Origin of the sequence: Klebsiella pneumoniae complex sp. WS1778 (assembly GCF_049472055.1) — a bacterium.
Taxonomy (GTDB): Bacteria; Pseudomonadota; Gammaproteobacteria; order Enterobacterales; family Enterobacteriaceae; genus Klebsiella; species Klebsiella quasipneumoniae.
Window position 1 is genome coordinate 1 of the sequence record NZ_JBKGTJ010000008.1, and the last position, 101,826, is coordinate 101,826.

Genomic DNA, 101,826 nt, shown 5'->3' on the forward strand with positions numbered 1-101,826 from the left:
AAACGCCGTAGCGCCGATGGTAGTGTGGGGTCTCCCCATGTGAGAGTAGGGAACTGCCAGGCATCAAATAAAGCAGAAAGCTCAGTCGGAAGGCTGAGCTTTTTTGCGTTTTAACAAGAACCCCGTCCCGAAAGGTGCGGGGTTTTTTGCTGTGTGGGGTATGCCCCCCGGTGGCGCTGCGCTTACCGGGGCTACTGATCCGACATGGGGCTACGCCCCGGTCGCCCGGCCAGGGGGGCGCAGCACCGCCTTTGGGAAAAAAATCGCCTGAATACCTGCTACTGCTTCGCTAACCAGCCGACAATAAATGTCGCGATCTGTGGTACATCATTTAAATCCAGCAACGGAAGTGAGGTCGCGATCGATACATCGCTGGCCACGGCGATGGTATGCTCATCAATTACCAGCTCTTCTACACGATGGCCGCTGTTTTGCCGAAAAAGCAGGATCTTAGGCACTGCTTCATGCTTGAAACCCTCGACCAAAACCAGATCCAGTCTGCTGGCATCCATTCGACTAACCAGCCATGTGAGATCTAATTCCGGCTTCTCGGGCGTCTCGGTCATCAATGCCCACCGCTGTTCGCTGGCGACAATAGTTTGCGCAGCGCCCGCCTTACGCAGTTCATAGCTATCTTTGCCCGGCTTATCCACGTCCATATCATGATGGGTGTGCTTTATCAGTCCCGGGCGTAATCCTAGAGCGCAAAGCTCAGGGATAAGACGCTTTAATAATGTTGTTTTTCCGGTACCGCTCCATGCGGCGATCGCCAGTAATGGGATCATGATGGCTCCTGCATCTGCTGCAAATCTTCGAGCGTATTTACATTAATGAAAGCAGTTTTCACATCGCTGAAATTCACCGGGCGCCCACCCATTTGTCGCATAAAAACCATCACCCTGCGCTCTCCATGTGCCAGATAAGCCTCCAGTTCCGGAATGATTTGACGATGAACTAATGCAACGGCAGGATGATCCCGTTCGCCGTCATGGGCCCAAACGACCGGTGCGTCCCCTCTCTGCTGGATAAAGCGCTCCACCAAAAAGGACGGAATGAACGGCGTGTCGCAGGGGCAAAAAACAAACCATGGGCTCGCGACCTGCTGCATCACAGCAAGCATTCCGGCCAGCGGCCCCTGATAACCCTCCTGTATGTCTCGAAAGACCGGATATCCGCTGGCACGCCACTGTTCAAGATGACGATTGGCGCTAATGACTAACTCATCTACCTGCGGAGCTAATGCTTCCGCGACGTGTCGCCAGAGAGGACGTCCATTGAGCAACTGTAATCCTTTATCAATGCCGCCCATTCGCGTGGCCCTGCCGCCCGCCAGCACGACGCCGGTTATCGCCTCGCTTTGCATATGAATATCGCCTCTTTCATTGTGGGATTGACCCTGTTAACTTGTCCCTATCAAGAGTAAGGAGCATGACCATGAAATGTAAACGTCTGAATGAAGTAATTGAACTCCTCCAGCCCGCCTGGCAGAAAGAGCCAGAACTGAACCTGATGCAATTTTTGCAGAAACTGGCGAAAGAGGCTGGCTATGATGGCGAACTGAGCGATCTTTCCGACGATATTCTGATCTATCACCTGAAGATGCGTGATTCTTCAAAAGATGCTGTCATCCCGGGTATTCAGAAGGATTATGAAGAAGACTTTAAAACCGCGCTGCTGCGCGCCCGCGGTGTAATAAAAGAGTAAAAGGTTGTAAGCGCTGCCGCGTAAAGCGCAATGAGATGATATCCTGAACTATTCGTACGATTATCGGATGTCAGGATGCACGATAAGGCTTTTACTTTTCAGACGCTTCGCCCGGATACCATTATCGATGGGTTATTCCATCTGGGTATGCGGGTGGACTCCGGTCTTACCCCGCTGAACAGCTATGAGAACCGCGTTTATCAGTTCCAGGACGAAGAGCGTCATCGTTATGTGGTGAAGTTCTATCGTCCTGAGCGCTGGTCGGCAGCACAAATCCTTGAAGAACACCAGTTTGCGCTTCAGCTTGTAGAAGATGAAGTGCCCGTTGCTGCGCCGCTGTTATTTAACGACAGTACGCTTCATCAGCACCAGGGGTTTTATTTTGCCGTTTTCCCAAGCCTTGGCGGCCGACAGTTCGAGGCGGATAACCTTGATCAGATGGAGTGGGTTGGCCGTTATCTGGGGCGCCTGCACCAGACCGGGCGCAAACAGCGCTTTTCTGCGCGTCCGGAGATTGGCGTGCAGGAATATCTGCTGGAACCACGCAAGGTATTTGAACAGTCGACGCTTATCCCCTCAGGCCTGAAGGCCGATTTCCTGAAGGCGACCGATAAACTCATCGCTGCCGTCATGACGCAATGGTACGGTGGCGGGACTACTTTGCGCCTGCATGGTGACTGTCATGCAGGCAATATCCTCTGGCGCGATGGGCCGCTGTTTGTCGATTTAGACGATGCGCGAACCGGCCCGGCGATTCAGGATCTGTGGATGCTGCTCAACGGCGATAAGGCTGAACAGCGTATGCAGCTGGAGACCATCGTCGAGGCCTATGAGGAATTCAGCCCCTTTAACAGCGATGAAATCGCGCTTATTGAACCTTTACGCGCCATGCGACTGGTTTATTATCTGGCGTGGTTGCTCAGACGCTGGGACGATCCGGCTTTCCCGGTTAATTTTCCCTGGTTAACCGGGGAGGATTACTGGCGAGGGCAGACGTCTACTTTTCTCGAGCAGGTGAAGGTTCTACAGGAACCCCCGCTTCAGTTAACGCCAATGTATTAATGTGATATATCCAGGAGAGAGTAAATCATGAAAAAAGTTTGGCTGGCGCTGGCTGGTATGATTCTGGCTTTTAGTGCATCCGCTGCCCAGATCACCGACGGCAAGCAGTACATCACCCTTGATAAGCCGGTTGCTGGCGAGCCGCAGGTGCTCGAATTCTTCTCATTCTACTGCCCGCACTGCTATCAGTTTGAAGAAGTGCTGCATGTCTCTGACAGCGTGCGCCAGAAACTGCCAGAAGGCACCAAAATGACCAAATACCATGTCGAGTTCCTGGGGCCGCTGGGCAAGGAGCTGACGCAGGCATGGGCTGTGGCCATCGCGCTGGGCGTTGAAGATAAAATTACGGCGCCGATGTTCGAAGCGGTGCAGAAAAACCAGACCGTACAGAGCCTGGCTGACATTCGTAAAGTGTTCGTCGACGCTGGCGTGAAAGGGGAAGACTACGATGCCGCATGGAACAGCTTCGTGGTGAAATCTCTGGTCGCTCAGCAGGAGAAAGCGGCAGCCGATCTGCAGCTGCAGGGGGTACCGGCTATGTACGTCAATGGTAAGTACCAGCTGAACCCGCAGGGGATGGACACCAGCAATATGGATGTCTTCGTCGCTCAGTATGCGGATACCGTGAAGCAGCTGGTTGAGAAGAAATAAAAAAAACGCCGGTCACTGACCGGCTTTTTTTTATCTACTTTGCCGTGACTTCATTGCTTTGTCCCGCATGATGTCAGTTAACTGACGGTCTTTCTCTTCCCATAGCCCATTTAGCCAGCGCTGGAAACCACGCTTAAAGTTCTTATCGTTGACGTAATCGCCGTGTAGCTCTTCACCAATCGGTACCAGATTGATACGAACCACAATGCGCGTCAGTCGGCCACTTAGCATGTCGTAAAACGGCCTTGCATGATTTTCCGGGTAGCACAGCGTAACGTTCAGCAGTTTATCGAACTGCGAACCGAGAACATTGAGCGCCATGGCGATACCCGCCGCTTTCGGCGGTAACAGGTTGTGGTAAGGAGAGCGCGTCTCGCGCTTTTTTGCGTCGGTAAAACGCGAGCCTTCCACAAAATTGACGATTGTCGTTGGGTGCGAGCGGAATTTCTCACATGAACGGCGGGTGGTTTCGACATCTTTACCGCGGCGTTCGGGGTGACGAATAAGATAGCTGCGCGAATAGCGGCGCATAAAAGGCATATCCAGCGCCCAGCAGGCGAGGCCGATGAACGGTACCCACGCCAGCTGTTGTTTAAGGAAGTACTTATTCATCGGAATATGCTTGCGGAACAGCACGCATAGCACCACGATATCTGCCCAGCTGTGGTGGTTGCTGATCAGCAGATACCAGTTCTTTTTGTTCAGGCCTTCCAGACCCTGGACGTCCCATTTTAGCCAGGGATTGAGATGCAACAGCAGCGCCAGCCCCTCGCACCAGCAGTACATCATAAAATTGCAAAAAACGGATATAGAGCGCCATACCGCTGGAATGGGGACCAGTAGTTTAATCAGCCCGGCGACGATGATCGGTACAGAGCAGATAACGGTGACTAAGATGGTTAAGGCGATACTCAGCGGAAGTGTTATCGCAGCGAGTAATCTCGACATAGTTAGTTTATTCAGAAAGTTAGGCTGACAAAGAGCGCCTTTAAGCTGCGCAAGAGGCTGATTTTACCAGAAAACGCGGCAAATGACGGGTCTTACCAGAACAGAAAAAAACAAGGATCTTCTATCCACATGGAAGATTAGGTCATCAAATTCATGCCAGGATCGTTGATCTTCTTTTAAGTTATTGATAAATAATAACTAATACTATTTATTCATTTATTTTCAGGGGCGGATAAGCTGACGTTGTAAAACTATGCACAAAGTTATCCACAAGATAAGTTGTCGCGCGATCGGGACGATCGTTGAATCTTTTCCGCGAAATGCGGGAAAAATTCAGGATTTCATGCCCGTCTGTGGCATCCTTTATCCATAATCTGATAAACAGGCACGGAAATTATGGTTCAGATCCCAGAAAACCCTCTCATCCTCGTTGACGGCTCCTCCTATCTTTATCGGGCGTATCATGCGTTTCCGCCGCTGACTAACAGCGCAGGGGAGCCCACCGGGGCTATGTACGGCGTACTGAATATGCTGCGCAGTTTGATTCTGCAGTATCAACCGACTCATGCCGTCGTGGTCTTTGATGCGAAAGGGAAAACCTTCCGTGATGAATTGTTCGAACATTACAAATCTCACCGCCCGCCGATGCCGGACGATCTGCGCGCGCAGATTGAGCCGTTGCATAAGATGGTGAAAGCGATGGGGCTGCCGCTGATGGCGGTCCCGGGCGTCGAAGCTGACGATGTGATTGGCACCCTGGCGCGGGAAGCGGAAAGGGCTGGACGTCCGGTGCTGATCAGTACCGGCGATAAAGACATGGCCCAGCTGGTGACGCCGGGGATCACCCTGATCAATACCATGACCAACACTATCCTCGGGCCGGATGAGGTGGTTACCAAGTACGGCGTCCCGCCAGAGCTGATTATTGATTTCCTGGCGCTGATGGGCGACTCCTCGGATAACATTCCCGGCGTGCCGGGCGTGGGCGAAAAGACCGCCCAGGCGCTGCTGCAAGGCCTCGGCGGCCTCGATACGCTGTATGCGGAACCGGAGAAGATCGCTGAACTGAGCTTCCGCGGCGCGAAAACGATGGCGGCGAAGCTGGAGCAGAACAAGGAGGTGGCTTATCTCTCTTATCAGCTGGCGACCATCAAAACCGACGTCGAGCTGGAGCTCACTTGCGAAGAGCTGGAGGTGCAGCCGCCGGCGGCAGACGATCTGCTGGCGCTGTTCAGACAGTATGAGTTTAAGCGCTGGACCACCGACGTTGAAGCCGGAAAATGGCTGCAGGCTAAGGGGGGCAAACCGGCTGCGAAACCTGCAGTGCTTGCAGCAGCGGCAGAAGCGGAAGCAGAGGTTGAGGCCGCTACTGCACTTTCAGCAGAGCACTATGTCACCATCCTTGATGAGGCTACGCTGCTCACCTGGATCGATAAGCTGAAGCAAGCGCCGCTCTTTGCCTTTGATACGGAAACCGACAGCCTGGATAACATCTCCGCCAACATGGTCGGCCTTTCATTCGCTGTTGAGCCGGGCGTGGCCGCCTATGTCCCGGTAGCGCATGATTACCTTGATGCGCCGGATCAGATCCCGCGCGAGCGCGTGCTGGCGCTGCTTAAACCGCTGCTGGAGGATGAGAAGCTGCTCAAGGTTGGGCAAAATCTCAAATACGATCGCGGCATTTTGGCTAATTACGACATTGAGCTGCGCGGGATTGCGTTCGATACCATGCTGGAATCTTACATTCTCGACAGCGTGGCGGGCCGCCATGATATGGACAGTCTTTCCGACCGCTGGCTGAAACATAAAACGATTACCTTCGAAGAGATCGCTGGTAAGGGTAAGAATCAGCTCACCTTTAACCAGATTGCGCTGGAAGAGGCGGGTCGCTACGCGGCGGAAGACGCCGACGTCACGCTTCAGTTGCATCTGAAAATGTGGCCGAAGCTGCAGCAGCATGAAGGTCCGCTGAATATCTTCCAGCACATTGAAATGCCGCTGGTGCCGGTGCTGTCACGCGTTGAGCGCAACGGCGTTAAAATCGACCCCGCCGTGCTGCATGCGCACTCGCAGGAAATAGCCCAGCGCCTGGTTGAGCTGGAGCAGCGGGCGCATGAGATCGCCGGGGAAGCGTTTAATCTCTCCTCCACCAAACAGCTGCAAACGATCCTGTTTGAAAAACAGGGTATCAAGCCGCTGAAGAAGACGCCGGGCGGTGCGCCGTCCACCTCTGAAGAGGTACTGGAAGAGCTGGCGCTCGATTATCCGTTGCCGAAAGTGATTCTGGAGTACCGTGGGTTGGCGAAGCTGAAGTCGACCTATACCGATAAGCTGCCGCTGATGATTAATCCCAAAACGGGCCGCGTACATACCTCCTATCATCAGGCGGTTACCGCCACCGGCCGTTTGTCGTCTACCGATCCAAACCTGCAAAACATTCCGGTGCGTAACGAAGAAGGGCGCCGTATTCGCCAGGCGTTTATCGCGCCAGAAGATTACGTTATTGTCTCGGCGGACTACTCGCAAATCGAGCTGCGCATTATGGCGCACCTGTCGCGGGATAAAGGCCTGCTGACCGCCTTCGCGGAAGGGAAGGATATTCACCGGGCGACGGCGGCTGAAGTGTTTGGCTTACCGCTGGACAGCGTCAGCAGCGAACAGCGGCGCAGTGCGAAAGCTATCAACTTCGGTCTGATCTATGGCATGAGCGCCTTTGGCCTGGCCCGCCAGCTGAACATCCCGCGTAAAGAAGCGCAGAAGTACATGGATCTTTATTTCGAGCGTTATCCGGGCGTCCTGGAGTATATGGAGCGCACCCGCGCACAGGCGAAGGAGCAAGGGTATGTTGAAACGCTGGATGGCCGTCGACTCTATTTGCCGGATATCAAGTCCAGCAATGGCGCTCGTCGTGCCGGTGCGGAACGTGCGGCGATTAACGCCCCGATGCAGGGGACGGCTGCGGATATCATCAAGCGGGCGATGATTGCCGTTGATGAATGGCTGCGGAGTGAGAAACCTCGCGTGCGAATGATCATGCAGGTTCACGATGAACTGGTCTTTGAAGTGCATAAGGACGAGCTCGATGCCGTATCGAAAAAGATCCACGAACTGATGGAGAACAGCACTACGCTGGCGGTACCGTTGCTGGTGGAAGTGGGCAGCGGAGAAAACTGGGATCAAGCGCACTAAGTATACAAAGCACAACGCGATTTTCTGTAAGTAAGCAACATAACTTATAGAGTTTTGTGAGGATCATTTGAATTTGCTATGTAAATAGTGAAAAAAAACTACAAAAAATGCTTTATCCGTGAGCGAAAGAAGAGTAAAGTTATTCGCGTAGGGTACAGAGGTAAGATGTTCTATCTTTCAGACCTTTTACTTCACGTAATCGGATTTGGCTGAATATTTTAGCCGCCCCGGTCATTTATGACCGGGGCGTTTTTTATTGCGCGAAAGAAAAGTGGCAAAAAGAAGGACGCGCTTGTGCTTGACGCTGGAGAGGAACCCGGACAAGGCGCGGCACGCTCTTATCCGGCTGTTGGTGACGATTACTCGTCTACGGTGCTCTCTGCTTCCTGCGGCGGGATTTCGTTAAACCAGCTATCCAGCTTCTGTCGCAGCTTATCCACGCCAGATTTTTTCAGCGAGGAGAAGGGTTCAACCTGAACATCGCCATTGAAGGCCAGCACCGCTTCACGCACCATATTCACTTGCGCTTTACGCGCGCCGCTGGCGAGCTTATCGGCTTTGGTCAGCAGCACCAGCACCTGAATATCGCTTTCTACCGCCCATTGGATCATCTGCTGATCGAGATCCTTAAGCGGGTGGCGAATGTCCATCAGGACCACCAGGCCCTTCAGGCACAGGCGTTTTTCCAGGTATTCTCCCAGCGCGCGCTGCCACTTGATCTTCATCTCTTCCGGGACTTGCGCATAACCGTAGCCGGGAAGGTCGACCAGGCGTTTGCCTTCGGCGACTTCGAACAGGTTAATCAGCTGTGTACGTCCGGGAGTTTTGGAGGTCCGCGCCAGGCTTTTCTGGTTGGTCAGCGTATTCAGCGCGCTGGATTTTCCCGCATTGGAGCGGCCGGCGAATGCCACTTCGATACCGGTATCGGCAGGAAGATGGCGGATATCTGGCGCGCTAGTGACAAAGTGCGTCAGTTGATAATTCCAGTTGGTCAAGACGGTCGTCTCCGTTAAAACAGGCTATGGCAGGGATTATACCTGAACAGCAGAAAAAGGCTGTTTTTACCGCACGCCGGTTCTGTAAGTAAAAACCATGCACTTTGTGAGACATTGGCTATTCTTCGTATAGGACATACCTGAGAAAAATAAGGCTAATAAATTATAACCTACTGAAAATAAATACATTACAAGAATAGAGAAATCTGAAAAGTGGAATTTTAACGGCCAGACTGGTTGTCGATTTTTGTCAACAGGGTAAAGTAATACACAACGGCGGGGATGCTGAAAAGGATGAGGACTCAGGACGAGGGGTCAGGAAGCGCCAGGAGGCGAAGACCACAGGATTGTCAGGATGACGCGCGTTTTGGAAACGTTTCAAAGGGAAAAGGAAGAAACAGGGACCGTTGGACGCTAAGGGAAAGACAGGGTAAGTCGTTAGCGAACAGGGAAAGAAGAGCCCGTTAAGGGTGGTCAGTGAGGAAAAAGGCGACAGAGTAATCTGTCGCCTTTTTTCTTTGCTTGCTTTCTGCTAGATTCCGCCTCAATTCTATACTGAATAATACTGTCTGAAGATTACACACCATGAAAAAACCGACATCCGCCACCCGTGGCAAATCCGGCCGCAAGTCGCGTGAAGAGTTAAATCAGGAAGCTCGCGATCGCAAACGGCAGAAGAAACATCGTGGCCACGCGGCAGGTAGTCGCGCGAACGGCGGCGATGCGGCTTCAGCAGATAAAAAACAGCGCCAGGCGCAAGATCCACGCGTGGGCAGCAAAAAACCCATCCCGCTGGGCGTGAGCGAAAGCAGCGCTCCAGCTCCCAAGCAGCATAAACCAAAGAGCGAGAAACCTATGCTTTCACCGCAGGCTGAGCTGGAGTTGCTGGAGAATGATGAGCGCCTGGACGCGCTGCTGGAACGTCTGGAAGAGGGCGGTACCCTGAATGCTGAAGAGCAGAGCTGGGTGGATGCCAAACTGGATCGCATTGATGAGCTGATGCAGCAGCTCGGCCTCTCTTACGATGACGAAGATGAAGAAGAGGAAGAGCGTCAGGAAGATATGATGCGTCTGCTGAAGGGTGGAAACTAACATTTGCATCCCATCGGATTCCCGGTACTGCTTATAACCCTTCTGGTTATATGTTATCTGCTGTGGTTATTCGTTAAACTACGACGGTTGTCGCGGCGTCAGAAATGGCTGCGCAACCGGCTCATGACCCGCGGTGCGGTGGGGCCGGGACGGCGTACCCGTCGGCGGCACCATCGGAAGGAGTGAGCATGTCTGAGCAGATAATCGACTGGGATCTGGCCCTGATCCAGAAATATAACTATTCCGGGCCGCGCTATACCTCGTATCCCACCGCGCTGGAGTTTTCACCACAATTCGGCGCGGCGGAATTCGATGCCGCTGTGGCCCGTTACCCACAGCGTCCCCTGTCGCTGTACGTGCATATCCCGTTTTGCCATAAGCTGTGTTATTTCTGCGGCTGCAATAAGATCGTCACCCGCCAGCAGCATAAGGCCGATCAGTATCTCGATCTCCTTGAACAGGAGATCATCCACCGTGCGCCGCTGTTTGCCAACCGTCAGGTTAAGCAACTGCATTGGGGAGGCGGCACGCCGACCTATCTCAACAAGGCGCAAATCAGTCGCCTGATGGATCTGTTGCGTACCCATTTTCATTTCAGCGCCGAAGCCGAGATCTCCATCGAGGTCGATCCGCGTGAAATCGAGCTGGATGTCCTCGATCATTTACGCGCTGAGGGATTCAACCGCCTGAGTATGGGCGTGCAGGACTTTAATAAAGAGGTTCAGCGTCTGGTTAACCGCGAACAGGACGAAGCGTTCATCTTTGATTTGCTCCGTCATGCGCGGGAGATTGGATTTACCTCGACCAATATCGACCTCATCTACGGCCTGCCGAAACAAACGCCGGAGAGCTTTGCCTTTACCCTGCAAAAGGTCGCCGAGCTCAATCCTGACCGCCTGAGCGTGTTTAACTACGCGCATCTGCCCACGCTCTTTGCCGCACAGCGCAAAATTAAAGATGCCGATCTGCCCTCCGCTGAACAGAAGCTGGAGATCCTCCAGGAGACCATCGGCTCGCTGACGGCGGCAGGCTATCAGTTCATCGGCATGGACCACTTCGCGCGTCCTGATGATGAATTAGCGGTCGCGCAACGTCACGGCGTACTGCATCGCAATTTCCAGGGCTACACCACTCAGGGCGATACCGATTTGCTGGGGATGGGCGTGTCCGCGATCAGCATGATTGGCGACAGCTACGCCCAGAACCAAAAAGAGCTAAAGCAGTACTACCAGCAGGTGGCAGAGCAAGGGAACGCCCTGTGGCGCGGGATCGCGTTAACCCGGGACGACTGTCTGCGTCGCGACGTAATTAAGGCGTTGATCTGTAACTTCCGTCTGGATATTGATGCAGTCGAAGCGCAGTGGGCCGTGGATTTTCAGTCTTATTTTGCTGAGGACCTGAAACTGCTGGCGCCGCTGGCGCATGACGGGCTGGTGGTGGTGGAGAGTAAGGCTATCCAGGTAACGGCGAAAGGCCGCCTGCTGATCCGCAACATCTGTATATGCTTTGATGCCTATCTGCGGCAAAAGGCTCGGATGCAGCAGTTCTCAAGGGTGATTTAATGTTTTCCCCCTCTCCCGCAGGAGAGGGGGAACAATTAGCTGAACAGCCCGACCAGCGCAGCGCACAGAACGGCAGCGACTGCCGTTTGTGGTGTGTGACTCGCAGCGGCGCCGCTCGATATCATACTCACCAGTGATTCAAACATGATGCTCTCCCCTAATGCCGGGCACGATCATACTCAACTCATCGGAACAGTAAAGTACAAAATAGCAGCACTTTGCGCTGATCGGCTATTTTTCATCACGCCGTTTAACCCTACTCCATACCCAACTCTTTTAGCTTACGCGTCAGGGTATTACGACCCCATCCCAGCAGGCGCGCAGCCTCCTGTTTATGTCCCTGAGTATGACGCAGGGCGGTCGTCAGCAGCGTGCGTTCCATTTCGGGTTGCGCTTCTGAAAGCAAGTTTTGATGACCGGAACGCAGCGCCCGATCGGCCCACTGACCCAACAGCGTCGCCCAGCTGTCTGGCTGCATCTGCGTCGGGCTATCAGGAATGGTGGTCTCAAACAGTTCGCTCGGCAGATCCTGCGTCAGCACCTCCTGGCCGGCGGCCATGACGGTGAGCCAGCGACAGGTGTTTTCCAGCTGGCGAACGTTGCCCGGCCACGCCAGGCGGGTCAGCGCTGTCTCCGTTTCCGGATGCAGCTGTTTGGCTTCAACACCTAGCTCGCGGGCGGCAATCTGCAGAAAATGGCGGGCCAGACGTGGAATATCTTCCCGACGCTCGCGCAGCGGCGGCAAATGCACCCGGATCACGTTCAGGCGGTGGAATAAATCTTCACGGAATTTCCCCTCCTGCACCCGCTGCTCCAGATTCTGATGGGTGGCGGCGATGATCCGCACATCGACCTTCACCGGCGCGTAGCCGCCCACGCGATAAAACTGGCCATCCGCCAGAACGCGCAGCAGACGAGTCTGGACATCCAGCGGCATATCGCCAATTTCATCCAGGAACAGCGTGCCGCCGTCAGCCTGTTCAAAGCGACCCTGACGGACGGTATTGGCGCCGGTAAAGGCCCCTTTTTCATGGCCGAACAGCTCGGACTCAATCAGGTCCTTGGGGATTGCCGCCATATTCAGCGCGATAAACGGCGCTTTTGAGCGCGGGCTATGGCGATGCAGGGCATGAGCGACAAGCTCTTTACCGGTACCGGATTCGCCATTGATCAGCACGCTGATGGATGATCGCGACAGACGGCCAATAATGCGAAAGACATCCTGCATGGCCGGCGCCTCGCCAATGATATCGGCGGTGGGGCTGCTTATCGGCGCATTTCGCGGCTGCTGCTGCTCCTGATAGTGGCTAATCGCCCGGTCGACGAGGGCGACAGCTTCATCGATATCAAAAGGTTTGGGCAGATAATCAAACGCGCCCTGCTGATAAGCGCTGACCGCGGCGTCCAGATCGGAATGCGCGGTCATTATGATGACCGGAAGCATCGGATGACGCTGCTTAATCTGTTTGAGCAGCGCCAGACCATCCATTCCCGGCATACGGATATCTGACAGCAGTACATCCGGGGTTTTGGTGGTGAGGGCATCTAGCACCTCATTGCCGCTTTCGAACGTTGTGCAGCTCAAGCCGGCTCCGGTGAGCGCGCGTTCAAGCACCCAGCGGATGGAGCTATCGTCATCAACGATCCAGGCTATCCCTCGTTGCATAAACACCTCTACTTCCGAATAGGCAGGTATACCGAAAATTCGGTATGACCCGGCCAGCTGGTGAATTCAATTTTGCCGGAGTGCTGATCGATAAGGCTGCGGGCGATAGATAAGCCCAGGCCAGTACCGCCTTCGCGGCCGCTGACCATCGGATAAAACAACGTATCCTGGAGCTGGGGCGGAATACCCGGGCCATTATCTTCGACGTCAATACGGGCGGCGAGGCGATAACGCACCCCGTGCAGCGTCAGCTGGAAAGCGGTCCGGGTGCGGAGAACAATTTCGCCCCCTTCCGGCCCCAGCGCCTGCAGCGCATTACGGACGATGTTCAGCAACACCTGTTCAATTTGATCCGGGTCGTGGGGGAGCTCCGGCAGGCTGGGGTCGTAATCACGGATCAACTTCACGTTGTCCGGCAACTCCATCGAGACCAGTTTCACTACCCGTTCGGCGACCTTGTGGATGCTTTCGGTAACGTGCATGCCCGGATGCTGTGGGCCGAGCAGGCGATCGACCAGATTTCTCAGCCGGTCGGCCTGCTCGATGATCACTTTGGTATATTCCGTTAGCGCCGGGTCGGGCAGGGCTTTGCTGAGCAGCTGTGCCGCGCCGCGCAGGCCGCCTAACGGGTTTTTAATCTCGTGCGCCAGGCCGCGGACCAGATCGCGGGCGGCGACCTGCTGCGCGTGCTGCAGTTGCTCCTGGCTCAGGCGGCGCTGGTTATCCATCGGCGCCATTTCCAGCAGAATAAAGCCTTCCGGCAGCCGCTGGGCGGTCAGCGACAGGATATGCGAGCGGCCATCGATAACCAGCGTCACTTCGTTATCGGTAAAACCCTGGCCCGCCTGCAGACTCTCCTGCATCAGCCCAATATTTAATGAGAAATAGCTCAACAGCTCAGGTAACGGGGTGCCAAACAGCTTGCGCGAACTTTGCGCCAGCAGCTGCTGCGCCGCAGGGTTGGCAAAGTGCACCGCCAGGTCATCATCGACCAGTAAGATACTGTTGATAAGAGAGTTGAGGATCTGCCCAGCATCGGGCAGTGTGCCTGTTGCCATTCGACAGTCTCCTGAAAAAGAGTGCACCAATTTAGTGCAGTATAGCTTTTTATCGGTAAAAAGCTCGCGAGATCAGCGTGTTGGTGGAGAAAAAAGCCCATCCTGAGATGGGCTGAAAGTTTCCACGGCAACAAAATATCCCGGGCATCCCGCGCCACAACACGACATACCCTGGATTTACAGCAAAATTAGACGCTGTAGTACAGTTCGAACTCAACCGGATGCGGAGTCATGCGTACGCGGTCGTTCTCTTCCAGACGCAGGGCGATGTAAGCATCGATAGCGTCATTGGTGAATACGCCGCCAGCCGTCAGGAACTCGCGGTCAGCATCCAGGGCCTGCAGGGCTTCTTCCAGAGAACCGGCAACCTGCGGGATCTCTTTCGCTTCTTCCGGCGGCAGGTCGTACAGGTTTTTGTCCATTGCTTCGCCCGGATGGATTTTGTTCTTGATACCATCGAGGCCAGCCATCAGCAGCGCCGCAAAGCACAGGTACGGGTTAGCAGCCGGGTCCGGGAAGCGCACTTCGATACGACGCGCTTTCGGAGAGGTCACCACCGGAATACGGATGGAGGCAGAGCGGTTACGGGCAGAGTAAGCCAGCATAACCGGCGCTTCGTAACCCGGAACCAGACGCTTGTAGGAGTTGGTGGTCGGGTTCGCCAGGGCGTTGATGGCTTTAGCGTGTTTGATTACGCCGCCGATGTAGAACAGCGCCTGCTCAGACAGACCTGCGTATTTGTCGCCGGAGAACAGGTTAGTCCCGTTTTTCGCCAGAGACATATGGCAGTGCATGCCGGAGCCGTTGTCGCCGAACATTGGTTTCGGCATAAAGGTCGCGGTTTTACCAAAGCGGTGAGCGACGTTGTGAACAACGTATTTGTAAATCTGAATTTCGTCCGCTTTTTTGGTCATGGTGTTGAAGCGGGTTGCCACTTCGTTCTGACCTGCGGTAGCCACTTCGTGGTGGTGAGCTTCAACAACCAGGCCCATCTCTTCCATGATCATACACATGGTGGAGCGGATATCCTGAGAAGAGTCTACTGGCGGAACCGGGAAGTAACCCCCTTTCACGCCCGGACGGTGACCTTTGTTACCGCCTTCGTATTTGGTGGAGGAGTTCCACGCACCTTCGATATCATCGATCGCGACATGGGAGCCGGAGATAGAGGCGCCGAAACGGATGTCGTCGAACAGGAAGAATTCTGGTTCTGGCCCGAACAGGACGGTGTCAGCGATGCCGGTAGCGCGCAGGTACTCTTCAGCGCGTTTCGCGATGGAGCGCGGGTCACGGTCATAGCCCTGCAGGGTGCCTGGCTCGAGGATATCGCAGCGGATGATCAGGGTCGGTTCTTCGTAGAACGGGTCAATGACCGCGGTGGAAGCGTCCGGCATCAGGACCATGTCAGATTCGTTGATACCTTTCCAGCCACCAATCGAGGAGCCATCAAACATTTTGCCTTCTTCGAAGAATTCGGCATTTACCTGATGAGACGGAATCGTGACGTGCTGTTCTTTACCTTTGGTATCGGTGAAGCGCAGATCGACAAACTTCACTTCGTGCTCGTTCAGCATCGTCAAAACGTGTTCAGCGGACATACTTAAACTCTCCCGGATTGGTCATTGTCGTCGTGGTAACGAAAACTTCATACTGCTTAAAAGTGGCGTTGTTGCCTTAAAAAATATAAAGCGAAATCTGTGCCAACTTTTAAATGCCCCATAAAACGCTGTATCATGCGCACCATAGTGCAAAAGGACTGCACCATGATGGAGATAATGCACCAAAATAGTGCCTCAGTGTGAACATTGAGCACCATTTTGGTGCAATTTTTGTTACGGTGCCCTTTTATCGCTCCGTGAAAGCGGTCACAAAGAAACTCTGCAATACTTGTTTGCGGAGGATGTTTGTGATCCTGTTCAGTCCTTCGCTTAATACGTGTACAATAACGCGCTATTTCTAATGCCTGAGGCAAAGTTGTGATCGAAAATCTGCGTAATATCGCCATCATCGCGCACGTTGACCATGGTAAAACTACCCTGGTTGACAAGCTGCTACAGCAATCCGGTACGTTCGACGCACGTACTGAAGCACAAGAACGTGTGATGGACTCCAACGATTTGGAGAAAGAGCGTGGGATTACCATCCTCGCGAAAAACACTGCAATCAAATGGAATGATTACCGTATCAACATCGTTGATACCCCTGGGCACGCCGACTTCGGAGGTGAAGTTGAGCGTGTTATGTCCATGGTTGACTCTGTGCTGCTGGTGGTAGATGCCTTTGATGGCCCGATGCCGCAAACGCGCTTCGTGACCAAAAAAGCTTTTGCCCACGGTCTGAAGCCGATCGTGGTCATCAACAAAGTTGACCGCCCGGGCGCGCGTCCGGACTGGGTTGTCGATCAGGTGTTCGACCTGTTCGTTAACCTCGACGCGACCGACGAACAGCTGGACTTCCCGATCGTTTACGCGTCCGCGCTGAACGGTATCGCGGGTCTGGACCACGAAGACATGGCTGACGACATGACCCCGCTGTACCAGGCGATTGTCGATCGCGTGCCGGCGCCGGACGTTGACCTTGACGGTCCGCTGCAGATGCAGATCTCCCAGCTGGACTACAACAACTACGTTGGCGTCATCGGCATCGGCCGCATCAAACGCGGTAAAGTGAAGCCGAACCAGCAGGTCACTATCATCGATAGCGAAGGCAAAACTCGTAACGGTAAAGTCGGTAAAGTGCTGACTCACCTGGGGCTTGAGCGTATCGAGAGCGACGTAGCTGAAGCTGGCGACATCATCGCGATCACCGGTCTGGGCGAGCTGAACATCTCCGACACCATCTGCGACCCGCAGAATGTCGAAGCGCTGCCGGCCCTGTCCGTTGATGAGCCGACCGTTTCCATGTTCTTCAACGTCAACACCTCTCCGTTCTGCGGTAAAGAAGGTAAGTTCGTTACCTCTCGCCAGATTCTGGACCGCCTGAACAAAGAGCTGGTGCACAACGTGGCGCTGCGCGTTGAAGAAACCGAAGACGCTGATGCGTTCCGCGTTTCCGGCCGTGGTGAACTGCATCTGTCCGTTCTGATTGAAAACATGCGTCGCGAAGGTTTCGAGATGGCGGTTTCCCGTCCGAAAGTTATCTTCCGTGAAATCGATGGCCGTAAACAAGAGCCGTTCGAGAACGTGACGCTGGACGTCGAAGAGCAGCACCAGGGTTCTGTTATGCAGGCGCTGGGCGAGCGTAAAGGCGACCTGAAAAACATGAATCCGGACGGAAAAGGCCGCGTACGTCTCGACTACGTGATCCCAAGCCGCGGTCTGATCGGCTTCCGTTCAGAGTTCATGACCATGACCTCCGGTACCGGTCTGCTGTACTCCACCTTCAGCCACTACGACGACGTTCGTCCGGGCGAAGTGGGCCAGCGTAACAACGGCGTGCTGATCTCCAACGGTCAGGGTAAAGCGGTAGCGTTCGCGCTGTTCGGTCTGCAGGATCGCGGTAAGTTGTTCCTCGGTCACGGTGCGGAAGTTTACGAAGGCCAGATCATCGGTATTCACAGCCGTTCTAACGACCTGACGGTAAACTGCCTGACCGGTAAGAAACTGACCAACATGCGTGCGTCCGGTACTGACGAAGCCACGGTTTTGGTTCCGCCGGTTAAGATGACCCTGGAGCAGGCTCTGGAGTTCATCGATGACGACGAACTGGTAGAAGTCACTCCGACCTCTATCCGTATCCGTAAACGTCACCTGACCGAGAACGACCGTAAACGCGCAATGCGCGGTGCAAAAGAAGAGTAATTCATTCTTCTTGCTGTTCGCTAAACCCCGCCTCTCCGGCGGGGTTTTTTTATGGGTGAGATCTGACAATCGCTGCGCTAACCCGGGGCCTCCAGGAGACCCTGGTCACATTTATACCTAAAGTTTGTCCGAGGAATTGCTTTCTTTTTTTGCAGAAGAGTAAGATGAGTCATCTGGTTTAAACCAAATGGATTAAACAATGACTGAAAATCTTTCTACTGTCGAAAATGCAAAAGAGAAACTGGATCTGTGGCTTAAGCAAGGGCTGACGGCTGCGGGTGGAAAACTGCCTTCAGAGAGAGAGCTTGGCGAACTGCTGGGGATCAAACGCATGACGCTGCGTCAGGCGCTGCTCAGCCTGGAAGCGGAATCGAGGATCTTTCGTAAAGACCGGAAAGGATGGTTTGTCGCGCAGCCGCGTTTTAACTACAGTCCTGAGCTCCCCGCGAGCTTTCAGCGGGCTGCCATTGAGCAGGGAAGAGAACCCTCGTGGGGCTTTATTGAAAAACAGCGAACCCGAGACTATCCCGACGCCGCTAAACCCCTGCTGGATGTCACTCCGTCTGATGATTTATATCTGGTCACCGGCTGGGGAGCGCTGGAAGGGCATAAAGTTTTCTACCACGAGACTTTTATCAACCCTAACGTCGCGCCAGATTTTATTGACCGGTTGAAGAACCAGTCTTTTTCCTCCGTCTGGGAGCGTGAATATCATAAGCCTGTGGTGATAAAAAAACTGGCTTTTAGACCCGTCAGAATGTCGGGCGATGTGAGCAAATTCATCGGTGGCTCTGCAGGTCTGCCGGCTATTCTGATAGAAAAACACCGTGCCGATAGTGCCGGCAATATTGTGCAAATAGATCTCGAATACTGGCGATTTGAGGCTGTGGATCTGTTTATTAACTTGTAGGTATTTTATGGTCACTAAAGATAACGCCGGGAAGATCCTTTCCCGTATTGATAATATACCACTCTACCTTCATGCTTATGCCTATCATTTGAATATGCGGCTTGAACGTATTTTACCTAATGATTTACTGACCATTGCAGATAGTCTGCATTTAAAGGGGGTGAAAATACACGTTCTTGATGGTGAGCGTTATTCGCTGAGCAATATGAATGATGCCCAGTTAGCCGGGTTTGCTGACAAAGCGAAAGCGTTGCAGCTGGATATTCACATCGAAACCAGCGCCTCCGATAAACAGACCATCGATCAGGCCGCGACTATCGCTTTAAAAACAGGAGCGACTTCCGTTCGTTTTTATCCGCGTTATGAAGGCCATTTACATGACGTAATGGAAAAAATTTCAGCAGATATTCAATACATTAAAAAGGCTTATAGCCATACCGGCCTGACCTTCACCCTTGAGCAACATGAAGATCTCAAAAGCGCTGAACTGGTGAATTTAATTAAACAAAGCGAGATGCCATCGCTATCGCTCCTTTTTGACTTCGCCAATATGATCAACGCTAATGAGCGACCGCTTGAGGCGTTAGCGTTGATGTCACCTTACATTACGCAGGTTCATATCAAAGACGCTTGTATTATTACTGAGAACGGTGGGCTTGGGCATCGGGCCTGTAATTCAGGCCAGGGCGATATGCCGTTTAAGGCGCTGCTGACGGAATTAATTTGTCTTGGTGATGATCATCCGCAGGTCATGGCATACGGTCTGGAAGAAGAAGTGGATTACTATGCCCCCCCGTTCCGTTTTGCCTCGGAGGGGGACAACCCGTGGATCCCCTGGCGACAAATGAGCGAAACCCCACTGCCAGACGCCGATCAGCTTGAAGCGCGACTGCTAAAAGAAAAAGAGGATGCGATAGCGCAGCTCCATTATGTCAAAGAGACGTTGCAGAGAATAAAAGACGAAGCGCTTACGGCGCTGGCACACTAAATTTACTAATAATTCGTTATGCCGGGACATCATTTTTAATAAATGATGATGGTCTGTTATTTTCCTTAAACCAAATGATGTTCAATCATTAGGGGAACTTATGCTCACAAAAAAGAAATGGGCTATATTCAGTTTATTAACCCTGTGCGGTGGCACCATTTATAAACTGCCTTCTCTGAAAGATGCTTTTTATATTCCGATGCAGGACTATTTCCATCTGACTAATGGCCAGATAGGCAATGCCATGTCGGTGAACTCCGTGGTGACCACGATTGGTTTTTTCCTGTCAATTTACTTTGCCGATAAACTGCCTCGCCGCTACACCATGTCGCTATCGCTGATTGCGACAGGCTTGTTGGGGATCTATCTGACGACTATGCCAGGCTACTGGGGAATTCTCTTTGTTTGGGCTCTCTTTGGCGTTACCTGCGACATGATGAACTGGCCGGTGCTATTAAAGTCGGTAAGCCGGTTGGGCAACAGCGAACAGCAGGGGCGTTTGTTTGGTTTCTTTGAGACCGGGCGGGGGATTGTCGACACGATTATTGCTTTCTCTGCCCTGGCTATTTTCACCTGGTTTGGCAGCGGTTTGCTGGGGTTTAAAGCCGGGATCTGGTTCTACGCTCTGATCGTGATTGTTGTCGGGATCATGCTGTTTTTTATGCTGAAAGAAAAGGATGAGGATGCGCCTGAGAAAGCTACCGTCGACAGCGCCACAGAGAAAAGTAGCATCTCTTCGGTCTTAAAAGATAAAACCATCTGGCTTATCGCGTTCAACGTCTTCTTTGTTTATGCGGTTTACTGTGGGCTCACTTTCTTTATTCCCTTCCTGAAAAATATCTACCTGTTGCCGGTGGCGCTGGTGGGCGCCTACGGCATCATTAACCAGTATTGTTTGAAAATGGTGGGTGGGCCGATTGGCGGCCTGATAGCCGATAAAATCCTCAAGTCGCCAAGCAAATATCTCTTCTATACCTTTTGTGCCAGCACCGTAGCCCTGGTGGCGTTAATATTGCTGCCCCACGAAAGCATGCCAGTCTACCTCGGCATGATCTGCACCCTGGGATTTGGCGCAATTGTGTTTACCCAGCGAGCGGTCTTCTTTGCCCCGATCGGTGAAGCCAACATCGCGGAGAACCGGACCGGCGCCGCCATGGCGCTGGGGAGTTTCATTGGCTACGCACCGGCCATGTTCTGCTACAGCCTGTATGGCTACATTCTCGATCTCAACCCTGGTCTGACAGGCTACAAGATAGTCTTTGGCATCATGGCGTGCTTTGCGCTCTGTGGCGCGTTCGTTTCGGTCATGCTGGTTAAACGCATTCGCGGTGGCAGGAAAACGCTGCGCGCTGCGACAGAATAACCGCCAGCCTGATTCTGCTTATTCAAAGCCGCATTATGCGGCTTTGTTCGCGAGTGGCTTGTTGTTTCAGGTTTATGCATAGTCAAACCTCATCTTTCCCGCTAAAGTTAATTTTCCACGGCGCGGAAGGAGACGAAAATGCTCTATATCTTTGATTTAGGTAATGTGATTGTCGACATTGACTTCAACCGGGTATTGGGGGCCTGGAGCGATTTAACCCGCATCCCGCTGGCGACGCTGAAGCAGCATTTCACCATGGGAGAGGCTTTCCATCAGCATGAGCGCGGCGAGCTCAGCGATGAAGATTTTGCCGCCGCCATGTGCCATGAAATGAATATGTCCCTCAGCTATGAGCAGTTTGCTCACGGCTGGCTGGCGGTGTTTGTCGCGCTGCGTCCGGAAGTGATTGCGATCATGCAAAAACTGCGTGCCCAGGGCCATCGCGTGGTGGTGCTCTCCAATACCAATCGTCTTCACACCACGTTCTGGCCGGATGAATACCCGGAAGTGCGCGCTGCCGCCGATCGCATCTATCTGTCACAGGAGATGGGAATGCGTAAGCCTGAAGCGCAAATTTATCAGCGAGTACTGGAAGAAGAGGGCTTTTCCGCCGCAGATACGGTCTTTTTTGATGATAACGTCGATAATATAGCAGGGGCTAACCGGTTGGGGATCACCAGCATTCTGGTGACCGGGAAGAAGACCATCCCTGACTATTTCGCGAAACAGCTATGCTAAGAACCGTTCATCAAAAATTACTCCACCATACCCGGCCGCTGCTGGCGTGGCTAAAGCTGCTGTGGCGGCGTATTGATGAAGACCATATGACGACCCTGGCGGGGAACCTCGCCTATGTGTCATTACTGTCCCTGGTGCCGCTGATTGCCGTCGTGTTCGCGCTATTTGCGGCCTTCCCCATGTTCTCCGAAGTCAGCGTGCAGATCCGCCATTTTATCTTCGCCAATTTCATTCCGGCGACCGGGGATGTGATCCAGGGATATATCGAGCAGTTCGTCGCCAATTCCAGCCGCATGACCGCCGTAGGCGCCTTTGGCCTGATCGTCACCTCGCTGCTGCTGATGTACTCGATCGACAGCGCGCTAAACACCATCTGGCGCAGCACGCGCAGTCGCCCCAAAGTTTACTCCTTTGCCGTTTACTGGATGATCCTGACCCTTGGTCCGCTGCTGGCGGGCGCCAGCCTGGCGATCAGTTCCTATCTGCTGTCGCTGCGCTGGGCAAGCGACCTGGACGGCGTAATTGATAATCTGCTCCGCCTTTTCCCGCTGATCCTCTCCTGGGCGGCATTCTGGCTGCTCTACAGTATTGTACCCACCACCCAGGTACGTAACCGCGACGCGGTGATCGGGGCGCTGGTGGCGGCGCTGCTGTTTGAGGCAGGTAAAAAAGCGTTTGCCCTCTATATCACCACCTTTCCGTCCTATCAGCTCATTTATGGCGTGATTTCGGTGGTGCCGATTTTGTTCGTCTGGGTGTACTGGACCTGGTGTATCGTCTTGCTTGGCGCTGAAATTACTGTCACTCTCGGTGAATACCGCAAACTTAAAACAGAAGAAACAGAACAACCATGATTGCATTAATTCAACGCGTATCCCGTGCAAGCGTTACCGTGGCGGACGAGGTGACGGGCGAAATTGGCCCGGGGCTTCTGGTGCTGCTGGGGGTCGAAAAAGACGATGATGAACAAAAAGCGAATCGCCTCTGCGAGCGCGTGCTGGGCTACCGCATCTTCAGCGATGCGGAGGGGAAAATGAACCTGAACGTTCAGCAGGCGGGCGGCAGCGTGCTGGTGGTTTCGCAATTTACGCTGGCGGCGGATACCGAGCGGGGAATGCGGCCAAGCTTCTCGAAAGGCGCCGCTCCTGACCGTGCTGAGGCGCTGTATGAGTATTTCGTCGCCCGCTGTCGCCAGCAGGAAATGAACACCCAGACCGGAAGATTCGCTGCGGATATGCAGGTTTCTTTGGTCAATGATGGTCCCGTGACCTTTTGGTTGCAAGTATGACCCAGCTTCCGGGCAGGCTGCGGGTAACAAAAGAGAGTACGACTATGTATCACCTTCGTGTACCGCAAACAGCAGAAGAGTTAGAGAGCTACTATCAGTTCCGCTGGGAAATGCTGCGTAAGCCGCTGCATCAGCCTAAGGGTTCGGAACGTGACGCCTGGGATGCGATGGCGCATCATCAGATGGTGGTGGATGAAGAGGGCAACCTGGTGGCTGTCGGCCGGCTATATATCAATGCAGAGAATGAAGCCTCCATTCGCTTTATGGCCGTTCATCCCTCGGTGCAGGATAAAGGGCTGGGTACGCTGATGGCGATGACCCTGGAGTCCGTCGCGCGTCAGGAAGGGGTTAAGCGGGTCACCTGTAGCGCTCGCGAAGATGCGGTGGAGTTTTTCGCCAAGCTCGGCTTTATCAATCAGGGGGAGATCACCACCCCGACCACCACGCCGATCCGTCATTTCCTGATGATTAAGCCGGTCGCATCGCTGGACGACATTCTCCACCGTGGCGACTGGTGCGCGCAGCTACAGCAGGCGTGGTATCAGCATATCCCGCTGAGTGAAAAAATGGGCGTGCGCATTCAGCAGTACACCGGGCAGAAATTTATTACCACCATGCCGGAAGCGGGAAATCAGAATCCGCACCACACGCTGTTTGCCGGCAGTTTGTTCTCGCTCGCCACCTTAACCGGATGGGGGCTTATCTGGCTGATGCTGCGCGAGCGGCACCTGGGGGGCACCATCATTCTGGCGGATGCGCATATCCGCTACAGTCAGCCCATTAGCGGCCGCCCCAGCGCCATCGCCGATCTCGGTTCGCTGAGCGGCGATCTCGACCGTCTGGCGCGTGGGCGTAAAGCCCGCGTGCAAATGCAGGTGGAGCTTTTTGGCGACGATAAACAGGGCGCCGTTTTCGAGGGGATCTACATCGTGCTGCCGGCGAAGCCCTTTGGCTCTTACGAAGAGGGCGGCAACGAGGAAGAGTAAGCCGCGGGCGGTTATCGTCCTGGCGATGCTAAGCGCCAGGCGATATCCCGCATGGCATCTCGCGCGGCGCGGCTGATCCCACCCAGCTGAAAGAAGCCGTGGATCACCCCCAGATAGCGCTGACAGGAACTCTCCACCCCTTGCGCCATCAGCCTTCGATGCAGCGCTTCGCCCTCGTCGCGTAAAGGATCGAACTCCGCCGTCAGAATATGCACCGGCGGCAGACCGTGAAAATCGTCGCGCCAGAGTGGACTGGCATCCGGATGGTTCGCTGGCGTCGAGGCGAGGTACATTTCATAGCCGCTCAACAACGTGTCCCGGGTAATCACATAGTCAGCGCCGTTGCTGACGTAGCTCGCCATGCTGGCGGTGGGGTCGAGCATGGGATAAATCAGAATCAGTTGCGCGGGTTGCCACGCCGCATTCGCTTTCAGGCGCAGGGCCGTTACCAGAGCGAGGTGCCCGCCGGCGCTGTCGCCAGCCAGTGAAATGCGTGAGGCGTCAACGCCAAGCTGCTCCGCGTGCCGGTGGATGATCATGACACCTTGTTCTGCGTCATCGTGCGCCGCCGGAAAGGTATGCTCCGGCGCCAGGCGGTACTGCACGGCGATCACCCGGCAACCGCTGAACCAGGCTAGCTGGCGGAGCTGATTGTCGTGGGTGGCAAAGCCGCCGCTGACAAAACAGCCGCCGTGATAATACACAATGGTGGGTAGTAAGCCGTTGCTTTTTGGCGGCGAGACGACGCGCAAGGTCATGCCATCGAGCGCGATGTCTTCAACCTGCACCCGCGTTTCTGTTTCCCCTGCGAGAACGGCGCTGGCGAGATAGCCGTTTCTCCGGTCATCAATACTCTGTTCTCGCGATGATGGCCGCCCCGCAGCAATAAACTCCTCAACCAGCGAAGCAATCCCTTTTTCCAACGTCATGGCAAGTCCCTTTTACTGGGTTAATATCCAGTGTTATAGCCTGGTTATTGCGAAAAAGATATACCGAATAAAGCCGCGATCGCATTGTGGAAAGCGGCTCGCAGAAGCGTATTTCTCAGCAAAGATCTGCTTTTTCTTCGTTTTTATCAGGTGTAATTTGCTCGTTATCCGGTGCGCCGTAATACCTTGTCCTTCTGAACAGCACCCTAAAAGTTGAACAATATCTGGAGAAGCAGAAACGGGCTAAGGAGAGCATTTCCGGCGTGTTCACACCGTATGAATGATAACGAGCGACCTGAGTCGCCCGTTATAGGAGCGCAGAACTTATTCCCCTTCGCCGGGGAACATGAACGGGTTAATTGAGCTTCTGGCGAAGCCTTCCTGCTCCATGCGGGCGTCAAGCACCAGGGATGCCAAATCGTCGGCGACGGCTTCGACTTTCGGATCCTTCTCCTGATACATAATCTTCAGGTAAGTTCCGCAGTCGCCACAGCTTTCGGCTTTCACCGCAGCCTGCTCGTTGTCCAGCGACCAGTAGTGCAGATCGCGGCTCTGTTCGCAGTTGCTACATTTGACGCGTACCACGTGCCACTCGGTTTCGCACAGATTGCAGTGCAGATAGCGCAGCCCCTGGGTGGTGCCGATCTGCACGATGCTGGAGACCGGCATCGAGCCGCACACCGGGCAGAACTGGCGCTGTTCGCCGTATTCAGCGCGCGCTTTCCCCGGAATCAGGCTGGCCATCTGCGCCCAGTAGAGCGACAGCGCGGCCCAGATGAACGGCGCTTTATCGCTGCTGACCGAGGCGAAGTCGGAAGCAAACAGCGCGCTGGCCATCTGCTCCAGCTCCTGCTCAGAGGCTTTTTCCAGATTTTCAATGACCGCCAGCGCTGGGCCGCTCATCTCCGGCTTCAGCTCGGCAATCAGCGAGTGCAGCAGCTTGTGCCAGTGTTTGTCGCGCGGCAGGACGTGGATATCCAGCGGCGGCTTGCCCTGTTCGCTGGCCGCTTTAATACGGGCGGTGAGATCCATCTGCAGCGGATGGTCGTACAGCACCACTTCCTGGGCATGGGCGATCAGCGCGGCAAAGCGCAGGTAATCGCCCAGCGGGTTATTGGCGGCCAGCTCGCGCAGACGTTCAGCGCGGCGGTTATACAGATTTTTCAGCCTGGGGAACAGTAGCGGCGGAATTGCTTCCGCCGTGCGTTTCTCGCTCGAACCCAGCTCGTCTTGCGGGATTATGCGAATACTCATTCAGATGACTTTTCCTGTTTCTGGCGGACCTCTCGGTACCAGCGCGGGTGATGTTTCTTCGCCCACGTACTGGTGACCCAGCCTTCCACCATCGCGGTAATGGTGCCTTTCACCCAGAGGGCGGCGTAGATATGCACCATGATAACCACAATTAACGCCACTGCGGCAAATGAATGCAGCATCAGCGCAAATCGGATCACCGGGATTGAGAAAGCCGGCGCAAAATACGGACGCCAGATGATCACACCGCTCACCAGCAGCAGTACCAGGAAGATAATCGCCGCCCAGAATACGCATTTCTGGCCGAAATTATAGCGTCCGGTATCGCCCACCTCCTCGTTGACGACGATCTTACGAATATTCTTCGCCCAAAAGATATCATCCCGATTGATTAGGTTGTGGTGCCAGTAACGGAAAAACATGATGATGAACGACGCGAACATCACCACCCCGACGAACGGGTGGAGAATTCGCGCCAGCTGCGGCGTGCCGAGGATATGCATCAGCCAGTTAAAGGACGGGAAGAAAAAGCCTAACCCGCTTACCGCCGCCAGGATGAAGCAGAAGGCGGTGACCCAGTGGTTGATGCGTTCCGGCGCCGTGTAGCGCACGATGGTGTCACGTCTTTTCATTTGCGCACCTCGTCTTTCTCTTCATGCAGGTTGTCCTCTTCCTCTTCCGCGCGGTTCGGACCGACGCCGACGTAGTGGAAGATACTGGCTGCGAAGGTCGCGGCGAAGCCGACGGCCGCCAGCGGTTTCCAGATGCCTTTCCAGAACTTGACGGTCTGGCTGATCTCCGGGTTTTCCGGCAGGCCGTGGTACAGATTCGGCTTATCGGCATGGTGCAGCACGTACATGACGTGGGTACCGCCGACGCCGGCCGGATCGTACAGGCCCGCATTGTCGTAACCGCGGGTTTTCAGTTCAGCTACGCGCTCGCCGGCCAGCGTTTTCATATCCTCTTTGGAGCCAAAGTGGATGGCGCCGGTCGGGCAGGTTTTCACGCAGGCCGGTTCCTGGCCGACGGTGACGCGGTCTACGCACAGGGTACATTTGTAGACGCGGTTGTCTTCCGGGTTCAGACGCGGTACATCGAACGGACAGCCGGCGATACAGTAACCGCAGCCGATGCACTGCTCGGACTGGAAATCGACGATGCCGTTGGCGTACTGAATGATCGCGCCTTCTGACGGGCAGGCCTTCAGGCAGCCCGGATCGGCGCAATGCATGCAGCCATCCTTGCGGATGAGCCATTCAAGCTTGTCGTTTTGCTCCACTTCCGAGAAGCGCATCACCGTCCATGACTTGGCGGTCAGGTCCGCCGGGTTGTCATACACCCCAACGTTGTGACCGACTTCATCACGAATATCGTTCCATTCGGAGCAGGCCACCTGACAGGCTTTGCAGCCGATACAGGTGGTGACGTCGATAAGCTTCGCCACCTCCTGCTGGTGGTCCCGCGCCTGAGGCGCGGGGGTGAAACCGTTAGTCGCGGAACGACGAATAATATCTTGCGATTGATAAGCCATAAGTCGTCTCCGTTACACCTTTTCCACGTTCACGAGGAAAGCTTTGAACTCCGGCGTCTGCGTATTCGCATCACCGACGAACGGCGTCAGGGTATTGGCAATAAAGCCTTTTTTCGCCACGCCCTCATAGCCCCAGTGAATAGGAATGCCGATGGTATCGATATCCTTACCGTCAACTTTTAGCGTGCGAATACGTTTGGTCACCACCGCCTTGGCCTTAATGTAGCCGCGGTTGGAGGAGACCTTGACGGTATCGCCATGGCTGATGCCGAGTTTATTCGCCAGTTTTTCACCGATCTCCACAAACTGCTCCGGCTGCGCGATGGCGTTAAGCAGCGCGTGCTTGGTCCAGTAGTGGAAGTGCTCAGTCAGGCGATAAGTGGTGCCGACGTACGGGAATTTCTCCGCTTTGCCCATCTGCTCGAGATCGCCTTTGAAGACGCGAGCGGCCGGGTTAGAGACCACGTTCGGGTGCAGCGGGTTAGTCCCGAGCGGCGTTTCAAACGGCTCGTAGTGTTCCGGGAACGGTCCTTCCGCCATCTTATCGATAGCGAACAGACGGCCCATCCCTTCCGGCTGCATGATAAACGGACCGACGTCGCTGCCAGGCGCAGCGGCGCTGTAGTCCGGAATATCCACGCCGCCCCATTTCGCGCCGTCCCACTTCAGCAACTGACGCTTCGGATCCCACGGTTTACCCTGCGGGTCCGCGGAGGCGCGGTTATACAGGATGCGGCGGTTGAGCGGCCATGCCCATGCCCAGCCCAGCGTATTGCCGAGGCCTGACGGATCGGCGTTATCCCGGCGCGCCATCTGGTTACCTTCCGGCGTCCAGCTTCCGGCGAAGATCCAGCAGCCGCTGGAAGTCGTGCCGTCGTCGCGTAGCTGTGCGAAGGAGCTCAGCTGCTGGCCTTTCTTGACGATCACCGCGCCGGTCGCCGGGTCGGTAATATCCGCCAGCGCTTTACCGTTGCTCTCCATCGCCACTTCTTCTGACGCCGGCTCGTGTGGCGTGGAGTAGTTCCACGTCATGTTGAGCACTGGCTCTGGCGCCGGGCCACCCTCTTCGGCATACATCTTACGCAGGCGCGTAAAGATACCGGCGAGGATTTCACCATCGGTGACAGCGATCCCCGGGGCGTCCGCGCCTTTCCAGTGCCACTGCAACCAGCGGCCGGAGTTGACGATAGACCCATTCTCTTCGGCGAAGCAGGTAGACGGCAGACGGAACACTTCGGTCTGGATTTTCGACGGGTCAACATCGTTCGACTCACCGTGGTTTTGCCAGAAGGTGGACGTTTCGGTATTGAGCGGGTCGATGGTCACGAGGAACTTCAGCTTCGACAGGGAAGCGACGACCTTGTTTTTGTTCGGGAACGAGGCGACCGGGTTAAAGCCCTGGCAAATATAGCCATTCACTTTGCCCTGATTCATCATCTCGAAGTACTGCAGAACGTCGTAGCTCTTATCCCACTTCGGCAGCCAGTCAAAGCCCCAGCTGTTTTCTGCTGTCGCTTTATCGCCGAAAAAGGCTTTCATCATGGAGACGAAGAACTTCGGATAGTTGCCCCAGTAGTTGACCTGGTCTTTCAGCAGCGGCTTCGGCGTGTTAGCCGTCAGGTAGGTCTGCAGGTCGGCCTGTTTTTCGTTCGGCAGCGACATGTAGCCTGGCAGGCTGGTGGAGAGCAGGCCGAGGTCGGTCAGACCCTGGATATTGGAGTGGCCGCGCAGGGCGTTGACGCCGCCGCCCGCCATCCCCATGTTGCCCAGCAGCAGCTGGATCATCGCCATGGTGCGGATGTTCTGCGCGCCGATGGAGTGCTGGGTCCAGCCGAGAGCGTACAGGAACGACGCGGTCTTATCCGGCGCGCTGGTTTCAGCAATGTATTCACAGACTTTGAGGAAGTCGGCCTTCGGCGTACCACAGATGTTTTCGACCACATCCGGGGTATAACGGGAAACGTGCTGCTTCAGCAGGTTCCAGACGCAGCGCGGATGCTGCAGCGTAGTATCGCGTTTGGCGAAGCCGTTTTCGTCCAGCTCATAGTTCCAGCTGGTTTTGTCGTACTGGCGTTTTTCTGCGTTATAGCCGCTGAACAGCCCGTCGTCGAAGCTGTAGTCCTCACGCACGATCAGGCTGGCGTTGGTGTAGGCTTCGGTGTATTCGCGGTTGAATTTTTCGTTATTCAGCAGATACAGGATCACGCCCGACAGGAAGGTAATGTCGGTACCGGAACGAATCGGGGTATAGAAATCAGCCACCGACGCTGTACGCGTGAAGCGCGGATCGATAACGATGAGTTTGGCACCGTTATGGATTTTGGCTTCCATCGCCCAGCGGAATCCCACCGGATGCGCTTCAGCGGCGTTACCGCCCATCACCACGATCAGGTTGGCGTTCTTAATATCCACCCAGTGGTTGGTCATCGCACCGCGACCAAATGTTGGAGCAAGACTTGCTACCGTTGGTCCGTGTCAGACACGCGCCTGGTTATCCACCGCCAGCATCCCGAGGGCGCGGGTGAATTTTTGCGTTAAATAGCCGGTTTCGTTACTGGAGGCGGAGGCGCACAGCATCCCGGTGGTCAACCAGCGGTTGACGGTGGTGCCAGCGTCGTTTTGCGCGATAAAGTTGGCGTCGCGGTCCTCTTTCATCAGCTTGGCGATGCGATCGAACGCTTCGTCCCAGCTGATTTGCTGCCATTTATCGGAGCCTGGCGCGCGATATTCCGGGAATTTCAGGCGGCTTTCAGAATGGATAAAGTCCACCAGACCAGCCCCTTTCGGACAGAGCGCACCACGGTTGACCGGATGATCCGGATCGCCTTCGATATGGAAAATGGATGCTTTGGCGTTTTTCGCGCCGTCGCCGAGGCTATACATCAACAGCCCACAGCCGACAGAACAGTATGTGCAGGTGTTACGGGTTTCGCGCGTGCGCAGCAATTTGTACTGCCGTGTCTCCGCGAGCGCAGTCGCCGGGGCAAAGCCCAGCGCTGCTGCCGTGGTTCCCGCCATACCGCCAGCGCAGATCTTAAAGAACTGCCTTCTGCTGACCTGCATGGTTCGCTCCTTGTTTCGACATTGTCACATGTAGTTATTTGCTTTGCGGTGAGAGCCGCAAAGGTTCAGAATTAGGGCATATTTCCCTCATTCCTGAAGGGATAAAAACAGAATACCACATTGTGTGTATGCCTGTTCCAATACGGTTAAAGCAAAGTGAACAAGAAGCCTCTCGAACAAATCGAAAATGTGACGAATGTCACAGGATATCGCCAGGTCTCCCTCTGGAAGCGCGAGGATCTGCAACATCCTCAGCCAGATGAGTTAGCGGAAGAGGTACCGGTCGCGCTGGTCTACAACGGTATCTCCCACGTGGTGATGATGGCCACGCCGAAAGACCTGGAGCAGTTCGCCGTCGGCTTCTCCTTATCCGAAGGGATTATTGAGCATCGGCGGGAGATTTTCGGCATGGACGTGGTGTCGGTATGCAACGGCCTTGAGGTGCAGATTGAACTCTCCAGCCGGCGTTTTATGGGGCTCAAAGCCCGGCGTCGCGCGCTGGCCGGGCGCACCGGCTGCGGGGTCTGCGGCGTCGAGCAGCTCAATGATATTGGTAAGCCGGTTCAACCGCTGCCGTTCACTCAGACGTTCGATATCGCCAATCTCGACCAGGCCCTGGCGCATCTTAACGACTTTCAACCGGTCGGCCGACTCACCGGCTGTACCCACGCGGCCGCCTGGGTCCGGTCGACGGGCGAACTGGCGGGCGGTTTTGAAGACGTCGGCCGGCATGTGGCGCTGGATAAACTGCTGGGCCGGCGGGCGGAAATCGGCGAGGGCTGGCAGCAGGGCGCCGCGCTGGTCTCCAGCCGCGCCAGCTATGAAATGGTGCAGAAAGCCGCGATGTGCGGGGTCGAGATCCTGTTCGCGGTATCAGCAGCCACCACCTTAGCGGTGGAGGTCGCCGAGCGCTGCAACCTGACGCTGGTGGGCTTTTGCAAGCCGGGCAGGGCGACGATCTACACCCACCCGCAGCGTTTGATCGCGGGTTAAAAGTTAATCAGTAAATTTGAATAATGACAGCAAATCCTTCCGCTTTTTGTTTGGTGATGTGCGGGCTACTATTTAACACATCAAGGCACAACGCCTTATCTAAACAACTAAATGAAAGGGTTTATATCATGAAAAGCATCAAAACTTTTGTCGCAGTAATCGCTATGGCCGCCTCTTTTGCTTCCTTCGCCGCTGAAACCGTCACCGCTACCGCTGCAACGATGGACGGCGCGGAAGCGAAAATCGCCGCACAGGCCCAGGCAGCAGGCGCGTCGTCTTACAAAATTACCGAAGCGTTTACCGGCAACCGCGTGCATATGACTGCCGAACTGAACAAATAAGCGTAACGCTACTGTCGAAAGAGCGCCTCAGGGCGCTTTTTTTCGTTTCCGTTTCGGCAAAAAACAGTCACTATTCCCCACCGCCGCGAAAAAAATGTGGCAGTACTCACGTTTCCGTTCTTTTCTTAACTCCCCATTATTACCGCCAATGAAACATCTTCATTGTTGAATATCTCGATATTTTAACGCTATGAAATATAAAGATATTAAAAAGGAAAAGCGATGAAGAACACGCTTCGCATGTGCGATCTTTGTCACAAAAATAAACCCGCCGTTGCGACTGTCAACTATTCATGTACGTAATTTAATACGCATTATGTGATCTCCATTGCAAATACAAGTGTTGCAGTCAGGGAAAAATGTCGTCAGGCAAATGAGCGAGGAGGCGTCATGAAAATTGGCATCGTTATTAGCGGCGGGGATGTTTCGGGAATGAATAATTTTATATTCCAGATTGCCAGGCAGGCTGATGCCGACATCACGCTGTTTAATGGCGGTATTCCTGGCCTGCTGGAGAAAAATCATCAGGATATCGCGTGGCGCGATCTGGTTGATTTCTCCATTACCGCGGTGCCGATCATTACCTCCGGACGAACCAGTCGCAAACTACAGCGCAGCGAATATGAAATGATTGCTAAAAAACTGAAATCGCTGCGTATTGACGTGCTTATTATGGCCGGGGGGGACGGCAGCCTGCAGTTTCTCAATACCCTAAGTGAATTTGATATTAATTGCTTTGGCGTGGGAATGACTATCGATAATGACGTGTATGGCAGTGATTATACGATTGGTTTTTCCACGGCCTGCGAGCAGATTATTAAAGAAGTCTCCCGTTTAAGAAATACCGGAAGAGCGCTGCCGGGGCGGGTTTTTATGGTTGAGATATTAGGAGGTTATTGTGGAGAATTAACGTTACAGTCCGCCATTAAATGCAATGCGGATATTGCCCTGATCCCGGAGGCGCAGATGCCGCTGGCCATGCTTGCGGAGCGGATTACCCGGAAGCTGAGCACGCAGAACAGCGTCGTTATCCTCTGCTCAGAAGGCTACACCAAAGAATACTCTCCCGGCTTTCAGGGAGCGATTGATACCATGATCAAACAGCTGGAACCGCAAATCGGCGTCCGAATCCGTAAAACGATTGTCGGTTATGGCCTACGCAGCGGTGACCCGACCTGTGAAGAGATTTATCAGGGCACCATTATGGCCAGTGAAGTGGTTCGCTGTATTCAGTCAGGTATGAAAAATAAAGCCATAATAATTAATTCCAGTAACAAACCTATTCCGATTGATTTAGTCAGTATGAAAAAACGTCTGGTCGATACTGAAGGACATCATTATAAACTTGCCAAGCAACTCAATATTATTTGAGGAGACCCTCCATGCTGAAAATTTTATGCGTATGTGGCTGCGGCCTCGGTTCAAGCTTTGCCATTGAAATGACGGCGAAGGCAGTTTTAAAAAAGCTGGAAATTCCCGCTCATATTGAACACACCACCGTATCCGAAGCCGGAGCCTTTAAATCGGATATGATTTTGACGCAAAAAACCTTTGCCGACATCTTAACCGCCGATGCTACTGAAGAGGAAATTAAACGCGTCGTGGTGCTCAATAAGCTTACGGATAAAGAGGAAATTGAAACCAAGATCGTCGCATTCTTAAAAGAACGTCATCTGAAGGTGGCTGATTATGAATAGCTTCGTGGCGTTTATCGTTAAGGATTTACTTGGCCAGGCATCCATTCTTATTGCTTTTATTGCCATGCTTGGCCTGATCCTGCAAAAGAAATCGCCGGGCAAAACCGCGGAAGGGACGTTTAAAACGCTGCTTGGCTTCTTAATTATGATGGCGGGGATCAACATCATTGTCGCCACGCTAACCTTTCTGAACGATATCTTCACCCAGGGATTTGGCATGAAAGGCTATATTACCGATGTGGCCGCCATCGCCGGGTTAGCGAATCGGGAATTAGGTTCGGAAGTGGCGCTGACGCTGCTGGTGATCTTTGCCGTCAATATTATTATCGCCCGTCTGACGCCGCTTAAATATATTTTCCTGACCGGCCAGGCGCTGCTGTGGATGGCGACGATCGGCGCCGTGATTGGCTATAAGTCCGGGCTCACTGGCGTACCGCTGATTTTAACCGGGGGCATCTTCGGCGGCGTGATGGCGGTGTTAATGCCGGCCCTGGCGCAGCCGGTGGTCAGGCGCATTACCGGATCTGACGACGTGGCCCTGGGGCACTTCTGTACCATTGGTTATCTGGTGCAGGCCGCCGTCGCAAAGGTCGTCGGCAAAGGCTCCCGCTCCACGGAAGATCTCGAGCTGCCTGATAACTTTAAGTTTCTGCAGGATACCTATCTGGCCATGGCGGTGGTGATGGTGCCGATGTATCTCATCCCGGCTATCGCGGCGGGCCCCCAGTACATCGCGCAGTTCTCCGGCGGGATTAACTACCTGATGTATGCCTTTATGCAGTCCATTCAGTTTGTCGCCGGGGTCTTTGTCCTCTATAGCGGCGTGCGTTTATTGCTCAATGAGCTGGTGCCGGCCTTTCGCGGTATCGCGATGCGTATTGTCCCGGATGCGAAGCCGGCTCTTGATTGCCCGGTACTGTTTCCTTATGCGCCGAATGCGGTGATTGTCGGATTTCTGGCGACGACCGTCGGCTCGATTATCGGCATGCTGGTTTTCCCGATGTTCGGTCTGGCGATGATCCTCCCCGGGCTGTTAACCAACTTTTTCGCCGGCGGCACGGCAGGGGTTTTTGGCAACGCGCTGGGCGGACGCCGCGGGGCGATGATCGGCGGGGTTATTCACGGCCTGTTTATCACGTTTCTGCCGGCCATTCTGGTGCCCATGCTGGAGAGCTATGGCTTTACGGGCGTCACCTTCAGCGACTCTGACGTCATCAGCTCGGGTCTGGTATTAGGCCACGCCTTCCAGAATAACTGGCTCTTTGTCGCCTTATTTATTGTGTTTGTCGCCGCACTGGCATGGTTTGTCAACGGGAAATCCGCTAAGCCGAAAGGGGAAAATGTTCATGAGTCTGTATAATTTCAATGAGATTTTAAAAATTGCCCAAGCGAGAAATTTTAAAGCGATTGGCTCGTTTAACTTGCACTGTATTGAGATGCTGCCGGCGTTTTTCAAAGCCGCGCAAAACAGCAACAGCCCGTTAATGATCCAAATTTCAACCGGGACCGCGGAGTACCTCGGCTATCGTTTGCTGGTCGACGCCGTGCGTTCATTAGCGGACAGTGAAAATATTCCAGCCTGTCTGCATCTTGACCACTGCTCAGATATTAAGGCCATCGAGACGGCAATGAACGCGGGCTTTTCGTCGGTGATGTACGACGGCTCACATTTAAGCCTTGAGGAAAATATCGGTAATACGCGAATAGTGGTGGAGATGGCCCGCCCGCGCAATATTACGGTAGAAGGCGAACTGGGGGCGATCGGTGGGTCAGAGGATGGAAAAGCGGTGGCGGCGGAAGATATCTGTTTTACCACCGTCGAAGACGCGAAACGCTTTGTGGAGGAGACCCAGGTCGATATGCTGGCCGTCTCGGTGGGCACTGTGCATGGCCTCTACACCGGTAAAGCGCAGATACAGCACCAGCGGCTGAAACAGATTAGCGCGGCGACCGGCGTGCCGCTGGTGCTGCACGGCGGTACCGGCGTCAGCGATGAGGATATGCGGCTGGCCGTCACCGAAGGGATTAATAAAGTGAACGTCGGGACGGAAATGAACGTGCAGTGGGTTGACCGCTGTAAAACGACGTTTGAGAAAGGGAAAGTGAATGACAGCGTACGGAAATTCTTAATTCCCGCCAACCAGGCTGTCACTGAAGTCTTAATGGAAAAAATGGCGTTATTTAAATAACGTTTTCTCCGTCACTCTCTATTTCGTTGCCCTGTCTTCCGCCAGGGAGGGAACTTGCTATGTTTGAATCATTGAAAACGTTGTGGAAAAAAGAGCAAACCCCGCTGCAGGATTATGATCAACAGTCCCGTCAGTTGGCGGAGGAGATTGCCAGGCTGGAAGGCGAACTACAGCGCCAGCCTGGCAATAGCGAGGTGCAAAAAACATTGATGCTGACTTACAACCGGGCGCTATCCATATATGCCAAAAGCACCACCCACCGGCAGAATATTGATACGCTGTTTCTGCAGATTGATAATTTACGCAATATTATTCGCCGCAATATTTAGGAATACAGAATGACCATAAAAGAACTGCTTATTGAGGCCGATGCCATTCAGGTTGGCGTTGTGGAGTCCGACTGGCAGCGGGTAATAAAGCTGGCTGCCCGCCCGCTGGAGGCAAAAGGCTTTATTTCGACGGAATATAGCCAGGCGGTGATCGACAATACCCTGAACCATGGCGCCTATTACGTCTTCGATGAAGGTATTGCTATCCCCCATGCCCGACCCGAGTGCGGCGTCAGACGCAACTGCTTTAGCCTGGTGCTGCTGGAAAAGCCGATTCCTTTTGCGGACAGTGAAAAAGCCGACATTGTCATTATGTTTGGCGCCCGGGATAGCAATGCGCATATCGAGGAGGGGATCCGCTCCATCGTCGCGCTGCTGGATAACAATGACACGATGGCCAAACTGCGGATGGCCCGCAGCCGGGAGGAGGTTGTCGCGTTACTATGAACAGACATCTGACCCCAGTCTGCAAAACGGCTATTTTAATCAACGGCATTCCGGCCTCGGGGAAGAGTACCATCACCCGTTTGCTGGCGGAGACCTTCAGCCTGCCGGTATTGACGATCGACGGCATCAAAGAGCCGTTTATGGCGCGTCTGGCTCCGGTCGACCGGCCAATGAATCGCCAGCTGGGCTGTGCGGCGTATGAGGTGATCTGGTCGATTGTCGGCGCGTCGCCTGCCAGTATGGTCTGGTTGATCGACGCCTGGTTCGGCTTTCAGCCGCGGGAGACCTTGCAAAAATTGCTGCGGCAGGCGGGCGTGGAGCAGGTGATTGAGATCTGGAACCATATCTCCCCCGAGCTGGCGGTCGCGCGCTATGCCTCGCGGCTGGCGACGCGGCCGCCGGGCCACCCCGGCGAAGAGTATCTGCCGGAGCTGGCCCAGCTGGCCGGGCGCGCGCAGCCCATGTCTTTAGGGCCCCTTTTGACGATAGACCAGCAGCGCCCGCTGGAGATAACGGCGGTTATTCACTGGCTTGAAGGTACAATTAGCGGACAACGTACCGGTTTGGCGAATTACGCCTACCCGTCCTAGGACATACCCGCCAGCCGCAGCAGCGCCGTCACCACCGCCGCGGCGATAATCACGCCGATCAGCGGCACCTTGCGCCAGGCGAGAAATACAGCGACAGCCACGCCCAGAACGCGCGCTATGCCGGCGAAATGCGCGCCTTCATAGAAAGTGGTGGCCAGGGCGACGGAAAAAAGCAGCACCGTCGCCGCATCGGAAAGCAGCGCCTGCGAGCGCTCGGAAAATGCCAGCCGATTACCAAGCTTCGCGCCGCCAAGACGCATCAGATAGGTTCCCAGCGACAGGATGGCGATACCGGCGATAAACAGCGTCATATTGCCCATTATTTTTTCCTCGACAGTAAACCAAACAACGAGAGCAGCACCGGCAGCCCGGTAGGCGCAAACGGCACGGCAGCAAGCGCCAGCGCGGCGCCGCTGACGGCGCGGATCAGCGTGGTACGGTTTTTAAAGGCCGGGATCACCAGCGCCAGCAGGATTGCCGGGAAGACCGCGTCAAGCCCGATGGTTTCCGGCGCCGGCAGCAGTTTGCCGACGGCGGCGCCGGTGAGCGTACCCAAAGGCCAGATCAGCGCTACGCCGGCGCCGCACAGCCAGTAGGCCGCTTTGCGCTGCGCGGGGGTGGGCTGCGACAAGCCAAAGACCACGCTCTCGTCGTTCATAATGTGGCACCCGATAAAGCTTAAGGCGCGCCGACCAACCAGTTCGCGCACGGTCACCCCGAAAGGGATATGGCGCGCGTTGACTAACAGGCCGGCGGCGGCGGCGGCCAGCGGGCTACCGCCGCTGGCGACAATACCGATAAACATAAATTCAGAGGCGCCCGCCAGCACGGACACCGAAAGTACGAGCGGCACCCATAAGGGGAAGCCGTAAGCCACCGCCAGCGACCCATAGGACATGCCTACCACCCCGACGGCGAGGCAAACTAAAACAATCGCTTTTATCGTGTCTCCGCTGAGACTGGAGAGAGTTTGTTTCATATCACTTAGCCATATCGAACGAATTTCCATTATAATGAACACATAATGATCGTTTTTCAAGGCGAACAAATCGTTCGATATAAAAAACAAGGGGCGGGTATGACACAGCCAATCAGCGTTATCGCCAAAAGTCTGGTGCGGGAGCGGGCGCGGACCGGGCTTTCGCTGGCGGAAGTCGCGCGTCGGGCGGGTATCGCAAAATCCACGCTATCGCAACTGGAGTCCGGCAACGGTAATCCGAGTCTGGAAACGCTGTGGTCGCTCTGCGTAGCGCTGGATATTCCATTTGCCAGGCTGCTTGAGCCGCAGGTGAACAAAACGCAGGTGATCCGCCGCGGCGAGGGGACAAAAGTGGTGGCGGAGCAGGCGAACTATCAGGCTATTTTGCTGGCCGCCTGTCCACCCGGCGCGCGTCGGGACATCTATTTGCTGCTCACCCAGCCCGGCGCCGACCGCATTTCGCATCCGCATCCGCCAGGCTCGGTGGAACATATTATCGTGACCCAGGGGCGGGCGCGGGTAGGGCTGACGTCGGCGCCGGAAGAGCTCGGCGAGGGCGACTATATCTGCTATCCGGCGGATCAGGAGCATGTGTTTCAGGCCCTGGAGCCGGATACGCAGGCCCTGCTGATCGCTGAGCAAAACTGACATCGCACCGGCGGGCGTCGCGCTCTCGCTGGACGCCATAGCCGTATTGCGGGACACTAGCCGCATTCTTCCGCGAAGACAGGCATACCTATGTCGCTGAAAGCCATTGCTAAAGAACTTGGGATCTCGGTAACGACCGTCAGCCGCGCGTTAAACGGCTATGATGATGTGTCGCAGGAGACCCGTGCTCGCGTGGAGGCTGAAGCGCAGCGTCGCGGATATCGGCCAAACACGTTCGCGCGTCGCCTGAAAATGGGCAAAATCGACGCCGTTGGCCTCGTTTTCCCCGTGCGCCCCGCGCCGCTGAATAACAACGTCTTTCTCGAAATGGTGGGAGAAATCAGCCACGAGCTGGCGCGCTATGAGATTGATTTACTGCTGATCGCCGATGATGAACAGGCCGATAAACACGGCTATATGCGCATGGTGCAGAGCCGTCGCGTCGATGCGCTGATCGTCGCGCATACCCTGGACGACGACCCGCGCCTGATTCAGCTGCTCTCTTCCGGCTTTCCTTTTCTCGCGCTGGGCCGTAGCCGCCTGCCGCAGCCCTACGCCTGGTTTGATTTCGATAACCAGGCGGGCACGTATCGCGCCACCCGTCATCTGATTAGCCAGGGGCACCGGCGCATCGCGCTGCTGAGCGAAAATAATAATCAGGCGTTTATTACCCAACGCCGCAACGGTTACCTGGAAGCGCTGCGCGAAGCGGGCCTGGCGGAAACCTGGCTGCGCAGCGTGCCGCCCACCCGCCGCGGCGGGTTTCAGGCAACGATGGAGCTGCTGCGCTTGCCTGAACCGCCAACGGCGATTGTCACCGACTGCAATACCCATGGCGACGGCGCGGCGATGGCCCTGGCTCAGCTCGGACGTCTTACCGGCGCCGATCGCGTCTCACTGGTGGTCTACGACGGTTTGCCGCAGGATAGCATCATCGACACCCCGGTGGGCGCGGTGGTTCAATCCACCCGACAGGGGGTGGGCCGCCAGATAGCCACGATGGTCCGCCGCTTAATTGCCGGCGAAGATCTGACCTCGCTTCAGGTGCTCTGGCAGCCCGAATTCATTCCCGGCGAAACCGCCTGATACTTCTCTCCACAGATTAATTTCCTGAACTCGATCACGGATCCGAAACGTTTTGGTTGGCGTCCGAAACGTTTCGGATCAACAGTAAGACATTCCTTGATATGGAGATGTCTAATGTCAGATTCGATTATACGCCTGCAAAGCGCAACGGTTGACGTGGTGATCAAAGCCCGCCCTTTCGCCGAAATTATCTACTGGGGGCCGCATTTAAGCCACTTTTCGCCGCAGGATGCCGACAGCCTGACGCGACCGGTCGCCAATGGCCGCCTCGATGTCGATTCCCCGGTCACTTTAATGGCGGAACTGGGCCATGGTCTGTTTGGCGCGCCGGGCATTGAAGGCCATCGCCAGGGGCTGGATGCCTCGCCGATTTTCGCCACCAGCAAAGTGCGGCACGAGGGCCAGACGCTAACCCTGGTCAGCGAAGACCCGCATGCCGGCCTGCGTTTGTACAGCGAGATCGCATTGGATGCCAGCGGTGTGTTGAGCGTGCGCCATGGCGTGACCAATCTGCGCGTCAGCCCATGGCAGGTGGATCGCCTGGCGGTCACGCTGCCGGTCGCCGAACGCGCTCGTGAGGTAATGGCTTTCCATGGCCGCTGGATCCGCGAGTTTCAGCCTCACCGCCTGACCCTGGAGCACGACAGCTTTGTGCTGGAGAACCGCCGCGGGCGCACCTCTCACGAACATTTCCCGGCCCTGATCACTGGCAGCCACGCCTTTAGCGAGATGCAGGGTGAAGTCTGGGGCGTGCATCTGGCCTGGAGCGGTAATCATCGCCTGCGGGCGGAGGTGAAAACCGATGGCCGTCGCTATCTGCAGGCCGAGGCGCTCTATCTGCCGGGCGAAATGGCGCTGGCGGAAGGGGAAACCTTGTGGACGCCGTACCTGTATGCCAGCTACTCGGCGAACGGGCTGAACGGCATGAGCCAGCAGTTCCATCGTTATCTGCGCGAACGGATTATTCGCTTCCCGGGCAACAAGCCGCGCCCGGTGCATCTCAACACCTGGGAGGGGATCTATTTCGACCACGATCCGGACTACATCATGCGCATGGCGGATGAAGCGGCGGCCCTGGGCGTGGAGCGTTTTATCATTGACGACGGCTGGTTTAAAGGACGCAACGACGACTGGGCGGCGCTCGGCGACTGGTATCTCGATGAGAAAAAATACCCCCACGGCCTGACGCCGGTTATCAACCACGTGAAATCGCTGGGGATGGAGTTCGGTATCTGGGTGGAGCCTGAGATGATTAACCCGGATTCCGATCTGTATCGGGCACACCCTGATTGGGTGCTGGCGCTTCCGGGCTATACGCCGCTTCCCGGGCGTCATCAGTTTGTCCTGAACCTGAATATTCCGGAAGCCTTTGATTATCTGCTGGAGCGGATGAGCTGGCTGCTGGGCGAACACGCGGTGGACTACGTGAAATGGGATATGAACCGTGAGCTGGTGCAGCCGGGCCATAACGGCAAAGCCGCCGCCGATGCGCAGACTCGCCAGTTCTACCGCCTGCTGGATACGCTGGTGGCCCGCTTCCCGCATATTGAATTTGAATCCTGCTCCTCCGGCGGCGGTCGTATCGATTATGAAGTCCTCAAGCGCAGCCATCGCTTCTGGGCTTCTGACAACAATGACGCCCTTGAGCGCAACACCATCCAGCGCGGCATGAGCTACTTCTTCCCGCCGGAGGTGATGGGCGCGCATATCGGTAATCGCCACTGTCATGCCACCTTCCGCCAGCACAGTATCGCCTTCCGCGGCCTGACGGCGCTGTTCGGTCATATGGGGCTTGAGCTGGATCCAGTGAGCGCCGATGAAGAAGAGCGCGCCGGGTATAGGAAATACGCGGCTCTGCATAAGCAGTGGCGCGACGTGATCCATCACGGCGTGCAGTGGCGGATGGATATGCCGGACGCCACCACCCTTGCTCATGGCGTCGTCAGCCCGGATAAAGCGCAGGCGATTTTCCTCGTCAGCCAGCTGGCGATGCCGGACTACACCCTGATGGCGCCGCTGCGCCTGGCGGGGTTGGAGGCGAGCGCCCGCTATCAGGTGACGCTCCTCGATCATCCGAACATTCAGATCACCGGCGAGGGCGGCCACACCATGCGGAAGCTGCCGGCATGGATGACGACGCCGCAGACGGTGAGCGGTGAGTGGCTACAGCAGGCGGGGCTGGCGCTGCCCATCCTCGACCCGGAAAGCGCCATTCTGATTGGCCTGCAACGCGTGTGATGGTATCGGGCCGCGTCGCGGCCCTTCTTGAGGAAAATATAATGAACCCGACCGTCTGTACCCACAAAAACAACCCCAACTTCTGGATTTTCGGGCTGTTCTTCTTTCTCTACTTCTTCATCATGGCCACCTGCTTTCCGTTTCTGCCGATCTGGCTGTCGGATGTTATCGGCCTGAATAAAACTGAAACCGGCCTCGTTTTCTCCAGCCTGTCGCTGTTCGCCATCTGTTTCCAGCCGGTTCTCGGGGTGATTTCAGACAAGCTGGGGCTGAAAAAACATCTGATGTGGATCGTGACCGTTCTGCTGGTGCTGATTGCTCCCTTCTTCCTCTATGTTTTCGCGCCGCTGCTGAAAACCAACATCTGGCTCGGGGCGCTGAGCGGCGGCGCCTATATCGGCTTTGTATTCTCCGCAGGCGCCGGCGCGATGGAGGCCTATATCGAACGGGTAAGCCGCAACAGCGGGTTTGAATACGGCAAGGCGCGCACCTTTGGTTGTCTGGGATGGGCGCTGTGCGCCACCACCGCCGGCATGCTGTTCAGCATTAATCCCGAATGGGTGTTCTGGATGGGGTCGGCCGCCGCGCTGCTGCTGGTGGTGCTGGTGGCTATCGCCAAACCGCAGGCCAGTCAGTCCGCGCAGGTAATGGACTCGCTCGGTGCCAATCGCCCGGCGATCGATTTAAAAACGGCGGTGCGCATGTTCCGTCAGCGGAAGATGTGGATGTTTATTCTGTATGTTATCGGCGTAGCCTGCGTGTATGACGTTTTCGATCAGCAGTTCGCCACCTTCTTCAAATCGTTCTTTGCGACCCCGGAAGCAGGCACCCGTGCCTTTGGTTTCGCCACCACCGCGGGAGAAATATGTAACGCCATCATTATGTTCAGCTCGCCGTGGATTATTAACCGCATCGGAGCGAAGAATACCCTGCTGATCGCCGGGATGGTGATGGCGGCCAGAATGATTGGCTCTTCCTTCGCCACCACCGCCGCGGAAGTGGTGGCGCTGAAGATGCTCCATGCGCTGGAAGTGCCGTTCCTGCTGGTGGGCGCCTTTAAATACATCACCGGCGTGTTTGATGTCCGGCTGTCGGCGACCATTTATCTGGTGGGCTTCCAGTTCGCCAAACAGGTGGCGGCGATCTTCCTCTCCGCCTTCGCCGGCAATATGTATGATCGGATCGGCTTCCAGGAGACCTATATGATCCTCGGCGGAATAGCCCTGACGGTCACCTTAATATCCGCGTTTACGTTAGCGGGCAAGGCGAAAAGTGAGCCGCTGCGCGATAATGCGATGACCGTTTAATTATCAACATTCCGTGGCACAGGGTGGTGCCTGACAGAGAAGGAAGATGTCATGATGGATATGAAAAAACGTATGAACAGCGGTGAGCTTTACCTGGATGCAGGATATGGCTTGCCGGAGCAGCGGCTGATGGGTAAAGCGCGGGCCTATGAATATAATCATTCGCATCCGTTTAATCAGGAATTGCGCAACGATATTATTCAGCGCATGTTCGCGAAAGTCGGCGAACAATGCTGGATAGAGCCGCCGATCAATATTGCCTATGGGATCCATACGACGATTGGTGATAATTTTTATGCCAATTTTAACCTCACGCTGGTCGACGATGCGGACATTATCATCGGCAATAACGTTATGTTTGCGCCAAATGTCACTATCTCCACCGCCGGGCATCCCATCCACCCCGTGCTGCGCCATACGCATCAACAGTTTTCATTACCGGTAGTGATTGAAGATGGGGTCTGGTTAGGCACGGGGGTGATTATTAATCCCGGGGTAACGATTGGCCAGAATTCAGTCATAGGCGCGGGCAGTGTGGTAAATCGCTCTATACCGGCGAATGTGGTTGCCGCTGGCGTACCTTGCCGGGTATTAAGAGAAATTACCGATGCGGATAAAGACAAATACGCACTTTTCCCCGGATGATGGACGAGAGAAACAGGGGAGCGTAAAGGATCGTGTCCCCTGTTTTGCATTATCGCCGTTGAACCGGCCTCCAGCCCGCATGGGGGGAGGCCGGGGAAGGTACTCTCCGGCGTCGCGGGGTTTCACGCCAGATAAAACACTTCTTTGAGCTCCGCGCTCAGCGGGCTGTTGTCAGGGTTGCTGGGCATCACCTCGCGCATGTATTTCCACCAGCGCTGGCACACTTCCGTGCTGGCGACCGCCTCCCAGCGGGCTTCCGACTCAATCTCCACCGTGGCGAACAGCAGGTTGCGCTCTTTATCGAGATAAATGGCGTAGTGGTGCGCGCCGTGCGTTTTCAGTACCGCCTCCAGCTCCGGCCAGATGGGGTTGTGGCGACGTGCATACTCCTCGTGCGCGTCAGGGTTAACCTGCATCACAAAGGCTTTGCGGATCATAATGCCTCCAGATAGAGCTCGCGTACCTCATCGCGGCTGGCGGGGCGCGGGTTACACGGCGCGCACGGGTCGGCCAGCGCTTTGTCCAGCCAGCCTTCGATATCGGCTTTGCTGACGCCAAGCTGGCTGAAGCCCTGGGGGATCCCTACGCGTTTGCTCAGCGCGCGAATGGCGTTGATGGCCTCCATGCTGGCGGCTTCATCGCTCATGCCGTGGGTATCGACACCCATCGCCTGCGCCACGCGGGCGAAGCGCGCCACCGCGTTCGGGCGGTTAAAGTTTTCGATGATCGGCAGCAGGATGGCGTTGCACACCCCGTGCGGCAGGTTGTGGGTGGCGCCAGGCTGATGGGCCAGGGCGTGTACCAGCCCGAGACCGGCGCTGTTGAACGCCATGCCCGCCAGGTATTGGCCAAACGCCATCTGCTCGCGGGCCTGCAGATCGTGCCCATCGTCTACCGCTTTCGGCAGCCACAGGTTGATCAGGCGGATGGCCTCGAGGGCGTTGGCGTCGGTCAGGGGATGGGCGCCAACGGAGACAAAGGCCTCGATGGCGTGGGTCAGGGCGTCCATGCCGGTGGCGGCGGTAACGGCTGGTGGGATGTCGAGCATCACGCTGGCGTCGTCGACGGCGATATCCGGGATCAGGTTCGGGTCGATAATCACCTCTTTTACCTGACGCTCGCTATCGATAATCACGGCGTTGCTGGTCATCTCCGCCGCCGTGCCGGCGGTGGTGTTGATGGCCACCAGCGGCACGCCAGCGTTTTTCACTTTGCCGACGCCGGAGTAGGCGGTGGAGGGGCCTGGGTTGGCGGTGAGGATTTTTATCGCTTTGGCGGTATCAATCGGGCTGCCGCCGCCGAAGGCGATCAGGTAATCGCAGCGGGCCGCCTGGTACGCCGCATAGCCTTGCTGCACCAGCGCTTCGGTGGGATTAGGGTACACGCCGTCAAACAGCTGATAAGCCATCTGCTGTTCATCCAGCGCGGAAAACAGACTGTCCAGCAGGCCCAGCTTCACCAGTTGACCGTCGGTGACGATCAGCGCCTTGCCCCACTGTTTGCCCGCTACCAGCTTGACCATATCACCGATAGCGCCTGCGCCGTGGAGGCTGATTTTAGGTAGTGCCAACATAAAACTCATGATAATTCTCCTTAATGTTGATTTTGGGAAATCCGTTTCCCCTCACCCCGCCCTTCTCCCTTGGGAGAGGGCCAGGGCGAGGGGGAAATTAACATCGTCTTCGCTGCAGCATCCGCCGGGCCATAATCGGCAGGGAGATCACCACGATCAGCATCGCGCCGATAATCACCGACATCACGATGCCGGGGACGTTCAGCAGGCTCAGGCCGAAGGTCACCAGCCCCATCAGAAAGGCGGCGATGATCACCCCGGGCATGCTGCCGGAACCGCCAAGAATATTGACGCCGCCGAGCACCGCCATGGTGACAACCGCCAGCTCCCAGCCCATCGCCAAAGTGGGGCGGGTACTGCCGAGCCGTGAGGTCAACAGGATCGCCGCCAGCCCGGCCATCAGCCCGACCAGCGCGAACAGCGCGAGGTTATGTCGCTTCACGTTGATCCCGGAGTACCAGGCGCCGGTCGGGTTATTGCCGATGGCGTAGGTTCGGCGGCCAAAGTTGGTTTTATGCAGCAGGAAGGTGAAGGCAGCCGCGAGGAGGATAAACAGCGCAAACTCAAAAGAGAGCGCCCCCCACACGTACCCCTGGCCGAACCAGGCAAAGCTCTCCGGGTAGTGGTTGAGCGCCTGATCGCCCAGCAGGATATAGGTGATGCCGCGATACAGGCTCATGGTGCCGATGGTGATCACAATGGACGACAAGTTAAAGCGAGTCACCAGCAAGCCGTTGAACAGGCCGCACAGCAGACCTACGCCCAGGCCGATGACCACCAGCAGCGGGGTGCCCATCCCCGCTGCCGCGCAGAAGCCCATCACCGTTGAGCTGAGCGCCATCGTCGAGGCCACCGACAGATCGATTTCCCGGGCGATAATCAGCATCGCCATCGGCAGGACGACGATCGCCTTCTCGGTAAAGGTAAAGGTCGCGTCCGAGAGGTTCCAGATATTGAGGAAGTACGGGGAAGCCACCGCGTTGCCGATAAATACCGCCAGGGTGACCGCCAGTAAAAACCCTTCCCAGCACAGCAGGCGGCGCAGCGGCGACGGCGCGGCCGGGGCGTTTTTCATCTCTTCAGATACCATCATCTTGCTCATGATTTTACCGCCTGTTTCTGTCGGGCTAACGCCGCGTTACGCAGGATTAACCGCCCGTGACCGCGATTGCCGCGCTCGTTAAGCAACACCGCCATGACGATCACCGCCCCGGAAATCGCCATTTGCCAGAACGGCGAGATGCCGATCACCGGCAGGGCATTATTGATGACCCCGAGGAACAGCGCGCCGCACAGGCAGCCCAGTACCCGTCCGCTTCCGCCCATGGTGCTGATACCGCCGATCACGCAGGCGGCGACCACCTGCAGCTCAAAGCCGTTCGCCACATCGACATAGGCGACGGCGAAGCGCGAGATCCACAGATAGCCGCAGAAGCCAGCCAGCGCGCCGGAGAGGCAGAAGCTGACGAACTGCATTTTCCCGGCGTTAATGCCGGTGTAATACGCCGCCGTCGCGTTGCCGCCCGCGGTATACAAGGCCCGGCCGGTGCGGCTGTAGCGCAGGAAGTAACCCACCAGCAGCAGCGCGGCGATGGCGCACCAGCTCAGCAGCGGCAATCCCAGGAGGGTGCTGCGCGGCAGACTGAGAAAATCAGCGCTCATCTGATGTGAGTTAACCCAGCCGCCGTCGGTCAGCAGGAAGATAATGCCGCGATAAATGCTCATGGTGCCCAGGGTCACCACGATGGCGGGAATGCCGAGGCGCCAGACCAGCAGGCCGTTAATCATCCCCATCAGCAGGCCCAGCAGGGTTGCCAGCGCCAGCAGCGCTACCACCGGAATACCCGGATTATGGGCATTGAGCAGGGCGACGATCATCCCGGTCAGCGCCAGGTTGGCGGCCATCGACAAATCGATGCCTTTGGTGAGCAGCACCATCATCTGTCCGAGGGCGAGAATGATAAGGATGGCGGTATCGTTAAACATCTCCACCAGATTACCCGGTGAAACGAACGACGGCGCCCGGCTGCCAATGGCGCCGATCATCAAAATGATGACCAGCGCCAGCAGCGCTTCGCGATGCTTCAGCCATGCGTGTCCCATCATGCTGCCTCCTGGCCGATGCCGCTGGCGGCGCTAACGATGGTTTCCGCCGTCGCTTCCCCGGCCCGGTACTCGGCGACCATCAGCCCTTCATGCATCACGATAATCCGGTCGGCCATGCCCATCACTTCCGGCAGCTCTGACGAGACCATAATCACCGCCAGCCCCTGGCTGACCAGCTCGGACATAAACTGATGCACAGCGGCTTTTGAGCCGATATCGATGCCTTTGGTCGGCTCATCGAGGATGATCACCTCGGGCTGGGTCGCCAGCCATTTGCCGATCACCACTTTCTGCTGGTTGCCGCCAGAGAGGGTCTCCACCGGCTGCCGCCAGCTGGAGGCTTTAACCTGCAGGCGCGAGGCGTACTCGTCCGCCAGCCGCCATTCCCGGGCGTCGTTCAGGACGCCGTTAGGATTGAGCTTGCTCAGCTGCGGCAGACTGATGTTCTGGGCGATAGGCAGGGCGATGATCGCCCCCTGTTTCTGTCGCTCTTCCGGTACGCAGACGATGCCCGCGCGGATAGCGTCGGCGGGTTGGCGAAAGCGCATGGGGCTGCCGTTCAGTCGGATCTCGCCGGAGGAGGGATGCGTTACGCCGGAGAGCGCCTGCATCAGCTCGGTGCGTCCGGCGCCCACCAGGCCGTAAAAGCCGAGAATTTCCCCCTTGCGCAGGCTGAAGCTGATATCGGCAAACTCGGTAGGATGACAAAGATCGTTGACCTCCAGCACCGTTTCCCCTGGGGTACAGTCGACTTTTGGGTAGGTTTGGCTGATCGCCCGGCCCACCATCATCGACACCATCCGCTCTTCGGTAATATCGCTCATCATCCCGGAGCTGACGTACACCCCATCGCGCAGGATGGTGTAATAGTCGGCCAGCTCGAAAATTTCATCGAACTTATGCGAGATAAACAGGATCGCTTTGCCGTCCTGCTTCAGACGCTCAACGATGTGATAAAACTCCAGGATTTCATGCTGGGAAAGCGCGGCGGTCGGCTCATCGAGGATCACCGCCTGGGCGTCGAAAGCCAGCGCCCGGGCAATCGCCACCATGTGCCGCTGGGCGATGCTGAGCGTTTTTAACGTTGCCCGCGGGTCGATCTGGACTTCCAGCCGGGCGAGGATCTCACCAGCCCGGCGGTGCATCGCCGGCCAGTCGAGCGTTTTGAGCAGTCCCTTATACAGATACTGGCCGACGAAAATGTTTTCGCTGACCGAAAGTTCGTCAAACAGTATGGTTTCCTGGTGGATGGCGGTGATCCCCATCTTGTGCGCCGACTCCGGCGTCGGCAGATGAATGGGAATCGCTTTATAGAGGATCTCCCCCTCTTCGGGCTGATAAATACCGGTCATCACTTTGACCAGCGTGGATTTCCCCGCGCCGTTTTCGCCGATGAGGGCGGTCACTTTGCCGGGCCAGAGATCGAGCTGCACGTTCTCAAGGGCGCGCACACCGGGAAAAATCTTGGTGATCCCCTTCAGCGACAGCAGTGGTGTTGATGCTGACATGATAGTTCTCCGTAAAATCGCCCCTCACCCTAACCCTCTCCCCAAAGGGGAAAGGGAATGGTCCGGCGCCCGCAGGCCGCATCGCGCAGAGGGCCAGCCGTTCCCCCTCTCCCTCTGGGAGAGGGCCGGGGTGAGGAAACAAGGGTTAGAAAATTTTCGAGAACTTATCGATGTTGCTCGCATCGTAGACAAACGGCTCGGCCATCGCGCCATTCCCTTCGGCGTCCAGCTTCACTTTGCCCAGCTTGCCCATACTGGCTTCGGTTTTGGTCGCCGTGCCTTTGACTAAATCGTCGGCCAGATAGGTGGCGGCGTAACCGAGGTCAATCGGGTTCCAGATGGCGAAGCTTTTGCTGGCGCCAGACTTGATCGCGCCGGCCATTTCCGACGGCAGCCCCAGCCCGGTGACATAGACTTTGCCAATTTTTCCCTGGTCCTTCACCGCCTGCGCGGCGGCAACAATCCCCACCGATGACGGCGAAACAATGACTTTCAGGTCCGGATATGATTTCAGCAGGCCCACCGCTTCGCGGTAGCTTTTATCCGACAGATCGTCACCGTAGGCGACGGTCACCAGATTGACGGACGGATACTGCGGCAGCACCTTTTTCATCTCCTCAATCCAGATATTCTGGTTAGTGGAGGTCGGGGTGGCGCTTAACACCGCCACATCCCCCTTCTCCACGTTCAGCGCCTTCAGCGCATCGGCGGCGAGCTTGACGTTGGTCTCGCCAATTAAGGCGTTATTGGAAGGATTAAGATGGATCTGGCGGCCTGCCGGCGCCACGCCGGAGTCCCAGGAAACCACTTTGATGCCGCGCTGCATCGCTTTTTTCAGCACCGGTACCACCGCGTCCGGATCGTTGGCGGAAATGGCGATCGCATCCACCCCCTGGGCGATCAACCCGTTCAGCACATCGATCTGCGCTTCGGCGGTGGTGGTGGTCGGGCCGGTGTAGATCACTTTGACATCACCTAACTCTTTGGCGGCCTGTTGGGCGCCAACGTTGGCGGCTTCGAAGAAGCCATTTCCCAGCGATTTCGCCACGAGGGCGATTTTAACTTCTGCTAAGGCGGAACCGGACAACGCCAGGGCGGCAACGGTGAGGATCAAGCTTGTCTTTGTTTTCATTGCTTTTACTCCACATGAGTCAGTTTTGTAGGGTTTGCAGGTGAGGCTTCGCCCCGTCTCGGTGAGCGGGGCGCGATGTTGTTATGGATAAAGATCTAACGCGGACTGCAGCGGCTGGACGTTGAAGCGTTTGCCAAGAGCGATAAGCTCTTCGCGAGTGATGGTCTGCTTCATCCCGCCCATGGACAGAACTTTCACCAGCACTTCGGCGGACTTCTCGGCAGTGTCGATCAGGCCGAAGGTCTCATCCAGGGTTGGGCCGCTGCCGAAGACGCCGTGGAACGGCCACAGCACCAGCGAGTGTTTTTGCATGGTTTCCGCAGTCGCCTGGCCGATTTCATCGGTGCCTGGCACCATCCACGGCAGAATGCCGACGCCATCCGGGAAGACCACCAGACATTCGGTGCTACCTTCCCACAGCTTACGGGTGAACAGATCGCTGTGGTTCTCCAGGACGTAGGTCAGGGCGATCAGATTGGTGGCATGACAGTGCATGATCACCCGGTCCTTGCCGTCGGTCAGTTTGATGCGCTCGCTGTGCGACAGGAAGTGTGCCGGCAGCTCGGAGGTCGGCACCGCATCCTCCGTCAGACCCCACAGGATATGGTATCCCGCGCCGTCGCTGTCGACTTTCACCACGCCAAGGTTAGCGGCCGGGTCGAGCTGGACATTACGGAAGAATTTGCCGGAACCGGTGACGATAAACGGCTGGTTGGCCAGGGTTGGCATCGGCTGGCTGAGGGCGATATAGCGGGGTTTAGCGTGGAAATCCGCCGCGTAAGGTTCGATATCCGCCTCATCCAGACGCAGCGTCAGGTTGCCGCCGTTGCGCTCGTCCCAGCCTTTCAGCCAGGCGTCGGAGGTGGCTTTGATCATTCCCTGGACGAACCAGGCGTCGATAATGGTCTGCATAGTCTTGTCTTTCCTGTTAATTCGGTGGGGGTAGCCCCTCACCCTAACCCTCTCCCCACAGGGGAGAGGGAACGGTTCGGTGCGCTCTGGCAACATCGCGCAGTTCGTAGCCCGGGTAAGGCGTCAGCCGCGACCCGAGGAAGCCCGTGCATTACCCGCGCTGGCTCAGAACCGCATTCTCATAAGCCCGCACGTTGTCCAGCCACTGGCTGCCCGCCGGCGTGTCGTGACGCTGGCAGTACATCTCCCAGATGGCCTGCCACGGCAGGGATTTTTGCTCTTCGAGCAGCGCCAGGCGGGCGGTGTAATCGCCGTCGTTCTCCAGCTGGCGCAGCTGGTTGGTCGGTTCCAGCAGGGCGCGCAGCAGCGCTTTTTTCATATTGCGGGTACCAATCACCCAGGCCGCGATGCGGTTGATGGAGGCATCGAAGAAGTCGAGGCCGATGTGTACGCGGTCAAACAGGTTATGGCGAATGATTTCGCTGGCGATGGCCTGAGTCTCATCATCCAGCAGTACCACGTGGTCGCTGTCCCAGCGCACCGGGCGGCTGACGTGCAGCAGCAGGCGCGGGATGTAGAGCATGGCGGCGGAGATCTTGTCGGAGATGACCTCCGTCGGGTGGAAGTGGCCGGCATCCAGGCACAGCGCCGTCTGGCGGCTGGTGGCATAGCCCATATAGAACTCGTTGGAGCCGACGGTGTAGCTTTCGGCGCCGATACCGAACAGCTTGCTCTCGACGGCGTCAATGTGGTGCGCCGGGGCGAATTTTTCGCTGATGACTTCATCCAGCGCGTTCAGCAGCCGCTGGCGCGGCGCGAAGCGGTCAACGGTAATGTCCTTCATGCCGTCCGGCACCCAGATATTCATCACCGACGGGGTGCCCAGCTGTTCGCCAAAATAAGCGGATACGCGGCGGCTGGCTTTGCAGTGGTCGATCCAGAACTGGCGGATCTCATCGTTGGCATGCGACAGGGTAAAGCCGTCGGCGCTCAGCGGATGCGAGAAGCAGGAGGGGTTGAAATCCAGCCCCAGTTTGTTGGCTTTCGCCCACTCGACCCAGTTTTTAAAGTGCTCCGGCTTTATCTCATTGCGCGCCACCGGCGCGTCGGCTTCCAGATAAATAGCGTGCAGGTTGAGACGTTTTGGCCCCGGAATCAGGCTCAGCGCCTGCTCAAGGTCGGCGCGTAGCTCCTGAGCATTGCGCGCTTTGCCCGGGTAATTGCCGGTGGCCTGGATGCCGCCGGTCAGGCTTCCCGCCGGATTTTCGAACCCGGCGACGTCGTCACCCTGCCAGCAGTGCATGGAGACGGGCAGACGGTCCAGCTGGCGCAGGGCCTCCTCGACATCCACGCCGACGGCGGCGTAGCGCTGCTTAGCAATTTCCCAGGCTTGTTCAAGTTGAGTGGTCATGCGCAAAGCTCCTTGGTCTGTTGTGGCTGAAACTGCGCCACGAAACGGGCAATTTCACTATCAGGATTGGGGGTAAAGGCGGTGAGGGACGCATTGCCGCGCACCACCTGACGAAACTCATCGACGCTGGCCAGCTCGTCGAGGGTCATTAACTGGATGCCGATATTGCCGAGGGTGGAGGCCTCTGTCGGGCCGGCCACGACGGCGATCCCGCAGGCGTCGGCGCACAGCTGGTTGAGCAGTTCGTTCTGGCAGCCGCCGCCGACGATATGCAGCTGGCTGAAGGGCTGGCCGCGCAGCGCCGCCAGCTCGTTAAGCACCCGGGCGTAGAGCAGCGCCAGGCTGTCGAAAATGCAGCGCGCCAGTTCGGCGTCGCTGTGAGGAACCGGCTGGCCGGATCCGCGGCAGGCGGCCTGGATCTCGGCGCTCATACTGGCCGGGTTGATAAAGCGGTCGTCATTGCAGTCAATGATGAAGCGACACGCCGGCAGCGCGGCAGTGCGGGCGATCAGCCCCTGCAGGTCGCTGACGTTTTGTTCTTTCAGCACCCGCTGCAGCAGCCACAGGCCCATGATATTTTTCAGCACCCGATAGCGGCCTTCGGCTCCGCCTTCGTTGGTGATATTGGCCTGCAGCGCCGCGTCGCAGGTGTAAGGGGTCAGGCTTTCAAACCCCATCAGCGACCAGGTGCCGGAGGAGAGATAGGCGGCGTGGCGGTCGGCCAGCGGGGAGGCGATCACCGCGCTGGCGGTGTCGTGACTGGCGACGGCGACCACCGGAATACGGTTGCCTTGCGGGCAGATCCAGTGGCCTGTCACATTGCCGGGATGCGTCGGGGTGCCAAACCACTCGCGCGGCGCGCCGGTCCAGTTCAGCAGCGTCTCATCCCAGTTATCGCTGTGGATGTTGACCAACTGGGTGGTGGTGGCGTTGGTATATTCCCAGTTCAGATTGCCGGTCAGGCGGAAGCTGAAATAGTCGGGGATCAGCAGGGCATGGGCGGCCTGACTGACCAGCTCCGGTTGCTGTTCCACCAGGGCGCGCAGCTGATAAAGGGTGTTAAACGGCAGAAACTGAATGCCACTGCGGCGATAGATCTCCGCCCGGCCCAGCTGTTCTTCAGCGTGACGTAGCAGGCCCTGGGTGCGATCGTCACGATAGGAGACCGGCAGCCCGACGCGCTGACCCTGCTTATCCAGCAGGACATAATCCACGCCCCAGGTATCGATGCCGATGCTGTCGATCAGGATGCCCTGCTCACACACTTTCTCCAGCCCGCGGCGGATCTCGCCTTCGAGGCTATCGAGATCCCAGCAGTCGAAGCCATCGACCTTCTGCAGGCTGTTGGTGAAGCGATGAATTTCACGCAGCGTCAGGGCGCGCGGCCCGGACTGATAGCTGGCGAGCATGACCCGCCCGCTGGAGGCGCCTAAATCGACGGCGACACAATGACGAATACTCATGGAACGATCCTTCTTAAAATCATTGTCCGCAGTCTAAAAAAGGGCGCTGACTCACACCTTCTCGCTACGGACAGCCGAAACTGGCCGCTGGCAAGAAAGCAAAGGTGACCGTGAGGAAAATCACAAATTGCGGTTTTGGGCGGTGGTAAGGAGGATGTGATGGGGTCCGCAGTTCCGCATCTTTCCGGCTGATTCTTGAAAAAGCGGCAGGATTTACGAATTTCATGGTCAAAAATTGAAGGCCGGATAGCCAACCCTTCATTACTATCAGCCGGTGACTGATAATTTTTCTCATTACGAGGGTGGCATCATGACCATATTGCACAGTACGGATTTCTTTAAGGCCGGGATCTCGACGGTGGCTATTGAACCCCGCCTCCCTCAGTCGGCCTTTCCTGAGCATCACCATGATTTTCATGAAATTGTCATCGTGGAGCAGGGTACGGGCATTCACGTCTTCAATGGCCAGCCCTATACCATCGGTGGCGGCTCGGTCTGCTTTATTCGCGATCACGACCGGCATCTTTACGAGCACACGGACAATCTGTGTCTGACCAACGTGCTCTATCGCGCGCCGGATGCGTTTCGGTTTCTCGCCGGGGTCAGCCAACTGCTGCCCCAGGAGCAGGAGGGCAACTACCCATCGCACTGGCGGGTGAACCAGACGGTCCTGCAGCAGGTTCGGCATATCGTGGCGCAGATGGAGGCCATGGGGAGCGAAACGGATACCCATGCCGTCGCCAGCCGTGAGATCCTGTTTATGCAGCTATTGGTGCTGCTGCGGAAAAGCAGCCTTGCGGAAGAGGCCACCAACAACGATGCGCGGCTGAATCAGCTGCTGGCCTGGCTGGAAGACCATTTTGCGCAGGAGATCTGCTGGGAGGAGGTGGCGGCGCAGTTTTCGCTATCGCTGCGTACACTACACCGTCAGCTGAAGCAGCAGACCGGCCTGACGCCGCAGCGCTATCTCAATCGGGTGCGCCTGATGAAAGCCCGCCACCTGCTGCGCCACAGCGATGAAAGCGTGACGGATATCGCCTATCGCTGCGGATTCGGCGACAGTAACCACTTTTCGACGCTTTTTCGCCGCGAGTTTTCCTGGTCGCCGCGCGATATCCGCCAGGGGCGCGACGCTATTCTTCAGTAACGCGAGAGGAGTCAACGTATTGCGGAGCAAAAACGCGAATAATGCGCCGTTATCCGCGTTAGGAGTGTGAGCCGTGGCCGGTTTGATTCTACGTAAAGAGGAATTTTTCCCTTCCGCCACGCAGGCGGTGGCGGTGGCTGACCGCTATCCGCAAAACGTCTTCGCTGAACACACCCATGAGTTCTGCGAGCTGGTGCTGGTGTGGCGGGGCAACGGGCTGCATGTTCTCAACGACCGTCCCTGGCGCATTACCCGCGGCGATCTGTTCTATATTCGCGCCGAAGATAAACACTCCTATGCTTCCGTTAACGATCTGGTTCTGCAGAACATCATCTATTGCCCGGAGCGGCTGCAGCTCAATTTCGACTGGGCGGGGGCGATCCCTGGCCTCTTCGGCACCCCGTGGAAGCCCCACTGGCGCATGGGCAGCACCGGTATGGCGCAGGCGCGTCAGGTGATTAGTCAGCTTGAGCATGAGTGTTCCCGGCACGATGCGCAGGGGAATGCGATGGCCGAGCTGTTGTTTGCTCAGCTGGCGCTGACCCTCCAGCGGCATCGCTACGCGACAGATAATCTGGCGGCGACGCAGCGCGAAGCGCTGTTGGACAAACTGCTGGCCGCGCTGGCGGCCAGCCTGAGCCGCCCCTTTGTCCTGGAGCGTTTCTGCGAGCAGGAGGGCGGCAGCGAGCGGGCGCTACGTCAGCAGTTTCGCCAGCAAACCGGGATGACCATCAATCACTATTTACGCCAGCTGCGGATCTGCCATGCGCAGTATCTGTTGCAGCATACCGAGCGCTTAATCGGCGATATCGCCATGCAGTGCGGCTTTGAGGACAGTAACTACTTTTCGGTGGTGTTCAGCCGGGAAATCGGCATGTCGCCGGGGCAGTGGCGGCAGCGCAGTCGCGCCGCCGCCTGAAGCGCGTCTTTGTCAGGCAAATGCTCCGGTGCTTAACGGGCCATTCCCAGACCGACGATGTTGGCGGCGATGATGATCACCACGCAGCCGAGGCTCAGGACGCTCACCGGACGACGACCGGCGTTGTTCCACTCCTTCAGCACCAGACCCACCAGACCGCCGCACAGTACGTAGAAGCTCATGTGCAGCATCCAGCTCATATAGTCATACTGCGCCGGAATGCTGGCGTGGCCCCAGGCATAGAAGAAGAACTGGAGATACCACATCAGGCCGCCGAGGGCGGAAAGCAGCAGGTTGCTGATGATGAGGGGTTTGGCCAGCGAGAAATCGGCTTTGACGGACAGGCTCTTCACTTTTGCCAAACGAATAAAGCAGAAGCCAAGGTTAACCAGCGCCCCGCCGCCCATAATCACCACGTAGCTTGGCAGCGCCGCATATAACGGGTCGACGCCGAGCGCCGCGGCGGCATCATGCATCGGTTTGGCGGCGTTCATCGCGAACGACATCCCTGCCGAGAAGATACCGCACATCACCGCCAGCAGAAGCCCTCTCTTCAGATTGAACTCTTCGGCTTTGATGCCCATTTTGCGCTCTTTCAGCTGGCCCGCGCGGGTGACGATGCCAACGCCAACCACCGCCACCAGCACGCCGAGCAGCGTCATTTGACCGCCCTGGGTGTGCATCAGCACCGAAAACTGACCGTTAATAATCGGCGTCATCAGCGTACCGACAATCAGCGTGATGCCAATGGCGATGCCAATCCCCATCGACATGCCGAGATAGCGCATGGTCAGGCCATAGTTGATATTACCGATACCCCACATGGCGCCGAACAGAAAGACCGGCAGCAGCGTGGAGGCGTTAAAGGAACGGTAGTAGGCCCAGAAATCGGGTAACAGCGTGGCGCTGATGGCCCAGGGCAGGATCAGCCAGGAGACGATCCCCCCGACCGACCACATGGTTTCCCACGACCAGTGTTTTACTTTCTTGAACGGGGCATAGAAACAGGCGGCACTGGCGGCCCCTATCAAATGCCAAAAAATACCCATCGTAATCGCGTGGTTCATTGATTTTATCCTCATCTTTTTTTATCGGAGACGGCGGCTTCCGATGCGATGAGTGTAAAAATTAGCCGCTTTGGCCGCCTTCAGGACGTTGCCACAGGATGGCGAACTCTGGCAACCATGGGCTTAATTAGTTGTTCTACATCACAAAACGGCGGGTATTTCTTCTGGTTATATCCATATGAAAAATACGGCATTGATAAGCATTTTCAATACCATTTAATTAACTATAATGGACAAACTGCTTACGCGGCGTTAACACTTGAGCCGCTCGACAATAATGGAGATGATTATGAGCTATACCCTGCCATCCCTGCCGTACGCTTACGATGCTCTGGAACCGCACTTCGACAAGCAGACGATGGAGATCCATCACACCAAACACCATCAGACCTACGTGAACAATGCCAACGCCGCGCTGGAAAGCCTGCCGGAGTTCGCTAACCTGTCCGCTGAAGAGCTGATCACCAAGCTGGATCAGCTGCCGGCTGACAAAAAAACCGTACTGCGTAACAACGCCGGCGGCCACGCGAACCACAGCCTGTTCTGGAAAGGCCTGAAAACCGGTACCACTCTGCAGGGCGACCTGAAAGCGGCTATCGAGCGCGATTTCGGCTCTGTGGACAACTTCAAAGCGGAATTTGAAAAAGCCGCTGCTACCCGTTTCGGTTCCGGCTGGGCGTGGCTGGTCCTGAAAGGTGACAAACTGGCCGTTGTCTCCACCGCTAACCAGGATTCCCCGCTGATGGGCGAAGCCATTTCCGGCGCTTCCGGCTTCCCGATCCTGGGTCTGGACGTGTGGGAACACGCTTACTACCTGAAATTCCAGAACCGTCGCCCGGACTACATCAAAGCCTTCTGGGATGTGGTGAACTGGGACGAAGCTGCAGCGCGTTTTGCCGCCAAAAAATAAGGTTGCAATGTGCTAAGAGAGAAGCGAGTCTGATGGCTCGCTTTTTTTATATCGGTAGCAAGGAGAGCAGAGATGCATTATCCGGTGAATGTCTTTGTTGGCAAAATCAGGGACTACACGGGCAGTCGTCCCAGCGCGATCGGCAAAATCCAGGTTGACGGCGAGTTGCAGCTCGGCGATCTCGGTCTCGAAGGGGATGAGCAGGCGGAGAAGAAAATCCACGGCGGGCCGGACCGCGCGTTGTGTCACTATCCGCGCGAACACTATGCCGACTGGATCCGTGAATTCCCCCAGCAGGCCGATCGGTTCTGCGCCCCGGCGTTCGGCGAAAACCTCTCCACCACCGGGCTCACCGAACAAAACGTCTACATTGGCGATATCTTTCGCTGGGGCGAGGCGCTGATCCAGGTCACCCAGCCGCGCTCTCCGTGCTTCAAGCTCAACTTTCATTTTTCGATCAATGACATGGCTCAGCTGATGCAAAACAGCGGGAAGACCGGCTGGTTGTATCGGGTGATCGCCGGGGGGAAAGTCTCCAGCGATGCGCCGCTCGAGCTGGTCTCTCGCCTGAGTGAGGTCAGCGTCCATGAGGCCGGAGCGATTGCCTGGCATATACCGTTTGATGACGATCAGTACCACCGCTTATTGTCGGCCGCGGGCCTGTCGGTGAGCTGGAGCAGAACCATGCAGAAGCGCCGTTTAAGCGGCAAGATCGAAGATAATTCACGGAGATTATGGGGGAAATAATTCCCCCATATTGAGTATTTCCGGGGATGCTCCCGGCTTAGCGTAGCGCAAGCCGGGATAGCATCAGGTGCGCTTATACAGCGGCAGCCAGAGGGTTAAGCGCAGACCGCCCAGCGGGCTGTCGTCGGCCTTCACCCAGCCACGGTGCTGCTGAATAGCGGTTTCGACAATCGCCAGCCCCAGGCCGGTGCCGCCGGACTCGCGGTCGCGCGCCTCGTCGGTCCGGTAGAATGGCCGGAAAATCTGCTCGCGATCCTCCGGACTGACTCCCGGGCCGTCGTCATCGACGTTAACCGTAATCCCGTCTTTATCCACCGAGAAGCTGACGGAAATCTTCGTGTGCGAGTAGCGCAGGGCGTTGCGGACGATGTTCTCCAGCGCGCTTTCCAGCGCATTGGGGTTACCGTACAGCGGCCACGGGCCAGGAGGATACTCAACGGTGAAGGATTTACCCATCTGCTCGGCTTCAAACGCCGCGTTGTCCAGCACTTCGCTCCACAGCTGATTGGCTTTGACCGTCTCGCTCACCAGGGCGTTTTTCGCCTGATTGCGCGACATCACCAGCAGGTCGTTGATCATGCTGTCCAGCCGGTGCGCTTCAGTTTCGATGCGCTCCAGCTCCTTGCTCTCACCGCTGCGGCGGCGCAGCAGGGCGGTGCCCAACTGCAGGCGCGTAAGCGGCGTGCGCAGCTCATGCGAGATATCGGACAGTAGCCGTTGCTGGCTGGTCATCATCCGCTCCAGGGCCGTCACCATCTGGTTAAAGCTGGCGCCGGCGGCTAAAAACTCCTGCGGTCCAGCTTCCAGCTCCGGATGCTGCCGCAGGTTGCCCTGGGCGACCTCGTCGGCGGCATTTTTCAGCTTACGCGCTGGTTTCGCCAGGCTCCACGCCAGCCACAGCAGCAGCGGGGCGCTAACCAGCATTGTGACGATCAGCAGCAGCAGCGGCCGGTCAAACAGCAGGTTGATAAAGTCGGATTGTGAGGTGCTGGCGGGACGGATCAGATACAGCTGATAGTTATCCTCCCCATCCCTGACGGAGAACGGGCCCACCATTTCCAGGCGGCCATAGCGTTTTTTCTGCGGATGATCGGCGTTATCGGCCTGGCCGATAAAGTTGCGAATGATCTGCATCTCGTTGCGTTCTGCGCCGATCACGCGGCCTTCGCTGGTCACCAGCAGCAGGCGTTGCCCAGGAGGCGCCCATTTATCGATGGCGCGAAACAGACGACGCCACCACATCAGGTCGTTTGGCGGATCGTTGGCCAGCTCGGCCTCGACGTGCTGCTCGATCATGATGCCTTGACGCTGCTCGCTTTCCAGCAGCTCGGTCATCTGCCGGGAGTCCAGTTTGGGCAACATCAGCACCAGCATCAACACCAGCGCCAGCGTGAGCCAGAAGATGGCGAAGATGCGTGCAGTCAAACTTCCAATCATGAAGCGGAAACCATCAGATACCCGCGGCCACGCAGCGTTTTAAACCACGGATGGCCATCTTTGCGCTCCGGCAGCTTACGCCGCAGGTTGGAAATATGCATATCGATAGCGCGGTCGAACGGCGTCAGGCGCTTGCCTAACACTTCCTGGCTTAAATGTTCGCGTGACACCACCTGGCCGAGATGCTGCGCTAACAGATAGAGCAGGGTGAACTCGGTGCCGGTGAGCTCCAGCGTCTGGCCATCGAAATTGGCTTCCTGACGGCCCGGATTGAGGCTTAAGGCATCCACTTCCAGGGTCGGCGAACCGGCTTCGGTCGTCTGCTGCTGTTCGCTCCAGTGGGAACGGCGCAGAATCGCGCGTATACGCGCCACCAGTTCACGATCGTTGAACGGCTTAGGCAAATAGTCATCTGCGCCCAGCTCGAGGCCGAGAACGCGATCCAGCTCGCTCCCGCGCGCTGTTAGCATGATAACCGGTGTCTGGTGTGTCTGACGCAGCTCTTTCAGCGTATCGATACCGTTTTTCTTCGGCATCATTACGTCGAGCAGCAATAAATCAATGCTGTCGTCCAGAAGGGCCAGCGCCTGTTCCCCATCATGGGCCACCAGCACGTTAAAACCTTCCATATCGAGCAGCTCTTTTAACAGGGAGGTGAGCTCCCGGTCATCATCAACTAACAGGATTTTATTCATTGTTTAAATACCTCCGAGGCAGAAATTACGTCATCAAGGCCCGCTAATCCATGACTTTACGTTGTTTTACACCCCCTGACGCATGTTTGCAGCCTGAATCGTAGACTGTCTCTCGTTGAATCGCGACACAAACGTTTTGGGAGTATGTGATGCGCAATGTTATCGCTGCCGTCATGGCCTCAACGCTGGCGCTAAGTGCAATTAGCCAGGCCGCTGAAGTCGTTACCAGCGTTAACTGGCTCCCCGGAGACGAAGGGGGACAGCGCGGTAGCCAGAGCCATATGTTTGACGGCATAAGTTTAACCGAGCAGCAACGTCAGCAGTTACGGGATCTTATGCAACGGGCACGCCACGACAGGCTCCCCGTTAATGTTAGCGAAATGGAGACAATGCATCGCCTTGTCACCGCAGAAAATTTTGATGAAAACGCTGTGCGCGCTCAGGCAGAAAAGATGGCGCAGGAACAGGTTGCTCGCCAGGTCGAGATGGCTAAGGTCCGCAACCAGATGTACCACCTGCTTACGCCAGAGCAGCAAGCGGTTTTAAATGCTAAGCACCAGCAACGTATGGATCAGTTGCGTGAGGTTGCAAGGATGCAGAAAGGCTCAGCGATGATGCTTTCGAGTAGTAGCAACACCCTGCAACCCCAGTAACAAACCCTGTTTTCCTTGCCATAGACACCATCCCTGTCTTCCCCCCTCATGATGAGGGGGTTTTTTTTGCCCTTTTTTCGGCAAATCAACTTCTTCGCCTTTCCCGTGAGCGTCACAAGTTCAGGTTATACTAAGCGCAGTGCAGGAGAAGGAGCCTATATGAATCAATCTTATGGCCGGTTGGTCAGCCGCGCCGCTATCGCTGCGACAGCGATGGCCTCTGCGTTACTTTTGATCAAAATTTTTGCGTGGTGGTATACCGGTTCAGTCAGTATTCTGGCTGCGCTGGTGGATTCGCTGGTGGATATTGCCGCCTCGCTGACCAACCTGCTGGTGGTTCGCTATTCGCTGCAACCAGCTGATGAAGAACACACCTTTGGCCACGGCAAAGCGGAGTCGCTGGCGGCGCTGGCGCAAAGCATGTTTATCTCCGGCTCGGCGCTGTTCCTGTTTCTCACCGGTATTCAGCACCTGGTGCGTCCGGAGCCGCTGCAGGCCGCCGGCGTCGGGGTCGTTGTGACGCTGATCGCTCTCGTCAGCACGCTGGCGCTGGTGACTTTCCAGCGCTGGGTGGTGCGAAAAACCCAGAGCCAGGCGGTGCGGGCGGATATGCTTCATTATCAGTCTGATGTTATGATGAACGGCGCCATTCTGGTGGCGCTGGGCCTATCCTGGTACGGCTGGCATCGCGCCGATGCGTTGTTTGCCTTAGGAATTGGCATCTATATTTTATATAGCGCGCTGCGGATGGGCTATGAGGCGGTTCAGTCGTTACTCGACCGCGCTTTGCCTGACGAGGAGCGTCAGGACATTATCACCATCGTGACCGCATGGCCCGGCATCCGCGGGGCACACGATCTACGAACGCGGCAGTCAGGGCCGACCCGCTTTATTCAGATTCATTTGGAAATGGAAGATAACCTCCCGCTGGTGCAAGCCCACGTGATTGCAGACCAGGTGGAGCAGGCGATTCTGCGCCGTTTCCCGGGATCCGATGTCATTATCCATCAGGATCCCAGTTCTGTGGTGCCAGCGGCGCAGCAGGGCTTTTTTGAGCGTTAGGTTATAGTCTGTAAACTCGATGTAAAAATGTGGGTCAGCTCGGCATTTTTTGTATAAATTACCGCCGTTTGGTCTGACCTGAATCAATTCAGCTTGAAGCGTTTGATATACTATTGTCATTAGCGTCGTGCACTCCTGGTGAGGGAGCGCTTCAGGCAACAGAATTATTTTTTGCTTCCTAAGTTCAGAGGTAGTCATGATTAAGAAAATCGGTGTGTTGACAAGTGGCGGTGATGCGCCGGGCATGAACGCAGCAATTCGTGGCGTTGTGCGCGCGGCATTAACGGAAGGTCTGGAAGTTTTTGGAATCTATGACGGTTACCTCGGCTTGTACGAAGACCGTATGGTTCAGCTCGACCGTTACAGCGTTTCCGACATGATCAACCGCGGCGGCACCTTCCTGGGCTCCGCTCGCTTCCCGGAATTCCGCGAAGAACACATCCGCGCTGTGGCTATCGAAAACATGAAGAAGCGCGGCCTGGACGCGCTGGTGGTTATCGGTGGTGACGGGTCCTATATGGGGGCGATGCGCCTGACCGAGATGGGCTTCCCGTGCATCGGCCTGCCGGGCACCATCGACAACGATATCAAAGGCACTGACTACACCATCGGCTTCTTCACCGCTCTGAGCACCGTGGTGGAAGCGATTGACCGTCTGCGCGACACCTCCTCTTCGCACCAGCGTATCTCCGTGGTGGAAGTGATGGGCCGTTACTGCGGCGACCTGACTCTGGCGGCGGCGATTGCTGGCGGCTGTGAGTTCATCATGGTGCCGGAAGTGGAATATACCCGCGACGATCTGGTGGCCGAAATCAAAGCCGGCATCGCGAAAGGGAAAAAACACGCTATCGTGGCGATCACTGAGCACATGTGCGACGTTGACGAGCTGGCAAGCTACATCGAGAAAGAGACCGGCCGTGAAACCCGCGCCACCGTCCTCGGCCACATTCAGCGCGGTGGTTCCCCGGTTCCTTACGACCGTATCCTGGCTTCCCGCATGGGCGCCTATGCGATTGAGCTGCTGCTGCAGGGCCATGGCGGCCGTTGCGTCGGCATCCAGAACGAGAAGCTGGTGCACCACGACATCATCGATGCCATCGAGAACATGAAGCGTCCGTTCAAGAACGACTGGCTGGATTGCGCGAAGAAACTGTACTAAGTTACGCGCCGGATAAACAAAAGGCCTTCTCATGGAGAAGGCCTTTTTTATGGCGCAAGGTTTATTCGATATCCAGCGGGTCTTCCGACAGGATCATCCCGGTGTTATCGGCATACAGATGGTCGCCGCTGAAGAAGGTCACGCCGCCGAAATTGACGCGCACGTCGCTTTCGCCGATGCCTTCGCCAGCTGCGCCGACCGGAATGGCCGCCAGCGCCTGGATGCCGATATCCAGTTCCTCAAGGTCGTCAACCTGGCGCACCGCGCCATAGACCACCAACCCTTCCCATTCATTCTGTACGGCCAGACGCGCCAGGTCAGCGTCAATTAACGCGCGTCGTACTGAGCCGCCGCCGTCGATCAGGAGAATATGACCACGGCCATTCTGCTCGAGCAGATCGTAGAGCAACCCGTTATCCTCGAAACATTTTACCGTAATGATCTGTCCACCAAACGACGACCGTCCTCCAAAGTTAGAGAACAGCGGTTCCACGACGTTGACATCTTCCTGGTAGATGTCACAAAGCTCGGAAGTATCGTATTTCATAGGCTTAACGTTCAGTTGCTGCGAGAGTTTTTAGTATATCCCGCGAATCGCATTGTTGGCAAAATCATCAATTGTTAATTGATATTTGTCAGTTAAGCCGCCAGCTTACTGGCAATAATCCCGATAACAAACAGTAGGTTGGTCAGTAAAGCCCCTTTGACCGTCTTTTCGAGCATCGGCCGCATCGCCAGCGGATCGGATTCGCGCAGGACGTAACGCGCCTGTTTGACCAGCAGCGGCGTAGCGAGAATAAACAGCCAGCCCCAGGCTGAATGCAGCGCCAGCAGGTTAAACAGCGCCAGACACAGCAGGGCGCCGAGCAGCAGGCAGGCATGATAGCGGCGGGCATTCACCGGCCCCAGGCGCACGGCGAGGGTGTTCTTCCCGTTCTGCCGGTCGCTGTCGATATCACGCAGGTTATTGATGTTCAGCACGGCGGTCGCCAGCAGACCGCAGGCCGTTGCCGGCAGAAAGATGGCCGCTTCCACATTATGCGCTTGCAGATACCAGCTGCCGAGGACGCTCAGCCAGCCGAAGAAAACGAGTACCGAAATATCACCAAGGCCGATATAACCATACGGGCGGGTGCCCACCGTGTAGGTGATGGCGGCCACGATCGACAAGCCACCCAGCGCGAGGAAGCCGATGAAATCGCCGACGCTCTGCCAGGCGACGCACAGCAGCGCCAGACCAAACAGACAGATCAGCGCGACGGTGACAATCAGGGCGCGCTTCATCTGCTGGGGGGTAATCACCCCTTTCTGCATCCCGCGCAGCGGCCCGATGCGGTCCGGTTTATCGCTCCCCTTGACCGCGTCGCCGTAGTCATTGGCGAGGTTGGAAAGAATTTGCAGCAAGCCGGCGGTGATCAGCGCCAGCAGGGCGACCCAGGGATCAAAATGCCCCTGCTCCCAGGCAAGGACGGTGCCAACAATAATCGCGGCAAATGCCAGCGGTAACGTTTTAGGACGCAGGCTTTCCAGCCACGCCTGAGAACGGCTGATATCAGTCATAGTTATTCTAGCCAATAAAAATGGGGGCGATAGCCCCCATCAACAGTGATGAAAATGCATTGCACCGGATTATAGGATAAAACGGCTCAGATCTTCATCTGCCACCAGAACATCCAGGTGCTTACTCACATATTCGGCATCGATAGTGACGGTCTGGCCGTTCATCTCGCTGGCATCATAGGAGATATCTTCCACCAGGCGCTCCAGCACGGTGTGCAGACGGCGCGCGCCGATGTTCTCGGTGGTTTCGTTTACCTGCCATGCGGCCTGAGCGATACGCTTGATACCGTCTTCGGTAAATTCGATATTCACCCCTTCGGTCGCCATCAGCGCCTTGTACTGCACGGTGATGGAGGCGTTCGGTTCAGTCAGGATGCGCTCGAAGTCGTGGGTGGTCAGCGCCTTCAGCTCAACGCGGATCGGCAGACGCCCCTGCAGTTCCGGGATCAGATCGGACGGGCTGGCCACCTGGAACGCGCCCGAGGCGATGAACAGGATGTGGTCGGTCTTGACCATCCCGTGCTTAGTGGAGACGGTGCAGCCTTCCACCAGCGGCAGCAGGTCGCGCTGTACGCCTTCACGGGAGACGTCCGGGCCGGAGGTGTTGCCGCCGCGCTTACAGATTTTGTCGATTTCGTCGATAAAGACGATACCGTGCTGCTCTACAGCGTCGATGGCCTCCTGCTTCAGCTCTTCCGGATTGACCAGTTTGGCCGCTTCTTCTTCAATCAGCAGCTTCATCGCGTCTTTGATTTTCAGCTTACGCGGTTTCTGCTTCTGGCCGCCGAGGTTCTGGAACATGGACTGCAGCTGGCTGGTCATCTCTTCCATGCCCGGAGGGGACATGATTTCAACGCCCATCGGCGCCGCGGCGAGATCGATTTCAATCTCTTTATCGTCCAGCTGGCCTTCACGCAGTTTCTTACGGAACGCCTGGCGCGCCGCAGACGGTTCCTGCGACGGCTCAGTCTGGCCCCAGTTGTTCTTCGCCGGTGGGATCAGCACGTCAAGTACGCGCTCTTCAGCCAGCTCTTCCGCGCGGTAACGGTTCTTTTCAATGGACTGCATACGAACCATTTTGATCGCCGCATCGGTCAGATCGCGGATGATAGAATCCACTTCTTTACCGACATAGCCCACTTCGGTGAACTTCGTCGCTTCAACTTTAATAAACGGCGCGTTGGCCAGTTTCGCCAGACGACGAGCGATTTCGGTTTTACCGACGCCGGTTGGGCCGATCATCAGAATGTTTTTCGGCGTGACTTCATGACGCAGCTCTTCGTTAAGCTGCATCCGGCGCCAGCGGTTACGCAGGGCGATAGCAACAGAACGCTTGGCGGCGTCCTGGCCGATAATGTGTTTGTCCAGTTCGCTGACAATTTCGCGTGGGGTCATTTCAGACATGGGAGATCCTTACGCTTTAGAAGGTAATTCTTCGATGGTGTGGAAATGGTTGGTATAGATGCAGATATCACCTGCAATATCCAACGCTTTCTCGGCGATATCGCGCGCGCCCATATCGGTGTTTTCCAGCAGCGCGCGGGCCGCGGCCTGGGCGTAAGGACCGCCGGAGCCGATAGCAATCAAATCGTTTTCCGGCTGTACCACGTCACCGTTACCGGTGATGATAAGCGACGCGTTTTCGTCCGCGACGGCCAGCAGCGCTTCCAGCTTGCGCAACATCCGATCGGTTCGCCAGTCTTTAGCCAGCTCAACGGCGGCCTTCACCAGATGGCCCTGGTGCATTTCCAGTTTACGTTCAAACAGTTCGAACAGCGTGAAGGCGTCGGCGGTGCCACCAGCGAAACCGGCAATCACTTTGTCGTTGTACAGACGACGCACTTTTTTCACGTTGCCCTTCATTACGGTGTTGCCCAGCGTGGCCTGGCCATCACCGGCAATAACAACATGGCCGTTACGGCGAACACTTACAATTGTAGTCACGAGCAGACCCCTTGGTTGCAAAAGCGGAACAGGGGCCCCGCGCTGTCCGCGGGGCCGAATGCAATTATAGATGGGGGGGTTTTTGAGGGTTTCAACCCCTGGCGGCGAGACGAATGCAGTTCGCGTGTCCAGCCATCTTCAGGCGGGTGATCATCTCGTTGGCGCTTTCTTTGCCTTTCAGCGGGCCAATGACCACGCGGTTCCAGCCGTTGTTGGTGGTGATGTGCGAAGCAAACCCTTCGAAAGCCAGCTGAGCGCGGACGGTTTCGGCCTGCTCGGCGCCTTTAAAGGAGCCGCACTGGATCATCCAGCTACGATCGTCTTTCTTCTCGGCGGTGGTTTTCGGCGCTTCTTCCACCCGAGTTACCGGCGCCGCGGCCTGGGTACGCGGCTGCGTGGTATTGGTATGCGCTGGCGTCTGCAGCAGATCCTGGTACGGCTGCTGGTTTGACGCGGTCTGCTTCGGCTGTTGCTGCTGGACCGGCTTCGGCTGCTGAACGCGCGGCGGCTGCTGCACGGTCTGCGGCTGAGTTTGCGCCCACTGTTGCTGTTGCGCCTGCTGCTGTTGCTGCGCTAAACGCTGGCGCTGTAGCGTCTGCTGGCGCTGGGCCGGCGTTTGTTCGTTCCACGGCACTTCGGTCAGCTGAGTCGGCTGTTGACGCATATCGGCCTGCATCTGGGCCAGCAGCTGGCGCTGTTCGTCAGTCAGCTGCTCCGGTTTCATCACTTCGCCGCCGGCGGTCGGTTCGGTCGGCGCGCGAACGCCCGGCTGTCGGCTTTCCAGCTCTTTAATATAGCGCCAACGCTCTTCCGGTTTTGGCGGCAAGCCGTTGCCGGCGGCCTGGCGATTTTGCATCGCTTCCGCTTCTTCTTTCTTATGGTGCGTAATGAAATAGAGTCCACCGATAAAGGCCACCAGCACAGCCGCCGCGATCGCCACCATAGCCGGTGAAATTGCCGGAAGGCTGCTTTGCTTATTCCTTGAGCTTCGGGTAGTGCTCTTTTTGCGCCGCGAAGAAGCCGGTTGGCTGCGGCGTACATAATCTCGTTGTGCCACTATCGTTTCGCTGTCTTATATTCGTTCGTCAGCCCGCCATGTTACTTAAGCGGCGGGCCTTTGACCAGAAGAGCAGGCCCGAAAGCCTGATGGTTATCGTCTGATTTTTTGCGTACTGCCGCGAACTATCAGTTCGCAATCGAGCAGGCGCGAGCCGCTGTTCACGTTATGACCCTGCATTTGCTCAAGTAATAGCAGCATTCCTTCACGGCCGATATCAAAACGCGGCTGTGACACGGTGGTCAATGGCGGATCGCAAAATTCAGACAACGCGATGTTATCGAAGCCGACAATCGACAGGTCGTCCGGCACTTTCAGACCGCGGCGTTTCGCCAGCGATAAGGCGCCCAGCGCCATCACATCGCTATGGCAAAAGACCGCCGTGGGCGGTACCGGCTGCGACAGCAGCTGCTCCAGCGCATTGGCGCCAGCTTCGAAGGTAAAGTTGCCGCGAGCAATATAGTGCGGATCAACGGTGATACCGCTGCGGCGCAGCGCCTGCACGTAACCCTGCAGGCGATAATGGCACAGCGGCATATCTTCCGGGCCGGCGATGCAGCCGATACGCTGGTGTCCCAGCTCGTGAAGGTAGTTTACCGCGTTAAAGGCCGCCGTCAGGTTATCGATGTGGACGGTGGGCAGCTCCAGCTCCGGCGCGAACTCGTTCGACATGACCATCGGTGGCAAATTGCGCTGCTCTTCCACGCTGGCGTCAAACGGCAGGCGCGAGCTGAGCAGCACCATGCCGTCAATCTGCTTGGTGATGATAAGGTCGATAAAGGTTTTTTCTTTCTGATTCTGGTGGGCGCAATCGCCGATTAACACCAGATATCCATGCTCGGCGGCAGTGACTTCAATACCGCGGATCACTTCGCTAAAAAAGGGATCGCAGATATCCGGGACGATCACGAGGATCGTCCGCGATTCGTTGCGCTTCATATTGCGTCCGAGCGACTGCGGTAAATAGCCGACTTCCAGCGCCGCCTGCTCGACCCGGTTACGGGTGGCTTGCGACACCTTATCAGGGTTCATCAACGCTCGGGACACGGTTGCCGTGGAAACGTTTGCCTTTAAGGCGACGTCTTTCATGGTGGCGGCAACCACTTGTTTTTTGGGCTTCACCTGGTTTCTCCTCGCTGAATGGCGCTGGCATTTCCCTTGCGCGCTAACTGCTGCATCTTTTTTATCAGATAGTCGCGGCAGTGAGTTACAGAATTTTCATGAAAAACGTGATGCTTGTTGAATTTTTCGATCCGGCTCGCAAGAGAAGGCTTACCCTTCAATAGGATCGACATCCAGCACCCACTTCACTTTTTTCGCCTCCGGCAGCGTATTGATCAGCGCCAGCGTACCGCTGACGATATGCTGCAGGCGCACCCGCGAAGGATGCTGCAGCAATATCTGCCACCGCCAGCGGCCGCCGCGCTTCGGCGCCAGCGCCGGAACCGGACCGAGCACCCATAGCTTGTCGTCGGCCAGCGGACTGGCCTGCAGCAGATTGCGCAGCTGCTGTAAAAACAGCGGCGCCTGCTGGTTGTTATGGTCTTCCGCACGAATCAGCACATGGCTGGTCCACGGCGGTAGCTGCATTGTCTGCCGCTCTGCCAGCGCCTGTTCGGCGAAAGCGTCGTAGCCTTTATACAGCAGGGTCTGCAGCAGAGGGTGTTCCGGATGGTGGGTTTGCAGGATCACTTCGCCCTGTTTTCCTGCCCGCCCCGCTCGCCCGGAGACCTGGGTATAGAGCTGAGCGAAACGCTCGGCGGAGCGGAAATCCGCGGAAAACAGCGCCCCGTCGACGTCCAGCAGGGAGACGAGGGTGACGTCCGGAAAGTGGTGGCCTTTGGCCAGCATCTGGGTGCCAATTAAAATACGCGCCCCACCGCGATGGACGGCGGCGAGATGCTCTTCCAGCGCCCCTTTGCGGCTGGTGGTATCGCGGTCGATACGCGAAATAGGCACGTCAGGAAACAGCGGCGCCAGGGCCTGCTCCAGCTGTTCGGTGCCGATACCCACCGGCACCAGGTGCGTGGAGCCGCAGGAGGGGCACTGGCGCGGGATAGGGCGCTGACTGTCGCAATGGTGGCAGCGCAGATGGTGCTGCGCCTGGTGCAACGTATAGTAGCTGTCGCAGCGCGGACATTCCGCTATCCAGCCGCAGTCGTGGCACAGCAGCGCTGGCGCAAAGCCGCGGCGGTTAAGAAACAGGATCACCTGGTTATCCGCCTGCAGATGCTGACGCATACGGCCAATCAGCGCGGGAGACAGACCCGCCTGCAGCGGTTGCCCTTTGAGATCGAGCACGTGCTGCTGGGCAGGGTGCGCATTGCCCGCGCGTTTGCTTAAGGTTAACTGGCGGTATTTGCCCTGGCGGACGTTATGCAGGGTCTCCAGCGCCGGCGTCGCCGAGCCGAGAATTATCGGGATCTGTTCGCTGTGGGCGCGCCATACCGCCAGGTCGCGGGCATGGTAGCGCCAGCCCTCCTGCTGCTTGTAGGAGCTGTCATGCTCTTCGTCGATGACGATGACGCCGAGGTCTTTAAACGGGGTAAACAGCGAGGAGCGGGTGCCGATCACAATGGCCGCTTCGCCGTTTTTCGCCTTCAGCCAGGCCGAGAGACGTTCGCTGTCATTGAGCCCGGAGTGCAGGACTTCCACCGGCGCGTTAAAGCGCTGGCGAAAACGGGCGATGGTTTGCGGCGTCAGGCCGATCTCTGGCACCATCACCAGCGCCTGGCGCCCCTGCGCCAGCACATTCTCCAGCACGCTCAAATACACTTCCGTTTTCCCGGAGCCGGTAATACCCGCCAGCAGCCAGGCGGAGAAGCGATCGGCGGCGCTGTGGATCGCGCCGACGGCGGTGGCCTGCTCGGTATTAAGACGCAGGCGTTCGCCAGCCACCGAATACGCGCTGCGCCAGTCGGTGAGGGTGGGCGCTTCGCAGGCCAGCTCCGCCAGCCCTTTGCCGCGCAGCGCCTGCAGCGCCGCTTCATTAAATTCCAGTTCGCCGACCTGATGACGCCAGATTTTGCCCTGGCGCAGCGCCGCCAGCGCCTGCTGCTGCTTCGGCGAGCGTTTCAGACCGTTAAGATCGACGGCCTGCCCCTGCTCGGTGGCGAACCAGTACCACAGCGGCGTAGCGCTGGCGGGTTTACCCTGGCGCAGCAGAATGGGCAACGCATGGAACAGCACATCGCCGATCGGGTGATGGTAGTACTCAGCCGCCCACATCAGCAACCGCCAGACGGTACCGGAGAAGACCGGTTCGTCGTCCAGCGCTTCCGCGACCGGTTTTAGCTCGTCCAGCGGCAGCTCGCTGCGCTCGCTGACCGCCGCGACAATGCCGATCCGCTCCTGTTTGCCGAACGGCACCCGCACCCGACAGCCCGCTTTGACCGCCATGCCGTCAGGCAGCAGATAGTCAAAGGTGCGCGGTAGCGGAACGGGTAGGGCAACGTGGGCGACGGGCATGTCATCTTCCTGACTTGAAATCTGGCGGGATAGTATACACATTACGATAAGGCGGCGCGGATCAGTTTGCATATGCTGGTCAAATTCTGTATGATTCGCCGCCTTTGATGCGCTTTATATCGCATTGAAGATTGACCATTACCGTGTGCTTCACGCTGTCAGCAGCGTAGAGGGCGACGGGAAATTACTAATATCGCGTGGTGTCTGGCGTTAGGGCTGGAAGAGCGACGCGGCCTTAACTGAGGTTCTCCCATGAAAAAAGGTATTCACCCAAATTACGACGAAATTACTGCTACCTGTTCTTGCGGTAATGTCATGAAAATCCGCTCCACTGTAGGTCATGACCTGAACCTCGACGTGTGCGGCAAATGCCACCCGTTCTTCACCGGCAAACAGCGTGATGTTGCTACCGGTGGCCGTGTTGACCGCTTCAACAAGCGCTTCAGCATCCCGGGCAGCAAGTAAGTTGCCAGAAGAAGCCGCCTCAGGGCGGCTTTTTTGTGTCTCTCGCCTGCCTGGGCGAGAAAGAAAAAGGGCGGAAGAGTGCTTCCGCCCTTTTTATTGTCTCAGTATTCCCACGTATCCGGGTCGATACCCAGTTCACGCATAATCGCTTTCGCCGCTTCCGGGATCTCATCGCTGCGCTCTTTACGCAGGTCTTCATCGTTAGGCAACGGTTGTCCGGTAAAGGCATGCAGGAACGCTTCGCACAGCAGCTCGCTGTTGGTCGCGTGACGCAGGTTATTCACCTGACGACGCGTACGTTCATCGGTGAGGATTTTTAACACCTTCAGAGGAATGGAAACCGTAATTTTCTTTACTTGCTCACTCTTCTTACCGTGCTCAGCGTATGGGCTGATATATTCGCCGCTCCATTCAGCCATGAGATACCTTAATCCTCTGTTTATTAGTGAAGGGCCAGAATATTCCGCCCGGGCTATAATTGCGCGTAGTTTACCGTAAGCGCAGGCTTTCTGACATGAGATAAGCCGCCGCCGACGTGCGCTAATGCATATAATTTTAACGGCTATTTGCACTTTGCTCAATCTATACGCAAAGAAGTTTAGATGTCCAGATGTATTGACGTCTATTGTGACAATGATTACTCTGGAGCCTGACTTTTCACCGATTCAGCCCAGGAACTTCCCAACATGACGCGTAAACAGGCCACCATCGCAGTGCGTAGCGGTTTAAATGACGACGAGCAGTACGGTTGCGTTGTCCCGCCGATCCACCTCTCCAGTACCTATAACTTCACCGACTTTAATGAACCTCGCGCTCACGACTACTCCCGCCGCGGCAACCCGACGCGTGATGTGGTGCAGCGTGCCTTAGCGGAGCTGGAGGGCGGCGCTGGCGCGGTGCTGACCAATACCGGTATGTCGGCGATCCTGCTGGTGACGACGGTGTTCCTTAAGCCTGGCGATCTGCTGGTGGCGCCGCATGACTGCTACGGCGGCAGCTACCGTCTGTTCGATAGCCTGGCGAAGCGCGGCTGCTATCGCGTTCAGTTCGTCGATCAAAACGATGAGCAGGCGCTGCGGGCGGCGTTGGCGGAAAAACCGAAGCTGGTGCTGGTCGAAAGCCCAAGTAATCCATTGCTGCGGGTAGTGGATATTGCGAAAATCTGTGGTCTGGCGCGCGAAGCCGGGGCGATCAGCGTGGTCGATAACACCTTCCTGAGTCCGGCGCTGCAAAACCCGCTGGCGCTGGGCGCCGATCTGGTGTTGCACTCCTGTACTAAATACCTTAATGGTCACTCTGATGTGGTGGCCGGGGTGGTGATTGCCAACGATCCGGCGACTGTCACCGAACTGGCATGGTGGGCGAATAATATTGGCGTCACCGGCAGCGCCTTCGACAGCTATCTGCTGTTGCGCGGGCTGCGGACGCTTTCTCCACGCATGGAAGTGGCGCAGCGTAATGCCCTGGCGATTGTCGAGTATCTGAAAACCCAGCCACTGGTGAAAAAGCTGTATCATCCGTCGCTGCCGGAAAACCAGGGGCATGAAATTGCGGCGCGTCAGCAAAAAGGTTTTGGCGCAATGTTAAGCTTCGAGCTGGACGGTGACGAGCAGACGCTGCGCCGTTTCCTGAGCGGGCTGTCGCTGTTTACACTGGCGGAATCGCTGGGGGGCGTTGAAAGCCTGATTTCCCATGCGGCAACGATGACGCATGCCGGCATGGCGCCTGAAGCGCGTGCCGCCGCCGGAATTTCAGAAACGCTCCTGCGTATTTCGACCGGTATTGAAGATGGTGAAGATTTAATTGCCGACCTGGAAAATGGCTTCCGGGCAGCAAACGAGGAATAAAGATGAGTGTGATTGCGCAGGCAGGGGCGAAGGGTCGTCAGCTGCACAAATTTGGTGGGAGTAGTTTAGCGGATGCGAAATGTTACCTGCGCGTCGCGGGGATCATGAAGGAGTATTCGCAGGCGGGGGACATGATGGTCGTCTCCGCCGCTGGCAGCACCACCAACCAGCTGATCAGCTGGCTTAAGCTTAGCCAGAGCGATCGCCTTGCTGCGCATCAGGTTCAGCAGTCGCTTCGCCGCTATCACACCGAACTGATTGGTGGTCTGGTGGAGCCTGCGGCGGCGGATACGCTGATAGCCGCCTTTATCCACGACCTTGAGCGTCTGGCTGGTCTGCTGGACGGCGGGGTTTCCGAAGCGGTCTATGCGGAAGTGGTCGGCCATGGGGAAGTGTGGTCCGCGCGCCTGATGGCGGCGGTTCTCAACCAGCTGGGAATGGAAGCCGCCTGGCTTGACGCGCGCGCGTTCCTGCGCGCGGAACGTGCCGCGCAGCCGCAGGTGGATGAAGGATTATCCTATCCACTGCTGCAGCAGCTGATGGCGCAGCATCCTAACAAACGTCTGGTGGTGACCGGCTTTATCTCCCGCAACCAGGCCGGTGAAACCGTCCTGCTGGGCCGTAACGGGTCTGACTACTCCGCCACCCAGATCGGTGCGCTGGCGGGCGCTTCCCGCGTCACTATCTGGAGCGACGTCGCCGGGGTGTACAGCGCGGATCCGCGCAAGGTGAAAGACGCCTGTCTGCTGCCGCTGCTGCGTCTGGACGAAGCCAGCGAGTTGGCGCGTCTGGCCGCGCCGGTGCTCCATGCCCGCACGCTACAGCCGGTTTCCGCCAGCGATATCGATCTGCAGTTACGCTGCAGCTATACGCCGGAACAGGGTTCCACGCGCATTGAGCGCGTGCTGGCCTCCGGTACTGGCGCCCGGATTGTCACCAGCCATGACGACGTCTGCCTGGTGGAGTTCCAGGTGCCGGCCGGTCAAGATTTCAAACTGGCGCATAAAGAGCTGGACGCCCTGCTCAAACGCGCCCAGCTGCGCCCGTTAGCCGTTGGCGTCCATGCCGACCGCAAGCTGCTGCAGTTTTGCTATACCTCCGAGGTGGCCGACAGCGCGCTGAAGCTGCTCGATGAAGCAGGTCTGCCGGGCGAGCTGCGTCTGCGTCAGAAGCTGGCGCTGGTGGCGATGGTGGGCGCTGGCGTCACCCGTAACCCCCTGCATTGCCACCGTTTCTGGCAGCAGCTGAAAGGGCAGCCAGTGGAGTTCACCTGGCAGTCGGAAGAAGGAATCAGCCTGGTGGCCGTGCTGCGCGCCGGGCCGACGGAAAGCCTGATCCAGGGGCTGCACCAGTCCTTGTTTCGTGCCGAAAAGCGTATTGGCCTGATGCTGTTCGGCAAAGGAAACATCGGTTCCCGCTGGCTGGAGCTGTTCGCCCGTGAACAAACCACGCTCTCGGCGCGCACCGGCTTTGAGTTTGTTCTCGCCGGCGTGGTCGACAGTAAACGCAGTCTGCTGAACTATGACGGGCTGGACGCCAGCCGGGCGCTGGCTTTCTTCAACGATGAAGCGGTGGAGCAGGATGAAGAGTCGCTGTTCCTGTGGATGCGCGCGCACCCGTACGATGATTTAGTGGTGCTGGACGTCACCGCCAGCGAACAGCTGGCCGACCAGTATCTTGATTTCGCCAGCCATGGCTTCCACGTGATCAGCGCCAACAAGCTGGCGGGGGCCAGCAGCAGCGATAAGTATCGCCAGATCCACGACGCGTTTGAGAAGACGGGGCGCCACTGGCTGTATAACGCCACCGTGGGCGCCGGCTTGCCGGTGAACCATACGGTGCGCGACCTGATCGACAGCGGCGATACCATCCTCGGCCTGAGCGGTATCTTCTCGGGAACGCTCTCCTGGCTGTTCCTGCAGTTCGATGGCACCGTGCCGTTCACCGACCTGGTGGATCAGGCGTGGCAGCAGGGGCTGACCGAGCCGGATCCGCGCGTCGATCTGTCCGGTAAAGATGTGATGCGCAAGCTGGTGATCCTCGCGCGGGAAGCGGGCTATGACATCGAACCGGATCAGGTGCGCGTGGAATCACTGGTCCCGGCGCACTGTGAAGAGGGTTCGGTTGATCACTTCTTTGAGAATGGCGAAGAGCTGAACGAGCAGATGCTGCAGCGCCTGGAGGCGGCCCGCGAGATGGGGCTGGTGCTCCGCTACGTGGCGCGCTTTGATGCCAACGGCAAAGCTCGCGTCGGCGTGGAAGCGGTACGCGAAGAGCACCCGCTGGCGGCGCTGCTGCCGTGCGATAACGTGTTTGCTATCGAAAGCCGCTGGTATCGTGATAATCCGTTGGTGATCCGCGGGCCCGGCGCCGGGCGTGACGTGACCGCCGGGGCGATCCAGTCGGATATTAACCGTCTGGCGCAGCTGCTGTAATCCCGAGAAAAAGACCAGGCCAGGCCTGGTCTTTTTTGTTAGTGCGCCGCAAAAACCGCTTTAGCGGCAAACAGGCCGTTTAGCGCCGCCGGGAATCCGGCGTAGACCGCCATCTGCATGATCACTTCCGTAATTTCCTCTTGCGTCAGACCAACATTTAATCCCGCGGCAATATGCACTTTCAGCTGCGGCTCGGCGTTACCCAGCGCGGTGAGCGCGGCGATGGTGGCGATTTCCCGGCTGCGCAAATCAAGCCCTGGCCGGGCGTAAATATCGCCGAAGGGGAACTCAATCAGATAGCGGGCGAAGTCGGGGGCGATATCCCGCAGGCTGTCGACGACGGCTTCCCCGCCGTGACCGTCCACGCGCTGAAGCATTTCCTGACCGGTGATATAACGTTCGCTGGACATCGTTTTTTCCTCTCTGTGATGAAGCGTTGAGAGGAAGGGTAGGGAAGTTTGCCGGACTTGAGTAATACCCTTTTCGTGATACCTTTTCAGTATGACAACTTCGCGATTGCATTCTCTCGATATCCGCCTGCTGCGCGCCTTTGCGGTGGTGGCGGAGGAAAATAACATCAGCCGGGCGGCGCAGCGGTTATTTATCTCGCAGCCGCCGCTGAGTCGCCATATGCGCCATCTGGAAGCGCAGCTGGGGGTGACGCTGTTTCAGCGCCATAGCAAAGGCCTGATCCTTACCGACGCGGGCAGAGAGGTGCTGGCGATGATTCGGCCCATGCTGGCGCTCCAGGAACGCACGCTGGCGGCATTGAGTGAGCTCTCCGTTCACTCGCCGCTGTCTCTGCGTCTGGGCGTGACGACCGCCTTCGAACAAGGCATTTTCGCCGCTGTTGAATCTGCGCTGAGCGAACATACCCGCGCGTTGCATATCACCCGCCACGCTTCACCGGCGCTGGCTCAGCAGGTGCGCAAAGGCAAACTCGATGCGGCGCTGGTTGCGCTGCCGCTCAATACTGAAGGGCTGCACTTGCACCCATTGCCGTATCAGGAGCCGCTCATCGCGGCAGTGCCAGCCTCCTGGCCGGAAGCCGCCACACCAGCGTTAACGCTAAGCGCGCTCAATCACCGGCCGTTGTTCTGGTTTAAACGTGAGCGTAACCCCGATTTCTTTGACTATACGCGACGCATTTTCGACCGGGCTGGCTATACCCCCGCTTATGTGGAAGAGCCTGCCGAACATGATGTGCTGCTGGCGCGAATTGCGCGTGGGGAAGGCATGATCCTCCTGCCGGCGTCCTTTTCCGCAATCCAGCGTCAGGGGGTGGTGTTCTGTCCTGTCGCTGAAGGCGACAGCATGCCGTTAAGCCTTGGGGTGATCTATGCGCCTCACCGGGCAGAATCCGTGCAGCAATGGCTCTCACTGCTGGATGAGCACCTGACGACTGGCTAGCCTCAGGCTGACTCTCGAGCCACCAGCTGTCCGGAAAGGGTAATGCGCTGGGTCGGCAGGGCAGGTTCTTTGATTTTGCGGATAATGAGCGAGGCTACCTGACGTCCTGTCTCTTCGCTGGCGGAAGAGACATAAGTGAAGGATGGCGAGGTCAAATTAACGTGCATCATGTCTTCAAAACCCACCAGCGCCACCTGCTGAGTGAGAAAGACATCTTTTCCCACCGTGCGTCCAACCTGATGAATGCCGCTGAGGCAGCCAATCATTGCATCCGGTGAGTGGCACAGCAGGGCGGTAATGGCATTATTTTTTTCCAGCAACTGGCGGGTAGCGATACTGGCAGCCTGCGTATTGTCGCTGCAGGCAGGAGCAAATTCCTCCCGTACGGTCATGCCGTTTTTCTCCAGCGTACTGTATAAGCCAAGCAGCCGCTGCTGACGAATCAGGTCATTATCCTGTCCGCCAATATAGGCGATGTAGCGATGGCCGCGTTCAATCAAATAGCGGGCGGCGATGCTGGCGGCCTGGCGATTATCGCGGACCACCTGGTCATGATGGCCGGAGAGCGGTGTTTGCGAGACGGCGACCAGCGGCAGAGGACATGCTTGTAACGCCGCAGGCAGCGCATTGCTGGTGGTATCGGCATCCAGATATATCACGCCGGCGACGCCCTGCTGTTTAAACGACAGCAGGCAGCGGGCCAGATAGTCATGATCGTCGCGCGGCTGGCCGAGGATCACCATATAGCCTTGCTTCTCCAGCTCCTGGACGATATTCGCCATCACTTTAATGGAAAAACTGTCGTTGAAGTCGCGCAGGATCAGGCCGATCAAATTGGTGGTATTGGCGCGAAGGTTAGCGGCGGCGACGTTATGTACATAGCCAAGTTCCTGGATGGCCGCGTTGACTTTTTCGATGGTGGCGTCGGAGATCTTCCCTTTCTGGCGTAATACCAGCGACACCGTCGAAACGGAGACGCCGGCCAGTTTCGCCACATCTATAATGCTGACTTTCTTCAAAATCGCTCCATGACAACGCGTGTATTACCGTCAGATCGCAGACATAGGCTTACCCACGGTAAGCCTACTTCCACACCATAACACCTTCTTGTTATTTGCCAATCATCCCCGACATGGTTTGCGCGATAAATTGCGCCCTGGCGCCAAAAATAATCTGGATGCCGTTATCGCCGACGAAGACCACCCCGCGTGCGCCGATGCCGTTGAGGCCATCTTTATCAACCGCATCGCGCTCAGCCACTTCCAGGCGCAAGCGGGTGATACAAGCCCCGACGGAATCGATATTTTGTGCACCACCGAGAAGATTGACGATCTCCGTTGCCAGCTCCGCGTCGGTTTTATCATCGGCGGTGACAGTGATATCGGTACGGCCTGGTGTTTTCACATCAAAGCGACGGATAACGAACCGGAAGGTGAAATAATAAATCAGCCCCATCGGCACGCCAACGATAACCGCGTTGAGGAAGTGGGTTTGATAGCCGTTCAGCGACGGCAGAATACCGAAGGAGATATAGTCAATAAGCCCCGCCGAGAAGGATTTAGCGATATGCGCATGCAGCAGATACATTGTCATGTACGAGAGCCCCGCCATGATGGCGTTGAAGACGTACAGGATCGGCGCCACGAAGATAAAGGTAAATTCTACGGGTTCGGTAATGCCGGTCAGGAAGCAGGTCAGCGCGGCAGAGAAGAGAATACCGGCCGCGATTTTTTTATTCTTAGTATGCGCTTCGTGATACATCGCCAGACAGGCAGCTGGAAGCGCGAACAGCATAAGCGGGAATTCCCCCTGCATAAACTTCCCAGCGTTTTGGTAGCTATCGGAGCTAAAAGATTTCACTCCTTCTTCCAGCATTTTAAACCAGATGGTCTGGTCGCCGTGGATCACCTGGCCTGCCTGAGTGGTGTAATCGCCGAAAGAGTACCAGAAAGAGGGATACCATATGTGGTGCAGTCCCAGTGGGATCAGCGCCCGTTCAACAAGGCCGAAAATAAAGGTCGATGCAGCCTGGTTGTCGCCGTTTACCACCATCGACAGTGAGTCAATACCAGCCTGGATATGTTGCCAGACATAAGGCAACAGCAGGCCGAGGATAAATGAGAGAAATGCCGTGGCGATCGCCACGAAACGCTTACCCGAGAAGAAGCCAAGGAACTCAGGCAACTGCATCGCATGGAAGCGGTTATAGCACCACGCCGCGAGAATACCGCAGATGAGACCGCCAAAAACCCCCATCTGCAGCGTCGGGATGCCGACGACCATGGCATATTTTCCGCCCTGAGAGGCCATCTCCGGCGTAATGCCGAGCACAGTGCTAATGGTGATATTAGTGATGAAGACGGAGACGGCTGCCGACAGCGCAGCGATACCCGATTCTGATGCCAGCCCCACGGCTGAACCAATTGCGAACAGCATTGGCAGGTTATCAAAAATGATACCGCCGGCGTTCATCATCAAGGGCATATGGAATTTATCCCCGAAGGCCAACAGTAAGCCGGCGGCCGGGAGGAGCGAAATCGGCAGCATCAAGGCGCGGCCGATCATCGACAGTTTTGATAATGATTTTATGAACCCTGACCACAGACTCATGGTGATATCCCCGAATAGATTTTATAAGCATTATTGCGTAAGTAGAACGTTCTAGTAGAACGTTCTACTTACTCTGAACCAAGCGATAAGCGGCTGCAATAACAATCGCTATGGCCAACATGGGGAGATGCTGGTTTTTTGAACTGCTTCAAATTTCATCGGATCGAATTCTTCCTGCGCGGCATCCATTCTGGCCGGAAGATGAATTTTTTTCATATTGGCCGCCTTTTCCTCACTCTTTACGCAGATTTTTCTATTGACGCCCGCGCGCTTTTCCGTCATTTTTACATCTGGACGTCTAAACGTATAGAAGTTCGCAATACAACAGCCATTACATGCGATTGATGAGGTAAGGTATGAGCTTTTTTCACGCCAATCAGCGGGAAGCCCTGAATCAGAGCCTGGCGGAAGTCCAGGGCCAGATTAATGTTTCCTTTGAATTCTTTCCGCCGCGCACCAGTGAAATGGAGCAAACCCTGTGGAAATCCATCGATCGCCTGAGCAGTCTGAAACCGAAGTTTGTCTCGGTGACCTATGGCGCGAACTCCGGCGAGCGCGATCGCACCCACAGCATCATCAAGGGCATTAAAGAGCGAACCGGTCTGGAAGCGGCGCCGCACCTGACCTGTATCGATGCGACTCGCGATGAGCTGCGCACTATCGCCCAGGATTACTGGAACAACGGCATCCGCCATATCGTCGCGTTGCGCGGCGACCTGCCGCCGGGCAGCGGTAAACCGGAGATGTATGCCGCCGATCTGGTCAGCCTGCTGAAAGAGGTGGGGGATTTCGATATCTCTGTCGCCGCGTATCCGGAAGTGCATCCGGAAGCGAAAAGCGCGCAGGCGGATTTACTCAACCTGAAACGCAAAGTCGAGGCAGGCGCCAACCGCGCGATCACCCAGTTCTTCTTCGATGTGGAAAGCTACCTGCGTTTTCGCGATCGCTGCGTCTCAGCGGGCATCGACGTGGAAATTATTCCGGGTATCCTGCCGGTATCCAACTTTAAACAGGCGAAAAAGTTTGCGGATATGACCAACGTTCGTATCCCGGTGTGGATGTCGAAAATGTTCGAAGGTCTGGATAACGATGCCGAAACCCGTCAGCTGGTGGGGGCTAACATCGCTATGGACATGGTGAAGATTTTAAGTCGGGAAGGGGTAAAAGATTTCCACTTCTACACCCTGAACCGCGCCGAAATGAGCTACGCCATCTGCCATACGCTGGGCGTGCGTCCGGCCTGAGTGCTTGCCGTTTCCGCCGCCAGTGGGCGACACGTCCGGCAGATAAACATAAAAAACACCCGGCTGACGCCGGGTGTTTTATTTTGCTCTGGATTATTCCCATTCCTGCAGGAAGCGCTGGCCATATTGGTCGGCGACCAGCAGCGCGGCGTAGACCTGGTCGGAGTTAACCCCGCCCGGCATATTGTGAATGGTTTCGCCTTCAGCGCAGGCGGCTTCCGCCACCAGGCGCATCTTGGTCGGGATGTCGCCTTTGATATCCAGCTGCGCCAGGGTGATCGGCAGCCCAACGCTGTGACATAGCGCGGCGACGGTCTCGATCTCTTCCACCGGCGCGTTTTCCAGCACCAGCTGCGTCAGGGTGCCGAACGCCACTTTTTCACCGTGATAATAGTGGTGAGCGTCAGGGATGGCCGTCATGCCGTTATGAATTGCGTGGGCTGCCGCCAGGCCACCGCTTTCAAAACCGACGCCGCTCAGATAGGTGTTGGCTTCCACCACCCGCTCCAGCGCCGGAGTGACCACGTGCTGTTCGGCGGCCAGCATCGCTTTTTCACCCTCTTCGAGTAAGGTGTTGTAGCACAGCTCGGCCAGCGCCAGCGCCGCCTGGGTGCATTTCCCGCCCGCCATGGTGGTGGCGCCGCTGCGTGAGCAGGCGCGGGCTTCGAACCAGGTGGCCAGCGCATCGCCAATTCCGGCTGCCAGCAGGCGAGCCGGCGCGCCGGCAACGATCTGCGTATCGACAATGACCATGTTAGGGTTATGCGGTAGCATCAGATAGCTGTCGAACTCCCCTTCGTCGGTGTAAATCACCGACAGCGCGCTGCACGGCGCATCGGTGGAGGCGATGGTGGGGGCGATCGCCACCGGCACCTTCATAAAATGGGCCAGCGCTTTCGCGGTATCCAGGGTTTTACCACCGCCGATCCCCAGCACGGCGGTGCATTTCGCACTGCCGGCGATATCGCGCAGGCGATTGATTTCATTATGCGAACATTCACCGCCAAACGGCGCGATTTCCGCCGCCAGGCCGGCATCGGCCAGGCTTTTGCGTAGCATCTCTTCCGCGAATCCCAGCACGAATTTATCGCCAACGACCAGCCAGCGTTCGGCCAGCGGTTTCAGGTAGTCGCCAAGGCGCTTGATGGCGCCTGCGCCCTGAATGTATTTGCCTGGTGATTGAATAATGCGATCCATTACGATTCCTCCTCGATGACCGTGATGCCGCCCGCAGGCGGCGCGCGGGTCCGGTTACAGGTTCAGCGTGCCAAAGGCGTTATTCCAGTCCTGTTCAAACTTCTCTATGGCTGACTCTACCGCAGGGGTGCCGAGAATTTGTTGCGCTACATCTAGTGGAAGGGTGATGGCTTCGCAGCCAGCCAGCAGGCAATCCAGCGCCTGACGGGGCGTTTTGAAGCTCGCCGCCAGCACTTTGCTTTCGGGCGCATGCATTTCCAGCAGGGATTGCAGCTCCTGCACCATGCGGATGCCGTCCCCGCCCTGAGCGTCGACGCGGTTAACGTAAGGCGCGACGTACTTTGCGCCGGCCAGCGCGGCCAGCAGACCCTGTGAGGCGCTGTAGACGGCGGTGCCAAGGGTTGGGATGCCTTCCTTCTTCAGCAGCTTGATAGCGGCGAGGCCTTCGGCGGTGACCGGGATTTTGACCACGATGCGCGGTACGGCGTTGCTCAGGCGTTTGGCTTCTGCCACCATGCCCTGCGCATCGCGGCTCATGGTCTGCGCAAACAGAATCCCTTCCGGGCCAACGGCTTTTTGCAAGCGCGGCAGTACATCCCAGACTGGTGTTTTTCCGGCGGCGATAATGCTCGGGTTGGTGGTCACCCCGGCCAGCGGGTAGATGCGGGCCAGGCGTTCCACTTCGGCGACGTTGGCGGTATCCAGATAGAGTTCCATAGTGTTTTCCTCAATGCTTAATTCGGTGCTGTCGTTGAGGTAAGCATACGGCCTTCGTTTGAAGGATCGCCAGATGACAAATTTGCCAAAAACTGGATAAATGTACGCATCGCGATTAAGGATGATTTAGATCACATTTATCGACGCTGCCTGGGATGAGAGGAAACTATAGCGCGCACAAAAGTCAGGTTTAACACACAAAAATCTAGTTTTTTGCCGGGGATGATTTTTCCGTCAGCTGGCTATGGTACTGGCGGCGGTATTCAGATGGCGAGCGTTCCGTGGTTTTGCGGAACAGGCGGCAGAAGTAGTTGCTGTCGGCGAAGCCGCAGGCGTGGGCGATGTCTTTCACTTTCATATCGTGGCCCTTCAGCAGCATACGGGCCTGTTCGAGACGAATGTGGTTCAGATATTCATTGAAGCCCATTGGCCCACATTTCTGGAACAGATGAGAAAGATAGTTAGGAGAGAGATAGAACGCCTTGGCGACCGATTCCCGGCTCAGCGGCTCCGGGTAATGGACCTCGATGTACTGACGGATTGCCTCGAACAGCGCCTGGCTGCGCGAGGAGGTTTGCGCCTGGCTGCCGAGAAGATCATGGCAGTGGCTGAGCAGGCTGATGACGATGCTGCGGGCGGTTTGCTGCTCCTGCGGCTGCATCCGGATCTCGTTGAGCGCCTGCAGCAGAAAGGAACCGACGCGCGGCCCGCGACGCAGCGCCTGTAGTTTTTCAACAACGGCGATCGTCTTGCCATTCCAGCGCTGCAGCGAGCACTCCAGCTGCTGCTTAGCGAACAGGATGCTTAACAGCAGGCAGGGCGCCTGCCACTGTGGGCAGTTCCAGCTATCGCCAGGAATATAGAGCACGTCATGGGTCTCCAGGGGCGGGGCGTTATCGCCGAGCGCCTGGTCGCGCAATTGCCCATCGAGGAGGATATTCAGACGGGGAAAATCAACCTGCACCACCGGTTCAGCAGGCGAGCGCGTCTCGCCGGCGAAATAAACCCGGCCGAGGCTGGTCTGCTTTTTTAGCAATGCATCAATAAGTTGATTGATATCGTTGTCCATCATTGTTCCGCCCCGCGCATCACCCTTTTCATCATACCGGACATTATTCCAGCGGTAAAAGCGCCAGCCTGTCGCTATTGCTTCTCACTTGAGATATGTTATATCGTAACAATTTGTCGCCATTGATAACAAACTCAGGAGAGAGTAATGACCAGAAAGATCCCCCTGCTGGCCTTGGGACTCGGCATGGCGCTAGCCAGCGCCCAGGCGTTCGCCCACGGCAACCATAGCCATGGGCCGGCGCTAACCGAAGTGGAGCGTCAGGCCAGCGAAGGCATTTTTGCGGATAAAGATGTGCAGGACCGCGCGCTGAGCGACTGGGAGGGCGTCTGGCAGTCGGTGAACCCATATCTGCTCAACGGCGATCTCGATCCGGTGCTGGAGCAGAAGGCGAAAAAGCCCGGCGGCAAGAGCGTGGAGGAGTATCGCGCCTATTATAAGAAGGGCTACGCCACCGATGTGGAACAGATTGGCATTGAAGATGACGTGATTGAGTTCCACGTCGGCGAGGCCGTCAACAGCTGCAAATACCGCTATTCAGGCTACAAAATTCTGCATTACGCCTCCGGTAAGAAGGGCGTACGTTATCTGTTCGAGTGCCAGCAGGGCGATGCCAACGCGCCAAAATATGTCCAGTTCAGCGACCATATCATTGGTCCGCGTAAATCGCAGCATTTCCATATTTTCATGGGCAATGAATCACAGGAAGCGTTGTTGAAAGAGATGGATAACTGGCCGACCTATTATCCGTATGCGCTGCATAAAGAACAGATCGTTGATGAGATGTTGCACCACTAAAACGGGTGAAAAATCCCCCGGCCGGGCGGCCGGGGGAAGACATCGATTAGCCGGTGTTACGCATACCGGCGGCGACGCCGGCGATGGTGACCATCAGCGCTTGTTCAACGCGCGGATCCGGGTCTTTGCCCTCTTCTTCAGCCTGGCGTGAACGGTGCAGCAGTTCCGCCTGCAGGACGTTCAGCGGATCGGTATAGATATTACGCAGCTGGATAGACTCGGCGATCCACGGCAGGTCGGCCATCAGATGGGAGTCGTTGGCGATGGCCAGCACGACGTTGATATCGGCAGCCAGCAGCTTGCGCAGCTCGGTACCCAGCGCCCACAGCTCCGGTTTCACCAGGCGCTGATCGTAATACTCCGCCAGCCACAGGTCGGCCTTCGAGTAAACCATCTCCAGCATGCCGAGGCGGGTGGAGAAGAACGGCCAGTCGCGACACATCGCTTCCAGTTCACTCTGTTTTCCGCCTTCGACTACCTTCTGCAGCGCAGCGCCAGCGCCCAGCCAGGCCGGAAGCATCAGGCGGTTCTGGGTCCAGGCGAAGATCCACGGAATGGCGCGCAGCGACTCGACGCCGCCGGTCGGGCGACGTTTTGCCGGACGCGAACCCAGCGGCAGTTTGCCCAACTCCTGCTCCGGAGTGGCGGAGCGGAAGTAAGGCACGAAATCTTTGTTTTCACGCACATAGCCGCGATACATCTTGCACGACACGTCGGACAGCTCGGCCATGATGTCGCGCCACTGCGGTTTGGGTTCCGGCGGCGGCAGCAGGTTGGCTTCGAGGATCGCGCTGGTATAGAGCGACAGGCTGCTGATGGTGACTTCCGGCAGGCCGTACTTAAAGCGGATCATCTCACCCTGCTCGGTAACGCGCAGGCCGCCTTTCAGGCTTCCCGGCGGCTGTGAGAGGAGCGCGGCGTGGGCCGGCGCGCCGCCGCGGCCAATGGAGCCACCGCGACCGTGGAACAGCGTCAGTTCGATCCCGGCTTTCTCACAGGTTTTGATCAACGCATCCTGCGCCTGGTACTGCGCCCAGGAGGCGGCCATCACCCCTGCGTCTTTCGCGGAATCAGAGTAGCCGATCATGACCATCTGTTTGCCCTGGATAAAGCCGCGGTACCAGTCGATATTCAGCAACTGGGTCATGACGTCGTTGGCGTTGTTCAGGTCGTCCAGCGTTTCGAACAGCGGAGCCACCGGCAGGGCGAAGCCAATCCCGGCCTCTTTCAGCAGCAGGTGAACCGCCAGCACGTCGGACGGCGTTTTGGCCATCGAGATCACGTAGGCGGCGATCGATCCGCGCGGCGCCTCGGCGATCACTCTGCAGGTGTCGAGAACTTCGCGGGTCTCTTCGCTGGGCTCCCACTGGCGCGGCAGCAGCGGACGTTTGGAATTCAGTTCGCGGATCAGGAAAGCCTGTTTGTCGGCTTCTGACCAGCTTTCGTAATCGCCGATCCCGAGGTAACGGGTCATTTCGCCCAGCGCTTCGGTATGGCGAGTGCTTTCCTGACGGATATCAATACGCACCAGCGGTACGCCGAAAGACTTCACGCGGCGCAGGGTGTCGAGCAGCTCGCCGTTGGCGATAATGCCCATGCCGCAGGCCTGCAGCGATTTATAGCAGGCGTACAGCGGCTCCCACAGCTGCTCGTTCTGCGTGATCAGTCCCGCCGGTTTCGGCAGCTTCTGACCTTTCAGGCGCGCTTCCAGCCAGGCCTGGGTCTCCATCAGCTGAGTGCGCAGTTTTTTCATCAGGTAACGGTACGGTTCCTGAGCGCCCTCGGCGCCGGCCAGGGCACGCAATTCGTCGGTACACTCCACCATCGACAGCTCGGAGATCAGCACCTGCACATCTTTAAGGAACAGATCGGTCGCTTTCCAGCGGCTGAGCAGCAGCACGTGGCGGGTGATATCGGCGGTCACGTTCGGGTTGCCGTCGCGGTCGCCGCCCATCCACGAAGTGAAACGCACCGGGACAAAGTCCACCGGCAGCTGATAGCCGAGGTTGGCTTCCAGCTGTTCGTTCAGCTCGCGCAGGTAGTTAGGCACCCCTTCCCACAGGCTGTTTTCCACCACCGCGAAGCCCCATTTGGCTTCATCGACCGGGGAAGGGCGGTGCTTACGAATTTCATCGGTATGCCAGGACTGGGCGATCAGCTGGCGCAGACGGCGCATCAGCTGGTGGTGCTCGTAGTCCGCGATATCTTTGTTATCCAGCTGCTTGAGGCAGTTGTTCACCTCCACCATTTTATGGATCAGCGTCCGGCGGGTGATCTCGGTCGGGTGGGCGGTTAACACCAGCTCCAGGGACAGAGATTCCACCGCTTTTTTGATGGTCTCTTCGTTGAGATTGGGTTGGTCTTTGAGCTTTCTCAGGGTACGTGCAATGACTTCCGGATTGCTGGCTGCTTCGCCATTCGGCGAAATGCTGTGGTACTGCTCAGCGGTGTTAGCCAGATTCAGGAACTGGCTGAAGGCACGGGCTACCGGCAGCAGTTCGTCGTTAGACAAATTCTGCAGCGTGGTCAGCAGCTCCTGGCGGTTAGCTTCGTTGCCGGCGCGTGAAGATTTGGACAACTTACGGATAGTTTCGACACGATCAAGAATATTTTCTCCCAATGCATCCTTGATGGTATCGCCCAGCACCTTGCCGAGCATACTGACATTACTACGCAATGCGGAATATTGTTCGTTCATGTTACCCCAGACACCCCATCTCATTTTATTTTGTTATATCCGCTGCGCTGGAACGTGAGCAACGGATAAGCAACCCGTCTTTTATAAAGCCACGTAAATACCCCCACGTCAATTACTGCGAAATCGCTTCAGCAAACGAGTAAATACCCGTAATTTGCGAAATTTAACTCAGGGGGCGCTGGATAAGCATCGCTTATGGAAATGTGACGATCGTCACCGTTCCGCCCCGGGAGAACGGGGCGGAAAAAGAGGGCGATTTTAGTGCCAGCAGAAGTGGTGGACCACCTGGCTAATCAGCTCCCGCGTCGGCTTGATAAAGCGCGTCTCCAGAAACTCGTCAGGCTGATGGGCCTGGTTGATCGAGCCCGGGCCGAGAACCAGCGTTGGGCACAGCGTCTGGATAAACGGCGCTTCGGTACAGTAGTTCACCACGTCGGTCTGGGCGCCAAGCAGTTTCTCAACCACCTGCACCAGCTTATGGTCCGGTGGGCACTCATAGCCGGGGATCGGCGGATGCAGCTCCGAGACCGTCAGGCGGCCTGGCCAGCGTTCGCTGACCGGGGCCAGCGCCTCGCCCAGCAGACCATTAAGGTCGTTGAGGGTCATCCCCGGCAGCGGGCGGATGTCCATATGCAGTTCACAGCAGGCGCAGATACGGTTTGAGGCATCGCCGCCATGGATGGCGCCGAGGTTGAGGGTCGGGTAAGGGACCGTGAACGCCTCGAAGTGGTAGCGCTCTTTTAGCAGATCGCGCAGCTGCATAATCCGGCCGATGGCGTCGTGCATCAGCTCGATCGCGTTGACCCCGCGCGCCGGATCGCTGGAGTGGCCGGACTGGCCCTGAATACGGATCGCGTTGGACATATGTCCTTTATGGGCGCGGATTGGCTGCAGGGAGGTGGGCTCGCCGATGATGGCGCAGTCCGGGCGCAGCTGGGTGGTTTCGGCAAAATAGCGCGCGCCAGCCATGCTGGTCTCTTCGTCGGCGGTGGCCAGAATATACAGCGGTTTTTTCAGCGTGGTGACGTCGACATCGCGCAGGGCGTCGAGAATAAAGGCGAAAAAGCCTTTCATATCGGCCGTGCCGAGGCCGTAGAGCTTGTTATCGTGTTCGGTGAGGGTGAACGGGTCGCGCGTCCAGCGGCCATCATCGAACGGCACGGTATCGGTATGCCCTGCGAGCAGCAGGCCGCCGGCGCCGTGTCCGGTGCTGGCCAGCAGATTGAATTTATGGCGCGTATCCGGCACTGGCTGTACCTCGACGTTGAAGCCGAGATCGCGGAACCAGCCGGCCAGCAAATTGATTAAAGACTCATTGCTTTGATCGAGAGCCTCTTCGGTCGCGCTGATGGACGGTGTGGCGATCAACGCGCGGTAGATCTCGATAAAGGGCGGTAAATTGTTTTTCATTGTTGACACACCTTGGGTCGTGATAGTATCAATATTCATGCATTTATTGTGAATAAAAATACAATATCGTTGAGCGTAAGAAAACCCATCGAATGTAAGGAGATGCGCTTCCAATGTTAAATACGCTGATTGTGGGTGCCAGTGGTTATGCCGGCGCAGAGCTGGTGACCTATATCAATCGTCATCCGCATATGAACATAACCGCTTTGACGGTCTCCGCGCAAAGCAATGATGCGGGAAAATTAATTTCCGACCTGCATCCGCAGCTCAAAGGCATTGTCGATATGCCGCTGCAGCCGATGTCCGATATCAGCGAATTCAGCGCTGGCGTGGACGTGGTGTTTCTCGCCACCGCGCACGAAGTGAGTCACGATCTGGCGCCGCAGTTCCTTGCCGCCGGCTGCGTGGTGTTCGATCTCTCCGGTGCCTTCCGCGTTAACGATGGGGCGTTCTACGAAAAATATTATGGTTTCACTCATCAGCATCCCGACCTGCTCAAACAGGCGGTGTATGGTCTGGCGGAGTGGAGCGCGGATGCGCTTAAAGAAGCGCAGTTAATCGCGGTGCCTGGCTGCTACCCAACGGCGGCGCAGCTGTCGCTGAAGCCGCTGATCGATGCCGGTCTGCTGGATCTCAACCAGTGGCCAGTGATCAACGCCACCAGCGGGGTGAGCGGCGCGGGACGCAAAGCCGCGATCGGCAACAGCTTCTGTGAAGTCAGCCTGCAGCCGTACGGCATATTTAACCATCGTCATCAGCCGGAGATTGCCAGCCACCTCGGAGCGAAAGTGATTTTTACCCCGCACCTGGGTAATTTTAAACGCGGTATTCTGGAAACCATTACCTGCCGCCTGAAGCCGGGCGTTGGCCATGCGCAGATCGCGGCGGTTTACCAGCAGGCTTACGCCGATAAACCGCTGGTACGTTTATATGATAAAGGCGTGCCCGCAGTGAAAAGCGTCGAAGGTCTGCCATTCTGTGATATCGGTTTTGCCGTGCAGGACGATCATCTCATCGTCGTCGCGGCAGAAGATAATCTGCTGAAAGGCGCCGCAGCGCAGGCGGTGCAGTGCGCGAATATTCGTTTCGGCTTCGCTGAGACGCAGTCTCTTATTTAAGGTGTGATGATGAACCCATTAATTATCAAACTCGGCGGCGTATTACTCGATAGCGAAGAAGCGCTGGAGCGTCTGTTTACCGCGCTGGTCAATTACCGTGAAGCGCACCAGCGTCCGCTGATTATCGTCCACGGCGGCGGCTGCGTGGTGGATGAGCTGATGAAGCAGCTCAATCTGCCGGTGCAGAAGAAAAATGGTCTGCGGGTGACGCCGGCTGAGCAAATCGACATCATCACCGGCGCGCTGGCGGGAACCGCTAACAAGACGCTGCTGGCGTGGGCGAAAAAGCACGGTCTGGCCTCTGTCGGCCTGTTCCTCGGCGATGGCGGTAGCGTGAAGGTGACGCAGCTGGATGCTGAGCTGGGCCATGTCGGGCTGGCGCAGCCGGGCTCTCCGACGCTGATCAACACCCTGCTGGCGGGCGGTTACCTGCCGGTGGTGAGCTCTATCGGCGTGACCGATGAGGGCCAGCTGATGAACGTCAATGCTGACCAGGCGGCGACGGCGCTGGCGGCTACCCTGGGGGCGGATCTGATTCTGCTGTCTGACGTCAGCGGTATCCTCGACGGTAAAGGGCAGCGCATTGCCGAGATGACCGCCGAGAAAGCGGAGCAACTGATCGAGCAGGGGATTATCACCGACGGCATGATTGTCAAAGTGAATGCGGCCCTCGACGCCGCGCGCGCTCTGGGCCGTCCGGTGGACATCGCCTCCTGGCGTCACGCCGAGCAGCTGCCGGCGTTGTTTAACGGCACGCCTATCGGCACACGTATTCTGGCTTAAGATTTCATGCCCGGCGGCGCGTTGTCTGCCGGGCTTACAAGACCGTAGGCCGGGGAGGCACAACGCCACCGGCGGAACTAACGAATAAAGGAAGCATGTTATGGCACTTTGGGGCGGGCGTTTTACACAGGCAGCAGATCAACGGTTTAAACAGTTCAATGACTCGTTGCGCTTCGACTATCGTCTGGCGGAGCAGGATATCGTTGGCTCTGTCGCCTGGTCGAAAGCGCTGGTAACGGTCGGCGTTCTGAGTGCCGCTGAACAGCAGCAGCTGGAAGAAGCGCTGAATGTGCTACTGGAAGAGGTGCGCGCCAATCCGCAGCAAATCCTCGCCAGCGATGCCGAAGATATTCACAGCTGGGTGGAAGGCAAACTGATCGACAAAGTGGGCCAGTTGGGCAAGAAACTGCATACCGGCCGCAGCCGTAACGACCAGGTCGCTACCGATCTTAAACTGTGGTGCAAAGATACCGTTGTCGAATTGCTGTCGGCGAACCGCCAGCTGCAGAGCGCGCTGGTGGAGACGGCCCAGCAGAACCAGGACGCGGTGATGCCGGGGTACACCCACCTGCAGCGCGCCCAACCGGTGACGTTCGCGCACTGGTGTCTGGCCTATGTCGAAATGCTGGCGCGCGACGAAAGCCGCCTGCAGGACGCGCTGAAGCGCCTCGACGTTAGCCCGCTGGGCTGCGGCGCGCTGGCGGGAACGGCGTATGAGATCGACCGCGAGCAGCTGGCCGGGTGGCTGGGCTTTGCCTCCGCCACCCGAAACAGCCTCGACAGCGTGTCCGACCGTGACCATGTTCTGGAGCTGCTTTCCGATGCCTCTATCGGCATGGTGCATCTGTCGCGCTTTGCGGAAGATCTGATTTTCTTTAACTCCGGCGAGGCGAATTTCGTCGAGCTTTCCGACCGCGTAACCTCAGGCTCCTCGCTGATGCCGCAGAAGAAAAACCCGGACGCCCTGGAGCTTATCCGTGGCAAATGCGGTCGCGTGCAGGGCGCGCTGACCGGCATGATGATGACCCTGAAAGGGCTGCCGCTGGCCTACAACAAAGATATGCAGGAAGATAAAGAGGGGCTTTTCGACGCCCTGGATACCTGGCTCGACTGCCTGCATATGGCGACCCTGGTGCTGGATGGCATCCAGGTAAAACGTCCGCGCTGTGCGGAAGCGGCGCAGCAGGGCTATGCCAACGCCACGGAGCTGGCGGATTATCTGGTGGCGAAAGGCGTACCGTTCCGCGAGGCGCACCATATTGTCGGTGAAGCGGTGGTGGAAGCCATTGCGCAAGGGAAACCGCTGGAAGCGCTGGCCCTGGCCGATCTGCAGAAATTCAGCCCGGTGATTGTGGACGATGTTTATCCGATCCTGTCGCTGCAGTCCTGCCTGGATAAACGCGCGGCAAAAGGCGGCGTCTCGCCGCAGCAGGTGGCGCAGGCTATCGGCGAGGCGAAGGCCCGTCTGAGCTAATCCTTAGATATCTGCCCCCCTGACCCGGCCGAGCCCAGCGACGCCGGGTTTTTTATGCAAAAAAAAAGCGGACGCAAGGTCCGCAAAAGTTCACGTTGGCTTTAGTTGTTCGGGTAGAGAAACAGTGTGACGGGCCAGTGGTTTTCAGAGGTTCACCGTCTTTATGGGTGTATTATTGAACAGAAAACTTGATAGGGATAATCGTTCGTTGCTATGCTATCTATCGCCATGGACTATCGTGGCGATGGAGGATGAATAATGAATATTCGCGATCTTGAATACCTGGTAGCGCTCGCCGAACACCGCCACTTCCGGCGGGCGGCTGACTCATGCCATGTGAGCCAACCGACGCTCAGCGGACAGATCCGCAAGCTGGAGGATGAGCTTGGCGTCATGCTGCTGGAGCGCACCAGCCGTAAGGTTCTGTTTACCCAGGCGGGGCTGTTGCTGGTGGATCAGGCGCGTACCGTGTTACGCGAAGTAAAAGTGCTCAAGGAGATGGCAAGCCAACAAGGGGAAACCATGTCCGGGCCGCTGCATATCGGCCTGATCCCGACAATTGGCCCGTACCTGCTGCCGCACATCATTCCGATGCTGCATCAGACCTTCCCGAAGCTGGAAATGTATCTGCACGAAGCGCAGACCCATCAGCTGCTGGCTCAGCTCGACAGCGGTAAGCTCGACTGCGCCATCCTGGCGCTGGTCAAAGAGAGCGAGGCCTTTATCGAGGTGCCGCTGTTCGATGAGCCGATGATGCTGGCTATCTATGAGGATCATCCGTGGGCAAACCGCGATCGGGTGCCGATGTCGGATCTGGCCGGTGAAAAGCTGCTGATGCTGGAGGATGGGCACTGCCTGCGCGATCAGGCGATGGGCTTCTGCTTTGAAGCGGGGGCGGATGAGGATACCCACTTCCGCGCGACCAGCCTGGAAACGCTGCGCAATATGGTAGCGGCAGGCAGCGGTATTACCCTGCTGCCTGCGCTGGCGGTGCCGCAGGAAAGAAAACGCGATGGCGTGGTCTACCTGCCGTGCATTAAGCCAGAGCCAAGACGCACCATCGGTCTGGTTTACCGTCCGGGCTCACCGCTGCGCAGCCGCTACGAACATCTGGCGGAGGCCATCCGCGGCACGATGGATGGCCATTTCGACAAGGCGTTAAAACAGGCGGTTTAAGCCGTTCAGCGCGGCAACCCGGTACGCTTCCGCCATGGTCGGGTAGTTAAAGGTGGTGTTGACGAAGTACTCAATGGTGTTACCACCACCTTTCTGCTCCATGATCGCCTGGCCGATGTGAATGATTTCGGCTGCGCGTTCGCCAAAGCAGTGAATGCCGAGGATCTCCTTGGTCTCCCGATGGAACAGGATCTTCAGGGTTCCCACGCTCATGCCAACGATTTGCGCCCGCGCCAGGTGTTTAAACTGAGCGCGACCCACCTCATACGGCACTTTCATCGCCGTCAGCTGCTGCTCGGTTTTCCCGACGGAGCTGATTTCCGGAATGGTGTAGATCCCGGTCGGGATATCTTCAATCAGATGCGCTGAGGCTTCGCCTTTCACCAGCGCCTGGGCGGCAATGCGTCCCTGATCGTACGCCGCGGAGGCGAGGCTCGGATAGCCGATGACATCCCCAACCGCATAGATGTGCGGAAGGGCGGTCTGATACATGCTGTTGACCTTCAGCTGACCGCGGCTGTCGGTCTGCAGACCGATATTTTCCAGCGCCAGAGTGTCGGTATTGCCGGTGCGGCCGTTGGCGTACAGCAGGCAATCGGCTTTCAGTTTTTTGCCGGACTTCAGGTGCATGATCACCCCGTCATCCACCCCCTCAATTTTCTCATACTCCTCGTTGTGGCGAATGACCACGCCGCTGTTCCAGAAGTGATAAGAGAGCGAATCTGACATCTCCTGATCGAGGAAGGCCAGCAGACGATCGCGGGTGTTGATCAGATCGACCTTCACCTCCATGCCGCGGAAGATCGACGCATATTCACAACCGATTACCCCGGCGCCGTAAATGATCACATGGCGCGGCTCATGCTGCAGGCTGAGAATCGAATCGCTGTCATAGATGCGCGGGTGGTGGAAATCGACATCCGCCGGATGGTAGGGGCGAGATCCGCAGGCGATAACGAATTTCTCCGCGGTCACCGTCTCAACCGTGCCGTCATGACACTCCAGCGCCAGAGTATGCTCATCAACGAAGTGGGCATTGCCCTGCAGAATTTCACAGTGGTTGCGCTCATAGAATCCCTGGCGCATATGAGTCTGCTGGTTGATGACGCTGTCGGCATGGTTAAGGATGTCGGCGAAAGAAGAGCGAAGAAGGCGGGAGTGGTCGCTGTAGAGGGGGTTTTGGTTAAACTCGATAATACGGCTGACGGCATGGCGGAGGGCTTTCGACGGGATGGTGCCCCAGTGGGTGCAACCGCCGCCGACATTATGGTAGCGCTCGATGACGGCAACGCGTGCTCCCTGTTTCACCAGTCCCATGGCGGCGCCTTCGCCGCCAGGACCGGAACCAATCACTATTGCATCATAATCCCAAGAGTGTGACATGGCATTACTCACCTGTTTTATACATAAAATAAACACGATGATAACATTCGCTGCGCTTTAACCCAATTATCGTTGTGCTTTTTTGCGGCATAAAAGCAGAAACGGCTCGTAAACAATCATTCACAATCCAGGGCAAACCGATTAGTTTTAATCTCTGGTATAGTGCCAGCAGGGCTATTGGAAGGATTCATACATCGTGATGGGCGTAAGAGCACAACAAAAAGAAAAAACCCGCCGTTCGCTGGTGGAAGCGGCATTCAGCCAACTTAGCGCTGAGCGGAGTTTCGCCAGCCTGAGTTTGCGTGAAGTGGCGCGGGAAGCAGGGATCGCGCCGACGTCCTTTTATCGTCATTTTCGCGATGTCGATGAGTTAGGCCTGACGATGGTCGATGAGAGCGGACTGATGCTGCGCCAGCTGATGCGCCAGGCGCGCCAGCGGATTGCCAAAGGCGGCAGCGTGATCCGCACCTCGGTCTCGACCTTTATGGAGTTTATCGGTAACAACCCGAACGCCTTCCGCCTGCTGCTGCGCGAGCGCTCGGGAACTTCTGCGGCGTTTCGCGCCGCCGTCGCACGCGAGATCCAGCACTTTATTGCGGAACTCGCCGACTATTTAGAACTCGAAAACCATATGCCGCGCGCCTTTACCGAAGCGCAGGCTGAAGCTATGGTCACCATCGTTTTTAGCGCTGGCGCGGAAGCGCTGGATGTCGGCCCTGAACAGCGCCGACAGCTGGAAGAACGGTTGGTACTGCAGCTCAGAATGATCTCTAAAGGCGCGTATTACTGGTATCGCCGTGAACAAGAAAAAATGTCACATCATTCCGAATAACGTGAAGGACGAGCAATGAAACACTCAGTTCAAGATAAAGGTACGCTGCTGCTGGCGCTGATTGCCGGGTTATCTATTAATGGCGCCTTTGCGGCGCTGTTCAGTTCGATAGTTCCGTTTTCCGTCTTCCCCATCTTATCCCTGCTGCTGACGGTCTACTGTCTGCATCAGCGCTATCAGAATCGCAGTATGCCCGTCGGGCTACCGGGCCTCGCCGCCGCCTTTTTTATTCTCGGGGTGCTGTTGTACAGCACCGTCGTGCGTGCGGAGTACCCGGATATCGGCTCTAACTTCTTCCCGGCCGTTCTGTCCGTCGTGATGGTCTTCTGGATCGGCTACAAGATGCGTAACCGCAAAAATACGGCAGCCGAATAAGCCGCCAGTGATAAAAAACCGGCAATATGACGTTGCCGGTTTTTTTTGGCCTATTTCCGGGTCAACAGCACGCCGCATTCCATGTGATGGGTATACGGGAACTGGTCGAACAGCGCCAGCCGGGTAACATTATGCGTCTGGCTTAGCGTTTCCAGATTGCGGCACAGCGTTTCCGGGTTGCACGAAATGTACAGAATACGCGGATAGGCCTGCACCATCTTTTCCGTTTCACTGTCCAGCCCGCTACGCGGCGGATCAACGAAAATGGTCTCGCACTGATAGCTTTGCAGATCGATACCCTGCAGCCGGTTAAACTCACGCACGCCGTTCATCGCCTGAGTAAACTCTTCCGCCGCCATGCGGATAATCTGCACGTTGTCGATATGGTTGGCGGCTATGTTGTACTGCGCCGCCGCCACCGACGGTTTGGCGATTTCGGTGGCCAGGACGCGATCGAAATTACGCGCCAGCGCCAGCGAGAAGTTACCGTTGCCGCAGTACAATTCCAGCAGGTCGCCGGTCGCTCCTTTGGTGACATCCAGCGCCCACTCCAGCATTTGAATGTTCATTGCCGCGTTCGGTTGGGTAAAGCTGTTTTCCACCTGACGGTAGATCATCTCCCGACCGCCAACCGGCAGACGTTCATCTATATAATCCTGATCGAGCTCGATTTTAGTTTTGGTCGCCCGACCAATGAGATGCACATTGAGCCCCTGGGCTCGCAGGGCGTCACGCAGCGCCTCCGCTTGCTCACGCCAGGCATCGTCCAGCTTTTTATGATACAGCAGCGAGACGACCGCCTGATTGCTGAGGGTGGTCAGATAGTCAATCTGGAACAGCTTATGGCGCAGCACGGGATTGTTGCGTACGCCCTCCAGCATGGCGGTCATCAGCTGATTGATGAGCGCGCTGGCGGCCGGGAAGCTGTCAACGCGAATCCGCGACCGGGTCTGCTGATCGAAAATTATATGGTACAGGTCGTCGCCATCGTGCCACAGACGGAACTCGGCGCGCATACGGTAGTGGCTGACCGGCGAACGAAACACTTCCGGAACCGGCGCGGCAAAAGGCGCCATCATGGTTTGCAAACGGACGACTTTTTCTGCCAGCTGCGCTTCGTATTGTTCGGTAGGAAGGTGTTCGGGGGTCATGATGTATCCTGAATAAAATAAGTACGCGGGGATTGTAGGGAAAGCGCCGGGGATGTCCAGCCTCGAATGCCGCGGGAAATATAATTAGCAGTCTGGACATCTATATGATTCTGATTGTAGCATTCGCCTACCGGTCCTGTGAGTTAAAAGGGAACCCAGTGGAAATCTGGGGCTGACGCGCAGCGGTAAGGAAGGTGAGAAATAAGCGCACTCGGTGCAGACACTGCGGTTAGCCGTGGGAAGTCATTATTTCTTGAAACAGCCTCCAAGCCCGAAGACCTGCCGGAATACGTCGCACTGGGTTTTATCGTCGCGAGCAACTGATAAAACCTGCGGCATCCTTTTTCTGTTTCGGATGCTTTTACAATGATTAAAAAATCTTCGCTGATGACGGCCTTATCCGTCACGGCATTTTCCGGCTGGGCGCAGGATAGCAATTCAGATACGTTGGTGGTGACAGCAAACCGTTTTCAACAGCCGGTCAATACCGTGCTGGCGCCGACCGATATAGTGACGCGTGATGACATCGATCGCTGGCAGTCCAAAGATTTAAACGATGTCATGCGTCGTCTTCCCGGGGTCGATATTGCCCGCAATGGCGGCATGGGGCAGAGCGCTTCGCTGTATGTTCGGGGGACGGAGGCTCGCCACGTGCTGGTGCTGATCGATGGTGTGCCGATGGCGCGTCCGGGGATCTCCAACGGCGTGGATATCAGTCAGATCCCTATCTCTTTAGTCCAGCGGGTGGAATATATCCGCGGCCCGCGCTCCGCGGTGTACGGCTCCGGAGCGATCGGCGGGGTGGTGAACATTATCACCATGACCGACGCTGAGCGTTCGCAGATCAACGCCGGCGCGGGAACGAACGGCTATCAGTCCTATGATGGCGCCTTCAACAAGCGGTTTGGCGATACGCTGGTTACCGCTGCCGGCGCCTATCAGACCACCAAAGGGTTTAACGTCCAGCCGAACTCCTCTTATAGCGGCGACAGCGATCGCGACGGCTACCGCAATAAAATGCTGTGGGGCGGGGTACAGCATCAGTTCGATGATAACTTCTCGGGATTCTTCCGCGGCTATGGTTATTCCGCCAATGCTGACTATGACCAGGGTAACTGGGGCTACGCAGGTGGAAACGATGAAGATCAGTCCTATACCCAATCCTGGGATACCGGTCTGCACTACCACTCCGGAATTTACTCCTCCCAGCTGATTGCGAACTATCAGCGTATTAAAGATTACAACTACAGCAGCGACGCTGGCCGCTATGCCGCGGGCACCACCCTGGATGATATGGAACAGCGCTATATCCAGTGGGGAAATAATGTTGTGGTGGGCCATGGCGCGGTGAGCGGCGGCGTAGACTGGAAACAGGAGAAGCTGAAATCCAGCGGAACGACCAGTACCGACGTGTATAAGCGCGATACCACCGGTCTTTATCTGACGGGCCAGCAGCAGATTGACAGCGTGACGCTGGAAGCTTCCGGCCGTGAGGATCATGACGAGCAGTTTGGCTGGCACGGTACCTGGCAGACGGCGGCAGGCTGGGAATTTATCGACGGTTATCGGACAACGCTCTCGTACGGCACAGGATTCCTCGCCCCCTCCCTCGGGCAGCAGTACGGCGCAGAACGCTTTGGCATCGCCTCTAACCCGAACCTGAAGCCAGAGGAGTCGAAGCAGTGGGAAGCGGGCCTTGAAGGGTTAACGGGGCCGGTCGACTGGCGTCTCTCCGCGTATCGCTATGAGATTCAAAACCTCATCGATTACGACAACAACGCCTATTACAACGTCAAGTCGGCGACGATCAAGGGGCTGGAGTGGACGGGAAATGTCACCACAGGGCCGGTGGAGCACCATCTGACGCTGCAGTATGTTGACCCTCGCGATGATGAAACTAACAAGATCCTCTATCGCCGGGCGAAGCAGCAGGTGAAATACGAGCTGAACGGCCAGGTCTACGATCTGGGGTGGGATGTGACGTATCACTACATCGGCAAGCGCTACGATTATGATTACGACAATTCGCGTACCGTCAATATGGGTGGGTTGAGCCTCTGGGATGTCGGTTTATCGTATCCCGTCACCTCACACCTGACAGTTCGTGGTAAAATAGCCAACCTGTTCGATAAAGATTACGAGACAGTTTATGGCTACCAATCTGCAGGACGGGAATACACCTTGTCTGGCAGCTACACCTTCTGATCCACGTCCCACCGTGCTGGTGTTTGATTCCGGCGTCGGTGGGTTGTCGGTTTATAATGAGATTCGGCAGCTGCTGCCGAATCTGCATTACATCTATGCTTTCGATAACGTTGCCTTCCCCTATGGCGAGAAGAGCGAGGAGTTTATCGTTGAGCGCGTTGTGGAAATCGTCACCGCTGTCCAGCAGCGTTATCCCCTGGCGCTGGCGGTGATCGCCTGCAATACCGCCAGTACCGTCTCCCTGCCTGCCCTGCGTGAAAAGTTCGCCTTCCCCGTTGTTGGCGTGGTGCCGGCGATCAAGCCCGCCGCCCGCTTAACGGCGAACGGCATTGTTGGTCTGCTGGCGACGCGCGGTACCGTAAAGCGTCCTTATACCCGTGAGCTGATCGACCGCTTTGCCAATGAATGTCGGATTGAGATGCTGGGGTCGGCGGAGCTGGTGGAGCTGGCGGAAGCGAAGCTGCACGGCGAGCCTGTGCCGTTAGAAGAGCTGCGCCGTATCCTGCGCCCGTGGCTGCGGATGCAGGAGCCGCCGGATACGGTGGTGCTGGGCTGCACCCATTTTCCTCTTTTACAGGAGGAGCTGCAGTGCGTTCTGCCGGAAGGCACGCGGCTGATTGATTCCGGCGCGGCGATTGCCCGTCGCACCGCCTGGCTGTTAGAGCATGAAGCGCCGGATGCGAAGTCCAGCGACGAGAATAAAGCATTCTGCATGGCGTTGACGGCAGAAACGGAACAACTTTTACCCGTTTTGCATCGCTATGGCTTCTCGACGCTGGAAAAATTACCGCTTTAACGGCGTTTTGCACAAAAAAGAGACGGTTGAATAATTTTTTGAAAACAGGGCTTGTCAACGTCTCAGAACTCCCTATAATGCGCCTCCACTGACACGGAACAACGGCAAGCGAGCCGCCGGGTCAGCAGGGTTTCGGCGATGAAGTTCAGCGCTGAAAACCGACAGAGAAAAGCAAAATAAGGGCTTGACTCTGAATGAGGAAAACGTATTATACGGGACCTCGCAACGGTGAGCTGAAAGCCGCGTTGCAACTGCTCTTTAACAATTTATCAGACAATCTGTGTGGGCACTCAAAGTGACATGGATTCTTAATGTCTTCGGACAATAAATGAATACCAAGTCTCAAGAGTGAACACGTAATTCATTACGAAGTTTAATTCTTTGAGCATCAAACTTAAATTGAAGAGTTTGATCATGGCTCAGATTGAACGCTGGCG

The 101,826-nt window shown here is 56.8% G+C and carries 95 protein-coding genes and 1 riboswitch; of the genes, 49 read left to right on the forward strand and 46 right to left on the reverse strand.

What is annotated here, in order from left to right; all coding sequences use genetic code 11:
* Positions 1 to 278: 278 nt before the first annotated feature.
* Together mobB and mobA are read right to left on the reverse strand one after the other, a co-directional pair.
* Positions 279 to 785, reverse strand: coding sequence for a molybdopterin-guanine dinucleotide biosynthesis protein MobB (gene mobB / locus ACLEXF_RS23170; RefSeq protein ID WP_407259973.1), 507 nt, complete (start codon positions 783 to 785; stop codon positions 279 to 281).
* Positions 782 to 1,363, reverse strand: coding sequence for a molybdenum cofactor guanylyltransferase MobA (gene mobA / locus ACLEXF_RS23175; protein WP_004203611.1), 582 nt, complete (start codon positions 1,361 to 1,363; stop codon positions 782 to 784). Before mobA ends, mobB begins: the two co-directional genes overlap by 4 nt.
* A gap of 71 nt (positions 1,364 to 1,434) precedes the next feature.
* Here mobA and ACLEXF_RS23180 point away from each other — a divergent pair, with 71 nt between their 5' ends.
* The 3 genes from ACLEXF_RS23180 (at position 1,435) to dsbA (ending at position 3,417) form a co-directional block, all read left to right on the forward strand.
* Positions 1,435 to 1,704 (forward strand): YihD family protein, encoded by a 270-nt coding sequence (locus tag ACLEXF_RS23180; protein ID WP_002882612.1) that lies wholly within the window; start codon positions 1,435 to 1,437, stop codon positions 1,702 to 1,704.
* A 75-nt stretch (positions 1,705 to 1,779) separates the two neighbouring features.
* Positions 1,780 to 2,766 (forward strand): serine/threonine protein kinase, encoded by a 987-nt coding sequence (locus ACLEXF_RS23185; RefSeq protein ID WP_117263996.1) that lies wholly within the window; start codon positions 1,780 to 1,782, stop codon positions 2,764 to 2,766.
* Positions 2,767 to 2,793: 27 nt separating this feature from the next.
* Entirely contained in the window at positions 2,794 to 3,417 is a 624-nt protein-coding gene (gene dsbA, locus ACLEXF_RS23190; RefSeq protein ID WP_004203613.1) for a thiol:disulfide interchange protein DsbA, read from the forward strand.
* A 30-nt stretch (positions 3,418 to 3,447) separates the two neighbouring features.
* Here dsbA and ACLEXF_RS23195 read toward each other — a convergent pair whose 3' ends face one another.
* A complete protein-coding gene (locus ACLEXF_RS23195; protein WP_064183876.1) occupies positions 3,448 to 4,365 on the reverse strand; it encodes an acyltransferase in 918 nt (305 codons plus the stop codon).
* Between the two features lie 396 nt (positions 4,366 to 4,761).
* On the opposite strand from ACLEXF_RS23195, the gene polA reads away from it, so the two are divergent.
* Positions 4,762 to 7,554 carry a DNA polymerase I gene (polA, locus tag ACLEXF_RS23200; RefSeq protein ID WP_080838625.1) on the forward strand — a complete coding sequence of 931 codons (2,793 nt, stop codon included), beginning with the start codon at positions 4,762 to 4,764 and terminating at the stop codon, positions 7,552 to 7,554.
* A 359-nt stretch (positions 7,555 to 7,913) separates the two neighbouring features.
* Here the strand turns inward: polA and yihA are convergent, their stop codons facing one another.
* A complete protein-coding gene (yihA, locus tag ACLEXF_RS23205; protein WP_017899842.1) occupies positions 7,914 to 8,549 on the reverse strand; it encodes a ribosome biogenesis GTP-binding protein YihA/YsxC in 636 nt (211 codons plus the stop codon).
* A 585-nt stretch (positions 8,550 to 9,134) separates the two neighbouring features.
* On the opposite strand from yihA, the gene yihI reads away from it, so the two are divergent.
* Positions 9,135 to 9,641 (forward strand): Der GTPase-activating protein YihI, encoded by a 507-nt coding sequence (yihI, locus tag ACLEXF_RS23210; protein ID WP_040215789.1) that lies wholly within the window; start codon positions 9,135 to 9,137, stop codon positions 9,639 to 9,641.
* Between the two features lie 188 nt (positions 9,642 to 9,829).
* The gene (hemN, locus tag ACLEXF_RS23215; protein ID WP_423265816.1) at positions 9,830 to 11,203 is read left to right on the forward strand and encodes an oxygen-independent coproporphyrinogen III oxidase; all 1,374 of its coding nucleotides are present in this window, start codon (positions 9,830 to 9,832) and stop codon (positions 11,201 to 11,203) included.
* Positions 11,204 to 11,238: 35 nt separating this feature from the next.
* Here hemN and ACLEXF_RS23220 read toward each other — a convergent pair whose 3' ends face one another.
* The 4 genes from ACLEXF_RS23220 to glnA all read right to left on the reverse strand — a co-directional run bounded on the left by ACLEXF_RS23220 (position 11,239) and on the right by glnA (position 15,525).
* Positions 11,239 to 11,349, reverse strand: a complete 111-nt coding sequence (locus ACLEXF_RS23220; protein ID WP_004152951.1) for a YshB family small membrane protein — start codon at positions 11,347 to 11,349, stop codon at positions 11,239 to 11,241.
* Positions 11,350 to 11,459: 110 nt separating this feature from the next.
* Entirely contained in the window at positions 11,460 to 12,869 is a 1,410-nt protein-coding gene (glnG, locus tag ACLEXF_RS23225) for a nitrogen regulation protein NR(I) (protein WP_002882749.1), read from the reverse strand.
* 8 nt (positions 12,870 to 12,877) lie between these two features.
* Positions 12,878 to 13,927 carry a nitrogen regulation protein NR(II) gene (gene glnL, locus ACLEXF_RS23230; RefSeq protein ID WP_004203621.1) on the reverse strand — a complete coding sequence of 350 codons (1,050 nt, stop codon included), beginning with the start codon at positions 13,925 to 13,927 and terminating at the stop codon, positions 12,878 to 12,880.
* Between the two features lie 188 nt (positions 13,928 to 14,115).
* Positions 14,116 to 15,525, reverse strand: a complete 1,410-nt coding sequence (gene glnA, locus ACLEXF_RS23235; protein WP_004203622.1) for a glutamate--ammonia ligase — start codon at positions 15,523 to 15,525, stop codon at positions 14,116 to 14,118.
* Between the two features lie 378 nt (positions 15,526 to 15,903).
* On the opposite strand from glnA, the gene typA reads away from it, so the two are divergent.
* From typA to fabY, 8 genes are all read left to right on the forward strand, one after another.
* Positions 15,904 to 17,727 (forward strand): ribosome-dependent GTPase TypA, encoded by a 1,824-nt coding sequence (typA, locus tag ACLEXF_RS23240; RefSeq protein WP_002882755.1) that lies wholly within the window; start codon positions 15,904 to 15,906, stop codon positions 17,725 to 17,727.
* Positions 17,728 to 17,926: 199 nt separating this feature from the next.
* On the forward strand, positions 17,927 to 18,637 hold the full coding sequence (locus ACLEXF_RS23245) for a GntR family transcriptional regulator (protein ID WP_017899841.1): 711 nt from the start codon (positions 17,927 to 17,929) through the stop codon (positions 18,635 to 18,637).
* Positions 18,638 to 18,644: 7 nt separating this feature from the next.
* Positions 18,645 to 19,625: a sugar phosphate isomerase/epimerase family protein gene (locus ACLEXF_RS23250; RefSeq protein ID WP_017899840.1), complete on the forward strand. Its 981-nt coding sequence runs from the start codon at positions 18,645 to 18,647 to the stop codon at positions 19,623 to 19,625.
* Positions 19,626 to 19,725: 100 nt separating this feature from the next.
* Positions 19,726 to 20,988, forward strand: coding sequence for an MFS transporter (locus ACLEXF_RS23255; RefSeq protein WP_048293950.1), 1,263 nt, complete (start codon positions 19,726 to 19,728; stop codon positions 20,986 to 20,988).
* A 138-nt stretch (positions 20,989 to 21,126) separates the two neighbouring features.
* Positions 21,127 to 21,726 carry a glucose-1-phosphatase gene (gene yihX, locus ACLEXF_RS23260; RefSeq protein WP_155009523.1) on the forward strand — a complete coding sequence of 200 codons (600 nt, stop codon included), beginning with the start codon at positions 21,127 to 21,129 and terminating at the stop codon, positions 21,724 to 21,726.
* Complete coding sequence (locus ACLEXF_RS23265) at positions 21,720 to 22,580, forward strand: virulence factor BrkB family protein (RefSeq protein WP_004203625.1); 861 nt, start codon at positions 21,720 to 21,722, stop codon at positions 22,578 to 22,580. The genes yihX and ACLEXF_RS23265 overlap by 7 nt, the downstream gene beginning before the upstream one ends.
* Positions 22,577 to 23,014 (forward strand): D-aminoacyl-tRNA deacylase, encoded by a 438-nt coding sequence (gene dtd / locus ACLEXF_RS23270; protein WP_004203627.1) that lies wholly within the window; start codon positions 22,577 to 22,579, stop codon positions 23,012 to 23,014. The genes ACLEXF_RS23265 and dtd overlap by 4 nt, the downstream gene beginning before the upstream one ends.
* Positions 23,015 to 23,058: 44 nt before the next feature.
* A complete protein-coding gene (gene fabY / locus ACLEXF_RS23275; RefSeq protein WP_025999202.1) occupies positions 23,059 to 24,000 on the forward strand; it encodes a fatty acid biosynthesis protein FabY in 942 nt (313 codons plus the stop codon).
* A gap of 11 nt (positions 24,001 to 24,011) precedes the next feature.
* Here fabY and ACLEXF_RS23280 read toward each other — a convergent pair whose 3' ends face one another.
* The 5 genes from ACLEXF_RS23280 to fdnG all read right to left on the reverse strand — a co-directional run bounded on the left by ACLEXF_RS23280 (position 24,012) and on the right by fdnG (position 30,777).
* On the reverse strand, positions 24,012 to 24,929 hold the full coding sequence (locus ACLEXF_RS23280) for an alpha/beta hydrolase (RefSeq protein ID WP_155009524.1): 918 nt from the start codon (positions 24,927 to 24,929) through the stop codon (positions 24,012 to 24,014).
* A 324-nt stretch (positions 24,930 to 25,253) separates the two neighbouring features.
* The gene (gene fdhE / locus ACLEXF_RS23285) at positions 25,254 to 26,183 is read right to left on the reverse strand and encodes a formate dehydrogenase accessory protein FdhE (protein ID WP_004203631.1); all 930 of its coding nucleotides are present in this window, start codon (positions 26,181 to 26,183) and stop codon (positions 25,254 to 25,256) included.
* Positions 26,180 to 26,815, reverse strand: a complete 636-nt coding sequence (fdoI, locus tag ACLEXF_RS23290; protein WP_004203632.1) for a formate dehydrogenase cytochrome b556 subunit — start codon at positions 26,813 to 26,815, stop codon at positions 26,180 to 26,182. Before fdoI ends, fdhE begins: the two co-directional genes overlap by 4 nt.
* Positions 26,812 to 27,714, reverse strand: coding sequence for a formate dehydrogenase subunit beta (fdxH, locus tag ACLEXF_RS23295; RefSeq protein ID WP_002882822.1), 903 nt, complete (start codon positions 27,712 to 27,714; stop codon positions 26,812 to 26,814). Before fdxH ends, fdoI begins: the two co-directional genes overlap by 4 nt.
* Positions 27,715 to 27,726: 12 nt before the next feature.
* Positions 27,727 to 30,777 (reverse strand): formate dehydrogenase-N subunit alpha, encoded by a 3,051-nt coding sequence (gene fdnG, locus ACLEXF_RS23300; RefSeq protein WP_085956538.1) that lies wholly within the window; start codon positions 30,775 to 30,777, stop codon positions 27,727 to 27,729.
* Between the two features lie 156 nt (positions 30,778 to 30,933).
* Between fdnG and fdhD the strand changes: the two genes are divergently transcribed.
* From fdhD to ACLEXF_RS23345, 9 genes are all read left to right on the forward strand, one after another.
* The gene (gene fdhD / locus ACLEXF_RS23305; protein ID WP_017899836.1) at positions 30,934 to 31,770 is read left to right on the forward strand and encodes a formate dehydrogenase accessory sulfurtransferase FdhD; all 837 of its coding nucleotides are present in this window, start codon (positions 30,934 to 30,936) and stop codon (positions 31,768 to 31,770) included.
* 128 nt (positions 31,771 to 31,898) lie between these two features.
* On the forward strand, positions 31,899 to 32,111 hold the full coding sequence (locus ACLEXF_RS23310; protein WP_004203637.1) for a YdgH/BhsA/McbA-like domain containing protein: 213 nt from the start codon (positions 31,899 to 31,901) through the stop codon (positions 32,109 to 32,111).
* 390 nt (positions 32,112 to 32,501) lie between these two features.
* A complete protein-coding gene (locus ACLEXF_RS23315; RefSeq protein ID WP_004203638.1) occupies positions 32,502 to 33,482 on the forward strand; it encodes a 6-phosphofructokinase in 981 nt (326 codons plus the stop codon).
* A gap of 11 nt (positions 33,483 to 33,493) precedes the next feature.
* Complete coding sequence (locus ACLEXF_RS23320; protein ID WP_004203640.1) at positions 33,494 to 33,808, forward strand: PTS sugar transporter subunit IIB; 315 nt, start codon at positions 33,494 to 33,496, stop codon at positions 33,806 to 33,808.
* A complete protein-coding gene (locus ACLEXF_RS23325) occupies positions 33,801 to 35,168 on the forward strand; it encodes a PTS sugar transporter subunit IIC (protein WP_004203642.1) in 1,368 nt (455 codons plus the stop codon). The genes ACLEXF_RS23320 and ACLEXF_RS23325 overlap by 8 nt, the downstream gene beginning before the upstream one ends.
* Positions 35,155 to 35,997, forward strand: coding sequence for a class II fructose-bisphosphate aldolase (locus ACLEXF_RS23330; RefSeq protein ID WP_049115286.1), 843 nt, complete (start codon positions 35,155 to 35,157; stop codon positions 35,995 to 35,997). Before ACLEXF_RS23325 ends, ACLEXF_RS23330 begins: the two co-directional genes overlap by 14 nt.
* A gap of 59 nt (positions 35,998 to 36,056) precedes the next feature.
* Positions 36,057 to 36,326: a hypothetical protein gene (locus tag ACLEXF_RS23335; protein ID WP_064183871.1), complete on the forward strand. Its 270-nt coding sequence runs from the start codon at positions 36,057 to 36,059 to the stop codon at positions 36,324 to 36,326.
* A 9-nt stretch (positions 36,327 to 36,335) separates the two neighbouring features.
* Positions 36,336 to 36,773, forward strand: a complete 438-nt coding sequence (locus ACLEXF_RS23340) for a PTS sugar transporter subunit IIA (protein ID WP_004203645.1) — start codon at positions 36,336 to 36,338, stop codon at positions 36,771 to 36,773.
* Positions 36,770 to 37,363, forward strand: a complete 594-nt coding sequence (locus ACLEXF_RS23345) for an AAA family ATPase (RefSeq protein ID WP_004203646.1) — start codon at positions 36,770 to 36,772, stop codon at positions 37,361 to 37,363. Before ACLEXF_RS23340 ends, ACLEXF_RS23345 begins: the two co-directional genes overlap by 4 nt.
* Here the strand turns inward: ACLEXF_RS23345 and ACLEXF_RS23350 are convergent.
* Together ACLEXF_RS23350 and ACLEXF_RS23355 are read right to left on the reverse strand one after the other, a co-directional pair.
* Complete coding sequence (locus tag ACLEXF_RS23350; RefSeq protein WP_043521891.1) at positions 37,360 to 37,683, reverse strand: AzlD domain-containing protein; 324 nt, start codon at positions 37,681 to 37,683, stop codon at positions 37,360 to 37,362. The two genes, ACLEXF_RS23345 and ACLEXF_RS23350, sit on opposite strands and share 4 nt — an antisense overlap.
* On the reverse strand, positions 37,683 to 38,342 hold the full coding sequence (locus ACLEXF_RS23355) for an AzlC family ABC transporter permease (RefSeq protein WP_032431168.1): 660 nt from the start codon (positions 38,340 to 38,342) through the stop codon (positions 37,683 to 37,685). Before ACLEXF_RS23355 ends, ACLEXF_RS23350 begins: the two co-directional genes overlap by 1 nt.
* Before the next feature lie 99 nt (positions 38,343 to 38,441).
* On the opposite strand from ACLEXF_RS23355, the gene ACLEXF_RS23360 reads away from it, so the two are divergent.
* The 5 genes from ACLEXF_RS23360 (at position 38,442) to ACLEXF_RS23380 (ending at position 44,266) form a co-directional block, all read left to right on the forward strand.
* On the forward strand, positions 38,442 to 38,990 hold the full coding sequence (locus ACLEXF_RS23360) for a helix-turn-helix domain-containing protein (protein ID WP_002882865.1): 549 nt from the start codon (positions 38,442 to 38,444) through the stop codon (positions 38,988 to 38,990).
* A 90-nt stretch (positions 38,991 to 39,080) separates the two neighbouring features.
* Positions 39,081 to 40,076 carry a substrate-binding domain-containing protein gene (locus ACLEXF_RS23365; RefSeq protein WP_004203649.1) on the forward strand — a complete coding sequence of 332 codons (996 nt, stop codon included), beginning with the start codon at positions 39,081 to 39,083 and terminating at the stop codon, positions 40,074 to 40,076.
* A 114-nt stretch (positions 40,077 to 40,190) separates the two neighbouring features.
* On the forward strand, positions 40,191 to 42,314 hold the full coding sequence (locus ACLEXF_RS23370; protein WP_004203653.1) for an alpha-galactosidase: 2,124 nt from the start codon (positions 40,191 to 40,193) through the stop codon (positions 42,312 to 42,314).
* A gap of 41 nt (positions 42,315 to 42,355) precedes the next feature.
* Positions 42,356 to 43,621 carry an MFS transporter gene (locus ACLEXF_RS23375; RefSeq protein WP_004203654.1) on the forward strand — a complete coding sequence of 422 codons (1,266 nt, stop codon included), beginning with the start codon at positions 42,356 to 42,358 and terminating at the stop codon, positions 43,619 to 43,621.
* A 51-nt stretch (positions 43,622 to 43,672) separates the two neighbouring features.
* A complete protein-coding gene (locus ACLEXF_RS23380) occupies positions 43,673 to 44,266 on the forward strand; it encodes a maltose acetyltransferase domain-containing protein (protein ID WP_074377662.1) in 594 nt (197 codons plus the stop codon).
* A 122-nt stretch (positions 44,267 to 44,388) separates the two neighbouring features.
* On the opposite strand, the gene rhaM is transcribed toward ACLEXF_RS23380, so the two are convergent.
* From rhaM to rhaB, 9 genes are all read right to left on the reverse strand, one after another.
* Complete coding sequence (rhaM, locus tag ACLEXF_RS23385) at positions 44,389 to 44,703, reverse strand: L-rhamnose mutarotase (RefSeq protein WP_017899830.1); 315 nt, start codon at positions 44,701 to 44,703, stop codon at positions 44,389 to 44,391.
* Positions 44,700 to 45,848 (reverse strand): lactaldehyde reductase, encoded by a 1,149-nt coding sequence (gene fucO, locus ACLEXF_RS23390; protein WP_135699646.1) that lies wholly within the window; start codon positions 45,846 to 45,848, stop codon positions 44,700 to 44,702. Before fucO ends, rhaM begins: the two co-directional genes overlap by 4 nt.
* 88 nt (positions 45,849 to 45,936) lie before the next feature.
* Positions 45,937 to 46,941 (reverse strand): ABC transporter permease, encoded by a 1,005-nt coding sequence (locus ACLEXF_RS23395; RefSeq protein WP_080841804.1) that lies wholly within the window; start codon positions 46,939 to 46,941, stop codon positions 45,937 to 45,939.
* Positions 46,938 to 47,945 (reverse strand): ABC transporter permease, encoded by a 1,008-nt coding sequence (locus ACLEXF_RS23400; RefSeq protein WP_074195334.1) that lies wholly within the window; start codon positions 47,943 to 47,945, stop codon positions 46,938 to 46,940. The genes ACLEXF_RS23395 and ACLEXF_RS23400 overlap by 4 nt, the downstream gene beginning before the upstream one ends.
* The gene (locus tag ACLEXF_RS23405; protein ID WP_004203660.1) at positions 47,942 to 49,453 is read right to left on the reverse strand and encodes a sugar ABC transporter ATP-binding protein; all 1,512 of its coding nucleotides are present in this window, start codon (positions 49,451 to 49,453) and stop codon (positions 47,942 to 47,944) included. Before ACLEXF_RS23405 ends, ACLEXF_RS23400 begins: the two co-directional genes overlap by 4 nt.
* 145 nt (positions 49,454 to 49,598) lie before the next feature.
* Positions 49,599 to 50,585, reverse strand: a complete 987-nt coding sequence (gene rhaS / locus ACLEXF_RS23410) for a rhamnose ABC transporter substrate-binding protein (protein WP_004203661.1) — start codon at positions 50,583 to 50,585, stop codon at positions 49,599 to 49,601.
* An 81-nt stretch (positions 50,586 to 50,666) separates the two neighbouring features.
* Entirely contained in the window at positions 50,667 to 51,497 is an 831-nt protein-coding gene (gene rhaD, locus ACLEXF_RS23415) for a rhamnulose-1-phosphate aldolase (protein WP_004203662.1), read from the reverse strand.
* A 151-nt stretch (positions 51,498 to 51,648) separates the two neighbouring features.
* Positions 51,649 to 52,908, reverse strand: coding sequence for an L-rhamnose isomerase (gene rhaA, locus ACLEXF_RS23420; RefSeq protein WP_080841803.1), 1,260 nt, complete (start codon positions 52,906 to 52,908; stop codon positions 51,649 to 51,651).
* Entirely contained in the window at positions 52,905 to 54,371 is a 1,467-nt protein-coding gene (gene rhaB / locus ACLEXF_RS23425) for a rhamnulokinase (protein ID WP_004203664.1), read from the reverse strand. The genes rhaA and rhaB overlap by 4 nt, the downstream gene beginning before the upstream one ends.
* 310 nt (positions 54,372 to 54,681) lie before the next feature.
* On the opposite strand from rhaB, the gene rhaS (ACLEXF_RS23430) reads away from it, so the two are divergent.
* Both rhaS (ACLEXF_RS23430) and rhaR read left to right on the forward strand, forming a co-directional pair.
* On the forward strand, positions 54,682 to 55,518 hold the full coding sequence (gene rhaS / locus ACLEXF_RS23430; RefSeq protein ID WP_004203665.1) for an HTH-type transcriptional activator RhaS: 837 nt from the start codon (positions 54,682 to 54,684) through the stop codon (positions 55,516 to 55,518).
* A gap of 73 nt (positions 55,519 to 55,591) precedes the next feature.
* Positions 55,592 to 56,437 carry an HTH-type transcriptional activator RhaR gene (gene rhaR / locus ACLEXF_RS23435; protein WP_004203666.1) on the forward strand — a complete coding sequence of 282 codons (846 nt, stop codon included), beginning with the start codon at positions 55,592 to 55,594 and terminating at the stop codon, positions 56,435 to 56,437.
* A 32-nt stretch (positions 56,438 to 56,469) separates the two neighbouring features.
* Here rhaR and rhaT read toward each other — a convergent pair whose 3' ends face one another.
* A complete protein-coding gene (gene rhaT / locus ACLEXF_RS23440) occupies positions 56,470 to 57,504 on the reverse strand; it encodes an L-rhamnose/proton symporter RhaT (RefSeq protein ID WP_004203667.1) in 1,035 nt (344 codons plus the stop codon).
* 289 nt (positions 57,505 to 57,793) lie between these two features.
* Between rhaT and sodA the strand changes: the two genes are divergently transcribed.
* Together sodA and yiiM are read left to right on the forward strand one after the other, a co-directional pair.
* Positions 57,794 to 58,414 carry a superoxide dismutase [Mn] gene (gene sodA / locus ACLEXF_RS23445; protein ID WP_004203668.1) on the forward strand — a complete coding sequence of 207 codons (621 nt, stop codon included), beginning with the start codon at positions 57,794 to 57,796 and terminating at the stop codon, positions 58,412 to 58,414.
* Positions 58,415 to 58,486: 72 nt separating this feature from the next.
* A complete protein-coding gene (gene yiiM, locus ACLEXF_RS23450) occupies positions 58,487 to 59,161 on the forward strand; it encodes a 6-hydroxyaminopurine reductase (RefSeq protein WP_423265817.1) in 675 nt (224 codons plus the stop codon).
* A gap of 63 nt (positions 59,162 to 59,224) precedes the next feature.
* On the opposite strand, the gene cpxA is transcribed toward yiiM, so the two are convergent.
* Together cpxA and cpxR are read right to left on the reverse strand one after the other, a co-directional pair.
* Positions 59,225 to 60,598 (reverse strand): envelope stress sensor histidine kinase CpxA, encoded by a 1,374-nt coding sequence (gene cpxA, locus ACLEXF_RS23455; RefSeq protein WP_004203670.1) that lies wholly within the window; start codon positions 60,596 to 60,598, stop codon positions 59,225 to 59,227.
* Positions 60,595 to 61,293, reverse strand: a complete 699-nt coding sequence (gene cpxR, locus ACLEXF_RS23460) for an envelope stress response regulator transcription factor CpxR (RefSeq protein ID WP_004203671.1) — start codon at positions 61,291 to 61,293, stop codon at positions 60,595 to 60,597. The genes cpxA and cpxR overlap by 4 nt, the downstream gene beginning before the upstream one ends.
* Before the next feature lie 149 nt (positions 61,294 to 61,442).
* Here cpxR and cpxP point away from each other — a divergent pair, with 149 nt between their 5' ends.
* The 3 genes from cpxP to pfkA all read left to right on the forward strand — a co-directional run bounded on the left by cpxP (position 61,443) and on the right by pfkA (position 64,167).
* Complete coding sequence (cpxP, locus tag ACLEXF_RS23465; protein ID WP_004203672.1) at positions 61,443 to 61,946, forward strand: cell-envelope stress modulator CpxP; 504 nt, start codon at positions 61,443 to 61,445, stop codon at positions 61,944 to 61,946.
* A gap of 159 nt (positions 61,947 to 62,105) precedes the next feature.
* Entirely contained in the window at positions 62,106 to 63,008 is a 903-nt protein-coding gene (gene fieF, locus ACLEXF_RS23470) for a CDF family cation-efflux transporter FieF (RefSeq protein WP_002882907.1), read from the forward strand.
* A 196-nt stretch (positions 63,009 to 63,204) separates the two neighbouring features.
* The gene (gene pfkA, locus ACLEXF_RS23475; RefSeq protein WP_002882911.1) at positions 63,205 to 64,167 is read left to right on the forward strand and encodes a 6-phosphofructokinase; all 963 of its coding nucleotides are present in this window, start codon (positions 63,205 to 63,207) and stop codon (positions 64,165 to 64,167) included.
* A 61-nt stretch (positions 64,168 to 64,228) separates the two neighbouring features.
* Here the strand turns inward: pfkA and rraA are convergent, their stop codons facing one another.
* The 7 genes from rraA to priA all read right to left on the reverse strand — a co-directional run bounded on the left by rraA (position 64,229) and on the right by priA (position 72,196).
* The gene (gene rraA, locus ACLEXF_RS23480) at positions 64,229 to 64,714 is read right to left on the reverse strand and encodes a ribonuclease E activity regulator RraA (RefSeq protein ID WP_002882913.1); all 486 of its coding nucleotides are present in this window, start codon (positions 64,712 to 64,714) and stop codon (positions 64,229 to 64,231) included.
* A gap of 92 nt (positions 64,715 to 64,806) precedes the next feature.
* A complete protein-coding gene (gene menA, locus ACLEXF_RS23485; protein WP_004203673.1) occupies positions 64,807 to 65,727 on the reverse strand; it encodes a 1,4-dihydroxy-2-naphthoate polyprenyltransferase in 921 nt (306 codons plus the stop codon).
* Between the two features lie 69 nt (positions 65,728 to 65,796).
* Entirely contained in the window at positions 65,797 to 67,131 is a 1,335-nt protein-coding gene (hslU, locus tag ACLEXF_RS23490) for an HslU--HslV peptidase ATPase subunit (RefSeq protein ID WP_004203674.1), read from the reverse strand.
* Between the two features lie 9 nt (positions 67,132 to 67,140).
* Entirely contained in the window at positions 67,141 to 67,671 is a 531-nt protein-coding gene (gene hslV, locus ACLEXF_RS23495; RefSeq protein WP_002882918.1) for an ATP-dependent protease subunit HslV, read from the reverse strand.
* 91 nt (positions 67,672 to 67,762) lie between these two features.
* Positions 67,763 to 68,728 carry a cell division protein FtsN gene (gene ftsN, locus ACLEXF_RS23500; RefSeq protein ID WP_004203675.1) on the reverse strand — a complete coding sequence of 322 codons (966 nt, stop codon included), beginning with the start codon at positions 68,726 to 68,728 and terminating at the stop codon, positions 67,763 to 67,765.
* Between the two features lie 93 nt (positions 68,729 to 68,821).
* Positions 68,822 to 69,850 carry a DNA-binding transcriptional regulator CytR gene (gene cytR / locus ACLEXF_RS23505; protein WP_004203676.1) on the reverse strand — a complete coding sequence of 343 codons (1,029 nt, stop codon included), beginning with the start codon at positions 69,848 to 69,850 and terminating at the stop codon, positions 68,822 to 68,824.
* 150 nt (positions 69,851 to 70,000) lie between these two features.
* The gene (priA, locus tag ACLEXF_RS23510; protein WP_407259972.1) at positions 70,001 to 72,196 is read right to left on the reverse strand and encodes a primosomal protein N'; all 2,196 of its coding nucleotides are present in this window, start codon (positions 72,194 to 72,196) and stop codon (positions 70,001 to 70,003) included.
* A gap of 252 nt (positions 72,197 to 72,448) precedes the next feature.
* Between priA and rpmE the strand changes: the two genes are divergently transcribed.
* Positions 72,449 to 72,661 (forward strand): 50S ribosomal protein L31, encoded by a 213-nt coding sequence (gene rpmE, locus ACLEXF_RS23515; RefSeq protein ID WP_002882922.1) that lies wholly within the window; start codon positions 72,449 to 72,451, stop codon positions 72,659 to 72,661.
* Positions 72,662 to 72,762: 101 nt separating this feature from the next.
* Here the strand turns inward: rpmE and metJ are convergent, their stop codons facing one another.
* Complete coding sequence (gene metJ, locus ACLEXF_RS23520; RefSeq protein WP_002882924.1) at positions 72,763 to 73,080, reverse strand: met regulon transcriptional regulator MetJ; 318 nt, start codon at positions 73,078 to 73,080, stop codon at positions 72,763 to 72,765.
* Positions 73,081 to 73,347: 267 nt separating this feature from the next.
* Between metJ and metB the strand changes: the two genes are divergently transcribed.
* Together metB and ACLEXF_RS23530 are read left to right on the forward strand one after the other, a co-directional pair.
* Positions 73,348 to 74,508 carry a cystathionine gamma-synthase gene (gene metB / locus ACLEXF_RS23525; protein WP_004203678.1) on the forward strand — a complete coding sequence of 387 codons (1,161 nt, stop codon included), beginning with the start codon at positions 73,348 to 73,350 and terminating at the stop codon, positions 74,506 to 74,508.
* Positions 74,509 to 74,510: 2 nt separating this feature from the next.
* A complete protein-coding gene (locus tag ACLEXF_RS23530; protein WP_017899821.1) occupies positions 74,511 to 76,943 on the forward strand; it encodes a bifunctional aspartate kinase/homoserine dehydrogenase II in 2,433 nt (810 codons plus the stop codon).
* A 38-nt stretch (positions 76,944 to 76,981) separates the two neighbouring features.
* On the opposite strand, the gene ACLEXF_RS23535 is transcribed toward ACLEXF_RS23530, so the two are convergent.
* Entirely contained in the window at positions 76,982 to 77,353 is a 372-nt protein-coding gene (locus ACLEXF_RS23535) for a carboxymuconolactone decarboxylase family protein (protein ID WP_004203680.1), read from the reverse strand.
* 91 nt (positions 77,354 to 77,444) lie between these two features.
* Between ACLEXF_RS23535 and ACLEXF_RS23540 the strand changes: the two genes are divergently transcribed.
* A complete protein-coding gene (locus tag ACLEXF_RS23540; protein WP_064183867.1) occupies positions 77,445 to 78,353 on the forward strand; it encodes a LysR family transcriptional regulator in 909 nt (302 codons plus the stop codon).
* A 2-nt stretch (positions 78,354 to 78,355) separates the two neighbouring features.
* Here the strand turns inward: ACLEXF_RS23540 and ACLEXF_RS23545 are convergent, their stop codons facing one another.
* The 3 genes from ACLEXF_RS23545 to ACLEXF_RS23555 form a co-directional block, all read right to left on the reverse strand.
* Complete coding sequence (locus ACLEXF_RS23545) at positions 78,356 to 79,372, reverse strand: substrate-binding domain-containing protein (RefSeq protein ID WP_023319431.1); 1,017 nt, start codon at positions 79,370 to 79,372, stop codon at positions 78,356 to 78,358.
* Between the two features lie 91 nt (positions 79,373 to 79,463).
* Positions 79,464 to 80,963: a PTS transporter subunit EIIC gene (locus tag ACLEXF_RS23550; protein WP_032455467.1), complete on the reverse strand. Its 1,500-nt coding sequence runs from the start codon at positions 80,961 to 80,963 to the stop codon at positions 79,464 to 79,466.
* Positions 80,964 to 81,071: 108 nt separating this feature from the next.
* Positions 81,072 to 81,245, reverse strand: a complete 174-nt coding sequence (locus ACLEXF_RS23555) for a hypothetical protein (protein ID WP_017899816.1) — start codon at positions 81,243 to 81,245, stop codon at positions 81,072 to 81,074.
* Between the two features lie 74 nt (positions 81,246 to 81,319).
* Between ACLEXF_RS23555 and metF the strand changes: the two genes are divergently transcribed.
* On the forward strand, positions 81,320 to 82,207 hold the full coding sequence (metF, locus tag ACLEXF_RS23560; RefSeq protein ID WP_004203682.1) for a methylenetetrahydrofolate reductase: 888 nt from the start codon (positions 81,320 to 81,322) through the stop codon (positions 82,205 to 82,207).
* A gap of 93 nt (positions 82,208 to 82,300) precedes the next feature.
* Here metF and gldA read toward each other — a convergent pair whose 3' ends face one another.
* The 3 genes from gldA to ACLEXF_RS23575 form a co-directional block, all read right to left on the reverse strand.
* A complete protein-coding gene (gene gldA / locus ACLEXF_RS23565; protein WP_004203683.1) occupies positions 82,301 to 83,404 on the reverse strand; it encodes a bifunctional L-1,2-propanediol dehydrogenase/glycerol dehydrogenase in 1,104 nt (367 codons plus the stop codon).
* A 54-nt stretch (positions 83,405 to 83,458) separates the two neighbouring features.
* Positions 83,459 to 84,121, reverse strand: coding sequence for a fructose-6-phosphate aldolase (gene fsa, locus ACLEXF_RS23570; RefSeq protein WP_423265818.1), 663 nt, complete (start codon positions 84,119 to 84,121; stop codon positions 83,459 to 83,461).
* 205 nt (positions 84,122 to 84,326) lie between these two features.
* Complete coding sequence (locus tag ACLEXF_RS23575; RefSeq protein WP_258963789.1) at positions 84,327 to 85,268, reverse strand: AraC family transcriptional regulator; 942 nt, start codon at positions 85,266 to 85,268, stop codon at positions 84,327 to 84,329.
* Positions 85,269 to 85,337: 69 nt separating this feature from the next.
* On the opposite strand from ACLEXF_RS23575, the gene zinT reads away from it, so the two are divergent.
* Complete coding sequence (zinT, locus tag ACLEXF_RS23580; RefSeq protein ID WP_017899813.1) at positions 85,338 to 85,988, forward strand: metal-binding protein ZinT; 651 nt, start codon at positions 85,338 to 85,340, stop codon at positions 85,986 to 85,988.
* 46 nt (positions 85,989 to 86,034) lie between these two features.
* On the opposite strand, the gene ppc is transcribed toward zinT, so the two are convergent.
* Together ppc and argE are read right to left on the reverse strand one after the other, a co-directional pair.
* On the reverse strand, positions 86,035 to 88,686 hold the full coding sequence (ppc, locus tag ACLEXF_RS23585; protein ID WP_017899812.1) for a phosphoenolpyruvate carboxylase: 2,652 nt from the start codon (positions 88,684 to 88,686) through the stop codon (positions 86,035 to 86,037).
* Between the two features lie 258 nt (positions 88,687 to 88,944).
* Positions 88,945 to 90,096, reverse strand: coding sequence for an acetylornithine deacetylase (gene argE / locus ACLEXF_RS23590; protein ID WP_004203688.1), 1,152 nt, complete (start codon positions 90,094 to 90,096; stop codon positions 88,945 to 88,947).
* A 113-nt stretch (positions 90,097 to 90,209) separates the two neighbouring features.
* Between argE and argC the strand changes: the two genes are divergently transcribed.
* The 4 genes from argC (at position 90,210) to oxyR (ending at position 94,647) form a co-directional block, all read left to right on the forward strand.
* Positions 90,210 to 91,214: an N-acetyl-gamma-glutamyl-phosphate reductase gene (gene argC / locus ACLEXF_RS23595; protein WP_004203689.1), complete on the forward strand. Its 1,005-nt coding sequence runs from the start codon at positions 90,210 to 90,212 to the stop codon at positions 91,212 to 91,214.
* A 6-nt stretch (positions 91,215 to 91,220) separates the two neighbouring features.
* Positions 91,221 to 91,997 (forward strand): acetylglutamate kinase, encoded by a 777-nt coding sequence (gene argB / locus ACLEXF_RS23600; RefSeq protein WP_087771191.1) that lies wholly within the window; start codon positions 91,221 to 91,223, stop codon positions 91,995 to 91,997.
* Positions 91,998 to 92,097: 100 nt separating this feature from the next.
* Positions 92,098 to 93,471 carry an argininosuccinate lyase gene (gene argH / locus ACLEXF_RS23605; RefSeq protein ID WP_017899811.1) on the forward strand — a complete coding sequence of 458 codons (1,374 nt, stop codon included), beginning with the start codon at positions 92,098 to 92,100 and terminating at the stop codon, positions 93,469 to 93,471.
* Positions 93,472 to 93,729: 258 nt separating this feature from the next.
* Positions 93,730 to 94,647 (forward strand): DNA-binding transcriptional regulator OxyR, encoded by a 918-nt coding sequence (gene oxyR, locus ACLEXF_RS23610; protein ID WP_002883015.1) that lies wholly within the window; start codon positions 93,730 to 93,732, stop codon positions 94,645 to 94,647.
* On the opposite strand, the gene sthA is transcribed toward oxyR, so the two are convergent.
* The gene (gene sthA / locus ACLEXF_RS23615) at positions 94,630 to 96,030 is read right to left on the reverse strand and encodes a Si-specific NAD(P)(+) transhydrogenase (protein ID WP_002883016.1); all 1,401 of its coding nucleotides are present in this window, start codon (positions 96,028 to 96,030) and stop codon (positions 94,630 to 94,632) included. The two genes, oxyR and sthA, sit on opposite strands and share 18 nt — an antisense overlap.
* Positions 96,031 to 96,226: 196 nt before the next feature.
* Between sthA and fabR the strand changes: the two genes are divergently transcribed.
* Complete coding sequence (gene fabR, locus ACLEXF_RS23620; protein ID WP_004151856.1) at positions 96,227 to 96,862, forward strand: HTH-type transcriptional repressor FabR; 636 nt, start codon at positions 96,227 to 96,229, stop codon at positions 96,860 to 96,862.
* Between the two features lie 15 nt (positions 96,863 to 96,877).
* On the forward strand, positions 96,878 to 97,237 hold the full coding sequence (locus ACLEXF_RS23625) for a YijD family membrane protein (RefSeq protein ID WP_064183861.1): 360 nt from the start codon (positions 96,878 to 96,880) through the stop codon (positions 97,235 to 97,237).
* A 50-nt stretch (positions 97,238 to 97,287) separates the two neighbouring features.
* On the opposite strand, the gene trmA is transcribed toward ACLEXF_RS23625, so the two are convergent.
* Positions 97,288 to 98,388, reverse strand: coding sequence for a tRNA (uridine(54)-C5)-methyltransferase TrmA (trmA, locus tag ACLEXF_RS23630; RefSeq protein ID WP_004203692.1), 1,101 nt, complete (start codon positions 98,386 to 98,388; stop codon positions 97,288 to 97,290).
* Between the two features lie 114 nt (positions 98,389 to 98,502).
* Positions 98,503 to 98,689: riboswitch (cobalamin riboswitch) on the forward strand.
* A gap of 65 nt (positions 98,690 to 98,754) precedes the next feature.
* On the opposite strand from trmA, the gene btuB reads away from it, so the two are divergent.
* Positions 98,755 to 100,593 carry a TonB-dependent vitamin B12 receptor BtuB gene (btuB, locus tag ACLEXF_RS23635; RefSeq protein WP_180242345.1) on the forward strand — a complete coding sequence of 613 codons (1,839 nt, stop codon included), beginning with the start codon at positions 98,755 to 98,757 and terminating at the stop codon, positions 100,591 to 100,593.
* On the forward strand, positions 100,538 to 101,389 hold the full coding sequence (gene murI, locus ACLEXF_RS23640) for a glutamate racemase (RefSeq protein WP_004203695.1): 852 nt from the start codon (positions 100,538 to 100,540) through the stop codon (positions 101,387 to 101,389). Before btuB ends, murI begins: the two co-directional genes overlap by 56 nt.
* The last annotated feature ends 437 nt before the right edge of the window (positions 101,390 to 101,826 follow it).

Coding starts and splice junctions, on each gene's coding strand:
- dsbA (WP_004203613.1), top strand. CDS start 2,794: ATGAAAAAAGTTTGGCTGGCGCTGGCTGGTATGATTCTGGCTTTTAGT.
- ACLEXF_RS23625 (WP_064183861.1), top strand. CDS start 96,878: ATGAAACACTCAGTTCAAGATAAAGGTACGCTGCTGCTGGCGCTGATT.
- ACLEXF_RS23400 (WP_074195334.1), bottom strand. CDS start 47,945: ATGATGGGACACGCATGGCTGAAGCATCGCGAAGCGCTGCTGGCGCTG.
- fieF (WP_002882907.1), top strand. CDS start 62,106: ATGAATCAATCTTATGGCCGGTTGGTCAGCCGCGCCGCTATCGCTGCG.
- rhaT (WP_004203667.1), bottom strand. CDS start 57,504: ATGAACCACGCGATTACGATGGGTATTTTTTGGCATTTGATAGGGGCC.
- ACLEXF_RS23265 (WP_004203625.1), top strand. CDS start 21,720: ATGCTAAGAACCGTTCATCAAAAATTACTCCACCATACCCGGCCGCTG.
- ACLEXF_RS23535 (WP_004203680.1), bottom strand. CDS start 77,353: ATGTCCAGCGAACGTTATATCACCGGTCAGGAAATGCTTCAGCGCGTG.
- ACLEXF_RS23360 (WP_002882865.1), top strand. CDS start 38,442: ATGACACAGCCAATCAGCGTTATCGCCAAAAGTCTGGTGCGGGAGCGG.
- rhaS (WP_004203665.1), top strand. CDS start 54,682: ATGACCATATTGCACAGTACGGATTTCTTTAAGGCCGGGATCTCGACG.
- yiiM (WP_423265817.1), top strand. CDS start 58,487: ATGCATTATCCGGTGAATGTCTTTGTTGGCAAAATCAGGGACTACACG.
- metB (WP_004203678.1), top strand. CDS start 73,348: ATGACGCGTAAACAGGCCACCATCGCAGTGCGTAGCGGTTTAAATGAC.
- ACLEXF_RS23405 (WP_004203660.1), bottom strand. CDS start 49,453: ATGTCAGCATCAACACCACTGCTGTCGCTGAAGGGGATCACCAAGATT.
- ACLEXF_RS23325 (WP_004203642.1), top strand. CDS start 33,801: ATGAATAGCTTCGTGGCGTTTATCGTTAAGGATTTACTTGGCCAGGCA.
- ACLEXF_RS23315 (WP_004203638.1), top strand. CDS start 32,502: ATGAAAATTGGCATCGTTATTAGCGGCGGGGATGTTTCGGGAATGAAT.
- cpxR (WP_004203671.1), bottom strand. CDS start 61,293: ATGAATAAAATCCTGTTAGTTGATGATGACCGGGAGCTCACCTCCCTG.
- argB (WP_087771191.1), top strand. CDS start 91,221: ATGATGAACCCATTAATTATCAAACTCGGCGGCGTATTACTCGATAGC.
- rhaD (WP_004203662.1), bottom strand. CDS start 51,497: ATGCAGACCATTATCGACGCCTGGTTCGTCCAGGGAATGATCAAAGCC.
- menA (WP_004203673.1), bottom strand. CDS start 65,727: ATGACTGATATCAGCCGTTCTCAGGCGTGGCTGGAAAGCCTGCGTCCT.
- ACLEXF_RS23320 (WP_004203640.1), top strand. CDS start 33,494: ATGCTGAAAATTTTATGCGTATGTGGCTGCGGCCTCGGTTCAAGCTTT.
- fsa (WP_423265818.1), bottom strand. CDS start 84,121: ATGGAACTCTATCTGGATACCGCCAACGTCGCCGAAGTGGAACGCCTG.
- ACLEXF_RS23185 (WP_117263996.1), top strand. CDS start 1,780: ATGCACGATAAGGCTTTTACTTTTCAGACGCTTCGCCCGGATACCATT.
- rhaS (WP_004203661.1), bottom strand. CDS start 50,585: ATGAAAACAAAGACAAGCTTGATCCTCACCGTTGCCGCCCTGGCGTTG.
- fabY (WP_025999202.1), top strand. CDS start 23,059: ATGTATCACCTTCGTGTACCGCAAACAGCAGAAGAGTTAGAGAGCTAC.
- priA (WP_407259972.1), bottom strand. CDS start 72,196: ATGCCCGTCGCCCACGTTGCCCTACCCGTTCCGCTACCGCGCACCTTT.
- dtd (WP_004203627.1), top strand. CDS start 22,577: ATGATTGCATTAATTCAACGCGTATCCCGTGCAAGCGTTACCGTGGCG.
- rhaA (WP_080841803.1), bottom strand. CDS start 52,908: ATGACCACTCAACTTGAACAAGCCTGGGAAATTGCTAAGCAGCGCTAC.
- ACLEXF_RS23250 (WP_017899840.1), top strand. CDS start 18,645: ATGGTCACTAAAGATAACGCCGGGAAGATCCTTTCCCGTATTGATAAT.
- ACLEXF_RS23555 (WP_017899816.1), bottom strand. CDS start 81,245: ATGACGGAAAAGCGCGCGGGCGTCAATAGAAAAATCTGCGTAAAGAGT.
- rpmE (WP_002882922.1), top strand. CDS start 72,449: ATGAAAAAAGGTATTCACCCAAATTACGACGAAATTACTGCTACCTGT.
- ACLEXF_RS23375 (WP_004203654.1), top strand. CDS start 42,356: ATGAACCCGACCGTCTGTACCCACAAAAACAACCCCAACTTCTGGATT.
- ACLEXF_RS23355 (WP_032431168.1), bottom strand. CDS start 38,342: ATGAAACAAACTCTCTCCAGTCTCAGCGGAGACACGATAAAAGCGATT.
- hemN (WP_423265816.1), top strand. CDS start 9,830: ATGTCTGAGCAGATAATCGACTGGGATCTGGCCCTGATCCAGAAATAT.
- argH (WP_017899811.1), top strand. CDS start 92,098: ATGGCACTTTGGGGCGGGCGTTTTACACAGGCAGCAGATCAACGGTTT.
- oxyR (WP_002883015.1), top strand. CDS start 93,730: ATGAATATTCGCGATCTTGAATACCTGGTAGCGCTCGCCGAACACCGC.
- mobA (WP_004203611.1), bottom strand. CDS start 1,363: ATGCAAAGCGAGGCGATAACCGGCGTCGTGCTGGCGGGCGGCAGGGCC.
- cpxP (WP_004203672.1), top strand. CDS start 61,443: ATGCGCAATGTTATCGCTGCCGTCATGGCCTCAACGCTGGCGCTAAGT.
- glnL (WP_004203621.1), bottom strand. CDS start 13,927: ATGGCAACAGGCACACTGCCCGATGCTGGGCAGATCCTCAACTCTCTT.
- rhaB (WP_004203664.1), bottom strand. CDS start 54,371: ATGAGTATTCGTCATTGTGTCGCCGTCGATTTAGGCGCCTCCAGCGGG.
- ACLEXF_RS23195 (WP_064183876.1), bottom strand. CDS start 4,365: ATGTCGAGATTACTCGCTGCGATAACACTTCCGCTGAGTATCGCCTTA.
- hslU (WP_004203674.1), bottom strand. CDS start 67,131: ATGTCTGAAATGACCCCACGCGAAATTGTCAGCGAACTGGACAAACAC.
- metJ (WP_002882924.1), bottom strand. CDS start 73,080: ATGGCTGAATGGAGCGGCGAATATATCAGCCCATACGCTGAGCACGGT.
- ACLEXF_RS23220 (WP_004152951.1), bottom strand. CDS start 11,349: ATGTTTGAATCACTGGTGAGTATGATATCGAGCGGCGCCGCTGCGAGT.
- ACLEXF_RS23365 (WP_004203649.1), top strand. CDS start 39,081: ATGTCGCTGAAAGCCATTGCTAAAGAACTTGGGATCTCGGTAACGACC.
- sodA (WP_004203668.1), top strand. CDS start 57,794: ATGAGCTATACCCTGCCATCCCTGCCGTACGCTTACGATGCTCTGGAA.
- pfkA (WP_002882911.1), top strand. CDS start 63,205: ATGATTAAGAAAATCGGTGTGTTGACAAGTGGCGGTGATGCGCCGGGC.
- ACLEXF_RS23180 (WP_002882612.1), top strand. CDS start 1,435: ATGAAATGTAAACGTCTGAATGAAGTAATTGAACTCCTCCAGCCCGCC.
- murI (WP_004203695.1), top strand. CDS start 100,538: ATGGCTACCAATCTGCAGGACGGGAATACACCTTGTCTGGCAGCTACA.
- glnG (WP_002882749.1), bottom strand. CDS start 12,869: ATGCAACGAGGGATAGCCTGGATCGTTGATGACGATAGCTCCATCCGC.
- ACLEXF_RS23550 (WP_032455467.1), bottom strand. CDS start 80,963: ATGAGTCTGTGGTCAGGGTTCATAAAATCATTATCAAAACTGTCGATG.
- ACLEXF_RS23310 (WP_004203637.1), top strand. CDS start 31,899: ATGAAAAGCATCAAAACTTTTGTCGCAGTAATCGCTATGGCCGCCTCT.
- ACLEXF_RS23530 (WP_017899821.1), top strand. CDS start 74,511: ATGAGTGTGATTGCGCAGGCAGGGGCGAAGGGTCGTCAGCTGCACAAA.
- yihX (WP_155009523.1), top strand. CDS start 21,127: ATGCTCTATATCTTTGATTTAGGTAATGTGATTGTCGACATTGACTTC.
- ACLEXF_RS23340 (WP_004203645.1), top strand. CDS start 36,336: ATGACCATAAAAGAACTGCTTATTGAGGCCGATGCCATTCAGGTTGGC.
- sthA (WP_002883016.1), bottom strand. CDS start 96,030: ATGTCACACTCTTGGGATTATGATGCAATAGTGATTGGTTCCGGTCCT.
- ACLEXF_RS23345 (WP_004203646.1), top strand. CDS start 36,770: ATGAACAGACATCTGACCCCAGTCTGCAAAACGGCTATTTTAATCAAC.
- ACLEXF_RS23280 (WP_155009524.1), bottom strand. CDS start 24,929: ATGACGTTGGAAAAAGGGATTGCTTCGCTGGTTGAGGAGTTTATTGCT.
- argE (WP_004203688.1), bottom strand. CDS start 90,096: ATGAAAAACAATTTACCGCCCTTTATCGAGATCTACCGCGCGTTGATC.
- mobB (WP_407259973.1), bottom strand. CDS start 785: ATGATCCCATTACTGGCGATCGCCGCATGGAGCGGTACCGGAAAAACA.
- glnA (WP_004203622.1), bottom strand. CDS start 15,525: ATGTCCGCTGAACACGTTTTGACGATGCTGAACGAGCACGAAGTGAAG.
- fucO (WP_135699646.1), bottom strand. CDS start 45,848: ATGAGTTTTATGTTGGCACTACCTAAAATCAGCCTCCACGGCGCAGGC.
- polA (WP_080838625.1), top strand. CDS start 4,762: ATGGTTCAGATCCCAGAAAACCCTCTCATCCTCGTTGACGGCTCCTCC.
- yihI (WP_040215789.1), top strand. CDS start 9,135: ATGAAAAAACCGACATCCGCCACCCGTGGCAAATCCGGCCGCAAGTCG.
- ACLEXF_RS23330 (WP_049115286.1), top strand. CDS start 35,155: ATGAGTCTGTATAATTTCAATGAGATTTTAAAAATTGCCCAAGCGAGA.
- fdxH (WP_002882822.1), bottom strand. CDS start 27,714: ATGGCTTATCAATCGCAAGATATTATTCGTCGTTCCGCGACTAACGGT.
- fdhE (WP_004203631.1), bottom strand. CDS start 26,183: ATGAGTATTCGCATAATCCCGCAAGACGAGCTGGGTTCGAGCGAGAAA.
- btuB (WP_180242345.1), top strand. CDS start 98,755: ATGATTAAAAAATCTTCGCTGATGACGGCCTTATCCGTCACGGCATTT.
- ACLEXF_RS23335 (WP_064183871.1), top strand. CDS start 36,057: ATGTTTGAATCATTGAAAACGTTGTGGAAAAAAGAGCAAACCCCGCTG.
- rhaM (WP_017899830.1), bottom strand. CDS start 44,703: ATGATCCGCAAAGCCTTTGTGATGCAGGTTAACCCTGACGCGCACGAG.
- ACLEXF_RS23350 (WP_043521891.1), bottom strand. CDS start 37,683: ATGGGCAATATGACGCTGTTTATCGCCGGTATCGCCATCCTGTCGCTG.
- ppc (WP_017899812.1), bottom strand. CDS start 88,686: ATGAACGAACAATATTCCGCATTGCGTAGTAATGTCAGTATGCTCGGC.
- gldA (WP_004203683.1), bottom strand. CDS start 83,404: ATGGATCGCATTATTCAATCACCAGGCAAATACATTCAGGGCGCAGGC.
- ACLEXF_RS23255 (WP_048293950.1), top strand. CDS start 19,726: ATGCTCACAAAAAAGAAATGGGCTATATTCAGTTTATTAACCCTGTGC.
- argC (WP_004203689.1), top strand. CDS start 90,210: ATGTTAAATACGCTGATTGTGGGTGCCAGTGGTTATGCCGGCGCAGAG.
- ACLEXF_RS23380 (WP_074377662.1), top strand. CDS start 43,673: ATGATGGATATGAAAAAACGTATGAACAGCGGTGAGCTTTACCTGGAT.
- zinT (WP_017899813.1), top strand. CDS start 85,338: ATGACCAGAAAGATCCCCCTGCTGGCCTTGGGACTCGGCATGGCGCTA.
- rraA (WP_002882913.1), bottom strand. CDS start 64,714: ATGAAATACGATACTTCCGAGCTTTGTGACATCTACCAGGAAGATGTC.
- ACLEXF_RS23395 (WP_080841804.1), bottom strand. CDS start 46,941: ATGAGCAAGATGATGGTATCTGAAGAGATGAAAAACGCCCCGGCCGCG.
- fdoI (WP_004203632.1), bottom strand. CDS start 26,815: ATGAAAAGACGTGACACCATCGTGCGCTACACGGCGCCGGAACGCATC.
- metF (WP_004203682.1), top strand. CDS start 81,320: ATGAGCTTTTTTCACGCCAATCAGCGGGAAGCCCTGAATCAGAGCCTG.
- trmA (WP_004203692.1), bottom strand. CDS start 98,388: ATGACCCCCGAACACCTTCCTACCGAACAATACGAAGCGCAGCTGGCA.
- ACLEXF_RS23370 (WP_004203653.1), top strand. CDS start 40,191: ATGTCAGATTCGATTATACGCCTGCAAAGCGCAACGGTTGACGTGGTG.
- ACLEXF_RS23540 (WP_064183867.1), top strand. CDS start 77,445: ATGACAACTTCGCGATTGCATTCTCTCGATATCCGCCTGCTGCGCGCC.
- cpxA (WP_004203670.1), bottom strand. CDS start 60,598: ATGATTGGAAGTTTGACTGCACGCATCTTCGCCATCTTCTGGCTCACG.
- ACLEXF_RS23245 (WP_017899841.1), top strand. CDS start 17,927: ATGACTGAAAATCTTTCTACTGTCGAAAATGCAAAAGAGAAACTGGAT.